This window comes from Affinundibacterium fentianense, from assembly GCF_018139545.1.
In the GTDB taxonomy this organism is placed as follows: domain Bacteria; phylum Pseudomonadota; class Gammaproteobacteria; order Burkholderiales; family Burkholderiaceae_D; genus Undibacterium; species Undibacterium fentianense.
This window is the reverse complement of record NZ_JAGSPJ010000007.1, coordinates 57,672-173,014: the sequence shown is the minus strand read 5'-3', so window position 1 is coordinate 173,014 and position 115,343 is coordinate 57,672. Positions and strand designations below refer to the sequence as shown.

Below are 115,343 nucleotides of genomic sequence, written 5' to 3'. Positions count from 1 at the left end.
TCTGCGCCATACAAAGTCACAGAGTCAAACGCGGTCGACAAACGTTTGGCGTCCATACCTTGCGACACCAATTTGAAGCGACGGTTAGTTCGATATGGATCACCTTCACCGGCGAACATACGCGTTGGATCTTCACCTTCGCGTTTAAAGGCAAATACACCTGCCGTGAATGGGAACGAGCCAGGGACGTTTTCTAACATTAACCAGCGCAAAATTTCGCCGTGATCTTCAAAGCGTGGCAATGCCACTTTACGAATCGTCGTGCCAGACAAGGATTTTTGCGTAAGGCGTGTACGAATTTCTTTGTCGCGAATTTTGACGACATACTCATCGCCAGCATAGGCCTTCTGCATGTCGGGCCACATAGCGACTAATTTTTTAGATTCGGCGTCGAGCTTATTGTCGCGCTCAGTAATTAAATCATTTATGCTATCAAATGAGTCAGCGGATTTTCCAGCCACAGTCAACATCTGCTTGGTAGCTTGCAATTGCTGACGTTCACGGGCAATAGCAACTTGTTTGTAGGTATGCTTGTGATAGGCGCGCACGGTGTCAGAAATCTCGGCTAAATAACGCGTACGTGCTGGTGGCACGATCACGTTTTGTGCGCTAGATGTTTTCGTATTCACAACGGCGAGCTTGCTTGGCTTTGCTTTCAAACCGCGCGCCACCAATTCAGGCAAAATGCCTTGATACAGCGCCGTCACACCATCATCATTGAAGCGTGATGCTTGCGTGCCATACACCGGCATTTCATCCGGCTTTTTGCTCCACATTTCGCGGTTGCGTTGATATTGTTTGGCGACATCGCGTTGGGCATCGAGCGCGCCTTTGCGATCGAATTTATTGATGGCGACAAAATCCGCAAAATCGAGCATGTCGATTTTTTCTAACTGAGAAGCCGCACCAAATTCTGGTGTCATCACGTACATCGACAAATCCACATGCGGCACGATCGCGGCATCACCTTGACCGATACCCGATGTTTCAACAATCACCAAATCAAAGCCTGCTAGTTTGCAAGCGGCGATCACGTCAGGCAAGGCTGGAGAAATTTCTGAGCCTGCTTCACGCGTTGCTAAAGAACGCATAAAGACTTTGACTTTGCCCTTCCATGGATTGATCGCATTCATACGAATACGGTCACCGAGCAAAGCGCCGCCAGATTTACGGCGTGAAGGATCGATAGAGATCAAAGCGATATTCAGTTCATCGTCTTGATCGAGACGGAAACGACGAATTAATTCATCCGTCAGAGAAGACTTACCTGCGCCGCCGGTACCTGTGATACCGAAGGCTGGCGTCTTGATTGCTTTGGCAGATTCGATAATCGTTGCGCGCAAAGCGGCGTCGACTTTATCGTTTTCTAATGCGGTAATCAGTTGCGCTAATGGGCGATGTTTGTCGGCGAGCTCGCCTTGTTTTAAAACATCTAAGCTGGTTGGTGCAAATGGTGAGAGATCGATATCGCATGCTTTGATCATGGACAAAATCATGCCGACCAAGCCCATGCGCTGACCGTCTTCTGGGCTGAAAATACGTGCCACACCGTAAGCATGCAAATCTGCGATTTCTTCTGGCACGATGACACCGCCACCGCCGCCGAATACTTTGATATGTTCACCACCACGTTGCTTAAGCAGATCAATCATGTATTTGAAATACTCAACGTGCCCACCTTGGTAACTTGAAATCGCGATACCTTGCGCGTCTTCTTGCAAAGCGGCAGTGACGATTTCTTCGACCGAACGGTTATGCCCCAAGTGAATCACTTCGGCACCATTCGCCATCAAAATACGACGCATAATATTGATCGAGGCATCGTGGCCGTCGAACAAGGATGCTGCCGTCACGAAACGGACTTTGTTAGTAGGTTTGTATTCGGTTAACTTCTCGGCGATGGATAGATCAGTCATTTTTATTCCTTCGATGCTTGTGGCATGGTTTGGGTATTTTTTCGATGATTTCGATTATATGACGTTTCGTTTCTGATTACTTTACGTTTACGTTCACGTCACTTTTTAATTACGGCTATTTGTTGGTTTTTGCTCCCGTCTCCCGCAAGCGGGAGACGGGTTGGGGATGAGGGCTGCTCAGGCTGGAATAAAATTATTAAATTCAGCTATGTTTTGAATAAGCGATGTCTAATTCATTCACTTACTTTGGCCTTTGCATTTTCTGAACCACCCTCACCCTAGCCCTCTCCCGCTTGCGGGAGAAAGGGGACTTTATGCTGCCGCTTGCTGCTTGCTTGGCGCACTCATCAAAGCCGCTTTCTCGACATGATAAGCCTGCATGGCTTTTTCTTTCACATGGCCGAAACCGCGAATTTTCTCAGGCAAACTGGCAATCGCAACGATTTGATCGAGGTTATCTGCATTGAGTTTATTCAACAAAGACAAGATCGTGTCGCGGTAGTCAGTGATCAAGGCGCGTTCTTTTTGACGTTCTTCGGCGTAGCCAAAGATATCAAGCTTAGTCCCGCGCAAGCCTTTGAATTTAGCCAGCAATTTGAAAGCTTGCCACATCCAAGAACCATATTGCGCTTTGACCAAGCGGCCTTGCGCATCTTTCTTGGCAAACAACGGTGGCGCCAAATTGAACTTGATACTGAAGTCACCTTCGAATTGTTGTTTCAATTTTTCCGTGAATTCGCCATTGGTGTACAGACGAGCGACTTCGTATTCATCTTTATAGGCCATCAATTTGTAAGCGTATTTCGCCACGGCCATGCTTAAGCGATTGCCTTTAGCTAGCTTTTCTTCAGCACTACGCACAGCATTGACGAGCTCTTGATATTGAGCGGCGTATCCTGCATCTTGGTACGCAGTCAGCTCGGCGACGCGACGTTTGATGATACTGTCCAAACTTTGCGGCATCTGCACGACGACTGGTTTGGCTGGGAAGGCGATGTTCTCCACGCGCTTCAAATCGACGGCGGCACGACGCCCCCACAAGAAGGCCTTTTTGTTCGCATCGATGGCGACGCCGTTCAATTCAATGGCGCGCAACAATGCCGCTTCAGACAAAGGAATCGCGCCTTTTTGGAAAGCGAAACCCAGCATGAACAAATTGGTCGCAATCGAATCGCCCATTAAGGCAGTCGCCAACTTCGTAGCATCGACGAAATCGACATTGCCACCAACGGAATCAGAAATCAAACGCTCAGTCGATTCTAAAGGGAATTGCCAATCTGGGTTCTTCGCAAACGCACCGGTTGGCTGTTCGTGACTATTGATCACGGCACGTGTACGACCCGCACGCATTTTCGAAATCGCATCGTGTTGGCCTGCGGTCAAAATGTCGCAGCCCAAAATCAAATCGGCTTCGCCCGTTGGAATACGTTGCGCACGCAACTTGCTGACTTTTTCCACCACGCGAATATGCGACGTCACCGAACCATTCTTCTGCGACATGCCCGTCATATCCAACACCGAAGCGACTTTACCTTCCAAATGCGCTGCCATACCAAGCAAAGCACCGACGGTAATCACACCCGTGCCGCCAATACCGTTCAATAAAATATTGTAGGACGTATCGCAGCTCGGCAGAGTCGGCAATGGGATATCACCAAAGTCATCCTGCTTAGCTACACCCGTTTTCGACTTCACTAACTTACCGCCTTCGACAGTCACAAAGCTAGGGCAGAAGCCTTTTACGCAGGAATAATCTTTATTGCAGGACGATTGATCAATCGCGCGTTTGCGACCAAACTCGGTCTCGACTGGCATGATGGAAGTACAGTTCGATTGCACGCCGCAATCGCCACAACCTTCGCAGACCGCATCGTTGATGAACATGCGTTGGTTCGGATCGGGGAATTGGCCTTTCTTACGACGACGGCGTTTTTCAGCGGCACAGGTTTGATCGTAAATCAACACCGTAGCGCCTTCGATCTCGCGCAATTCGCGTTGTACTGCATCCATGTCTTTGCGATCATGCAAAGTCACTTGACCAGGCAAACCACTGCGGTCTGCATAACGACTCAAATCTTCAGTGACCAAGGCAATACGTTTCACACCTTCCGCTGCCATTTGTTGCGCCATCATTTGCACGCTGATGGTGCCATCGACTGGCTGACCACCTGTCATTGCTACCGCATCGTTATACAAAATTTTGTAAGTGATATTGACCTTGGCTGCGACTGCTGCACGAATCGCCAAATAACCCGAATGGAAATAAGTACCATCACCGAGGTTTTGGAACACATGTGGCAATGTAGAGAATGCTGCTTGACCTATCCACGGTGCACCCTCACCACCCATGTGGGTTGTCAACTTATTGAACTCAGGATAAATCGCCGTCGCCATCACGTGGCAACCGATCCCTGCTAAGGCCAAGCTGCCTTCCGGTACTTTGGTCGAGGTATTGTGTGGGCAACCGGAACAATAATAAGCAGGACGCGCGGGCGTGTTCACCTGTTTATTTAACACTTCGTCTTTGGCTTCCAAGAATGCTAAACGTGCTTTGATTAAGTCGCTAGTGTGGAAGCGCGCGATACGTGCAGAAATCACGCGCGCAATTTGCGATACCGAGAAATCAGCCTTTGACGTCAACAACCACTCACCCCGTGGTGCAACCCATTCACCTTTTTCATCGAACTTACCAATCACACGTGGACGCACATCGTCGCGCCAGTTATACAGTTGTTCTTTGAGTTGGTACTCGACCATTTGGCGTTTTTCTTCAACCACCAAAATCTCATCGAGACCTTGTGCAAACTCACGCACACCATCCGGTTCCAAAGGCCACGGCATCGCCACCTTGTACAAACGAATGCCGATGTCGGCCGCCATTTGTTCATCGATGCCGAGGTTTTCAAACGCTTCTAAAACGTCGAGGTAAGATTTACCTGAAGCCACAATGCCGAGCTTGGCGTGCGGGCTATCAATCGTCACATGATTGAGTTTATTGGCGCGGGCATACGCGAGAGCGGCATAGATTTTGTAATCCTGCATCAAAGCTTCTTGCTTACGTGCTTGCACACCAAGAGTGTCGAGTGACAGGCGGGTATTCAGACCGCCCTCAGGCATCACGAAATCTTCAGGGATCGTAATTTTCAAGCGGAAGGGATCAGCATCGACCGACGATGTCGATTCCACCGTATCTGCCAAGGCTTTGAAGCCGACAGCACAACCAGAGAAGCGCGACATGGCCCATGCATGCAAACCCAAGTCCAAGTATTCCTGCACATTCGCTGGATACAACATTGGGATCATGCAAGCCGAGAAAATGTGATCGGACTGATGCGGCAGCGTTGAAGAGTAAGCGCCATGATCATCACCGGCCACCAAGATCACGCCACCGTGTTTCGAGGTGCCCGCATGATTCATGTGTTTGAAAACGTCGGCACTACGATCGACGCCTGGACCTTTGCCGTACCACAAACCAAACACGCCATCGTATTTGGCAGGGCCAATCAGATCGACGGTTTGCGTGCCCCACACTGCAGTGGCGGCGAGATCTTCATTCACACCGGGAACGAATTTAATATGATTCTGTTCCAGTAATTTCTTGGTTTTCCACAAAGTTTCATCCAAACCACCAAGCGGTGATCCGCGATATCCTGAAATGAAACCGGCCGTATTCAAGCCAGCGGCGAGATCACGCTGTCTTTGTATCATCGGCAAGCGCACTAATGCCTGAATGCCTGATAAGAAAATCGTGCCGGTATTCGATGTGTATTTGTCGTCGAGCGTGACTGGTGCCAACGGTGGCGCCGAATTGGAACCGACGGAGGATGTTGCTGAGGCTGTAGATGCTAGGGTGGACGAAAGCGAAGACGCTTCCACCGGACCAGCAGATTTCATTGCTGTGTCGGATGACATTGTAGAGCTCCAAAAAATTTGTGATTTTTGTGTGCAAAGAACTTGGGCTGCGTCCGGTAAGACACAAGTCTGTTCTGAGCTTATGGGAAGGTAATCGCCATAAGTTCAAGTTGCATCGGCTGAGATGGCAGCCATTTTAATTCAATTCAGGCCTGAAACCCAAGAAAATGCCCGTCAGTACGGTCGTTTTTCATCAGAAAGTTTCTTAAAACCTAATGAGCCGCACCACAATTCCTATGAACGGCGCTTGAACATCAGGTTTTAATACTTTACGTAGTTTCAGGCAAATCTGAATTGGAGACATCAAAGAAAGCTTTCGAAATACCGGGATGGAGACCACACCCATTCGCTGCAGCGCTTTCTCGACTTCCTTTGAAATCTGCTGTATTCACAGTGTAGTGAGGCTTCCCATTTTTGAAAAATACGAAATTTAAATAGGGGTATCACAAAAATTGATATCCATTCCATCACGATATGTTGTCGATAGAAATGCTCTAAATCCGATCACCAATTTCAATTCACGGTACAAGTCGCTAAGTCACATACTCCATACCTACAAGATAATTAATATCGAATGCAGGACGTACTCGGGATGCACAGGCCAATTTAAGTAATACCGAAGAGGGCGATCGAGATTTTGAACGGTTTCACTTCAAGAGTTAGGCTACGTCGCTAGGAAAAAACGGCAATAGAGAGAATCAAAGAGTAGGCGTGTACTTAAGGCTGAATATCCAACATTTCTGCTCCTAACCACTTGCCGCTTTTCACCAATTCGCGACTCAATTCGATGACTAATTTCTCAACTGCCATCGCGGCGTTTGTCAGCGGAATATTTTTTGATGAACATAGGCTCACGGTGCGAGATAATTTAACGTCTTCAATTGGACATGCACGCATCTCCCCACGTTCAATTTCCGCCAGTAGGGGTGACACTGGCAATATGGTTGCGCCCATATCCGCTAGGATCGCCGATCTCAAAATAGCGATTGAAGTGATATCAATGACTTGATCAATTTTCATACCGTGGTCTCGCACGACTTGTTCGATACGAGGACGCACGCCGTGCTGGATACTCGGCAAAATCAAAGGGACTTGCAATGCTTTTGCCAAACTAATGGATTTTTTCTTACAAGAGAATTGAGAATTGGCGCGGGTGATGAACATCATGTCTTCTTCGACTAAAGCGCGCGTATTGAATTTTCCTAATTGTCCATCATCGAACAATATTGCTAGGTTCAAACGCCCAGAGGCTAACTGTTCGGTAAGATTTCCAGTTAATTCCTCCGTCAATTGAAACACAATGTCGGGAAAGGCCGCGCGCACCGCACTCAAGAGTGGGAATGCTAAAGCACCTGAAGCGCTTTGCGGTATTCCCAGAGCGACAGTTCCGCTCGGCTTATTTGTTGATTGATTCACCGCCGATTTTGCATCCGCAACTTGTTTGAGTATGGCTAAAGCATGCTCATAAAAGATCCTCCCTGCATCAGTCGCCTGCATGCCTTGTGCAGAGCGATGCAACAGGGTGGTCCCGAGCTCTTCTTCCAACTGTTGAACTTGCTGGGTCAGCGCTGGCTGTACGATATGTAGAACACGCGCCGCACGAGACAAAGAACCATGATCAACAATAGCGACAAAATAGCGTAGCTGACGAAGTTCCATAGTCTCGACATGAGTAAACGATACGGAATAAAAAGAATACCGCGCAAACGCGGCTAGGCAAGTTTAAAAGAACTCTACGCTGTCTTGCGACTGCTCGATGTGCAGTGCGCCAGACTGTACCAAGTCTTCGTAATGGCAAATTCGATTTCTACCATTACTTTTCGCATAGTAAAGCGCTTGATCAGCGCGGCCTATGATACCAACTGCAGGCTCAAAAGGATCAATATGCGCAAACCCTATGCTAATCGTGACCGTGCCAACTTGTGGGAACGGATAGCGAGCAACATTTTCTCGGAAGCGCTCAAAAATCATGTGTGCATCTTCTTTTGTCGTGGAGCGCAATAGAATTACGAACTCCTCGCCACCAAAACGGAACAACTTATCGGTAGGACGGAAAGATGAACGCATCAAATTCGCCACCAAAATTAAAACTTCATCGCCATACAAATGACCGAAGGTGTCATTCACACGTTTGAAATGATCAATATCTAGAACTGCCAGCCAATGTTGTTTTTCTTTGTCGTTCTGACGACGCTCAATTTCAGGTTGATCGACCTCATCACTCAATTGCTTTTGTATGCTAGTGCGTAAGATTTTTGAGAAATTATCGTCAAAAGTTTTACGGTTCAACAAACCTGTCAGAGAATCACGCTCGCTGTAATCAAGCAGATTTTGGAAGTTACGATAAACAACCAAAATCCCACTCATGACTTCTTTGGTGTTGTCGGAATAGATGGTGGGATTAAAAATCTCCAAACAAACATTCACCTTGTCATTCATCCAAATCGGCAGCCAAAGGGTTCTGTCACCGTTGGATGCGACACTCTCAATCACGTTTTCATGACGATTCAAACCGGCCGCCAATTGTGGAAATTGTTCGATTGGAATTTCTGGCGTCAAATGCGCTAAATGCTCATCGCTGGATGCTAATTTGCCTTGATCAATTGAAATCTGTGCTTTGACAAACACTTTTTCACCAACATGCAAAATGTCGAGCACGCGCGCACGCGCAGCATGAGTCAATTCGCTGAGAGCAGAAATGACGGAGATATTGAGCAGATCATGGTCACGATGACCCGTAATCTCCATCAAATGTTTGATGATTGATTCCATAAATAGGATCTAAGGAACAACTTTTCTATAAAAAATGCAAATAAAAACCAGTGTGCTCGAAGTCTTTAGCAAGACTAACTTGTCTTACTTGATTGCGATTTACTGCAATATGGCGCAGATTTCATGTAAGACTTTCAAACAAGCTCGAAACTATACCAGTTTTTTGTTTATTTTCTAATCATTTTGATGCATCTTGTTCTCATATCGTCTTAATCTTAACTTTAGTTGCTCAAGGATAGCAAGGCTTTCAGGCTAGACGTCGAGAATTATTGAAATCTTGTTGTTTGGCAACGAAAGCGCGGAATAGACAAGCTCGATCTATACAATCCAGCGAATAGATCCAAGCATGGCAGAACATCCTGTTGGCAAAGCCGATCAAAAAAATGGGGACAACAATCAGCTCGACTAATGAGACTTCTTAATTAACAATTTCTTATAATTTTTCTTGCCAATCCCCAACTATTTTTCCCAGAGAAACTTCGATTAGTAGGCATCTTGAGGTATCCTAACGACTTCTGAATTCCACTATAAAAATGACCCAATAATGGCTAATTACGTCTACACCATGAATCGAGTCGGCAAAATCGTGCCGCCTAAACGTCAAATTCTTAAAGATATTTCTCTCTCCTTTTTTCCCGGCGCAAAGATCGGTGTCTTGGGTTTAAATGGTTCGGGCAAGTCCTCGCTACTTAAAATCATGGCGGGTATCGACAAAGACATCCAAGGTGAAGCTGTACCAATGCCCAATTTAAACATTGGTTATTTGCCCCAAGAACCTCAGTTAGATCCCGAACAAACGGTGCGCGAAGCGGTTGAAGGTGCGCTCGGAGAAGTGTTTGAAGCAAAAGCAAAATTAGAACAAGTCTATGCAGCTTATGCAGAAGAAGACGCCGACTTTGATGCCCTAGCGAATGAACAGGCTCGTCTGGAAGCAATCATTTCCACATCCGCTGGCGATAATGTGGAATTGCAATTAGAAATGGCCGCGGATGCTCTGCGTTTGCCGCCTTGGGATGCCAAAATTGGTGTTTTATCTGGTGGTGAAAAACGTCGTGTCGCATTGTGCCGCCTCTTATTATCTAAACCAGATATGCTTTTGCTCGACGAACCAACGAATCACTTAGATGCAGAATCGGTCGATTGGCTAGAACAGTTCTTGTTGCGTTTCCCAGGAACAGTCGTCGCAATTACCCATGATCGCTATTTCTTGGACAACGCAGCAGAGTGGATCTTGGAACTGGATCGTGGTGCGGGTATTCCTTGGAAAGGCAATTATTCATCTTGGCTCGATCAAAAACAAGCGCGCTTGAAACAAGAGGAAGCGACCGAATCCGCTCGCCAAAAAGCCTTACAAAAAGAATTGGAATGGGCGCGTCAAAATCCCAAAGCTCGTCAAGCCAAGAGTAAAGCACGTTTGGCACGCTTCAACGAGATGAGCGAACACGAATACCAAAAACGGAATGAAACACAAGAGATTTTCATCCCTGTTGCCGAGCGCTTGGGTAACGAAGTCATCGAATTTAAAAACGTCAGCAAGTCTTTCGGCGACCGTCTCTTAATCGATAATTTGAGCTTCAAGATTCCACCTGGTGCGATCGTCGGTATTATCGGTCCGAATGGTGCGGGTAAATCCACTTTGTTCAAAATGATCAAAGGCATAGAACAACCAGATAGTGGTGAAGTGGTACTCGGTCAAACTGCGAAAATCTCCTTAGTCGATCAATCGCGTGAAGACCTAGGCAATACCAAAACCGTATTCGAAGATGTTGCCAATGGCGCGGATATCCTGACGGTTGGTCGTTTTGAGATGCCCTCACGAGCCTACCTCGGTCGTTTTAATTTTAAAGGGGGCGATCAACAAAAAATCGTTGGCAATCTCTCAGGTGGTGAACGTGGTCGTTTGCATTTGGCCAAAACTTTGCTACAAGGTGGCAACGTCTTGCTACTCGATGAACCCTCAAATGATTTGGACGTGGAAACACTGCGTGCATTAGAGGATGCCTTGCTTGAGTTCGCGGGTAGCGTTATGGTCATCTCGCATGATCGCTGGTTCCTCGATCGTATTGCCACCCACATTTTGGCATTTGAAGGCGATTCACAAGTCAGCTTCTTCGACGGTAACTACCAAGAATATGAAGCCGACAAGAAGAAACGTCTAGGTGAGGAAGGAGCGAAACCAAAACGTATCCGTTACAAACCTTTAACTGTTTAAGTTTTCGGGATTTAAACGCAGTACAAATCACGTTGATGATGGAGTCCATGATGCAAGCAAAAAGACGACTAATATTACTAAATAGTCTAATCGTATGCACGGCGCTGTTAACTGGCAGCGCTTGGGCAAGTGATAAAGCTTCTGCCAGCGCGGGCGGGGGCAATATTGCTCGTCTAGAACCGTTTGTCGTGAACTTGGCAAGCTTTGATCACTATCTGCAAGCGATTATTACTTTACAAGTAAGCAGTGCTGAAATTGGCGACAAAGTAAAGATGTTTATGCCAGTGGTGCGTCACGCCGTCATCATGTCGTTGAGTGGAAAAGAAGCGATCGAAGTTCAGGACAATGCTGGAAAAAAACTCTTAATCGAAGAATTACGCGAGAGAATTAATAAGGCAATTTCCGCTAAAAACGATGATGGCGTACTCGATATTTTCTTTGAAAATTTTGTGATTCAATAATAGGTCAGTCCGATCATTTCAGTCGATCAGCTGTCAGCTTTTTTTGTAGCGAGCATATATTCATTATGTTTCAACTCAAGGCAGCGGTCGCTGCTGAAATCGAGATCAAAAAGAGCCGCTTTTTAGGTCAACTCTATCCAATTTATTCGCGTCAGGAAGCGCAACGTTTGCTCACTCAGATTCGTGGACAGCACCCCAATGCTGTCCACGTTTGTTGGGTTTTGTTGTGCGAAGGTGATTCTGGTCTGGATGATGATGGCGAGCCTTCCGGCACAGCAGCTAAACCCATTTATAACGTTCTGGTTCACAAAGAATTATTCAATGTCCTTGCCGTGGTGGTGCGCTATTGGGGCGGTACCAAATTAGGTGCGGGTGGACTGACACGCGCTTACGGGCAGGCGATTTCGGATGCTTTTAAAGAAGCGGAATTGGTGGCGATTGAAGTCCTCAGCGAGCTCAAACTTGCTCTCAATTTTTCAGATGAATCCTTGATACGGCGCTTGTGTGATCAATATGGCGCTACGGTCTTACAAGTTGACTATGCAGAACAAGCCCATTTAACGATCAAACTCAAGGCAAACCAAACCGAACAATTTTTTCAAGAAGCCTGCAACGTATTACGTGGAAACTTACGTAGAATTTCTTCAGAAGAATCAGAAGAGCGATCAGAGTAAGATCGTGATTTGTGCAGGTGCAGATTCCGTCGGACTCGCCTTAAAGCCGGTCTTGGCATAACGTTGCCAGCGCCCCAAAACAAAGCTAGTCAATAGATTCGCGCGGATCGCCACTTCGGCTTCAGCGATTTGTCCTTGCACCCCAGCCTGACGCAAGGCCTGCTTATAAGCAAGTTCAATTCTGTCCATGATTTGATTCATTCTTGCTTGCAGACGCTCATCTTCATTCACCAACGCATCGCCGATCAAAACCCGTGTCATTCCAGGATTGCGCTCTGCAAAACTCAACAGCATCAAGCTGATGCTATGCACTTGCTGGATACCATCTTTATGCTGCTGGCTAATTTGATTGATAAGGCCGAAAATAGTGGTTTCAATAAATTCAATTAGCCCCTCAAACATTTGCGCTTTACTCGCAAAATGTCGATATAAAGTTGCCTCAGACACGTCAATCTTCGCTGCCAATGCGGCTGTTGTGATTTTCTCGCCTTTCGGATTTTCCAGCATGCCAGCTAAGGCTTGCAGTATCTGGAGCTTGCGCTCGCCGGGTTTCGTAATAGACATAGCTAGACTCTAATGGTTTGGCAATCGAAAGGCGGAACAGAAAAACTAAACAATGCGTAATTGACGCAAACGACGCGGCAATTCGAAGACTGATTTTACTGTGATATCGGCACTCGCAGAAATACTTTTCTGCTGTACGTGTTGTCCATGCCCAGTCACCATCACAGTACGCAAACCGATTTGCTTTGCCGCCTCAATATTCGCGACACTGTCTTCTACCAAAATGCATTGATTTGGATGCCAACCATGTTGCGCCAATAGTTTGCGTAAAAAAGGCTTACTCGGCTTAGGATGCGATTTTCCGTGCACACGCATATTTTCAATCGAAATGTGCGCAGCAAAATGACGGTGGATATTGAAATGACGTATCGCTTCTTGGGAATAGCTTTGCGGTGCATTGGTGAACAGAATTTTCTTTCCCGGCAAACGCGCCAAAATACTCGACAAACCGCGCTCGCGCCTCAACAAATCAGGCAAATGTTCAAACCGATGAGCCTCACGTAAGAATTCCGATTCTTTAACGCCATGATGGATCACCATACCCTTCAGAGTCGCACCATAGCGCTGCAAATAACCGACTCGCATGGCTTCTACAGTCGCTGGATCAGATGGATGATTCGCATCGATCAAGACTTGCGTGATGTAGCGCGTCATGTTGCTGGCAATGCTGGGGAAGACAGCTGCGCTGGCGTTGTGTAGGGTGTTGTCTAGGTCGAATAGCCAGATGGTATTTTTTTTCTTGTTCATTTTTTGTCTGAGCTAATTTGATCGTCTACAGGTCGGGGGTGACCCGACAACCAGTTACCTTTTTTGCATCGCAAAAAAGGTAACTGCAAAAAGGTGACGCTGGCGCCCCATCCCCCCCTGCTTGCAAACAGCTTAGAGATTGATGGCGCAAAGCATGCTTTACGAAACCCCATCAATCTCCCTTCGGGTTCCCAATTGTGCAGAATAAAAAATGGGAAAGCTTCGAAACTCGCTTCGCTCAAACAACGAAGCTTACTTTTTCATATAGGCTTTAAACTCATTCAGGTTACCTGCAATCTTAATCGCCTCCTCTGGTGCCATGCCAATTGTAGGCAAGTAAAACACCTCACCAAATTCATTCAACACCAATAATTCGCCGCCACCATTTCCACCAAAGGCCATAAGACCCGGAGCATATTCAGATAATTGATAATCTCGATTTAACTCTTCAAGCTCGCTTGGCGGCCAAAGAACATACCATTCTGGCTCAACAGATAATTCACCTTCAAGGAAGCCTTCATCTATCCATGAATATAGTATTTGTTTAATTAATTCAATATTCATGGTTCATATTTAACTACTCATATAAAGCTCGTAGGGCGGGTGAAACCCGCGCTGCTTAGGTGTCCGATGTACTGGCGGCGCGGGTTTCACCCGCCCTACTTTTTTGCGCTACTTTTTTTAACAGAATAGCCCGCTAGCCAGAAATTTCATTATGGGGATGCAGTGCTAGGCGCTTCCCGCAGCAATACTTAAGTATTGCGAGGACAAGCAACAACGCAATGCGCCCCAGAATGAGATTTATGCTAGTGGGATCGAATCATCGTACCAAACGCTTGCTCAGTCAAAATTTCCAACAACAAAGAATGCGGGATGCGACCATCAATGATGTGCACGGTATTGACGCCTGATTTTGCGGCATCTAGCGCCGAGGAAATCTTCGGTAACATGCCGCCTGAGATCGTGCCGTCTGCGAACATTTCGTCGATTTCTCTGGCGGATAAGTCGGTGACCAAGTTGCCTTGTTTGTCTAACACGCCAGGAATATTCGTCATCATGATCAACTTTTCAGCTTTCAAGATTTCGGCAATTTTGCCGGCCACTAAATCGGCATTGATGTTGTATGCCTGACCGTCTTCACCGAAACCGATAGGAGAAATGATTGGAATGAAAGCATCGTCTTGCAGAGCTTTAACGACCGCCGGATTGATCGCGTCGATTTCGCCGACGAAGCCAATGTCTAAGAATTCGCCTGGGTTTTCGCGATCGGGCATTTTCATTTTGCGGGCGCGAATTAAGCCACCGTCTTTGCCTGTCAAACCAACCGCTTGACCACCGTAGTGATTGATCAACATGACGATATCTTGTTGTACTTCACCGCCCAAGACCCATTCTACGACTTCCATAGTTTCTTCGTCGGTGATACGCATGCCTTGTACAAAAGTGCCTTGCTTGCCAACTTTTTTCAGCGCATTGTCAATTTGCGGGCCGCCACCGTGCACTACGACAGGATTCATCCCCACCAATTTGAGCAAAATCACATCGCGTGCAAAACCGTGTTTTAAGCGCTCTTCTGTCATCGCATTGCCACCGTATTTCACGACGATAGTTTTGCCATGAAATTTGCGAATATAGGGTAAGGCTTCTGCCAAAATTTCAGCTTTAATTTCAGGTTCTACCCCCGCCAAACGATCAGATGTTTCGTGGAGAGTGTTTGTGGTAATGCTCATATTAAGGGTATCCTATGAAGTATCGGGGTCTTAGCCTGAATTTTACAGGCAAAAAGCATGCTCAACCAGACTAGGTCAATTATTCATGCAGCACATAAAAGAATTACATCACGAGCTAGAAATGATGCGCCCCGCCCTACAGCGATTCGCATTGCTTCAATTGCGCAATCCAGTGCATGCCGATGATGTCGTACAAGAAAGTCTACTCGCAGTTCTCGAAAAACCTGAGCAATTTCAAGGGCAATCAAGTTTGCGAACCTATGTCATTGGTATTTTGAAATTTAAGATTATTGATTTCTTAAGATTAAGCAAACGAGAAACTGCGCTTGCCGATTTTTCCACCGATGAACAAAGTGAGGAGGCTATTGTTGAGCATCTATTTCATGCGAATGGCCATACCATCGAGACGGCAAGCGCATGGGGCAAACCCGATGCCGTGTTACAGCAACAAGATTTTTTCAGGACATTAGAACTTTGCTTGGAAAAATTGCCGCCTCAAACTGCGCGTGTGTTTATGATGCGTGAATGGTTAGAACTAAGCACCGAAGAAATTTGTAAGGAATTAGATCTCAGCACGTCTAATTTATGGGTACTCCTTTATCGCGCACGCTTACGTCTGCGCGAATGCCTAGAATTGAACTGGTTTGCCGACTCTTATAAGAAAATCTGAGCGACTCTCTGATTGCACACCACAAAAACGGATATCTCTATGCGTTACTTTTATACATGCAAACAAGCACACCAACAGATTTCTGAAAGCTTAGATCGTGATTTAAGTCTGGGTGAACGAACTCGACTGTCGATACATCTCAGTATGTGTCGTTCTTGCAGTCATTTTAAGCGACAGATGCAAAGCATACGACTGGCAATGCGCCAAATGGCCAACGGGAAGCTCTTTGATCAAGCGCCAAAGCTTACAAATCAACAAGAGCACAAAGAACCGTAATGGCGTAGTCTTGAAAATACGTCGAGAAAAACACAAAGAAGCCGATTCAGTTACCATAATACCTTCTCGCATTTTGGGCCTTTGTGCCGACAGGAAAAATAATGCCAACCGATTCTCCATACCAAGCCGTGCCCACAGTACCTGTTTCGCAACGCATTCGCGAACGGATTATCCAAGCCAAAGTGCGCTATCACGCAAACGATAACATTGCCGAGTTCATCGAACCAGGTGAGCTAGATGAATTACTGGCCGAAGTCGAAGGAAAATTGCGTGGAGTTTTAGAGAGTCTGGTGATTGACACCAAGAGTGATCACAATACACTCGATACGGGACGCCGTGTCGCGAAAATGTATCTGAACGAAATCTTCAAGGGGCGCTATGTTGCGATGCCACCGGTCACCGAATTTCCGAATGCCTCGCATTTGAATGAATTAATGATCATCGGCCCGATTACGGTACGTTCCGCCTGCTCACATCACCTCTGCCCTATTATTGGCAAAGTTTGGATTGGTGTAATGCCAAATGAACACTCCAACCTGATCGGCCTATCAAAGTATGCACGGATCGCCGAGTGGATTATGAGTCGACCACAAATTCAAGAAGAGGCGGTGGTGCAACTAGCCGACGCGCTACAAGAAAAAATGCAACCGGATGGATTAGCGGTGGTGATGGAAGCAGACCATTTCTGTATGCATTGGCGAGGGGTGAAAGATATGGATTCCAAAATGATCAATAGCGTGATGCATGGCTCATTTTTGAAAGATCCCAATCTGCGTCGCGAATTTTTATCGCTGATTCAGAAATAATCCAAAGCGCATTACGCCATCTACCGACCTGAATTCACTGTGATAGGAAAACCTGTATGTTAGTTCGTCTTCTTTATGCTAGCCGTGCCGTCGATGGCAATTTGAATGAAACCGTTCAAAACATCATGCAACAATCGCGTGAACACAATCCTCAACATGGGATTACCGGCATCCTTTGCCATAGCGATCAAGTTTTCATGCAGGTCTTGGAAGGTGGGCGCGAAGCGATCAATACTTTGTATAGCCATATCGTCCGTGATTCGCGGCACCAAGATGTCGTGCTTCTGCATTACGAAGAAATTAGCGAACGTCGTTACTCTGGCTGGACCATGGGTCAAGCCAATTTAGGAAAAATTAATCCATCCATTTTATTGAAATACTCGGCGCTACCTGAGCTCAATCCGCATCGCATGTCAGGTAAGATGTCATTAGCCTTGATCGAAGAATTGATGGCATCCGCTGCGATTGTCGGTCGCGCGTAGGCTCAGGCTTGTGCTAGCTAGGCAAGGTGATAGCGTAGCAGGCACTCACGACTTCAGGCACGGGAGCATCTAACGCTGCACATACGCAGCGTAACAAATCCGCACTTTCTAAACTTAAGGGGTCTGCACTCGCCTTCAGCATCAAACGTATTAGAAACGGTTTTGCCAAAGGGGCGAGTTGTTGGAATTTGTCGAGTGCTTGCTTGACCACAAAGAAATCGATTGACTCTCGTCCAACGAACTGCTCTCTTTGCAAACCCAATTCAGGCATGCTTGCAATCGCTCGAATATAGGCTTGACGCGCCAAGTCCCTGTCACTCTCAACGCCGGCCATCAGAGAGATTAGCAAAGCCGTTTCCTCTTTCAATTCGGCGAGGCGGTGATAATGCACTTTCACATCGCGTCCAGCATTCACGCTTAAACGTCGTTGCACTATGGTTTGCAGTACAAATTCACTTTGACTGATTTGTTGATCAGCGGCGATCAACCGAGACAGCAAACCCAGCATTTGTCGACGCTGTTCCGAATTCAATAAATGTAAAGCTGGCATAGCAAGATCCAAGACGGGCAATCGCATGACCGGTGACATCTTCTCGAGAGTCTCATGCAATAAGGTCGCAAATGCACATTGCTGCGGCAAAAACTGCCTTAAAATTTGAATTTGTGACTGATAGTTCTCTGCCAAAGTGCGATCAAGAACCAAGGCACAAACCAGTACGCTTGCAGCCTGTGGATCACGCGCTGCCTGCAGGATCTCGGCAGGAATGTTGACCGGCTTTTCGCACTGACTAACTCGATTTGCTTGAGAAGAAGCCTCGTTGATTTCCAATGGTTCTCGCTGACGATAACCAAAATCAGGATGAAAACCCACTGACACGACTTCTGGTACATGAGCAACTCGCCCGCTAGCCCTATCTCCTGCCGCGAGTCCGACTGCGATCTCCGAATCATCCACCTTCACGGCATGCACCGCTTCTTCCTCAATCTCGCTCGCCTCTAAGAACTCTACGCGACGTCCATACAGTCGCTCTAAACGAACTTTAATCGGAGGATGCGTTGCAAATAAACCGGATAACAAATTGGGCCTAGCGGCGCCAAGAAACATATGCGAGAACTGTTCAGCATTCGGATGATTAATCCTCGAACCGCATTGGTTACGCAAAGTTAAGCCGCCAATTTTTCGCAATGCGCCGCCTATTCCTTCCGGGTTACGGGTGAATTGTACGGCACTGGCATCGGCCAAAAACTCCCGCTGGCGTGATACCGCAGATTTAATCAAGCGGCCAAAGAAAATACCGATATAGCCGATGACAAATAGGGCAGCACCAAACGCCAACAACACCAATTGAAATGAAGGGCCTTTTTCGTCGCGACTGCGCGAGCTGCCCATTCGAGCACCCCATTCCATCATGTGCTGTCCGAAACCTGCCAACATTTGGATACCGAACAAGATACCAATTAGCTTGATATTCATCCGCATATCGCCATTCAGAATATGGCTAAATTCATGTCCTATCACCCCTTGCAACTCATCACGAGTCAAACGCAATAGGCTACCGCGAGTCACTGCGACCACCGCCTGATTTTGATGATAGCCGGCGGCGAACGCGTTGATTGCATCTTCTTCATCAAGAATATATACACGAGGACACGCGATACCTGATGCGAGCGCCATCTCTTCCACGATATTCAGCAGACGCCGCTCTTGCCTTTCACTTGAATCTGGCGAAATTAAGCGACCACCGGCCATGCGTGCAACGGCATCGCCACCTTCTTTTAAACGCGCCATTTCAAATAGCGTGCCACCACCTATCAACAGCAAACATACAAAGGTATTCGTAAAAAAGAAGCCGCGCGGAAAGCTATGTGGGCCAGCGAGTGACTGCCCTTTCATCCAAATCCAAATTAAGGCGAGGCAACCATTGACCGCTAAGCCGATGGCGAGCACCGCCAATGCAAACAGGAATAATAATTTCTTACTCTCCCGGTGTGCTTGCGCTTGCTGCTCAAAAAAATTCATGGTTTATCGCAATGCAGGTCTGACAGAACTTTGCGGGCGTCTTAAAACGAAACCTTGATGGCTTTACGTTCTTCGGGGGCTTCCGTCGCTTGTAACAATTCGGCGATTTTGAATCCAAACATTCCGGCAAAGATATTTCCTGGGAATTGTTCGCATGCGGTGTTGTATGACATGACGCTATCGTTGTAGGCTTGGCGTGCGAATGAGATTTTATTCTCTGTGCTGGTCAACTCTTCAGTGAGTTGCAGCATGTTTTCGTTTGCTTTCAAATCTGGATAGGCTTCTGATAGGGCAAACATTTTCCCCAACGACGAAGCTAAGGCACCCTCAGCATTGGACAATTGGTGTACGGCAGCGCTGTCAGAAGGGTCGACAGCGGCCTTGGCATTTGCCGTGACAGCTTGATTCCGCGCTGCAATCACTGCTTCGAGGGTCTCCCGCTCGTGTTTCATATACCCTTTAGCCACTTCGACTAAATTCGGAATTAAGTCGTAACGGCGTTTCAGTTGCACATCAATTTGCGCGAAGCTATTCTTAAATTGATTTTTCGAGCTGACTAGACCGTTGTAGGTACTAATTGCCCAAAATATGATGCCACCGATAATCGCTAAGAAAATAATCAAGCTCATCTCTACTCTCCCAAAAAAGAGGGCCGCAGTATTCAATTGCAGCCCTTGTCATTCTTACTTATTTCGATTCTTCACTTAAATCAATTTTGCCTGGAGTTGCCAACATCGCTTTCAGCTCGGCTTCGGTAATGTATTCAAACACTTTCACCACTTTACGTACCCCATTCACACCAGCCGCAACCCGCGCGGCTAAATCGCCTTCGCGCTGAGTCACACGTCCCATCAAAAACACAGTGCCGCCTTCAGTAATAACCTTAAACGCGTTGCCATACAAATCTTTGGTATCAAACAAAGAAGCTTTCACTTTGGTTGTAATCACAGCGTCAGAAGAACGCGCGGAAAAATTCGATAGACCGGATACGATGACTTCGTTTTGCACCGCGGCGACCCCTTGAATCGCGCGAACTTCATTTTCTGCCGTTAAGCGAGCTTGTTCATCTGCAACCTCACCGGTAATCAACGCACGGCGATTGAAGCTGTTAACATTTACATGGGCGGCATCACCAAGTGCACGGCGAAGAGCGGATTCCCCCTTTAGCACGATCGCCTTGTCTTCGGTCTGTGCCCCCAAGGTTCTTCTATCGGTCGCTGCCAACGTGCCGACCACAGCGCTGCCCACCACCACAGCCACGCACCCTTGTAAACCGACTAAAGCAGTACATGCCAAGCTTATCGCCAAGAAAGGGCGAGCAACTTTTTTCCAAGCAGAACTGGCAACAGGATTACTCATCAGAATCACCTCCAAATAAAGCGGCATCAATGCCGTCACACATGCAATGTATCGTCAACAAATGTACTTCTTGTATGCGCGCTGTTCTATCGTGTGGCACGCAAATATGGACATCTGCCTCGGTCAATTTATGGCGCATTTCTCCACCGCCTTTGCCAGTTAGAGCGATCACACGCATATCCCGTTCCAGTGCAGCATCAACCGCATTCAGTACACCTTGAGAATTGCCCGAGGTCGTAATAGCTAACAGAATGTCGCCTGCTTGGCCAAATGCTTGAACCTGCTTTGAAAATACCTCCTGAAAGCTATAATCGTTCGCAACTGCAGTCATGATGGACGTATCTGTGGTCAATGCTAAGGCAGGCAAAGGCAAACGTTCGCGCTCGAAGCGCCCAACCAGTTCCGCTGCAAAATGCTGACAGTCGGCTGCCGATCCCCCATTTCCACAGGCGAGAATTTTATTGCCATTAGACAAGGCGGTGAACATTAATTCGATGGCTTGTTCGATCGGATCAGCCAACACTTCTGCTGAAATCATTTTGAGTTCGGCACTTTCTTGAAAGTGCGAGAGGATACGTGGATTTTTCATAGTGGGGCGATTATAGGGGAGTACTCGTGAAGGTGGCACCTGAATTGCAGGTAAAAAAATGAAGTTATTACCGTTATCGTCAACAAATTTCCTAGCATGTTCTTGCATCCAGAAGGATGACTTGCTGGTCTTCTTCAATAAAGATCTTTCTTTTTGATCTCTATTCCTGTTGCCGTCATCAGGTATTTTAACTCAGGAAGAGATGATATTCCTTAACCATTGCATATCCTCTCCATCAATAGCAATCAAGTCAAAACGACAGGGCGGTATAACTTTAATTTTTTGCAAATAAAATTGTGCGGCATGCACCAATCGTCTTTGTTTTGCGGCTGTGACACTTGCAACAGCCCCACCAAATTGCATGGATTTACGCTGACGCACTTCGACAAAGACAAGACAATTGCCTTCTCGCATAATCAGATCGATTTCACCGCCTTTGCACAGAAAGCTGCGTTCGATCAGGACTAAACCCTGCTTTTGTAGGTACAACAGTGCTTGTTCTTCAGCAGCGTCGCCACTACGCTGCTTACTTGTGCGTGAACTACCTAGTCGGCGTGTCAGCCAATTCGATTCCGTCATAGCGTACAATCATTAATATGCAAAACATGGAAACTGCCGAATGAACCAAGATCCCCACACATCATTTAATCCGCAAGCACTTTTTGAGTCAGTTGCGCAGCAAAGCTATCCTAATTCGACTCTGTACATCGTTGCAACACCAATCGGTAATAGTGGCGATATTTCTCTCCGCGCACTGTATCTCTTGCAACTCGCGGATGCCATCGCTTGCGAAGATACACGGAATACTGCGCAACTACTGACACGATACGGCCTGCACAAACCCCTCATCGCCGCACATCAACATAATGAACGTGACATTGCACAAAAGATTATCCAACGTTTGCAAGCTGGTGAGCGGATTGCCCTCGTATCAGATGCGGGTACGCCAGCGGTTTCCGATCCGGGTGCAATTATCGTCGATGCGGTTCGACAAGCCGGGTTACGCGTGTCTCCTTTGCCTGGGGCATCGGCGGCAATCAGCGCACTTTCAGCAAGCGGGCTAATTCAAGATCAATTCTATTTCGTTGGTTTTCTTCCGGCCAAGGCTGGCCAGCGCCAAGCGTGTTTACAGGAGCTTACGCCGATCACAGCGAGCCTGATTTTCTACGAAGCACCGCATCGCATTCTGGAGTCGGTACAAGCCTTGCTAGAAGCGTTTGGTCCAAAGCGCCAAATCGTTTTTGCGCGTGAACTTAGTAAACTCTTCGAGGAAATCCATCGTTGTCCTTTAGCCGAGGCAATCGATTGGTTAAAACAAGATACGCATCGAGAAAAAGGCGAGTATGTCGTAATTGTTGAAGGCGCAAGTGCAGTCCAAGAAGACAACGATTTCGAAGCGAAACGTGTTTTAGGAATCTTGTTGGCGGAATTAAGTGTCAAGCAGGCAGCAGCACTGGCAGCGCAATTGACCGGACAAAAAAAGAATGCACTTTATCAATTAGCGCTGGAAATGAAAGAACAAAGTCAAACAACTTAAGGTCTTTGCACGACAATAGGCTTCGCTGTGCCAATCGCCAATTCTTGCGCAGCCATTTGCGCTGCCTCGCGATTTGCATAAGGACCGCTTTGCAAACGATATAAATTTCCTTGTTGAACGATTTCCAACTTGGTTTGTGCGTTCGCTTCGGCACCTTGATTTTTCCAAAGCTGCTGCAGTTGTGACATACTGGTCTGCGCATTCGCGCGTATCGCAAATGCGGCGAATTGAAGATAATAGCTTTTACTCGGCTCCATATTCCGCGTGTCCGTTAAGGGCGTTGCGATAATTTTCTCGTCCTCGGCAGTCCGGTTGTTTTGCTGCGAAGCCACGAGTACTTGCAGACTAACACTTTCTTTTTCCTTGCTTGTTGCGCTACCACTACTTGGAGACGGCTTGGTGTTCGAGGCCTTCACTGACTTTTCGTCCACCTCACGCGCTACCATCGTCGATCGATTCATGCTCGAATCCAAGTTCACAGCTTTGGTACTTGCGACTTGGTTTTGACTATTCTCCGCCATTCTCGCGATATCTTCAGGTAGTAACCTCTCGAGTTCAACTTCGCTACTGCCTTTTCCGAGATAGCCCAACTTCAACGCCGCGGTATAGGAAAGATCCATAATCCGACTGGAGTGGAATGGGCCACGATCATTGATGCGCACGATGATTTGCTTACCATTGCTGAGATTCGTCACGCGTGCATAGGATGGTATCGGCAAAATCGGATGGGCGGCAGTAATCTTGTACATATCGTAAGGTTCACCTGACGAAGTACGCTTCCCATGAAATTTTTTCCCGTACCAACTTGCCACGCCCCTTTGTTTGAACGGCGTCGTACTGTCATTAATAGGAGTGTATTCTTTACCAAAAACCCTATAGGGTTTATTCCCCGTTCGCGAATACGGTTCTATCGTTGGAATAGGGTCCACCGTAGATTCCAGTCCATCAGGAATCTCATCGCCCGGTCCATCATCTTGATAGTAGCCACCACGTCCTGAATTGGCCTTTGGCAAATTTGGCGTGGTATTCGATTTCGTCGGAAGCGGCGACGACGTCGCACTCGCGATGGGCTTACTACTTTCTTTAACAGGCGCCATTTTCACTGGGGTAGAACATGCGGCCAAAAGCACGCCTATTCCCAATGCTATGCAAAATGAACGAAACTGCAGTTCAATATGGGCGTACTTTTGCGCTAAATTCATCGACAGTCTCATCCTTAAGACTTCATCAACTTGCGGTGGTGTTGCACACTCATCAGTATCCCTGCCCCCATCCCCAAAGTCACCATCGCCGTTCCGCCAAAACTCATAAATGGCAAGGGCACACCGACCACAGGCAAGATACCAACTACCATACCCATATTAACAAATGCGTAGGTGAAATAAATCATGGTGACCGCACCTGCCATCAAGCGAGAGAACAAGGTCGGTGCGTTGGCAGAAATCATCAGACCGCGCACGACAAACAAGAAATACAAGGAGACCAAAAATAATGCCCCAATAAATCCAAACTCTTCCAGATAAACCGCTGAAATAAAATCCGTCGTATGTTCGGGGATAAATTCCAAATGTGACTGCGTCCCATTTTGCCAGCCTTTACCTGTCAAACCTCCGGAACCCACCGCAATCATCGATTGAATAATATGAAATCCCTTACCCAACGCGTCCACGGTCGGATCAAACATAATCTCGACACGATGCCGCTGGTAATCATGTAATAAAAATTTCCAAACCAAAGGCAAACTGGCGAGTGCCAGCACAAACAGGCCGCCTAATAGACGCCAAGAGAGTCCCGCAAAAAATATCACCGAGAAGCCTGCGACAAAAACTAAAATCGTGGTTCCCAGATCTGGTTGCTTCGCAATTAAACCAGCAGGAATGGCCAGAATAACCGTAGCAATACCAAAATCCTTCCAGCGTAGAGAGCCCTCTCTCTTCTGGAAATACCATGCCAACATCAAGGGTAAGGCAATCTTCAAAATTTCCGAGGGCTGGACTACCACACCAACATTTAACCAACGACGCGCGCCCTTTTTTACCAAACCAAACATCGCCACTGCGATCAATAAAGCAACCCCAACGGTATACAAAGGTACGGCGAATCGCATCAAAGTTTGCGGCGGAATATTTGCAACAATCCACATCACAAAAAAAGCAATCACGATGTTGCGCATATGATGTTCTAGTCGCCCAGGGAAGTCGAGCCCAGCCGAATACATGGTGACAATTCCAGTCGACATAATCAAGAAAAGCAAGATCGACAGAGGCGCGTCGAACACCAAGAAAAATGAACGGATACGCTGCCAGTAGACGTCTCGATTATCCATTTGTTTTTTTCACCGCAGTAGGTTGTACACGCACGGGTTTTTCGCCGGTTTCTGGTTTGGTCAAGGTTTTTTTCTCGACATTCGAATCAAGCTTGTTTGTGGTTGGTGCGGGCACTTTAGACCCATTCTTATCGCTCACATTGTTGGCATTGTTCGCTGAATTCACTTCGGTGTTGGGCACCACTTTCATCGCTTCTTCTTCACTCAATTCTTCGTCATTCTCGTTATTGGGATCGACCACTTTTGTGACAGACAGAGCAAGCGTCTTATCAGCAGGTCGTTTTCCAAGCAAGTAATAGTCAATCGCTTTGCGTACAATTGGTGCCGCCGATTCCGCACCATACCCCCCGTTTTCAACGATGATCGCGATTGCAATTCGAGGTTTATCAACTGGTGCGAAAGCAATGTACCAAGAGTGATCGCGGAACCGTTCTACCGCATGCTTGGTTCCATGTTTTTCAGTTTTTTTCATGGCAACGACCTGCGCGGTACCCGTCTTTCCGCCAGACGTGTATTCGGCGCCGGCAAAAGCTCTTGCGCCCGTCCCTTCTTTCACGACGCCCGCCATCGCATTCTTAATAAACTCGACATTCTCCGGCTTCAGTGAGATACGGTTACTCTCTTTGGGTACAGTTAAGGTTCTCTGCTTGGTTTGCGGATCTTCAACTTGTTTGACGAGATGCGGCTTCATGACGATACCGTTATTCACTAAGGTCGCCGTCGCATGCGCCATCTGCAAAGGCGTAAATGTATTTTGCCCCTGACCAATGCCGAGAGAAATCGTATCGCCTGGAATCCATCGTTGATTAATCGTTTTCTTGAACGCGGTACGTTTCCATTCTGTCGACGGGAGTAATCCACGACGTTCGTTGTCTAGATCGATCCCCGTGATTTGTCCCATACCAAACTGCGCCATGAAATCATGGATCGCATCCACCCCCATGTCATTCGCTAATTGGTAAAAATAAGTGTCACAAGACAAGGCAACAGCGCGGTACATATCAACAAAACCATGCCCACCGACACGGTCGTCACGGAAGATCTTATTTCCAAACGCAAAATAGCCAGGATCGGAAATCGCTTGCGTCATTGTCCGCTTTCCGAGTTCCAATGCGGCCAATGCCATAAAAGGCTTAAACGTCGAACCTGGAGGATAAGCCCCAGTCAATGGACGATTGAGTAAAGGAATATCCTCAGATGTATTTAACTCGTTCCAACTTTGTTGATCAATTCCTTCAACAAACAAATTGGGATCGAAAGTCGGCATCGAAACAAAAGATAATACGTCGCCTGTTGAAGGTTCAATGGCAACCAACGCGCCGCGGCGATCGCCGAATGCTTCTTCAACGACTTTTTGTAACTCGATGTCAACGGACAATATCAAGTTCTTACCGGACGCTGGTAAATTTCGAGATAAAGTCCGAACTGGTCGCCCTCCCGCAGATACTTCGACTTCTTCAAAGCCGGTGGTACCGTGTAAGAGTTTTTCGTAACTTTTCTCTAGGCCTTCCTTGCCAATATAGTTCGTGCCCTTGTAATTTGGTGCATCCTCGCTGTCCTCAATTAATTCAGCGTCGCGCTTATTAATACGTCCGATATAGCCAATGACATGGGACGCGACATCACCCAGAGGGTATTGACGGAACAAACGCGCTTGGACATCCACACCTGGAAAACGAAAGCGTTGAGCGGTAAAACGTGCAACTTCTTCATCGGATAGACGAGTACGAATTGGAAGGCTACCAAAGCTCTTCGATTCATCCATTAATTTGCGTAGACGTTTACGATGCTTCGGTTGGATATCAACCAAGGTCGACAAATCGTCGATCAAACTATCTAAGTCCTGAGTGATTTTCGAAGGCGTGATTTCAAGTGTGTATGCAGAGTAATTCCGCGCCAAGATCACGCCATTTCTGTCCATAATCAAACCACGATTCGGAACAATCGGCACCACTGAAATGCGATTTTCATTGGCTTTCGTCGCATATGCTTCATGCTTGACGATTTGCAGCCACACATAACGACCAAGCAAGACCGTAAAGCACACCATTGCGAGAAGGCCGATCACAACCAATCGAACCCGAAACAGATATAGCTCGCGTTCAGTATTTTTTAACTCCGTCATAGCGCTCCCATCCTAGTCTAAATCGGACGCGTATCGTCTTTATCGACTGGGCGGCGTTGCGGTGCCAACAGCAACCAACTTGCAATCGGCCAAAGAGCGGTGGTCACCACGCATTCTAAGAAAAACAACCATCCAGGGAAATGCGAATCCGATGACAATAATCGCACTGCCAACTGTATTAATTGCACGCCGAGGAACAGCGGGAACACCTGCAAACTTTGCACCAAGGGAGGGAACCACAAAACACGGCGGTGGATAGAGATGGCGAAGTACGATAGCAAAGTAAAGGCCAGTGCGTTTTCACCTAGATAGACAGCGTCATGGACATCCATCAATAGTCCCATCGCAAAGGCGACACCGATCCCCACTTTGCGCGGTTGATGAATACTCCAAAAGACCAGTACCAATGCAACAAAATCCGGAACTCCGACGTGTACGCCCCAAGGAAATAAGTTCAACATGAATGCACCCAATAAGCTGAGTGCAATGAAGAATGAATTAACAGGTAATAAAATGTAGTGAGGATGATTCATTTTTTATCCTCTTTCACTGAACTTGCGGGACGTGGATTCGCTTCGACCTTTGGTGCCTTAGCAGTCTTGACAGTTTGCGTTGCGCCCGCATTCGTGGCGCGATCCGCTGGCTGTGCTGTCGCGCCAGCATTCTCCCCACTGGGGACGGTCTCCGCAACATTCTCTTTTGTGATGGGCAAGCTGGTTGCTGGCGAAGTCCCATTTTCTTGCAAGGGGACGGCCTCCTTCGCATTACTCTTCTCATTTTCCTTAACCGAATCGCGCGTCACACGTCGATTAATTTTTTCCTTCTTGGTTCGCTCTTCCTCAGATTCGGGTGGCGCGATATGATCGGTTTCAACGAGTAGAATCAGTAGTTGCTTGTGTTGTTCTATGCCAGCCACCGGCGTACATAAAACGACCTCAAAAGTGGTCGTTGCTTTACTCTCGACTTGCGCTACTTTTGCGACTTGAAGTCCGGGTGGGTATATTCCGTCGAGTCCTGAGGTGACTAGAATATCGCCAAGTTTAATATCCGCATTGCTGGTCACCCGCATATCAAGATAAGCAGAACGACCGCGTCCATTAATCACGCTACGCATACCACTACGCTCAACTTGCACCGGGATTGCTTGGTTTTTGTCAGTCAGCAACGTCACTTCAGAAGTCAGTGGAAAGACTCGCGTTACTTGACCTATCACGCCTCGATCGTCAATCACAGGTTGACCAAGAGCCACTCCTTGTTGCATACCTTTATTCAAGATAATTTTGCGCGCGTATTCATCACGTGCATCATACAAAATCTCCGCCAATACGGATTTTCCTGGCGTGCGCTCTTTCAATTCTAAAAGCCGACGTAGTTGCGCATTTTCATTCGCCAGCGTTTGGCTACGTTGCACCGTTTGCGCCTGCAATATTTGCTGAGTCTTGAGCTCTTTTAATTCTTGTTGGAGGTGAACTGTTGAGGCAAAGTATTCTGCTAACTGCTTAGAAGCATCACGCGGCATGAGTACTAGCATTTGTAAAGGATGAAGAACCGTATTGACGACTTGCCGAACCAAGACCAGAGAATTGAGTCTTGAATCAACAACCAGCAGCGCGAGTGCAAAAACTGCGAAGAACACCACTTTTACACGCGCAGAGGCGCCCTGTTTAAAAAGTGGAGGAGGACTATGTTGCATAGGTTGACGCCAGCGAACAAGCAAAAAACTTAAAAAAAGATCTGGCATACCAATTCGCCAGATCTGACTTTACCCTGTATTTATACTGGTTGAGCGGCGTTCCGTTCTCAATGCAACGCCGCATACGACACAGATTGTTCAATCTTTACTCGTAAGAAAACAAGGATCCTAATTTATCCATGCGTTCTAAAGCCATTCCCGACCCGCGTACCACGCAAGTCAACGGCTCTTCGGCAACCAAAACAGGCAAACCCGTTTCTTCCATCAACAGACGATCAAGGTCACGTAACAAGGCGCCACCTCCGGTCAACATCATCCCCTTTTCAGCGATATCTGCACCGAGTTCTGGCGGCGTTTGTTCGAGCGCATTTTTAACAGCCGAAACAATGTTATTCAATGGATCGGTCAACGCTTCTAAAATTTCATTGCTTGAAATCGTAAAGGAACGTGGAATCCCTTCGGACAAGTTGCGTCCCTTAACTTCCATTTCCTTAATCTCTGAACCAGGGAAGGCAGAGCCGATTGTTTTCTTGATCGCTTCTGCAGTTTGCTCCCCAATCAACATGCCATAGTTACGACGAATATAATTAACGATTGCTTCGTCAAATTTATCGCCACCAACACGCACGGAGCCTTTGTAAACCATACCACCGAGAGAAATCACACCCACTTCTGTCGTGCCACCGCCAATATCAACGACCATCGAACCAGTCGCATCAGAGACGGGCAAGCCTGCGCCAATCGCTGCAGCCATTGGTTCTTCGATCAAATACACTTGAGAAGCACCCGCACCCAATGCAGATTCACGAATTGCACGGCGCTCAACTTGGGTTGATCCACAAGGAACACAAATGATAATCCGTGGTGATGGTTTAAATAGCTTGGTGTCATGCACCATGCGAATAAACTGCTTGAGCATTTGCTCTGTCACAGTAAAGTCCGCAATCACACCGTCCTTCATTGGACGTATCGCTTCGATATTGCCTGGCACTTTACCCAACATCTGTTTGGCTTCTTTACCCACTGCTTGAATTGTCTTCTTGCCGTTGGGACCGCCTTCTTGGCGAATCGCGACCACGGAAGGCTCGTCCAAAACGATACCTTGACCACGCACATAAATCAGCGTGTTAGCTGTGCCGAGATCGATAGCTAAATCATTACTACGAAAAAAACCAAACATGTAAATTCCTGTGTGTTCTGTATTGTCGATATGGCGTCAATATTGAATTGACTTGCACAGCAACTTTGCTGCGCAAAAAATTGTTTACCCCCGATGTACATCTAGGCACAAAAAGCCCTTATTCTCAGGATGACTAGGCACAAAAAAATGGTCAATCAAACAGAAATTAGGTTTTTTTAAATGAATTTAGCTGCAAATAAGCGGAAATTTCAAAATTCCCCATGCAACGTTTGCACCGCGACAACCCATTCAAAACTTTCTCCACCATTACATCAAAATCACTAATTCAGCCAACAAACTCGGCATCTTCGGCGATTTTAAGAGTATTAACCCGACATTCTACCTTATAATCCTAGAAATCATAGGTTATCCACCAAATAGAATTTGCAGCAATCTTGCGGCCAATTCAACGATTTTCGCAATCCATTACAGATATATTAAAAACACAATTTTTATGTCTCTGTCGGTTGCAGGTTATAGCTACATTTCATTATCTTCAACATCATTTTGGCGCGCATTTATCGCGTCGCAGGACGTAGTCAATCATGTCATTAGAACTCAACGATGTAAAACGCATCGCCAATCTCGCTAAACTCGATCTGTCCGAAGCTGAGGCCCAAAGTACACTGGATAAGCTCAACGGTTTTTTTACGATCGCTGAACAATTGAACGCCGTTGACACAACGGGAATTGAACCACTGAGTCATCCGCTTGCTGCATTGATGCCAGAATTTTGCCTGCGCCTCCGAGAAGATCAGGTGACCGAGTCAAATCAACGTGATGCCTACCAACGTGTCGCGCCAACGACGCAAGATGGACTTTATCTTGTTCCTAAAGTGATTGAGTAAAGATCGCTCACTTGGCCGTCTGTCGTCAACAAGCAAGTCGCACGACAGCAAGACTCGAACAATCGTACCGCGCATCGTTGACATAAAAACCGTTTGCGGTGCCACAGACAAAATACAAGTTCAAACGCTGAGAAAATCCATGCATACGCACTCTTTGAAACAACTCTCTGCAATGCTGCAGAACAAACAAGTCTCCGCTACAGAATTGGCTAGCCACTATTTAAATCGTATTGAGGCTAGTCAATACAATGCGTTCACCCATGTTGATCGTACGCTAAGCTTAGCGCAAGCAGCCCTCGCAGACCAACGTTTAGCGCAGGGGACCGCCAGTGCATTAACAGGCATCCCGATCGCGCATAAAGATATTTTTGTGACGCGAGATTGGCGCTCAACCGCTGGATCGCGCATGCTAGAAAATTACGTCAGCCCATTTAATGCGACTGTGGTTGAACTATTTAACCAAGCTGGAACCGTGACGCTAGGCAAACTTAATTGCGATGAATTTGCAATGGGTTCTGGGAATGAAAACTCTTACTTCGGACCGGTAAAAAACCCATGGGATCCCAGTGCAGTTCCTGGCGGTTCCTCAGGCGGATCAGCCGCCGCAGTGGCGGCGAGATTGACGCCTGCAGCGACTGGAACAGATACCGGAGGATCGATTCGCCAACCAGCTGCATTTTGCGGCGTGACTGGCATTAAGCCCACTTACGGTAGTGTTTCGCGCTTTGGCATGATCGCATTTGCATCCTCCTTAGACCAAGGTGGGCCTATTGCGCAAACAGCAGAGGATTGCAGTTGGCTGCTCAATGTCATGACAGGTTTTGACGAAAAAGATTCGACCAGCGTACAACGCGAACGTGAAGATTTTTCGCGCAATCTGGATCGCGAGCTGAAAGGCTTAAGGATTGGCGTTCCACGCGAATTCTTTGGCTCAGGCTTGGCAAGCGATGTTGAACAAGCGGTACGTGCGGCTTTATCTGAATACGAAAAATTAGGTGCCGAATTAGTCGAGATCTCACTACCAAAGACAGAACTATCGATCCCAGTGTATTACATCATTGCGCCGGCCGAAGCATCCTCAAATCTCAGCCGTTTCGATGGTGTTCGCTATGGACATCGTGCCGCCGAATACAAAGATTTAAATGATATGTATCGTAAGTCGCGCACGGAAGGATTTGGTGATGAAGTGAAACGTCGTATCTTGACGGGCGCCTATGTCTTATCCCATGGTTATTACGATGCTTACTACTTACAGGCACAAAAAATCCGTCGCCTGATCGCTCAAGATTTTCAAGCTGCATTTGCGCACTGTGATGTCATCATGGGCCCAGTCGCTCCGAGCGTTGCTTGGGATTTGGGCGACAAATCAGATGACCCAGTCGCGAACTACCTCGCCGATATTTTCACTTTATCGACAAGTTTGGCGGGCTTACCGGGTATGTCGATTCCCTGTGGTTTTGGTCAAGGTGAGAAAAATAGCAAACGTCCTGTTGGATTGCAGATTATTGGCAACTATTTTGCAGAAGCTAAGTTATTAAATGTCGCGCATCAATTCCAACAAGCGACCAATTGGCATACGCGATCACCAGAATAAATCGAAGGATGAGGAAGCGCAGTTCGACCACAATGTGACGAAGTTTTATTGAGATGAGTACGATTTTCCCAACTCACTGTCGAACCAAAGCGCAATCGATCATCCTTGCACCCACTCGCATTGGAGAGTGGACATAGAACAACGTTAGACTGAGAAAGAATTACTAAAGGATTCATTATGCAATGGGAAGTCGTCATCGGTTTTGAGACCCACGCGCAGCTCAAAACCCAATCTAAAATATTCAGCGGTTCATCCACACAATTTGGAGCAGAGCCCAATACGCAAGCTAGTCCCGTTGATCTGGCATTGCCAGGGGTACTACCCGTAATGAATAAAGGTGCCGTCGAAAAAGCGATTCAATTTGGTCTCGCCGTGGGTGCCACAATCGCACCAGAATCGATCTTTGCACGCAAAAATTACTTTTACCCAGATCTTCCCAAAGGCTATCAAATCAGCCAATTCGAAATCCCGGTCGTGCAGGGAGGATCAATTACTTGTGTGGTCGAAAAAGACGGAAAATCAGAAGTCAAAGTCATCGAACTGACACGCGCTCACCTAGAAGAAGATGCAGGAAAGTCGCTGCATGAAGATTATCAGGGCATGACGGGGATAGATTTAAATCGTGCAGGAACACCTCTACTGGAAATTGTGACCGAACCCGTGATGCGCAGCGCCGCCGAGGCCGTCGCTTATGCAAAAGCCTTGCACTCATTGGTGGTCTGGCTGGATATTTGTGATGGCAATATGCAAGAGGGCTCATTCCGCTGCGATGCAAACGTCTCCGTTCGTCCTGTTGGACAAAAAGAATTTGGCACGCGCTGTGAAATCAAGAACTTAAATTCCTTCCGCTTCCTGGAAGAAGCGATCAATATCGAGGTCCGTCGTCAAATTGAATTGATTGAAGACGGCGGCACGGTCGTGCAAGAGACCCGACTTTACGATCCAGATCGAAAAGAAACACGCTCGATGCGTAGCAAAGAAGATTCGCAAGATTATCGCTACTTCCCAGACCCCGATTTGCCACCGCTACGGATTAGCCGCGAATGGGTTGAACAAGTACGTAGCACGATGCCAGAACTACCAACGGCAATGCGTTCACGTTTCAGTACGCAATATGCCTTATCCGACTACGACGCAATGATCATCACGCAATCGAAAGCAATGGCGGCCTATTTCGAAACTGCGATCTCTGCCTCAGCAGGCGGCGACCAAGCCGCGCAAGCAAAACAAATTGCCAACTGGTTAATGGGCGATGTGTCATCCACACTCAATCGCGAAGGAATAGAAATCCAGGACATCCCAGTGAGTGCAGCACAACTCGCGGTGCTATTGCAAAGAATTACCGATGGCACGATTTCCAACAAAATCGCCAAAGAGGTGTTCGCAGCCATGTGGCAAGCACCTTCGTCCGATATCCATTTAGCGGACCAAGTGATTGATGCCAAAGGATTAAAGCAAATTTCGGACGTTGGTGCCCTAGAAAAAATCATCGATGAAGTCATGGCAGCCAATCAGCAATCCGTTGATGAATACCGTGCTGGCAAAGAAAAAGCCTTTAATGCATTGGTAGGGCAAGCAATGAAGGCGACTAAAGGCAAAGGCAATCCAGCTCAGGTGAATGAATTGCTCAAGAAAAAATTAGCTGGATAAGCGCAACACAAAAAACGCGGCAAGTCTATTCTCTCATCACCGCAATAGACTTGCATCCGCTCCATCTCCTTCACTTGCGCGAAATGCATAGGTGGTCAGAGACCTTGCTGGCGCTAGTTTGCAATGTATTCTGCCCCTATCTTTTTCTGCATTCTCAGATTGATTTCGCATGCAACTCTCTATCCATTCGAGTATCCAACAATTCAACGAAGCCGAATGGAACATCTGCGCGGGAGATCACCCATACGTTCAATTTGGCATGTTGAAAGCATTAGAAGACTCTGGGTCTTGCACTAGCGAACGTGGCACAATACTTCGTTACTTTAGTCTTAGGAACAAGCAAGGAAAACTTCTCGCGTGCGCCCCAGCGATGATCAAAATAGGGAATAAACGAGAATTTGGACCAGAAATTGTCTGGTTACAGCAAGGCACAAATCAAGGCAAATTTGCTTGGCCAAAATTTCAAATTGGTATCCCTTTTTTCCCTATGGCAGGTCCCAAACTCCTAATACACCCAGATCAAGATGCTACAAAGATAGAAAAATTATTAGTGCAAGCGATTACGCGCTATGTATTCGGACGTACGCCGTACACAGTCTTCAATATCATGCACTTAGAGCGGAACAACGCAGAAAGAATCTTTCCACCTGCACAGCCGGTTTTACAAGACAACACAAATCCTATTGCGGTAATGAGCCACGAATATCGTAGCATTTGGAGAAACCAAGAGTATGCCAATTACAGCGCTTACGAAAATAGTCTCCCAAGCCGAAAGCGCTATGCCTACCGCAAGGAACGTCGACGTGCTCGCCATGCAGACTTAACGTTTCAAGTACTGAACGGTCACGAAGTGCAAGAAGATTTCTGGAAAGACTTTTATCGCGGACATAGCATGGTCTGCGCTCAACACGGCAACGCGGCATGGCTGCCGGAACAATTCTATCTGGAGATGGGAACTCATCTTGCACCACAAATTGTGGTGTTCGCCGCCTTCCGCGAGCAACAGTATGTCGCAGCAGTATTAGCATTTCGAGACAACAATTATTTGTACACACAAACTTGGAGTTGTGTCGAAGAGCAACGCCACCTCTGTTTTGAACTATTGTGTCACATGCCAATTGACTATGCGATCGAACATCGCCTACACAGTATCGATTCAGGACTCAGCGCTGCCCATAAAGTATCACGCGGATTTCTGGAAGAGCCTATTGCGAATGTACATTGGTTCAAAGACACCGCACTTCAAGCAATTGCACAATCGCATCTCGACTTGAAGTTAGATAACGCAATGAATGAAATAAGCAACTAGGAAGTCGATCCGCAGTCTATAAGACGATGCCAACTTTCACCTTATGCAATCAGATGCGGCAAAGCCAATCCTTCTTCACTCAATACGACCACGAGGTCGCCCGCTTGCGCCAGACTCAAGGCGCGTTTGATTCCATTTTCATCGTCGGGAAATTGTTCAATTTGCGCACTTGATATTCCCGCATCGCGCAATTGTTCCGTATAGAAATCCAACATAATCTGTGCCGGATTATCGCCCTGATAGTCAGGGCATTGCTCTGCCAAATGACGGTTTTGTCCGAGAATAAAATGCTCAAATTGCCCAGCCAACATGGGAGCGATTTCGCGCAAATGCTGTGCACTACGATTGCCAATTTGGTAGCTAGCCAGAATCTTTCTACGTGCGGGAATCTGACTGAGCAATTCACATAAATGGCGAATACCATCGGGATTATGTGCGTAATCCAGTAAAACTTGGAAAGGAAATCCGGAGATAAAATTGAACCGCCCAGGATTCATTTCTACGGTACATTGAAACTCACTGAGTGCAGTCTTTATCACCGACAATGCGATGCCATGGCCAATTGCCATACCGACAGCAAACATGGCATTCATTTCGTTGTGTCGAATCAATCCATTCATTGTCGCCGGAATAGCCTTGAACGGCATGAGTACTTTGACCTGGCCTGCGTGATGGATTGCAATACTAAGTTGTCCATCGTGCTCCAACGGATAAATCGCACAATGCCCTACTGCGACATGCTGCGAAATTTCAGGGCTATGGGGATAACGGCTTATCAAGATCGTGTGCGCTGCACGGCTTCGCTCAAGCATCGCCATGCAAAGTGGGTCGTCTGCGTTCACGACGATGGCTCTGGTTGCACGCTCTAAAACTTGCGCCTTCAAACTCGCCATTTGCTCTAGGCTGCTAATACCATGTTCGCCAATGTGGTCGTTCTGAACATTGAGCAAAGCAGCCACATCATAGACATCGGCTGGGTGTCCAAATCCTAACAGGCCTTTTCGCGGCAATTCAATGACTGCTGCCTCAACGCTCGAATCAGCAAACAATAGATTGGCTCCTGGAAGCCCAGATAAATTATCATCATGGATCTTATCGCGACCGATCCACGTACCTTGAGTAGTACAAACACCCGACTGCTTGCCGGCAGCCATCCAAACTTGATGCATCATCTGGGATGTGGTGGTCTTCCCATTCGTGCCCGAAATGGCCGTCGTTGGAATGCGTGAAGCTGCATCAGCAAATAACCAGTCGACGATCTCACCATTCAGATCTCGCTGGGGATCGCCTAACCAATGGACGCGCAATCCTGGTTGCGCATTGACCTCGCAAATTGCGCCCCCCACCTCTCGCCACGAACGTGCAATATCCGGACAAATAAAATCGATTCCAGCAATATCTAGTCCAATAACTCGCGCTGCTCGCTCCACTAAAATTTTATTATCCGGATGCACCAAATCGGTGACATCGGTCGCGGTACCCCCTGCACTAATATTCGCAATTCGGCGCAGTGCGATAAATTGCCCTGAAGCAGGAATCGAATCAAGCTGCAATTCTTGACGTGACAGACAGATCAAGGCTTCCTCATCGAGACGCAGACTGATCAGCATCGAACGCTTATCCTCACCACGATGTGGGCTGTTATTTTCAATCGCGACTAACTCTGCAACGGTATGTAGGCCATCCCCCATCACCCCGCCTGGTGTGCGTTTGGTGGCAATCGTAAATCGTCCACCGACCACCAATAAGCGATGGTCATCACCCCACACATGTTTTTCAACAATCACACTGTGCTTGCCGAGACGCATTGCATTTTCAAATGCGCGAAAATAGGACTCTTCATCGCGAATATCGGGAACCACGCCCACACCTTGATCGAGGTTACTGGGCTTGACCACCACGGGAAAACCTATCCGTTTAGCAAAAAGTAAACCGGTGGCGGGATCAGTAAATATCTCACTTTCCGGGACGGGGATCGCAGCTGCCAATAGATAGCGATTGGTTTGGGCTTTTTGTTTCGCGACAGCCACGCCAATATTGCTCGTCCTATCTGTAAACGTGCTATTCAAACGGCGGGCATTCTTGCCTTGCCCGAGTCGCAACACGCCCAATTGCGTAAAGCAAGGAATGCCTCTTTTCTTCGCTGCCAATGCAAAACGATAGGTACTAGGAATTAGCGCAGTCGGCGACAGACCTTCCCACCAACGCTCGAAATCACGAGCAAGTATTTTCTCGTCTTCGGGATCCGGGTTTTCCGCACACATCAACACGAAGTAGCGCAGAGCAAAATTCACGATAGGCGTTAAAGTCGCTTTACTGTCATATGCAACAGCAATATTCCAATAGGTGTCCCCGCGACGTGCGCACTGCCCTTGTAGTACAGGAATACGCGCCATGCGTTGAAGTACGATGATTAGACCGATCAACCAATCATCAATCGTGACAGCCTCGGTCGCTGTTTTACTAAACTGTGCGATCCCTTTAGCTTGATCGATATCCCAGAGATTAGGATGAGTCAAGAGACCGAGACGTTGAAAATTGTTTTGTAAATGACCGGCGACACGATCCCAATCTTGAATGGGCTCTGAAATCGTAATGTCTATCCAAGCGGTTCTATCACTAAGACCAGCGGCGCATCCACGCAGACATTGAATGGATTTAACTGTGAATGTGGCCATCAGAATTTTTTAAAAGTTGGGAGTCAAAATTGAGACATTGAATCAGAGTGGCATTCGAATGTCTATGCTTAGTTTCAGGAACTAGTGGAATTAGAGTATCGCAATTGAAAAAGCAAAAAGCCTTAAAATTCGCAAGAATCCAAGGCTTTTCGCTTTAGCGTAACTACTGTTTCAACAATGTTCCGGCGAAAGCTATTGCTGGAAATAACTGGAAACTGTTTGCAGATCGCCGTAGCTCACATCGCCGGCCACAACCTTCAGCTTGACGAAAGCCAACAAATGGCCGTAGCGCGCAGCGGTTAGGTCACGTCTTGCTGCAACCAATTGTTGTTGTGCGCTGAGCAAATCGGCATTAATACGAATACCGCCTTTGACGCTTTGTTTTGTGGCTTCGACCAGAGCGGTGGCAGTAGCCACTGAGTTCTGCATGGCTCTGATCTTACTCAAGCTACTACGCGAAGCATTAAACTCTTTACGCAACTCGACCAACATTCTTCCGCGTAAGGCATCACGATCGGCAATGGCTTTTTCTTTTTGCGCGACTGCTTGCTTACTCACTGCATTCGCATAACCACCAGAGTAAATTGGAATGGTTAATTGCACGCCAGCGGTACGAATATTATTGTCCTGGCGTTGAGTCGACACCGTTTCAGATTTACCGTGATTAAAATTGCCGTTAAATTCTAAGCGTGGTGCATGCGCGGCACGACTCTTTGCCACTTCTTGTTCCGCAACTTCGACAGCCAGATTGGCGGCACGCAACTCTGGATTATTCTTTTCTGCTTTTTCCTGCCAACTTGGATAATCACCCTGCACCAGATCATTGACCGAAATGTCAGTGGCTAAGGTGTCGATACTCAATACCTCTTCCCCAACAATATTCGACAATGCATTACGCGCATTAATCAAATTGTCGTTCGCTTCGATCAATTGCGATTCGGCGATGTCCAGCTTAGACTGGGTTTCGAGCATATCTGTTTTGGTGCCCTCACCTTTTTCGAATAATCGGTCATTCAAGCGCTTCTGCTCAGCATACGAATCGCGCTGTGCTGTATACAGCCGCAACTGGTCTTCCGCATAGCTCACGTCGACATAAGCGGTCATCAAACGGACGATCAACTCCGCGCTGCGGCCCTCGAACTGTGCATCACTCAACTTGGTCTGCGCCTGCCCCTGTTTAAAGCGGGCATACCCTTCCAAATTGAATATTGATTGACGGACTGACACGCTTTTACTCGAGCTGGCGTAGTCGAGATTCGTCTCGCGCAATCGCCCTAAAATATCCGGGGCGATCTGTTCGCCTTTGTTCTTACTCGTCGTGTACCCATACTGCACTTGCGGCAGCAACCCAGCACGTCCCAACACCTCGTACTGTTGGCCACTTTGATTGTCAGCTTTGGCTGATCGGTATTGCGGATCGTTCTTCAGCGCTGCTTGATACGCCTGCAGCAAACTAATTGCGGAACTTGGAACCGCATGCAGCAGCATTGCTGTGCAAGCGGCAGAAATGATTGTTTTGCGCAATAAAGTCGATCCCATGATTACTCCTCTTTCATTGCTGCGGCAGCACGTGTATGGATAGGGCCGAGCAAGTAATTCATCATCGTGCGTTCACCTGTGATGACCACCATTTGCACTGGCATACCCGGACGGATTTGGAACTCTTCCAAGGCGCGCATGCCTTCTTTCGTCACGCCAGCGAGCACTTTGTAGTAAGGGGTTCCGGTTTTCTCATCGATGGAGCGATCAGCAGCAACATGCAAGACATAGCCATGAATCTTCGGTGTCGTTTTGGCGTTGAATGCGGAGAAGATCAATTCAACTTTCAAATCTTTATGAACTTTATCAATCAAATTAACCGGCAACATACCTTCGACAATCAAGGAATCTTTTGCAGGCACCACTTCCATCAATTTGAAGCCACTCGGCACAATAGCACCAACGGTATAAATGCTGGAACTCACGATTTCACCATCAACTGGCGCTTTAACCTCGACGTTTTCATAATCACGCTCTAAGGCCATCGTGCGAGCACGTAAGGCATCCACTTCTTTTTGGGTATCCGACAGCATTGCTCGGATTTCCTTTTGATATTCTTGTTGACGCTGTACTTTACGCAAGCCTAATTCAGCGATTTGACTTTGCATTTTGCCGATGCTGCCATTGTCCTCTGCGATTGAACCTAAGGTTTGAGAGTATTGACGTTCAACGTCCAATAAGCGATTGCGTGCGATGTAGCCGTCTTTCGCCAACTCACGCAAGCTTTCAACTTGTTCCTTCAAAAAGCCCATTTGCTGCTTCTTGGTGACCATGGATTCTTTCAATCCGTTCACTTGAATTTTCAAGCCTTCGATATTTTCATCGATTGCACGAAGTTCGCTTTGCATCGAGCTACGACGCGCATTAAAGAGCTGCTGTTGGGTAGCAATCAGGCTTGCAGCACGTGGATCGTTTTTGTCTTTCAACAAACTTGCAGGAAACACGACCGCAGATAAATTATCTCGCTCAGCTTCTAAGCGTGCGAGGCTAGCAACGGCACTATAAGTTTGCGCACGCGCCATCTCCAAGGCAGAAAATGCCGCAACTTTATTCATACGCATCAGGACTTGTCCTGCTTTCACAACGTCACCGTCTTTTACCAAGATCTCGTCCACAGTCGCCGCGCTAGGTGCTTGAACAACTTTGCGGTTGGACGCAGCGATCACGTTACCCGACAAAGGCACACCTTGATCAAGCGGGGCGAATGATGCCCAAACGATGAAACCGATCACACCGACTAAGACGATCAGCCATCCTAGGCGAGAATAGCCACTTGCGTCCGTGTTCAACTCAATGACGTCTTCCGTGGCAACCACATCCGTAACTTCGGAGGGCTGAGTTTTGCTGCTCAATTTATTTATCAATTGATTCTTCATACTTATTCCTTATCATCCGCAGCGGCGGCAATGCGTGCATCCGTGTCAGCTGGCGGTTCAGTTGCCGCACTCGGATTGCTAACGTTCGTGGGTGCATTTGGATTCACTGGTGGACGTGCTGTGCCGGCTTGTGGATTGCCTGCTTGTCCGCCTTGAAGTTGCTGCATGGCTTGCTGCTGTGCCTGTTTCAAAGCCATTAAGACTTGATCGCGAGGACCGAACGCGACCACGGCACCGTCTTTCAAGACTAGCAATTTATTTGTTGCGCCCAATACCGATTGACGATGCGTAATCAAGACCACCGTTTTCCCTAATTGACGGAAGTTGTTAATCGCCACGACTAAGGCTTGCTCACCTACTTCGTCCAGATTCGAATTGGGCTCGTCGAGCACCAAAATCGAAGGGTCGTTATACATGGCACGCGCCAATCCTATGCGTTGCTTTTGACCACCAGACAAACCCGCACCTGCTTCACCCATTACGGTGTCATAGCCTTTTGGGAAATGCAAAATCATGTCGTGAACGCCAGCCAATTTCGCTGCCGCAACCACTTTCTCAGAATCGATTTCACCAAAGCGGGCGATATTTTCAGCGATACTGCCGCCAAACAATTCGATATCTTGTGGCAGATAACCAATCGCATGACCGACTTGGTCTTTGTTCCATTGATAAATATCTGCACCGTCTAAACGTACTTTGCCCACCGCTGCAGGCCATACACCCACCAATAGACGAGCGAGAGTCGATTTGCCGGAACCAGATGGTCCAACCACACCCAACACATCACCGGGTTGAACTGCAAAGTTCACGCCTTTCAATACCGCTGCCGGTGCGCCTGGAGGGGCAGCAGTCACGCCTTCGACACTCAAATGCCCCTCAGGCTTGGGCAATTCCATACCAGGAACACGGGCTGGATTGGCTGCCAATAATTCATTCAAACGTTGATAGGCGCTACGTACCGATCCCCATTGCTTCCAAACACCAATTAATTGATCAATCGGACCTGTAGCTTTACCTAAAAGAATCGAGCCAGCGATCATCATCCCTGGCGACATTTTGTGTTCTAGCACCAATAAAGCGCCAAAACCAAGGATCAGAGATTGCATCGAGACGCGGACAAATTTACTCAACGCGGTCACAATGCCGGACTTTTCACTGGCTTCTGCTTGCAAATGCAAAAATTTAGAGTGGAGCTTGTACCAGCGTGCCATCAAGTTAGGCAGCATCCCCATGGCTTCAATCACTTCCGCATTGCGCAGATTGTTGGTTGCCAAATTGCTTGATGCGACAGCCAAGCTATTCGCTTCTGCCAAGGGTTTTTTCGAGACTTTTTCATTCCAATATGCCAGCGCTGTCATGATCGAGACACCGACGATCGCAAACAAGCCCAAGGAATAGTCAAACATAAACATCAAGGCGATGTAAAACGGAAACCATGGTGCGTCGAAGAACGCGAATAATCCAGATCCCGTCAAAAACTGACGAATTTGAGTTAAGTCTTGCAAGGCTTGACCCGCATTGGTTCCACCACGCTTCAAGTTTTGTTCAAATGCCGCCGTGTAGATACGCTTATTCATCTGCATATCGAGTTTGGCACCTAAGCGAATCGAGACGAAGCTACGCACAAATTCTAAGGTGCTCATTAAGGCATAAGCGCCGAGCATAATGACGGTCAACATCAATAAAGTCATTTCATTTTGACTTTGTAAGACACGATCATAAATCTGCATCATGTACAGTGATGGGACTAGCATCAAAAGATTCAAAATGGCACTAAAAATGCCTATCGAGCGGAACGTGCTTTTAAACGTCGACAAAACGTCGAGAATTTCGTTTTTAGGTAAAGCCGTGTTGGGTTTAGCTGTCATAAATCAGTTTGCACGTTGACGTGCCCATTATCAAAGACGATTGTTTTTTTGATGTCATCTTAAGGGTGATTTACCCTGACATCACACAGAAAGAGCGCGTATTATCCTCGCTCGCTCTTGATTAAAATGTGACGTAGATCACATTTTTCGAAATCATACTCCCAAGTTTGGGACAAATCTACAGAAACTTTGTAACCAATTGAATTTATTTTGACTGCACAAAAATAAATGCTGGCAAGAATTCAGGGAAGTCCGTCTCATGAACTAAGAGTTACGGTCGAATTCGCTCGCCGAGATCGAGAATTGCATCTGTCATCGTGCCTGCAATCAAGACCCCAATAGCGATTCCAATCACTGTTCAAATAGCGATGCAAGCAGTGTCGCTATCGCATCACCAATAGAAAAACCCCAGCCCTCTTGCGAGGACCGGGGTTTTTTTAGATCACAGCCCGAAACATCCGGGCCATCAACTCAGATTAGAGGTCTGTGTTGAAGTTTGCTTGTGTGATTGTACCAGTCAAACCAACCAATACGATTGCCAAGTCATTCGTGTCGATATCGCCAGAATTATTGGTATCTACATAGATTGTGTTTTCGTTTTGTACATAAACAACTTGCAGATCAGTGCCTGTGCTCAACAACGCTGTGTTTGCCAAGTTAGCGTTCGCGAAGTTACCAACGAACTTAACATGGTTGCCAGAGAAGCTGAACAAGTCATTGAACGCATCCAATACGTTGTCCAAATCGATGTAATCACCGTTAGTTGTGTCATCGTAAGTATTTGCTGCTGTATCGTTGTTGTCAACGGTACCTGCTGCAAAACCATGGATCGTATCAGTTGTTGAACCAGAAGATTCAGTTGCGTCATCGTAGAAGAACCAGTCAGAGCCAGTTCCGCCAGTCAAATCATCCGCACCAACACCACCGTAGATGAAGTCATCACCAGAGCCACCGTCGATTGTATCGTCACCAACAAAACCGTAAAGAACGTCGTTACCAGAACCACCGTTGATCACGTCTGCATCACCAACGAAGATCACAACATCATTGTCTTCACCAGCGCTGTAGACAGTTTGCGCCACTGCTGCGGTTGTTGCTACATGACCGATAGAGCCACCGTCACCACCAGACAAGCTTACAACTGGTGCTGTGAATGACGCACCCGCTGTTGTGCCAGTGATTGTGAATGTAGTTGCGCTTGTTGCTGATACTGAGTATGAATTGGCTGCATCAGTAGAACTCAAGCCTTCCAACCATGCATCGAGACCATTGATCAATGTTTGCAATTCGGCTTGCGTTGCTGTGCCTGTTGCCACAACTGCGCCACCTGTAGTGTAGTTAGAACCACCGATTACGAATTGCAGAGACTCACCATTTTCCAAATCACCTACAGTGTAAGTATCAACTTGCGCTGTACCTGCTGCTGCAATGAAAGAAGATGTGAAGCCATCAACGTCAGCATCGTTCACTTGTGCCAAAGTTTGTACTAAGGACAATGTGCCAGCTGCTGTGTCGATTGCGAAGCTGTAGTTTTCTTCAACAGTCGTTGTATCAGCCAAATCTTTGTTGAACATTGCCAACAACTCTGTCAAAACTGCAGCACGTGTCAAGCCATTGGATGTACCGTCGTAAGCATCTGGACCTGATGTTGCGTCAGAAGCAGCAACAGTCACCGAGTTAGTGATACCGTCGATTGCTACAGTCACCACGTCACCAGCACGGAATGTTTCTGTATCGATAGTCAAGACTTCGTTGACTTCACCGAATGAATCACCCCAGATCATGTCTTCACCAGCGTTACCTTCTAATGTATCGCCCATTTGGCCACCGATGATCAAGTCATCGTTTTGTGTGCCTTTAACGATCAATACAGAGTCAGTTTCTGCCTCGCCGTTGAAAACCATACCGCCAGTGTCAGTGTTTTCATTGTCAGCATCATAGTAGTCTGTGTTTTCGATACCAGACGCGTCAAATGTCAACTCATCTGTGGACCATGCGTCATCCAATTCTACTGAGATGTAGCTGTCTTCTGTTGCATAACCATCTGCATCCGGCTCAGTATTGTCAACCAATACGATCTTGTCGATGCTACCGTTAGTCACGTTCAATGCAAAGAAACCATCGCTACCAGCGTTACCAGCGATAGCTGCATCGTTACCGATGATTGTGTCTTCACCATCGTTGCCAGCAGTGCTGTCATAGCCTACTGTCAAGTTCACAACAACAGATGCTTCGTCCAAACCTGTGTCAACAAAGTTCAAGCTACCGCCGCTGTTTGTTGTCATCGAGATGTCCAAATTAACGATGTCTTCATCTTCATCGCTATCTTGGTTGTCGATAGTCAAGTTAGTTTCGCCAGATGCTGTTGCATCGATGACCAAAGTTGCATCGTGTTCTGCGTCAACAACGAAGTTTTCGCCGATGACCAAGTCAGTGTGTTGTACAGAGTAGATGTCACCGTCTGTGAACAAGATTGTGTCGATACCAGTTACCGCTGCTGCTTCGTCCAAAACAACTACATTGCTGTCTTCGCCGCCAGTAGAAACGATGTCCAGGATTTCAACGCCTTTGATGTGTTCGAAAACGTCATCATCTGTGTTGCTACCTGTGTAAGAACCGAGATCGTCTTCACCGTTAACTTGCAATGTATCGCGACCTGCGCCTGCATCGATGTAGTCAGCTTCGTCAGTCACATCTTTAGTGATCGTCGTTTGGTTGCTGCCATCCAAAGATTTGTTGTTTGCGCGTACATCGTCGAAGTACATGTCGATCACGTCGTCACCAGCACCCGTTGTGATGTGGTAGTTGTTTTCTTGTGTGACTTCGACGTTCGTGTCAGCAGCACCAGTGGATGTGATGGTGTCAACACTCAAGTTATCCAATGTCAAAGTTGTACCAGCAACAGAACCATTCACAACTACAGAAGTTGCAACCAATTTGCTGCCTTCTTCGTACAAGTTGCTTGGATCTTTAGATGCTGTGTGATTTGCATCGCCGAAACCATTGAAATCGATGTAGTGACCTTTATCATCCGCAGCCAAGTTAACAACAACGTTTTCTACACGTTTGTCATTGTCATCTGTTGTGGAAGATGTATCAGATTCCAACGCTGTTTGCGTTGCGCCCAATTCCAAGTCGATATCGAAAGAACCGCTACCAGAAGCGATGTTCAATGTGAATGTGTCTGCGTTGCCGCGTGCATTCGCCATGTTCACGTCGAGAACAACATCAACCAATTCGTCATCTTTCAATGCGCCTTTAGTCACGCCAGTTGCTTCGTTGGCTTTCAACGTCAAAGCGATGTCAGAACGCAGATTGTCTAATTCGAAGTAAGTCGATGTACCTGCTTCGTAGATTTCTGTCGCTGCAGTTTGCAACAATGCTTTTTCGTTAGAAACGAGGTTGATTGTTTTCAATGCAGAGTCAAAACGCATTACGTCAGCATAGATGTAACCATCTGTTTCGTCGTTATCGTTTTGTGTCACGCCTGTCGCTGTTTTTGTCGCAGCATCAATCTGGTTAGAGATTGTGAAGTTTGCTGTTTCGATACCAGTGATGTTAGCGTTGGTGTCATTGGATGTTGATGTAGCATTCACCCATGTTGTTGTGGATGTTACATTCACGCTGTCCAATGCAGTCACGTTCAATACGTCTGCACCGTCACCACCACGCAATTCTGCGTCAGTTGCAACGATAGTGGAGTCCATATTTGTTGTCTTAGACACAGTGCTGCTATCTGTGAAAGAAGCAACGTCATCGCCTGCGCCCAAATCAACGACCGCACCCAATGCATTCACAGAACCGTCTGCATTCACTTCTGCTTTACCAGATGTGTCAGCAGCCAAGATCGTGTTGTTTTTCAAAGAGACAGTCAATGTATCGTTGCCTGTACCAGCAGCTACAGATGCACCTTCAGCAACAGTTGCCAAAGTGATCTTGTCATTGCCTGCACCTGTGTCAACAGTTGCACCAACTTGGAAGAATGTGTCGTCCTTATTGCTATCTGTCAAAGAACCATTGTTCCAGTCAGCATCGCTCAACAAGCTAGCTACAGTCACGACGTCATCGCCATCGCCAGTCACGATAGAAGAAGCAGTCACTTGACCGAAAGTAGAGTTGCCTTTAGCAACGTCACCTGCTGTCGCACGCAAATCAGTTGCAGTTACTGTATCGTTACCTGCGCCTGTATCGATTTTGCCAGACAATGCAGCATTACCAACGTTACCGTTGATAGACACTTTATCCACGCCTGCGTTTGTTGTGATAGAGCCGCCGAAGTCAGCGCCATCGCCCAAAGCGATCAAGTCGTCGCCTGAACCAGAGGACACAACCAAAGCTTGGTCAGCATCGTCTTCACCAGAGTGATTGACAACGCTCAATGCCAAATCGCCAGTCATTGCAGAACCATTGACTGTCAAACCAGCAACGCTTTCGAGGTGAACAACTGCGCTCACATCACCAGTACCAGTGATCGTGAAGCTTTCCAAGTTGCCATCCATTACGCCACGGTTTGCTTCCATGTTAGCGGAAGAATCCATCAAGCCGATTTCAGCTTCTTCTTCACCGAACAATACGTCTGCACCAGCTTTCAAAGTGATGATTTCTGCGCCTGTGTTCAAACCATTGATTTCTGTGCCAGCTTTCGCATCGAAATTGATCGTTTGTTTCAAGTGTTGTACGCCATCAGCATCGATAGAGTCTTCTGCTTCGTTGTTTGGATAAGCGATCGACAATGTATCAACGTTAGCTGAGCCAGTGATTGTTGCGTTCACTGTTGTGAAACCGTAACCTTTATCTTCGGAGCTGTCGCCACCTTCAGAGATAGCGATATTGTGCAAACGAACATTGTTCAAGTTGACGTTCAATACGTCGTCTGTCGCTGTCAATACGTCTTCACGGTAGTTGAATTCAACGCTGCCGTTACGAGTTGCATTGGACAATGTCAAGTTCGTTGTTGTCTTATCCAAATCAGAGAAAGAAACATTCGTGTTGTCTGCAGTGATACGAGATACTTCCAAAGTTTTCAAGCCAGTTGAATCTTGGAAATTGATACCGCTGATAGAGCCAGTTACTTGGATCTTCGCAGTTTCGATACCTTTCAGAGTTGGCGTGATTGTGCCTTCTGAAGAGTCATTTGTATTACCGATTGTTGCATTCAAAGTTGGGTTTGTACCAACGCCTGTCAATTCATCTTCGTCTTGCAAGCTGTTGATCAAATCATTGCCGCCTGGTGTGTAGACTGGCACTGCTGTGAATACGTTTGCAGCAAATTTGTCGATGTTGTTTGTCAACACTTTTGCGTTTGTTGCTTCAATTGCTTGGTTAGCAGCTGCAGTACCGCCTGCACCAGCAGAAACCAATGGCAACAAGGAAGAAGCAAATGCGACGTCATTGCCGTTCAAATCAACAGCGTAGTGCAAGCCAACCGCTACTTTGTTGTTCAACAAAGATTGGGATGTCAACGCAGCTGCGTCTGTACCAGAGTAGTTAACAACTGCTGTCAACAACTCAGTGATCAATGTACCTTGAGCAGTTGCTTTCGTTGTCGCGCCTGCGCTCAATGTATTCAAACGTGCTGTCCAGTAGTCCAAACCTTGTTGGTCTGCAGCACGGCCCAATACGTTCACGTAGAACTTAGCAACGATTTCTTGGTTCGTCAGGTATGCAGGATAGTAAACACGTGCTGGAGCGACGTTGAACATATCTTGTGCAAGCGCTTGGAACGTTTTACCTGAATCTAATTGGCTCACCCAGTAACCCAAGCCATCTGCCTCTGGCGCGCGGCCGAAGAGGGAGACGTACAACTGGGCCACTTGCGTGCGCATTTGTGTAGTAACAGCCATGTGTGTAACTCCTAAAAGGAAATTAATTTAAAAAAACAGCAAGTAAGCCCTGTTGACTCACTTGTCGACGGTATAGTAAATACAGACAACAGAAATAAATGTGACATACATCACGTTTACAACTTTTTTTCGTAAATACAACAGGTCTTGCTGCGAAATTACTGCTTAACAAACTTTTTTATTGTTTGAAACTGACATGCGCAGTAGTCCAAGATTTTACTTCAGAACAGGATTGCAATGTAAACACTTGTTTGTATGTACATTGTAAGAATTTACTTTAAGTTTGTATTTGCCAATGAAATGTGGTTTTCTGGCTAAAAACGACGCTGCAAGCCTAGATTAAAAGACTTGGCTTTTTGAGAAAATAAAAGAATATTGGACGCAATGCTGCTGTCATCGACGCGAAAAAAGAGGTCAAGATCGGCATTCAGTGTTTTCGTCAATTGGATTCGTGCAGTTCGACGGGTCACTTGGCGGCGGGCGTTATTTTCTAAAAGTGGGCTATAACCCTCACTGTCGAGCGCAAACGCTGCATTCCAGCTCAAATCAAAACGCCACTGTGGACGAAATACAGCACCGAGCTGGGCAACCACTTCTTTACGACGAGTTTTGCCACCGGCACGTTGACGAGTAGGCAAATCATTTCCATAACGGGCAACGATCGTCGCTTGGAGCGCTTTTCCTGCGATAGGCATTTTACAAGCGCCCGCTAATTGTGCCCATCGCAAATCGGCATCTTGAGAATGCAATCCCATGTACCGACGCCATTCATTTTCTAAGGACGCGCCATAAAAGCAATCGCGCCAGGAACGTTCGATGCTGCCACTGAGGCGAAAATCACGTAATAAGCCCTTATCACCGAGCCAACTCACGTCCGTGAAAGCGGTTACACCAACTAAGCCAAGAGGGCTCGGACGCTGCCACCCGACGTTTCCTGACAACTCTGTCGTCGAAAAATCGCGTTCACGCTGATAGCCACGACGCTTCACGGAAGCATTCATCTCTAAACCGGGCACATCAAATGGACTGTCGTAGCGTGCCTGCAAGGCTGCCGCGACATATTGATCACTGCGAGCTTGATAGGATGGGTCCAACGGCAAATTCACTCGATCGGAACCAAATGTGATCGGAATATAGGCAGATTGCAATCCACTGTTTGCATTCGAATCCCGCCCCACACCGAATTCAGCGGTATAACGTAATTTTTTCTTAGGCTCCTTCGCTTTCTGGATAAAGCGCTTATAGCCATCGATCACTTGCTGGATATCTTTGCTCGGCTTGAATGTCACTTCTATATAGTCGAAGTAACTACTCGCGCTTCCTAAATTACCCGTCTCCAAAGTCGCAATCGCTAAATCCATCCAAGAACCCGCATTACTGGGATCAATCAATACGGCGCGCTCGAAGGAGGCTGCAGCACCTAGGTAATTTTGTTGCTTTAACTGAAGCACGCCCAAGACATTGAAATAATTGGCCTCATTCTCATGTGAGGCTAACTCGTTTTCTAGGGCTTGCTGCGCCTCAACATAATTGGCGCCGGCAAAGAGATCGTAGGCTTTTGGGAAAGTTTTGAGATACTGAATGAGGCTATCGCTTGGTTCCGCTAGCTTTTGTGCTTGTGCCACACAGGGCAAAGCAAGCAGGCTACATAGCAGAGAAAGGAACCAAACCAAGCGCATAGAGAATCGTGTGCAAAAGCAAAATTGGCAGAATTATAATACGCATTCAAAAACAAAAATAGGTTTCCTCATCATTTCTCGATAAAGATCAGTGATTTTGCCTGTTTTCGCTTGCAACTCGATTCGACTCTGGGTGTCATTGGACTTTCGTTCAATGCGATCCAGTTTAAAGCGAATTTAATCTATCGACTGATACAATCGAAATCAATCCTCTTTGGGTGCAAACACATCCACCGATTGCAGCCTGCCACGTATCGTTGCAGAACCTAAATGTCGCAAGCCAGCCTGCGGCAAGAAGCTCGCGCACCGCGCACCGATCAAAATGTGAGCTTGATACTGTGCCGAGAGGCCTTCAATCCGACTCGCCAACACGACAGCCTCCCCTAACGCTGTGTAGGTGCGTCGATGCTCGGAACCAAAGTTACCGACCAAAGCGAGGCCCGTTTCAATTCCAATACCAACACTGACAGGTTCAATGCCTAAACTACGGCAAAACGTATCGAGATGAACTATCCTTTGGTGCATTTCTTTCGCAGCGGCAAATGCATGCAAAGCATGCTCGGGGTCATCTTCGGGCGCATTCCAAAACGCCATCACAGCATCGCCAATAAATTTGTCGATCGTCCCATGATGATTTACCACGGCAGCCGCCATTTCGCTAAATATTTTATGCATCAAGATCGCAACCACCTCAGGCCTTGCATTCTCAACCAAGCCAGTGAACCCTCGAATATCGGCAAATAACACCGTGATTTCACGTCGTGTTGCGTCAAGTGCCGTATTAGGTTTCTTTGACCCGCCTTCTGTTGTGGTTAAACGCTTTGCGACTTCTTTTGGCAAATAAGTGGCAAGTAGCCCAAACACCCCGACGCGTTCTATATTTGAACGATGCAATGCAAACAAAATTGCAGTCAAAATCATCAACGGTGGAAATAAAAATAATGGGGTTAAAGGAATTTGCCATTTCCATTGAATAAAACACACCATGGCAATCAGCATGCTGCCACTCCACGCGAATGCCAGCCATGACGGATAAAACAAGGTCAATACCGCAGGGCGCTTGATTCGACGCATGGCGAACTCCAAGACCAGCACCAAAGGCAATAAGATAATAAAAACTAACAAACTTACCCAGCGTGGCTCAAAAATAAATCCCTCATCAAATAGTGCAGATAAGACCTCCGCATGAGCGATCATGCCGGAGGCCTCTGGGTTAGAGGGCGTCACGATGACGTCAGCCATGCCCAAAGCAGTCGAACCAATCAGCGCAATTGTTCCTTTTAGTGCTTTCGAAGAAGAACGCCGCTCCAAAATATCGCTCGCAGAGATTGCCAACCAATCATGCTGCGAATGGCGGTATGGCACAACGATTGCACCATCTTTGTTGAGTGGTATCGTTGCGACCACCGCTTCCGGTCCATCTTGAATCAATAGTTCCCATGACGCAGCAAACAATCCCGTACCCGCCTGCAACTTAAAATTGGGATTTTCCATGAGTGCCGCAAATGCTTGGATTTCCAATAGAGGGCGACACATCACCGTAGCATTGCGTTGACACAAGATGGGCGGAACGTGTCGGATAGAGCCATCGGCATCATAGATAGGGGTAATATGTCCGACTCGCGCAGGCATGATTGCCGCGTGATTACTGGTCACGGGAATACCACTAAAACGTGGGGCGTTCACTGCCAATTGAATCGGATAGGATTCTGGCAGACGACCAGACAATTCAGGTAATCGCCGATCCTGCAAGTCATAAACAACAGCGCCAGTAATTTCCGGCCTTTGCATTTGCTCCGCCAATATTTTGTCTTGATTTCGCGCTTCGGGAAATACGATGTCGAGTGCAACGCCAGCGACGCCATAGTGATCGACCAAATTCGCGATCAATGCTGCCACCTTATCTCGCGGCCAAGGCCAAGGCCCCTGCTCTGCAACGCTCTTTTCGTCAATATCAATCAACACTAGTCGCTGTTCGTAGCGATCCAATTTTGCAGAATGTGCCTGCCAATCACTATACTGAATGGCAGCCCGAGTACGCCAATCGCTAAGGGTATTTTCGATTGGTGCTGTGAAGTCTGGGAAGAGTTGGCGCGAAAAAATCGTGACGAGCAAAACCGTCAAAATTGCAGCAAAACGCAGCAAAGCTCTCGACATACATCTGCCCTCAAAAGCAAAAGTCAGGAGCGCGCTCCTGACTTTTGCTGAATCGAATACCCACCAGATTACTCGATGGGTTAATTGGTGAATCGAATTGACGAATCAAATGAACACTTTCAAAAACTGTTTCGAAAACTGCTTCAAAAGCTGTTTATTGCACCCAACGTGTTGCGCCAACTATGGACGTCCCGCCATTGAGTGAGCGCTGAAATAAATACCCCGCCTGATCGCTATTTTTTGATAACGAACCCAACACAAGCGTATCGGGGCTTGCAGTTTCAGTGATAAACAAACCTTGCCAAGTAACTTCACCACCGGCACGAATTTCCGTGACCAAGCCATCTTGCGTCTTCACATTCAACGCTGTGTCAAAACGACGATTCGCAAAATCCACTGTCAAACTCGGATTCAAAATCGAAGCAGCAGTCAGTGAGCGATCCGCTGACATCAAATAAGACTCTGACGCAGCCAATTTGAATTTGGCAACGCCCGAGCTAGGTACAAAGGTTTCGCCTGCTTCACGGAAAATCCCGAACAAAGCCGTTCCCATTACCACTTCACGGTCAGGTGACATCGCTGAGGTGATCGTCCCTTCCATATTTGTCGAACTACCGTCCCAACGTCCCCACCAAATTTTGGCAGGAATGACTGGTTCTGGCTTGGGCTCTGGTTTGACTGCATTCGCTAAACTATCAATCTTGTTTGCAATATTCGTCGCTGTCACGATCTGGGTCGCATCCACAGGTGGCGTATTATTCGCCGCCTTGCCGTTGCGTTCAGCTACAGGTTCTTCTGGACGCGGCGGAGCGATCAGATTAGGCGAGTTCAGAGACTTTTCAGCTGGTACCAAAATCGGCGCATCTTTGTGATTACGTAACTCTAAATACGCATCGCGCATTGCAGCAGTCAGTACGCGTGCTGTCGCTGTGTTGCAAGGGCCAAACGCGCTCGATAAACATTCTTGACTTAGCGGGGACATCACAATTGCACCACTTTGCACGACAACACGTGTCACGCTTTGCTCCGTATGTACAACAAAATCCGTGCCGCGAATTCCAATCGCAGCCAAAGGCGTATTTAAACGGTAAGATTCCTTCGATGCCTCACCCGCTTTACCCGTAATACTACGCGCCGTGCCTTGTTCTAAATTGAATTTAATGCGGCTGTTCTTTGGTTGTTCAGCATCGTATTTGTATTCTTCAATAACGAAACGTGATGAGGGACGAATACTGACGAAAGCACCATCGATCAATTTAATGTGAACATGCCCATTCACACCCGTAGCGATCGTCTGTCCCGCTTTAATCGCATCTCCGCGAGAAATTGCTTGCTTCTGCCCGTTTGTTAGTGTGCTTGCTTCACCAATAACAAAAGAAACCGTTCCCGCAACTTCATTTGCCCAAGCGCACAAAGGCATTGCCATCGCGAAGAACAACACGAAAAAGCCAGCTCTAATATGATTCAACCATGTACGCATAACTACTACCTCTAAAAACTAACTGACTTACTAACATTTGTCGCATAACTTGGGCTTTAAGCAGTAATGGCTTTTGCCACATGCCAATGCGCTACTGGTGCACAACACATTGCCCTGTTTTTGATTTTTGACTTTTGGCGAGCTTGCAGAACTCTTGCCCGGAAACTACACACGGTCTTCAATTTAAATTTAATTGAACACAAAATAAGTTTACAATCTAGCACGCTCTTAACTTTACACCTGATTCTAACTTATTTTTGGTATCCTGTTGTTTATATGGGATATTTCTACGTCCAATTTGCTTTTCGTCACTTTTTTTGCGTTACTTTAGGCCTAAAACTCGAAAAAATTAACATTAGCAACATCTACTTTTCGAACGTCGAGATGCGTCATCCGATTTCAAAACGTAGTAATTGGAACGCTATCCAATCGAGATCGGTTGACGCAGGGCTCAACCACATAACCGTTAACTTGATATAAACACAATTCATTCATGCCTATTGCTTTACACGTTGCTGCGAGTATTCCACTATTTAAAGACTTTGACGAAGCTACACTTGCAAAAGTAGCGGGCTTGATGTCGAGCCGCAGCTACTTGAGCCATGATATTGTGATGCGCAAAGGTGAAATCGCGGACAGCCTTGGTTTTTTGCTAAATGGAAAATTACAAGTCGTCGATCTTAGTGAAGAAGGTCGAGAAATTGGCATCCATTTCATTTTGCCTGGCGCATATTTTGGCGAATTATCAGTGATTGACGGGCAACCGCGCTCCGCCTCTGTCATTTCAGTCAAACTCTCTGAAGTCGCATTTCTACCGAGCAATCATGCACGCGATCTGATTTTTCATCATCCTTTGATTGCGAAACGCTTGATGACGCATTTCGCTCAAATCGTTAGGGCTGCCTCCAACCAACGTACACTCCTTAGCATTCCGAATGCATTCCAACGTGTCTTCGCACAACTACAAACATTCGTGCGCGAATCAAAAGATGGCCAAGTCATCGAAGGTTTGCCCAAGCAGCATGAAATCGCGATTATGGTCAACACCAGCCGCGAAACGGTTTCTCGCGCGATTCATACTCTCATGAAAATGAATGTGCTGGAAAAAAAAGGGACCATCCTCATTGTCAAACGTCCTGAGAAACTCAAGCAGGTTGCAACTGTCGGCATGGACGAAGGCGAGAATAATAAAACTTAATTAATCCAATCGAATCGCGGCAGATATCACTCAATTTGAAAGACGCAATTGACGACGCCATAGCAAAACTGGCTGCTCAACCAAACGCTGCGTCACCCAAGCCAAACTCAAACTGAGCGTAACGTAAGCACACCACGCAATCAGCGTTTTAGGCACGCCCAACACCGCCCATTGAATAAAAAAATGATTTAGAAATACGCCGTAGGAGAGATCACCAAGGCGATTATCCCACGCGACTTGTTTCAATGGAGCGAGGAAAAACAGCGCTGCCGCACCAATCAGCAGGCCAATAATGACTTCGCGATTATAAGGTAATAGTAGATGGCCAAACTGACTTAATATTCCCCACAGCACTCCACAAAAAATTAGTATCGATATTCCCCAAAAAGCTGCCTTCGTTTTTTCCGCTCGCAAATCATAAAAAACGGAACCCAGCATAAAAAACAATAAGACACCAGGCAACAATCGATAAGCATAAAATTCGGTATTGATTGTTCCCCAACAAGCAAACAAAAAGATCCCTCCTGACAGAAGCAAGCAAATATAGCGCAATCGAAATAAGATCAAAATAGGTATCAATAGGTAAAACTGGATCTCGGCACCAAGTGACCAAGCAGGTGGGATCAGAGTAAACAAATGACTATTATTAAACATGTAGTAGTTGAGTGGTACGAGGAGCAAATTCGACAAGTACTCTTGCATCGCTGGCGGGAACTGCAAAAAGTCTGTCCGATGTCCACTCAGATAAAACCAGATTAAGGTAATCCCGGCAATAAACAAATACTGAGGATATAAACGCAGCGCTCTATCGAGATAAAAGCCAACTATTTTTTGGCCACCTACATAGTGTTGGCGTATCAATGCTGTCATCACAAAACCGGAGATCATGTAAAAACACACGACTGCAATGACACCGGGATTGAGTTCCAAGACTCGAAAGTTGGCGTGACTCAATGCGACGCAAAGCGCTAAAAAAAGGCGAAAACTACCTAACATAATGCTCCAAGGGATTGGCTATTCCATCGATGATATTTAACAAGCGGTTCGACAAATGTGGCCAACTTCTTTCCCGTATCCATGCCGCCACCTGTTCGGCCTTTTCTGATGCAACATGAGGATTCTCGAGAAAATAGCGGATTCCTTCAGCAATCTGCTCAGGCTCTGTTCCAGATAATCGATGTACGGCTTCTTCTACATCCGAGAAAATGGCGAGCGGTGTCACAAGAACTGGTCGCCCCGCAGTCAAACCAACGCGCGTTGCGGCACTCGACGATTCTTGCGTGTGCTGATAAGGAAAAACAATCACCTCTGCTTGTGCCAGCAACTGTAAAACATCGGCATCTGCCATAAAATCCGTCTTCAAACAAACCCGTGATTGCAAACCCAGTTGCGCAATTAATTGAAGACAGGCGTTGGCCTCGTCTTGAGATACTGGAACAGGATATAAGGCATTCAATAGCAGCAAATGCAAATCATTGCGTTCGGGCTCTAACGCTGCAAAAGCTCGGATAAGTTGCTGTATTCCTTTGTGCGGTAACAAAAAGCCGTAGGAAGCAATCACGCGCTTCGCGCTCGGTGCTGGCAAATTGGAGGGCACAGGTGCAATACCGTGCGGAAAATAACAAAGTTGTTCAACCAATCCCAAATCTTTAAGACGGTTCATGTCTTCAATACTGTGCACAAAGATGCGTTCGACTTGCCTCAGAGAGGGCTGTATATTCTTCAAGGCAAAATGTCGGCCGCCAAAAAAAACATCCGCAGTCGAATGGAAAAACACATAAACGGCGACGCCGAGATCGTGCATAGACTGGATGAAAAGTCCTAAATTTTCCGGCGAGAAAAAACCAAAATTATATTGAACAACAACGGCCGAAATCTGGTGTTCGCTAATGTAATCTATCGCGTTTTCCAAGTTTTCATCATAGGCGATTTCCCAAGAACGTAGAACAAAGTCTTGATCAATTCCTGTTCGTTCTGGAATATGATTTGCCAACACGTGTAGCCGATGTGCTGGAAAATTTTGTGTCAAAAAATGCGAATAATTCGCGATACCACATCGAGCGTTCCATGAACTAATCCAAGCGATCTGCGGTTCCTTACGCACAAGAGGCTGTTGATGGATCGCACAGACCAAGCTTCGAAGATTTTGTGCAGTTTGCTGCCACCCAAATTTCTCTTGTATTAAAGTCCGTGCCGCATCGACTTTAGCTTGCACCAGCGAAGTAATATTAGGAAAAGTACTTTGATACAATTCGCGTAATTGTTGCGTGAGGTGCTTCACGTCCGGCTCTGCCCACAAAGAATGGGTCAGCCCTAAATGGGTATTCGCTTTTGCAAAAGTGTAGTCACATAACCATGCTGTTTTCTCAGTACAAAAATCCGTCTGACCACCCCAAGCAGTCGTTATCACCGGCACTCCGTAGAGCATGGCTTCTGCGATCGGCAAGCCAAATCCTTCTCCACGACTTGGGGCAACAAACACATTCGCTTGTTGATACAAAGCACTCATGTCTGCATGCGACCATTCTTCTTCAATCAGGAGCACGTGCGGAAAATGGCGATCTGCATCGCGTAAAAATTGTAAATCCTGGGCAACTTGGTTATGCGGATTACTAAATGTCTTGATGATCAGGCTCACATCATCGTCAGCTCGGAAAGCTGCGCCATAGGCGCGCAATAGAACATCGACACCTTTGCGTGGAAAACAAGAAGAAACATGCAGGAATTGAAATCGACGGGCCTCGCGCAAGCGCGTTGCAGCGCTAACGCTCAAACCTTGTTCTTGTTCTTGATACTGGTCGACACCAGCGCCTGTCACAGCAATAGGAATACGAACGCCACTATCCCGCAATATCTTCGCAACGGTATTCGACAAAACGGCAACGCCATTCAAGCGTCGATTAAATTCAGCGACGTAATGTTGTGGGAAACCCGTTTCCTCCCAACCATAAGAGTGGATAAGCTTGGTCTGCGCCACCATATTCGCAACATGTGGCGGATAACAAAATCTCGCGGCAACTGAAGGTATACCTATCTGCTTCGCAAATGTGAGCATTTCCGCGCAGTCTGGATTCGCGTTAACAAAATCAGCAGCAGCGTCAAAATCTCCATGACCTTCCATACTACGCAATGCGATAGACAAATGCGGCGCATCGAGTTTTTTCAGCCCTCTTGCCAATTCACGATTGACGATTGCCAAACTATAGTGACTATCGCATGGGCCTTCGATGAGCCATGACTCAGCCTCAACGTTGAACTCATTCAAATCCAACGCAAGAACACAACTCGGATCGATCCGATCTAAACTCCGCTGGAGTGCTTGTCGTCTCCAAGCACGATCTTGAAGTTGAACTTGAAAAGCCCGCAATCTCGGCTCTTTAAGCAAAGTTAACAACACTGACGCTTGCTCTTGCGCCGAAACTGTATTTGAGAGGAACAGGTTATTCTTCATACCCGTCCCAAACTCTCGACGCATGATCTCATTTTCACACGCCACAATCGGTACATGGTAGGCGGTCGCATAGCGGCAAACCTTAGCTGTGCAATCGTTCGACTCCGGTAGCCATACCATATCGGCAAAACATAAAATTTGAGGCCAAGTGCTTGTCTCAATCCATATTGGGTCTTGATGGACGCCTTGATCTTGATCTCGACTTTGATTTTGCGGACTTGTATCGAAATCGCTGATCACCTGCAATACGATGTCACTGTTGAAGGCAGAAGTCGCGATATGTTGTTGGATTATTTTTGTTTGAGCATTAGAAAGCTCGCTACCCACAAGCACAACACGCAAGGGTAAATCGGTCAACGCTTTCAAACGTCCCAGCATGATAGAAACTTGCTCGACTGTGGCTTCCCAAGCATCTACCCCTGCCGCCAACGGCGCACGCGACAATGGCGTCACAATCAAACATGCATCACGACAACGCTCAAGCAAAAAGCGTGTATTCGAAACTTGTTCCGGTGACGGGGAACGAGCCATTTCAGCCTTATGCAAACTTAAAAACTGCGCTAGTTGCAAACATTTAATATCGGCTAAAACAGGTACTTGCTCCACATCGTGACCATCAATCAACATAATGATTGAAGAATCTGACTTCAATTCTTGGATCGATCTAAGTGCGGATACATCAGGAAACTGTGCGGGAATAAAATCCGAAAAGATCGTTGAATGAAGACCCAATCCTTGTATTTTTTTTTGTACTTCCAACGCCAATGCTAATGAAGTGGCATCAAGCTGTGTTGCTGAAATAAATTGATGGATAGACTTCACTGCCATATTACTTCCTAGCGATCAAAGCATAATCTCGCGGGCCAAACAGGTATTGATTCAGCACTCGCGCGCTCGCGTCTGTCTCTGGCAACTGATAGTGGTCTTCGAATGGATTTAAACGCACAATTTGTGCCTTAGCAAATCCTCGCTGCTTGGCCATAAAAACTGCGACATCTGGCACGATTGGTTTGAGATGACTCGGGTCGTAGTAGAAGTTACATGCTCCCGTGATCAAATTTTCAGGATTGGGGGTCTCAAAAATTAGTATTCCGCCTGGACGCAACGCGCGATATGCTGAATCGAATAACGCAATTAAGCTTTCGAATGAAATATGTTCAATCAAGTGAAAGGCGGTTACACCACCTAAACTGTCGCTGGCTTGTTGCGATAAAAATCCAAGCGCATCGGCTACTTCAGCCTGCAATCCGATGGCACGGCATGCTTGCACTTTATCTGCGTTGAGATCAATCCCTAAAGCTGGAATGCCGATCTCCTTTAACAAACTCAACCACTCGCCGCGCCCACAACCGAGATCGACGAACAAAGAACGGTCTGATTTACTTAAGGTCAAAAAGTCTTGCAGGTAGTCAATGTACACTCGTTGGCGCTGTGCAATTGCATACTCATCGCCACGAAACGCTTGCTCGAATTCATAATAAAAGGCATCAACGTCAAAAGTAGAAGGCGACTGACTTTGTACAGGCCTTGGATTGACAAGTATTGCGTGGCTAGTCTCGGCAGACAAACTGTGCTCAGGGCTCGCCATTTTGGTCAATTCTGTTGGCGCTTCATCTACCCGTTTTTTGTTTTTGTCAGGGGACTCCGAATACCGACTTGCACGATGCAGCAAAGTGCGAAACTCCCGACTGCCGACTTTTTTTTCCAAACGCATTACGCGGGCACCGAGGTCGAGCATATCGTATTGCTGCAATCGCTTACTCAACCCGGATTCGGCGGCCTGCACTGTGCGATTCGTCTGCTCTACAACTTGCACATAAACGAGCTCAAGTAGAGGCTCCAGTGCATCGACGCGTTCATGTAATCGACGTAAATCTTCTGCCTGCAGACCAATTCTCCGTTCTAAATCAGCCAAAGCGAAAGTGTGTTGTTGACGTGTAACTGGAAGGCGAATCAAGGCTTTGAGCCATACCAAGCAATATCCCAACAATGGGATTGCCCTAACACGCTGACTCAGTGAAGCATCCTTCTTCGTCATTGCTCGCCATTTTCGTTTTAAATATGAACTCGATTGTGTGAGTCCACAATCTGCAGCCTGCTCACTAAGTGTTTGATCGAGATGGCTCGGCCTGTATGGAAACCTGCTTCGAATTTCGTGTATGACATCAACACTTGATGATTGAAAAAGCGATTCAAGCATTGCGGTCGACCCAGCTTGGGGCGTTTGGCTACCCGATTTCTGTGGGTGCGCATTCATCCTTATTCGTTCCGCCAACATCGCCTCTGCAGGTTCCGTGGATTGATGAGCTTTCATAGGCGTAGTAAAGACCTGAGTATTTCAATAAAGTGGAGAGTATACGTGATCAAGCTGAAATTCAGCGTGTTTGACATATAATTATTATTTACACAAATATTAGACAAACTTCGCCAAATTTTACGCCAAGTCTGGATGTACAATAGGCGACTTTTCAGCGACGCTCTTACTCGCTTCTGTCCTTTGGTCTGATTTGCATCATCCATGCTGGATGAGGACTTGGACAAAATTAAGAAAGATATTCATGTTATTGCAACCCGTCATTCTCTCCGGAGGCTCAGGCACTCGTCTCTGGCCACTTTCACGCGACAAACATCCTAAGCAATTGCTCGCATTGTTCAACAATGAAACGATGCTGCAAGCAACCGCTTTACGCGTACAAAATTTTCAAGGTGCAGCGACTGTCAGCTCGCGAGTAATCGTTGTTTGCAATGAAGAATATCGTTTTATTACGGCGGAACAATTGCGCGAAGTCGGTTGCACTGACTCTACTTTATTATTAGAACCATTTGGCAGAAATACCGCGCCAGCTGTGACCTTGGCCGCATTAGCTGCCAGCCAAAATGACAACGATAGTATTTTGCTGATCATGCCGGCTGATCACCAAATTGGCGATGAAGAGGGTTTCTACCAAGCGATCGCGGCAGGCTTACCTCAAGCTAGCGCTGGGGCAATGGTCACCTTTGGCATCGTACCTGATCGTCCTGAAACAGGTTATGGCTATATTTTGCTCGGCAAGCAACTCGATCAAAGTATTGCACTCGAATTAAAAAGCTTCGTGGAAAAGCCCCACGTAGAATTAGCACAAGAATATGTCAAGAACGGGCAACACGTATGGAATAGTGGAATTTTCATGATGCGCGCGAGTGTTTGGTTAAGAGCGATTGCGCACTTCAATCCTGCAATGTTCGAGGCTTGTCAAACTTCATTCAAATTAGCCAAATCAGATTGCGATTTCGTTCGTATCGACAAAGAGGCATTTGCAGCATGTCCATCCGACTCGATCGACTACGCCGTAATGGAAAAATTAGCTAGCGCTCCAGAGCTTGGAATTTCAGCATGCGTAGTGCCATTCAACGCGGCTTGGTCAGACGTCGGAGCTTGGGATGCCGTGTGGCAAGTCTCCAATAAAGACGAAAACGGCAATTCCTTGCGTGGTGATGTTCTAGTCGAGGACTCTCGCAATTGTCTATTAATGTCCGATAGTCGTCTGCTCGCCTGCCTCGGACTCGAAGATGTCATCGTAGTCGAAACGCCGGATGCGGTATTGGTCACGAATAAAGCGAATACCAGCAATATCAAACGGATTATTACGCGTTTGAAAGACAGCCATCAAGCGCTGACAGACAATCATCGCAAAGTTTATCGTCCTTGGGGACACTACGACTCAGTTGACCGCGGAGAGCATTTTCAGGTCAAGCGGATTGTCGTCAAACCTGGTGGCAGCTTATCCATGCAAATGCATCAACATCGCGCCGAACATTGGATTGTTGTCGCTGGTACGGCTAAAGTCACGCGCGGTGATGAGGTCATGACTTTACAAGCGAATCAATCAACCTATATTCCACGAGGCGTGAAACATCGTCTCGAGAACACGACTGATGCTGAGTTAGAAGTCATTGAAGTGCAGTCGGGTAGCTATTTAGGCGAAGATGATATCGTTCGGTTTGGCGATATTTATGGCCGTCTCGATATCTAAATTAAGCGAAAGCAAATGCCTTGAAAGCTGTCCTTCTATCACTTTGGCGCTTCCGCCACTTTATGCTGTCGTCAATTCAAGCAGAATTTCGTGGTCGATTCGCGCGCAGCAAATTAGGTGCGCTATGGATGATTTTGAATCCCTTGGCGCAAGCTAGTATTTTTGCGATTGTACTTTCCGAAGTACTAGCCGCTAAATTGCCACAGATCGAAAGCAAGTCCGCTTATGCCGTTTACTTAATGGCAGGTACAGCTGCCTGGGGATTATTTGCCGAAATCTTGAATCGTTGCACGAATGTCTTCATCGACTACGCGAACACATTGAAGAAAATCGCCTTCCCACGTCTTTGTCTACCATTGATCGTTGGCGGAAGTGCCCTACTCAATCACCTGCTTTTATTGGCCGCGATCTTGGTGGTATTTGCTTTCTTGGGCCATCCGCCAAATCTAGCATGGTTGGTTTTACCATTTGGTATGCTACTCATCGTGATGCTCGCTTTTGGGATCGGCATCCTACTTGGCTTGCTCAATGTTTTCTCGCGAGACGTTAGTCAAGTGATGGGGATCGTGATGCAATTATGGTTCTGGTTAACGCCCGTGGTCTACACCGCGAATAGCTTGCCAGAACGTTTTCAATTTTTATTGGCAATCAACCCAATGACCGCGCTGGTACGAATTTATCAGGATGCGTTATTGCTCGGTCGAGTTACCAGCGGATCTACTCTGATATTACCCGGCTTGTTCGCATTGGGTTTGTTTGTATTTTCGTTTTGGATATTCCGTCGCGCGAGCGCAGATTTGGTGGATGCCCTATGAACTCAACACCAATTCCCGTTCTTAAAGTTGATGGCATTGGTAAATGCTATACAAAATTCTCTGGCCTCTTTGACCGCCTGATGTCATGGGCGGGTATGAAGGTCAAACCGAGTTACGAATATTGGGCAAACAAAGATATTTCTTTTGAAGTACAAAGTGGTCAGGCAGTTGCAATCATTGGGCAAAACGGCGCGGGTAAAAGTACCTTGCTTAAAATGATCACCGGAACAGTTCGCCCGAGCGTTGGACAAATCACTGTGGATGGCACCGTGAGTGCCATGCTTGAGCTAGGTCTAGGATTTAATCCCGAATTTACCGGACGTCAAAACGCGTATATGGCTGGCGGCCTCATGGGTCTTAGCCGGCTTGAACTCGATCAACTAATGCTTGGAATTGAAGCTTTTGCTGAAATTGGCGACTTTTTTGATCAACCGCTGCGTGTCTATTCGAGTGGGATGCAAGCGCGTCTGGCTTTTGCTGTTGCTACAGCGGTTCGTCCAGACATTTTGATTGTCGATGAAATTCTTTCTGTCGGCGATAGTTATTTTCAACATCGCAGCTTTGATCGCATCAAACAATTTAAGGAACAAGGTACTTCGATTATATTAGTAACCCATGGCATGGGTGATGTCCGATCTATCTGTGATCACGTTATTTTGATCGACAAAGGCCAGATGCTAAAGCAAGGCGCGCCAGATGAAGTCGTTGACTTCTACAATGCGATGATCGCTCAAAAGGAAAACGACAAGCTTGCAATCAGCCAAAGTCGCGATCAACAAGGTTGGCTCAAGACACGCTCGGGCAACGGTGCGGCAAGCATCGGCAAAGTATATCTTCGCGAACAAGGCATCGAACAAGAAGGCTTGAATAATCGGGAGAATATTCCGAATGAGATACAAGCGAACAAACAAGGCTTGTCAGCGGTCACTGTTGGACAGCAAGTCGTTTTAATTTGTGAAGTACAAATCGCACAGGCAATTCCAGAACTTGTACTCGGCATCATGCTACGTGACAAACAAGGTCATATTATTTGGGGTAGCAATACGTGGTACACCAAGCTTGTTCAATACGATTTAAAAGCGGGGGAAAAACTCATTTTTAACCTGCCATTTACCTGTCAGCTTGGACCGGGCTCGTACTCCGTCACAACGGCTCTCACCCGCGGGGAATCACATCTTGAACAAAATTTCGAGTGGTCAGACAACCTACTCGTCTTTGATGTGATTAACGTCGACAAACCGATGTTCATCGGATCAAATTGGCTGAATGCCGAGTTCCAAGTTGAGCGGGACGCCACTTAACAAGAATCAAACAAAATCAATATCGACTGCAAACTCATCAATTTGCTATTCAGCATGTGCCATCGAAACAAGCGCTTTAGATCAAACTTTGATATAGCTTCCGATAACTTTGCGCCATTTGCAAAGCCGTAAAGGTGGATTGATAGCGCTGGTAGGCTTGCTGGCCCATTTCAGCCGCTCGTTGTGGATGGGCCAACAAAAATTGCATCGCTTGACGGAATGCTCGGGGATCACTAGCCGGAACAACAAGGCCAGTTTTCTCATGCAAATTCACATATGAAGTACCCGTTCCAATCTCGCAAGAAATCATCGGTTTCCCAAACATGGCAGCTTCTAACAAAGTAATGCCAAATGCTTCGGAACGCAAATGAGAAGGAAAGGCTAAGCCATAGCATGCCTGCATCAACGCAACTTTATCGATTTCAGGTAGTGCACCTAAGAAATGTACATTATTCAAGCAGAGATGCTGTGCCTGTTTTTTCAATTCTGCTTCAACCGGACCATCTCCCAAAATAACAATTGGGATGGAGGTGCCTGAGGCTGCCTCCAACAAGACATGCAAACCCTTATAGTAACGCAGCATACCAACGAATAAGAAAAACGGCTCTGGAAAACGATCACGCCATTTTTGCAGAACGCCGGGGGATGGCTGAGGGTAAATACTCTCATCCAAACCGTAAGTGATCACCTCGGTCTTGCCAGAAAATTTAGCTAGGGTTGGGCTGGTCGCCATATAATTCGGCGAGGTCGCAACGATCTTGTTAACGCGTTGTAAGAATTGATTTTGCAGAGGTTGATATAGTTTGAATAAATGTTTTTGACGAACAATATCAGAGTGGTAAGTCAATACACTAGGCTTATCGATGCCACACGCAAAATGCGCCAAATCCATAAACGGCCATGGAAAATGGTAATGAATAATATCGGCACTTGCTGCCAATTGTTTGAAACGTCCGAGTGCCGACCAAGAAAAGCCCGTCGAAGCAATTTCTAAGTTCAATGGGGCACGATGCACCTGGTGACCTTCAAATTCCAGCTCAAGATTATTTCTATCACGGGTTAGGGTTAAGACTTCGGCATCAATCCCCAATCGAGCGGAACCATTCACCATCTGCCGAATGACTTGCTCCACTCCGCCAAAACTATCTGGGTAATACGTGCGATAAAAATGTAGGACCTTCATAGGCATCACCTTATGATCGCATGGCCGAAACCGACTGATAAGCCGCAACCGTATTGTTCACGCAGGCGTCCCAACTCAACTGAGCCGCGCGTTGCAAACCCAGCTCGATGGCTTGCGCACGCCAACAATCATCTTCTAAGCCTCGTTGTAATGCGCGACGAATATCATCTCTATCGGCAGGATCTACCAACAGCGCTGCACCATTTGCGACTTCAGGCATCGACGAGGTATTCGAGGTCAGCACAGGAACACCGCTGGCCATCGCTTCTGCGATCGGCAAACCAAAACCTTCATACCAAGAAGGATAGGTGAATAAGCGACAACCCGCATACAGTTGCGGTAAGACTGATTGTTCGACAAAGCCAAGATATTTTAACCAACCTTCTGACTCCGCACGCAGAATGTCAGCATGAATTGCGTCACTTTCCCAGCCTGTCCCCCCCACTAAAACCAAGGGCCAACGTTGTCGCGTGGCTGCCGGCAAGGCGCGATAAGCGGCGATCAAATTCTGCAAATTCTTGCGTGGCTCGATGGTCGATACGAACAAAGAATACGCGTTTACTGAGAGACCAAATCTATGCAACACCGGATGCAGTTCTTCAACCGTGCGTGGATAATAAATCTGATCAACGCCGAGCAATACAGTTTTAATCCGTTCAGCTGGAAAATCAAACTCTTGCATTAACTCCTGACGAATCGCTTCCGAGTCGGTTAACACCAAATTGGTTCTTTGTAGCGATGCTGGAATGGTTTCTCGCATCCGCTCCACTCTCGCTTTTGGATGCCAATTGGGAAACCGATAAATTGACAAGTCATGAATCGTCAAGACAGTGGGCAAATGCGTTTTCGGAACAAAGTAATTTGGGCCATGAAAGATTCCCTCTTTCACTTTATTCAACTGCCCACTGACTACTTGCGGCATGATCTTTCCGTAAGCATAGGAGACCAAAGGAATGCGGCCTAAACGACGACGCATTTCACCCGGAAATTGCACCAATGCCCGATGGATACGCCCCTTATAATTCAACTGAATCGGTTCTGGTACTTGATTTGATTCGGTTTGAATGTCTAGTCGCTGAGTTGATCCCGATACTTCCTCTATACTGGGTAAAGATGTCCAGCGACCGTCCGACATAAATTGAATCGATTCAATTTCCCGATGCAAAGGTGCACGGGTTGCGAGCTCCCAAGCATAGCGTCCAATTCCGGCCAGAGGCGGATGAATTGCCTCGATCGAGAGGATAAGTTTCAAGCCGCCGCCTCGACCAACTGTTGTTGAGTGGATTTGACTTGATCGAGCGAAACCGCTGACACATCGACATCGTTCAACATCCATTCCAGCGTTTGTTGCAAAGATATCGACGGTAAGGTGCCAATGCATGCTTCCAATTTCATCGCATTTCCAACTAATACTCTAACTTCATTAGCACGTACAAAGGCTGGGTTGACTTGCACCTCTATTTTATAACCAGCGATGTTCTCCGCCATTGAAATGACTTCTCGTAGCGTGTATGCCTTTCCTGTACAAACATTGAAAGTCTCACCGGCAGGCACTTTTAAAAGTAATTCGGCATAGGCTTTCGCGACATTGCGAACATCCGAGAAATCGCGTGCGACATCAAGATTACCTAACTCGATGCGGTTGGCTTTACGCTTAAAGTGCGCAACTATTTTCGGCAACAAGAAATTTTCTGCTTGTCCAACACCGGTGTAGTTAAACGGACGAGTAATGAAAATCGGTAATCGATCCATCCACAAGCGAGCAACATGCTCAACTGCCAGTTTACTAATCGCATAATCATTGGCGGGAAGGGGTAATTCCGTTTCAGCAATCACGCCAGCACTCGAGTTACCATAAATATTTGCACTGCTCGCGATCAACACTGCCGTTGGCGGCGTTGAAAGTTTAGTTAGAGCATCTAACAAATTACGCGTTCCAACCACATTAATTCGGTAAATGTCTTCGACATTTCCATGTCCTACAAACGAAATCGCCGCCAAGTGGGCGACGATATCGGGCTGCACTTGATTCACTACTTCCTGAAGCGCAAACGGGTCGCATAAATCCACATAATATACGCCGAGACCTAAGGCTTCATTGCCATAGGCGGTTCCGAAAATATCATAGCCTCGAGCGCGCAACTCGTTGGCTAGATATTCACCAGTAAAGCCACGCAAGCCCGTTATCAGGGCTCGGGGGCGACGCGGCTTAGATTTAGAAAGAATGTCCATGCGTATTCCGCTGTAAATCTGCGTCTACCATCATTTGGCACAATTGTTCTAAGGTGGTCGTTGGCTCCCAACCCAGTACATCTTTTGCTTTTTGTGGATTACCAATCAGTAACTCAACTTCAGCGGGACGATAAAATTTTGGATTCACTTTAACTAAAATTCGCTTCGTTTCTGCACAACGGGCAATCTCATTTTCTGCTTCACCTTCCCACATCAATTGGAATCCGGCTGCTTTAAATGCCATCGTGACAAAATCACGCACGGTTTCTGTGCGATTCGTTGCTAGAACAAAGGTGTCAGGTTCAGCAGCTTGTAACATGCGCCACATGCCTTCCACATATTCTTTTGCAAAACCCCAATCACGTTTCGCATCCATATTTCCAAGCTCTAGGCAATCTAGCTTACCAAGTTTAATTTTTGCGACTGAGTCGGTGATTTTACGTGTCACAAATTCACGACCCCGCAATGGGGACTCATGATTAAACAAAATACCACTGCATGCAAAGATTCCGTAGGATTCACGATAATTGATCGTCATCCAATGCGCGTAGAGTTTCGCGACGCCATACGGACTACGAGGATAAAACGGTGTGGTTTCTACCTGCGGTACAGCTTGCACTTTGCCAAACATTTCCGAGGTCGATGCTTGGTAGAACCGAATTTTTGGGTTCACCACACGAATCGCTTCTAATAAATTTAACGCGCCTAAGCCCGTGATTTCGGTGGTTGTCACCGGCTGCTCAAAAGAGACGCCGACAAAACTTTGCGCAGCGAGGTTATAGACTTCACTCACTTCAGTTGATTTGATCAATCGAATACTGGACGACAAATCGGTCAGGTCGTACTCAACCAAATGGAGTTGCGGATGCTTGTCGATTCCTAATTCTTCTATACGCCAAAAGTTCACCGAGCTGGTTCGACGATAAGTTCCATAGACCGTATAGCCCTTTTCGAGCAATAGCTGCGCGAGATAGGCGCCATCTTGTCCAGTAATACCAGTGACTAGTGCTTTTTTATTCATTGCAAAAAAACCTTCAACTAAAGCAAATATTAATACTTAATTAATTTTCTTCGATTAAACCACATAGTTTCATGGAGCTTCAATCGAATCTGTGATGTTCGTCACATTTTGACAGTATACCTTCAAGCACAGCAGTTAGAAGTAATACTTTGTAAGCTTTTTGTAGAAATTTTAATAAAGTTTCTTGTGCCCACGAATCAAATCGCGCCGTAACGTTGCCGATAAGCAGCGACGGCATTTTTGTAATGGGCAAGCTTCTCGTCGGCGTTTTCCGCAGAGAGACATGCAAACAAATCATTCAGATTGGCAATCGCAATCACCGGAATACCATACGCACGGCTCACTTCTTGAACAGCGGAATGCGCTGATAACTGATCGTCGCTCCCCACTCTTTCCATACGATCAAGTGCAATCAATACAGCTGCAGGCGTCGCACCCGAGGCTCGGATCAATTCAACCGACTCTCGTACCGAGGTGCCGGCAGAAATGACGTCATCCACAATTACGATCTTTCCTTGAAGTTTAGCCCCCACGATGGTCCCCCCTTCACCGTGGTCCTTTGCTTCCTTTCTGTTATACGCAAATGGGACGTTTCTTCCTTTATTGGCGAGTGCAACCGCAGTTGCCGAAGCCAGAGTGATGCCCTTGTAAGCGGGGCCAAATAGCATGTCAAACTCAACTCCAGAATCGAGCAAAGTTTGTGCGTAGAAATTGGCAATTTTGCCTAAATTGGTGCCGTCATTGAATAAACCGGCATTGAAAAAATAGGGAGAAGTACGACCAGCCTTGGTTACAAACTCACCAAAGCGGATGACTTCAGCGTCCACTGCGAATTGAATAAATTCTGATTTTAAGTTTTCTTTCGATTGGGTCATTTTATTACCTGTTTATGCTGGGTTAAAGGCTTGATTCCTAGAGAGCTTTTATAAATTTATACGGTGAGCAAAAGGTGGCAACAGCCTATCAATCCCCGCACACAACTGTTCAGTACTCGAGCGCCAATTCAGCCAAGGCATCGTGGTGGTCATCGGCACAGCATTGCGTTCGCGCAGTTGCATCCAATCACGAATCGCCTGAGCCAATTCAGCCGATGTTGACGCATCAAAATAACTCACATGCTGACCTGCCACTTCTTCAAAGACGGGAATGCGACGTGCCAAGATCGGCATTTGATAACGCGCCGCCTCAATTAAGGGAAGTCCAAAACCTTCGCCAAATGAAGATGCCAACAAACAATCACACTGTTGGTACAAACGCGCCAATTGTGCATCATCAGCCTGATCGAACCAAAACAGACGCTGCCCCAGCTCAGGATGCGATGCAATCCGCGTTTGCAGTTCTTCCGTCTTCCATCCACGTCCACCAACGATCACCAAACTCACCTTGGCACCCATCAGCCAAAGCTGTTCAAATGCCTCTAAACTTTGGGTATGTCCTTTGCGAGGCTCGACGGTTCCTACCATTAGGAAACTGATTGCTTGATCCAACCCACTTGGTACTAAATCACCCGAATCAGGCACCACCGCAAGCTCCTCGGTGATATCCGCTCCAAGATGAAAATAATCCAATGCAAAATGCGCTGCTAGCTCAGACTTATTCTGCTCAAGCCAAGTCTGCACCTCTACTTTTACCGATTTTGAGATACAAATCGCTCCATTCGCCAGCTCAACAACCGTCGACAGCCAAGCTTGAAAATTGATCACCAATTGAGGTTCAAAAAAACTTGGTTGAAGTAAGGGTAGCAAGTCATAAATCACAAACACCATACGCATCCCGCGATTCCGCAAAGACTGGAGCATGTCGCGATTTGCAATGATAGGTTCAAAATGCAAATCTAAACCTAAAAAAATATCGTTCTCACTAACCTCGACCAAATCGCCATCATTCGCCAACGCGGCACTACCCAGCAAGTTGGCGCCAAAAGTTCGCGCATATCGCAACCCCTCAGGACTTAAAACAACAGGCTCAATACGACCATCGAAAAGAGCATCATTCATTAGGCACGTCACAATCGCACGTACAACCCGCTGGATTCCAGAATTGGCATCAACCTCGGCCAACCGAGATACATCGATTAATAATCTTCGATCATTTGAAGCCGCATTGCCGGCGATTGCAATAGCTAAGTCACGGAGAACCGCATCGTCAAAATTGACGCTCTGAACTAAGTCTTGCAATTTACTGTACAGCAAATCCCGTTGTGTGTGCTCAGCATCGATATAGTATTTCTCGATTGCTTGTTGATAAGCACTGCCAATTTGGTGTGGCTGATGAAAGTGACGAATATGCTCAATCGCTTTTTGTCCGAGTGCCCTACGTTGATCCAAATTTTGATACAAATTCGTTAAGGCTTGCACTAAGTCGTCGTGGACAAATTGATCCTGAAGCTTCAACAAAGCATCGTCAGGTAGTTCTGCCATCGTACCGTTTGCATTAATAATCGTGGCGATCCCATGCGCCATACAATCAAGCACTGTGCCTGACGTCTCTCCTCGAGATTTTGTCCTTAACTGAACCGCCAAATCACTGGCTTGCAAATACGACTTAAACATCTCTGGTGTCGCGAATCCAGTTAAACGAACTCTGCCAGCACTTTGATCGGCAGAAATTAAATGCAGCGTCGTCTCACCATATTCCCCACCATCATTTTGCCCAACAAACACCAGATAACAATGTGGATCCTGCGACAAACTACTGTCATGCCATGCTCTAAGCAATGCATGATTCAATTTCGTTGGCCCTAACATGCCAAATGCGCAAACAACAAAATCTGCCTCTTGAAAACCTAAGGCTAGCTTTGCTGATTGCCGTGAAAACGTCTCTGGTAAGCAGCGTAAATGCGGAATGTAGGTCCACTGCTTCGCCTCAAATTGACCATACCAGCGCTTTGCTAACTCAAGCGAGAATTGCGAATGCACAATCACACCTCGAGCTGGGTCCACGATCGCACGATTGCACGGATATTCCCAGATCACATCATGCACGTTTGCGCATTGAGCATTTCTTGCGAGCGCAGGATAACCGTGCGCTTGATATAAACTTTCTACCCAAAAACCGGGTTTCTCTCCCGTATGATCAAGATGAGAAACAAGATTACTGATATAAAAATCATGCAAAACGACCACGCCAGGATGTTCTCGGAGTAAGTCGAACATGTGGCTATGGTAGGTGGAATTCCCAACGTGATACAACACACGGTCAAATTCTTTACCGTGTTTGCGAAACCAAGCGACAGAATGCAGCGGGAAGTTTGCACTCAGCCAAGGATCGGCAACAGTGACCTGATCGCTCACAACATGAATGTCATAATGCCGAGCTAATTCAGGCAAGAGTTCGGCACTGTAATCAGCGATGCCCGTTTTTTCCGGGGGTAATGGTGAGATGTAAGCGAGCTTAGGGCGTGCAGCATTTCGCCTAATCGGAACACTGACTGTGTTTGCAGATTGTTGTTTATCAAAACGTGCCTCAAATGCGGCAATCGCCGTCTTTGCACAAGCGTCCCATGAAAATAACTTCGCCCGCTCCAGACCATGGCGAGACAAGCGACGACGGAAGTCTTCGTCACTCAATGCTTGCACCATTTTTTGTGTAATGCTTGCCTCCTGAAATGGATCAAACATCGCATCAGGCAAACCGATTACTTCCGGCAAACTACTCGTATTTGAGGTAATCACTGGCGCGCCACAATTCATCGCCTCTAATGCTGGCAAACCAAATCCTTCATGCCACGATGGGAAGACAAACAGCTGGCAGGCTTGGTATAGCAAAGGTAATTCATCATCGGCAACAAAGCCTGTGAGTACCAACTCATCCTGCGCTAAACCCAATGATGTTGCTAACTGCATTAGTCGCTGACGATCTGGTTGGTGCACACTGCATACCACAGCGAGTTGATGTTGCTTCCGAAGTTCCATCGGCAACTGCGCATACGCAGCGATCAATCTCTCTATATTCTTACGTAGATCTATACCACCCGTATACATGACAAAACGGCGTTTCAATCCATATTTTTGTAGCAGTTTGTCCAATACAGCCGGCGCATAAGTTCGCTGAACAAAGCGCTCATCGACCGCCGAAGAAATATTTACGACATTCGACGCTGGCAGCTGCAAAAAATTAAGTGCTTCATCGCGCGATGAATTAGAAATCGCAAGCAACAAATCTGCATTTTTTAATGCCTGAATTTTTTGATAGTACCAACGACTAATCGCACGGTCCCCTAAATACTGCTGACGATGAATCAAAGGAATCAAATCATACAAGGTGACAGCAGTCGATGCCCGATTCAAGGCATGGACATTCGTCACGGCGTCATCGCCAAGGCCTTCAAATAGACTGGATACATGGATGATATCGGGTCGCAGCTGTGCGAAAGCTTCTTCACGCAACAATTCACTGGCAATCCGCCTTGCATCCACACTAGGATTCGCAGCCGAAACGTTAGTCAACGCACGCCAAGTATGTATATGTTGATGCGGTAACAGTTGAGAAAACTCTCGACGCAAATCGGGAATCGCATCTCCGAAAGCGCCATTCAGGGCCAAGTGTACCTCGTGTTTCCCTGCCTGCCGAACCATTGCCTTGGCAAGAGCGAGCGAATAACGACCTATCCCTCGAGTACGACTTCCAGTCGATTGACAAGCTTGTAAATCAATAAGTATCCGCATGAAAGTTCAGTCTGTTTTGTTTGGTTTCAGGTTAGCAAAGACATCACGAGCTTGCGCGCTCATTGAATGCATATCAATTGCAGTAAGCATCTCGACCGACACCGTTTGATTGATTGTTTTTGGGATCGAAGGCGCTTGAAGATGGCCGAGGCGTACCAAATACCCTTGTCGCCATCTTGGAAACATTTTTAATATGAACAACGCAGCATTATTTAATTTTTGACGGCGCATGACAAAATGCATGAGTCTTCGAATCACACGTTTTGGGAGTCCCATGATCAGTCTGGGCTGTTTGATAAGAGTGGCAAACAAACGCAGTGGAGCTGTCATCCGCCAAGAAGTGCTACGATAAACCGCATTCAGTTCTTCGCGCAGTTGCTGTTCGCTCATGGTGGTCTTCGTAGTCAAAATGTAAGGGCGATAGTATAAACGATGACTACGCTAATGCTTCAGTAAAAGCGCAAGTTACATGGATTCTGCTATGCTCTTATGCAGATATATGCCTTCAAAAAATTTTCTAAAAGATGACGTACTATGACAAAAATTATCTCTGCAAATCTAAACGGGATCCGTTCAGCAGCAAAAAAAGGCTTTTTTGATTGGATGAAGAAAGAACTGCCTGATTTTCTCTGCGTACAAGAATTAAAAGCCCAACAAGCAGATATGACCGATGACTTTCTTCAACCTCATGGCTATCACGGCCATTTCCATTACGCAGAAAAGAAGGGCTATTCAGGTGCAGGGGTTTACAGCAAAACTAAACCCGATGCGGTCCACATCGGTTTCGGTAGCGACGAGTTTGATCCCGAAGGACGCTACGTGCGTTGTGACTTTGGCAATTTATCAGTCATTTCAGTCTATTGTCCCTCAGGCTCTTCTTCGGAAGAGCGTCAAGAAGCTAAATTTCGATTTATGGCCGAGTTTGCTCCGCACCTAAAAACCTTGATCAATGAGGGGAGAGAACTTGTCATTTGTGGCGACTGGAATATCGCACACAAAGAAATTGACCTAAAAAACTGGAAGAGTAATCAAAAAAATTCTGGCTTTCTACCTGAGGAACGCGCTTGGATGAGCCATCTATTCGAAGAAATGGGCTGGGTGGATGTCTATCGCCATTTGCACCCCGACACAACTGGCGAGGCCTATACTTGGTGGAGCAATCGCGGTCAAGCTTGGGCGAATAATGTTGGGTGGCGGATCGACTACCACGTTGCCACACCCGGCATGGCCAACAAAGCGCTGTCAGCATCGATTTATAAAGAAGAGCGTTTCAGTGACCATGCGCCTCTGATTATTCAATATGGATGAGCAGGCATTAAAGAACTACCTCGATTCACCCAAGTCGGCATAGCGGGGCACAATAAAAAAGCTTGATTCAGTTACTGAAATCAAGCTTTTTTGATCTTAAACGATGGCTAACATAGCTACATCAGCCTAATTTTTCACATCGGGGATGCCTTTGACATTTGTCCGATAGGCCGACATTCCACTCAATTCGACTCCCTTTGCTTTCGCATAAAGAGGCATCACTTCGGGAAAATGCTTACGTATTTCATTGATCCGATCATTGCCAGCAGGATGTGTAGAGAGCCATTTTGGTGGTGCTTTTTTATTCACGACACCCATTTTTTGCCAAAGCGCGACGCCCGCTCTTGGGTCATATCCAGCTCGCGCGGCAATATCTAATCCAACAATGTCTGCCTCGGTTTCGTCATCACGCGAGAATTTCAACATAACGATATTCGCGCCAGCACCGCCCAATCCCGCGACTGCTTGACCATTGTATCCTTTGTATTCGGCAAAAAGCGCTGCACCTTTCACCAACAAATTGGTTGCCATTGACTTACCAGCACGCTCTGCACCATGCTCACGCAGTGCATGCGCGATTTCGTGTCCCATTACGATTGCCACTTCATCATCGGTTAACTTGAGTGTATCCAAGATTCCTGTATAAAACGCTATTTTGCCGCCCGGCATACAGTAGGCGTTGACCTGCGATGAACCGATCAGATTCACTTCCCACTTCCATTCAGCTGCGCGGTCATTCCAAGGCAAGGCAAAGGGAATCAATTTTTTTGCAATTTCACGCAAACGTATAACTTGCGGATGATTGTCTGGAGCTAAAGCGCGCTTTTGTTGAGCGTCTTGCATAGTCTGCGTATATTGCTGCGCAGCCTGTTGGTCTAAGCCGCCCCCCAAATTGCCTAGCTTACGCATCATGGACATTTTGCCGACCTTTACCCCGTCTTGTGGCTCGTGATCTTGCGCTTGCGCAGTTGATAACGTCAGCATGACAGGTAATATCAAGGCGAAACTCAATGTCGATAAAATTCTTTTCTTTCTCATGAATGTTTTCTCCCAATAATTCACAAAATGGTAACAGAGGAGCCAAACCTTAACTGCAAAAAATTGCTAATTACTATCCTATTGTTTAGCATTTATTCAACCACTGGTTTTACCTGTTCATTCCATGGCGCGACTTTTAACAATAGCAGCATTCCTGGTATGGCGAGCGCAAAACAAATCAAGAAAAAGTTAAACCAACCAGTTGCAGCGACAATATACCCAATCAAAGCTGTCGTGAAAGTACGCGGCACGGCAGCCAAGCTAGTAAACAAAGCAAATTGTGTGGCGGTATAGCGTGGATCAGTTGTACGCGCGATAAAGGCAACAAAGGCGGCAGTCCCTAAACCGACACCAAACGCCTCAGACGCCAAGACAATACCAAGCATGATCGGATCAGGGCCTAATTTGGCAAGTAAAGCAAATCCTAGGATACTCAATGCTTGCGGCACACCAAATATCCACAATGCACGATTGATTCCCAATTTGATCATCCATACCCCTCCCACGACACCGCCTGCAATACTTCCCCAAAATAAAGTGATCTTCGCGATGGCACCAATTTGCGTCAGTTGAAAGCCGAGATCAAGAAAAAATTTTGTTGCGAGTGTTGCCGCCATACTATCGCCTAAGCGATACAGAAAAATAAAGGCGAGTATCCAAAATGCGTGCAGCCAACCTGAACGATGAACAAATTCTTTAAAAGGTAAGATCACCGCATCCTCTAAGGTCTTGGGCTGTTCACCATAAGTCTTCGGTTCGGCAACTAACAACGTGCAGAGCAATCCCGGTAACATAAACGCTGCGGTAATCCAAAAAACCCACGCCCAGGAAATCAAGTCGGCAAGAATTAATGACAATGCTCCGGGCACTAAGCCCGCAACCTTGTAGGCGTTAACCTTGATCGCCGCACCTAACCCCTGTTCGTTGTCATCCAAAATTTCGCGTGAGAATGCATCAATTACGATATCTTGGCTTGCTGAAAAAAACGCGACGGCGATTGCAAGCGGGATAATCACTGAAAACTGCGAAACCGGATCGAGCATCCCCATCGTTCCAACGCAGACAAACAAGGCTAATTGGGTTAATGCCATCCAACCGCGACGACGTCCCAACTTCCCGATGCTGAATCGATCCATCAATGGTGACCAGATAAATTTCCAAGGATAAGGAAACATCACCAGAGTGAACAAACCAAGTTTTTTGATGTCGATCCCTGACTTTGCGAGCCAAGCTTGTACCAAATTAATCAGAATAAAGAGCGGCAAACCCGAACTAAACCCTAAAAACACTAAAGTCAGCATGCGCTTATTCAAATAGGTCTGCCACCGATTCATCGCCAGCGCGGTTTGTTTCTGATCTTGGTCACTCATCGTCTAATTTCTCTTCTTGAGGCGGAAAACCGCAAGACTACCACGCAAATTCGGTAGCCAGTGTATCTGTTTGCCTTCATGTAATGCGACACATTCCATCACTTCCAGACCAACATCATCTGCCAAATCAGCAAAGTCGTAAATCGTCGCGCAACGCACGTTTGGGGTGTCATACCATTCAAACGGCAAAGACTTCGAAACTGGCATCTTGCCGCGTAGAAGCGCAGTGCGATGCGGCCAATAACCAAAATTAGGGAAAGACACAATTGCTTCACTACCGACTCTCGCGATGTCTCGCAGCAGGGGTTCAACGTGTTTCATCATTTGCAGCGAAGATAAACACAACACGGTATCGAAAGCATGTTCTGAAAAAATGCTGAGACCGTTCTCCATATCTTGCTGAATCACATTAATGCCACGTTTGGCACATTCCAAGACTTTATCGTCTGCAATTTCAATACCATAGCCTGTGCATTGTTTATCCGTTTGCAGATAATCAAGCATGACGCCATCACCACAACCAACATCCAAAACATGCGCTTGTGGCGCAACCCAATCAGCGATAAAAGCAAGATCAGGACGTCGTACCTTTAACTCTTGAACGTTCATGCAAACTCCTGCGCAACTCGGTTGTAATAGGCAGCGATAAAATTCAAATATCGCGCGTCATCCAGCAAAAATGCATCATGCCCATGCGGGGCATCAATTTCCGCGTAGCTAACGGTACGTTTATTATCGACCAGAGCTTTGACAATTTCTCGACTTCGCTCTGGAGAGAAACGCCAATCAGTCGTAAACGAAGCAAGCAAAAATTGGGCTTTGGTCACTGCCAATGCTTGGCTCAAATCACCACCATGTTCACGCGCTGGATCAAAGTAATCTAGCGCCTTGGTGATCAATAAATAGGTGTTTGCATCAAAGTAGTCCGAAAATTTATCCCCTTGGTAGCGCAGATAAGACTCAATTTCAAATTCAACGCCATAACCAAATTGATAATCGCCGGTTTTCAGTTCACGTCCAAATTTTTCAGCCATATCGTCATTCGACAAATAAGTAATGTGACCAATCATGCGCGCTACGCGTAATCCATTCTTAGGGACAACTTTGTGTGCGTAAAAATCTCCGCCATGAAAATCGGGGTCAGTTAAGATCGCTTGTCGTGCAACGTCATTAAAAGCAATATTTTGAGTTGACAATTTCGGTGTCGATGCGATGACAACACAATGACGCAAACGATCTGGGAACAAAATACTCCAGGCCAATGCTTGCATTCCACCTAGCGATCCCCCCATCACTGCGGCAAATTGTTGAATTCCCATTGTATCGGCAACCCGTGCTTGAGCACGCACCCAATCTTCAACAGTGACGACTGGAAAATCTGCACCGTAGGGTTTGCCCGTTGCAGGATTTGTGTGCATCGGACCAGTTGAACCAAAGCAGGAACCAAGATTGTTAATTCCTATCACGAAAAATCGATTGGTATCTAATGGCTTCCCTGGACCAACCATATTGTCCCACCAACCAATATTTTTTGGCTGATCGGCATAGTAGCCAGCGACGTGGTGCGATGCGTTTAATGCGTGACAGACCAAAACAGCATTCGACTTATCTGCATTGAGCGTGCCGTAGGTTTCGACCATTAAGGTGTAATCGGCGATACTCGCACCGCTTTGTAAAGGCAGAGGGTCACTGAAGCGATACGCTTGTGGCGTGACGATTCCAACGGATGACATAAGCTATTCCCTCGAGATCGATTTGATCTTAACTTTAAAAAAATATTTAAAAAGGGGCTAAAAGAGGGGCTGAATGAAGGGGGGGTACTGCGGCATTCAAGCTCGCTTTAGCCGTATTTATTGTTCAAATACCTCAATTAGATAATTAAACCGCGCCCGCAAGCTGATTTCAAATCGGCGCAATGTGCGAAGGATAACGAAGTCTGGCTCTAGCGTCAAATTTAACATCCAACTTGAGCCAAGTTTCCTATATTCAAATTTCACTTCAAGATGAACAGTCCCTACTACCATCGGCTAAGGATTGGCGCGTCTGCATAGACTGTCCCACTCACCAGATCCAAACGGCGGTCCCTCGATGCTTCAAGATTGAGTGCCTGTGCCTCACTCGACGGCACAGGTCCGTATGCGCGCAGCGGACGATTACAAAATTACATTTGCCAAGAGAATTTTGTGAACAATTCACTTTGCCTACGTTTTGCGCTGTAGCCGGGCGCGTCAGATTGGTTACGTGTCCACCCTAGGTAAATCGCACTTCCAACTCCAGCTAGGTGGGTGTACACCATCGAACTCACTTGTCGGCTTGACTCAGGTGCAACCTTGCTAGCATAAGCCCCTGCATCCCGTGTCGTCCGTGCATTTTGCAAAATAAGACGTAAGGTATCTTTTGCACTTAAATGGACAATACTATTCATTTGAAATGCAGTCTCCGTATAAGCTCGTTCACTGCCTAAGCTGGATAGATCACGATTGATCCAATTCGTCGCGAAGCTTGGCTCAATTTCCAAGCGATCCAACGGCCTTAACTTGGCACTTAAGCTATACGATCCTCCACGACCTAAACGGTTAGCCAAGATATCAATGACGTCACCAATCGTCATATCAAAAGCCATTCGGGCCACTTGTTTGCCTGGGCTAGCTGCAAAACCGGTGGCGATTCGACCGATAGTAAATAATTCTCCATTTTGATTCACACGGCTGCGGACGGATGGACTCACATTCAAATACGCGGAGCTATCGTAAGGGCCCGCGACACGAATGCCGGGAGCCACAATTTTCGACAGCACATTACCATCTGAATCGACTTTATACTCTGTACTAAGATAAACATTGACCTCATGCAAGGCACCATTGCGACCAAATTTCTTTGTAAGATCACTGTTCACACTTCGAAATCCGACCTGAGAAAAAAAACCATTATCAGCACGAAAATCTTTACTAAAGTCACGCAAGTTCACCGACATACCCCACTCATTATCACCCCGCGACCAATCAAAATAGGCAGCATGCCCATTGCTGTTCTGACCCTTTGCAATATCTCCGTTTGGAGCCACTTGTGCATTTCCGCTGCTAAACAAAAATTGACCACGCATCAACTGATTTTTATCGATTTGCCAGACAAAATCAGGGCCAAGCACACGGTTATATCCGAGTCCCCCTGCATATTCACGATCGGTCAACACTCCCCCTAATGACAAAGAGCCAAGTCGAAAATTCGCCCTAGCATCGGTCGCAATCGATGCTGACGTACTATTCGCATACCCGGTGTAATAAGTATGGGGAACCAAAACCAAAGCCCCGGCTGCATCACGACTCGTCAATATACTAAAGTCCTTATCTGCATCACGCTGTGTGTAACGCAAACCCACGTCCGGGTTAGCGATACTGCGGGTACTTATGGCGTTTAACGGCGTTCTGAAGATATCTGCACCTTCTAGAAAGAACGGGCGTTTTTCTTGTACAAAAATACCAAATCGTGTGTTCCCAGACAACTGGGGAGAGTCCAATTCTATTTGGGAGAAATCAGGGTTTAGAGTGGCATCAATTGTCACAGCAGAACTCGGGCGGAATTTTAAATCCAAGCTCAAATCGCTCGACCCATTCGAAGCAGCAGGCTTATCCTTGACTTCATCGCGCGCCCGACGTACCACCAACTGCGGTGTGACATTCCAATTCATGCCGGATGGAAGATCTTGCATTCCTTCTATCGGATGCGAAAAACACAAATTACAACTTGTTGCTCTCGTAACCGCGCCACTGTACATCCGATAACGCTGTTCACGGGTCATATTACGCAATACCAACAAACTCCAAGGGGTGGTCGAGTGCTTATCATACGCAATCGAAGCAAAGGGAATTTTATATTCAGCGCTCCAGCCATCATCGAGACGCGAGACACTGACATTAAAATCATAGTCCGGTGCCGTATCGTCACCACTTGTATCGCTATAAATTCCATCCATTACCGCGCCACGTGCGTTGACATAAAATACTTGGGCTGACTTGTGACCGCTACTCGGATCGATATACAACGCAAAAAAATCTTGATCAATACTGATTTTGTCGCGACGTGCGAAGGAATCACGAATGTCATTCGGAACGCTATCGTAGGCTTTGATACCAACATACAAATAGCGATCATCGTAAGCGACACGAACTTCCGTTCTTAAGTGCGCAAGCACACTATCGAAGGGCTGCGTTTGAAAGAACTCATCATGCACATTCGCTTTCAACCATGCTGTCTCATCTAGCTTTCCGTCAAGTTTAATATGTTCACCAGCTTGCAATCGGTGAGCTTGGAATCCAGCCTGTGCGGTACTCGAAGCAAAAACAAAACTGAGAAATACTAAGAGAAATACTTTCATGTGCTTGAACGAATAAGATGCGAAAAAAGTGTTATTACTAAGCTCCAAGATTCATGATTTGGAGAAGACTGTTGTAGATGCGTAAATATATTTTTAGTTCAAAAAAAAAGACTGCCGAAGCAGTCTTTTTCGTAAAACGAACTAAGCTACAACTAAACTAATCTAGATAGATTCAGCTTAGAAGGAGTGCAACAAACCAACTGTTGTACGTGTTGCTGTCTTGTTGCCAGCACCGATGAACAAGCCCAATTCTTGGTCTTTTGCAGCAGTTGTACCTGCTTTAGCATAAGAGAAAGAACCGTAGAAAGTTGTACGCTTGCTCAAAGCATACTTAGCAACTGCTACATATTGATCAGCTTTACCTTTTACATCGCCAGAACGACGATTCGCGTAGTAAGCAGCAGTCAAAGTTGTTTGTGGCGCTACTGCATAATCAACACCTGCACCCAATACAGACAAAGTACGGCCTGTTGTATTCAATTCATTCTCAGCGTAAGTGACTTTTACTGTGAAATCAGAATTAACCACGAATTTTGCACCACCAGTGTACACGCGCAAAGTTGAGCTATTGGAAGCGTCTTTCAATTGACCATATGAGAAAACAGCTGTCAAACCATTTTGGCTGAAACCAGCAGATGCACCAGCGTAGCTACTTGCAGAAGCGTCACCAGCTTTTTCACCGAAACCGTACATTGCGCCGAAGTTAATGCCACCCAATACTGATGGGAATGCATATTTAACAGAATTATTTTGACGTGTTGGAGAAGATGCACCAACGCTTGTACCGTGAGTACCGAACAAGCCATTGTTATTCAATGCACCAATTGCTACGTTTGGATTTGTACCAACGTGCGCAACGTTCAATGGATCAACTTGAATCAATGTGTCGTACGCCAAGTTTGTTTGGCGGCCAAGATTAAATGTACCGAAGTCACCAGACAAACCAACAGAAGCATTACGATCGAACAAAGAACCAGCTGTGCCAGTATCAACGTTCAAAGAGCTTTCCAAGTTGAAGTTTGCTTTCAAGCCATTACCCAAATCTTCAGTGCCTTTCAGGCCCCAACGGGAAGAAGACAGGTTGCTTGCGTCTAATGAAAACTTTTTGCCGCCAGTTGCTGTTTGGTTAGACATATGAGATGTCGATGCATCAATCACACCGTACAAAACTACAGAAGACTGAGCAGAGGCGACGGATGCGAATGCACCCAAAACTGCGAAAGCGATAAGTGATTTTTTCATTGAAAAATTCTCCAAAGGTTAATGAATTTTTTGGTCGATGTCAAAAGCAAAACATCGATCGAAAACTGGTATCTCTTTTTTTATTGGTTACTGCCACGAAACGTGGCAACATTTTGACTCATATACTAAGTAGCATTTGATCAAATTGCACCATTTTGGGCAAAGAGAATTGCGCTATTATAGAACATATTGAAATTTTATGTGGCATTGCAACAACAAAGACCTGATTTCAATCAAAAAAACTGCCACAAGAACAATTTTTCTGTTAACGCAATTATTGCGTTAACGCAATAAATAATTAGAAAAAACCTTTACAATTCAGTCCTTTAAACTTGCCAGTCAACTTTTCCTCTCGCTTATGTTTAATCAACAAACCGACCATTTTCTGATTCGCTTTGATCGTGCCCTACGCGTCATTACAGGGCAAGCTAAAGCGTCTCGTCAGAACCCAGCCTCAAATTGCAAAGCATCCGTGCTGACTGAGGCGGAACAGAAGCATAGCGCCGGTTTAATGCGGGTCAACCACGTTGGCGAAATTTGCGCGCAAGCACTCTATGATTCACAAGCGGTGTTTTCACAATCGCAAGACGTAAAACGCCAATTCGCTCGCTCGAGTGTCGAGGAAGAAGATCACCTCGCTTGGACAGCAGAACGCTTACAGGAACTCAATTCTCACACTAGTGTACTCAATCCTCTTTGGTATGTTGGCGCCTACACTTGCGGCCTAATCGCTGGACGTAGTGGGGATGCGATTAGTCTCGGGTTCGTGGTTGAAACTGAGAAACAGGTCGAAGCACATTTGCAGAGCCACCTCAAATCACTACCGGCAGACGATCATGCTTCACGAGCCATCGTCGAACAAATGCGCCAAGATGAAATCGCCCATGGCGCAGCGGCTCAAGCGCTAGGGGCAACAAATCTACCCGCACCGATAACCTTGCTGATGCAAGGGATGGCCAAGGTAATGACTACAACTGCGTATCATCTATGACGCGTTTTGATAAGAGCCTCATTTGAGGCACCACCCCTGAATTAAATTCTATCCAGTTTAGCGATGCTCAAATCGAGCAATTTCATACCAAACTTTCCAAAATTAATATGTGCCCGGGCGTTGCTGCCGCTGCCTTCAATGTTCACAATCACGCCTTCGCCAAATTTGGCATGCGCAACATTTTGACCAATACGCCAAACTGATTGTGATTGTGACTGCAGGCTCTGCGCAATCGCATTGGCACCAAGCTCCGGTGCATCGTCCCATGCTGACTTGGGTCGCGCAAACCAGTTTGTTTGTATTTTCGGTGAAAGCCATTTCAACGACGCTTCTGGCAACTCATCAAAGAATCTTGAACGCAGATTGTAGCGTGTCTGCCCATGCAACATCCGCGTCTGGGAGAAAGTCATATAAAGTCGCTGACGAGCACGGGTAATCGCCACATACATAAGGCGACGCTCTTCTTCTACTCCCGATTCTTCTTGCGTACTATTTTCGTGAGGGAATAGGCCTTCCTCCAGCCCACCGATAAAGACTGCATCGAACTCCAAGCCTTTCGCCGCATGCACTGTCATCAACTGCAGGGCATCTTGGCCAACTTGTGCCTGATTGTCGCCTGCCTCTAGTGATGCGTGTGACAAAAATGCGGAGAGTGGTGACATAACAGTCGGTAAAGCCGCGTCAGCATCGATAATTTCGATGGGCGCGGCACCATTCGTGATCAATTGTCCCGCAGGTCTCGAAGCTGGCCCATGCAAAGCAGGAGCGTCATGACCAAAGCCTTCTTCTGCAACAAATAATGTCGCGGCATTAACCAATTGCTCCAAGTTCTCAATCCTTTCCGTTCCTTCCTTTTCAGATTGATAGTGGTTCAACAGGGTACTAACATCCAGCACCACCTGCACCATTTCTGGTAGCGGCAAATGCTGTGTCTCAAAGCGCGCGCCTTCAATCAGTTTCACAAAACTAGCCAAAGAAGAGCCTGCCTTGCCGCTGACATAGGGAACTGCGGCGTACAAAGAAATACCATACTGTTTCGCAGCATCTTGCAGTTGCTCGATCGATCGCGCACCAATTCCACGAGTAGGAAAATTTACAACGCGCATAAACGCGGAATCGTTATGCGGGTTGTCCATCAACTGCAAATAGGCAATCGCATGTTTGACCTCTGCACGATCAAAGTAACGTTGCCCTCCATAAACGCGATATGGCAAATTCGCAGAAAAAAGGGCATGCTCAATCACTCGGGATTGTGCATTCGACCGATACAAGATAGCAATTTGACTTTGATCGTATCCATCCCGAATCAAATTTTTGGCCTCTTCGGCTATCCACTGAGCCTCTTGAATATCGCTACTTGCTTCAAAAATCCTAACGAGCTCACCGTGTCCGGCATCGGTACGCAAATTCTTTCCAAGTCGTTGACTATTATGTTCGATCAATGCGTTCGCGGCATCCAATATGTGACCATGGGAACGATAGTTCTGCTCCAATTTAATCAGATTTTCAACTTGGAATTCTTTTTCGAACGCCGACATGTTGCCAACATTGGCTCCTCGAAATGCATAGATACTTTGATCATCATCACCCACCGCAAAAACCGCTGCTTGGGTACCTGCCATCAATTTGAGCCATTTATACTGCAAGTCATTGGTATCTTGAAACTCATCAACCAATATATGTTTAAAACGTGATTGATAGTGTTCACGCAAAGGCTGATTCCGACTCAATAACTCATAAGTACGTAACAACAATTCAGCGAAATCAACTACCCCTTCACGTTGACACTGCAAATCATATAAATCATACAACGCCACCATTTTGCGATTAAAATCATCATATGCATCGACCTGTGCCGCCCGCAAACCTTGATCTTTGGCACTATTAATAAAATACATTAATGTCTTCGGCGGAAATTTTTCATCATCGATATTATTGGCTTTTAACAAACGCTTGATGAACGATAATTGATCACCGGAGTCCAGAATCTGAAAGGTTTGTGGCAAGCCAGCATCACGATGATGTGCGCGCAAAAGGCGATTGCACAGCCCATGAAAAGTGCCTATCCACATGCCACGCGTATTAATGGGCAACATCGCAGACAAGCGCATCAGCATTTCTTTTGCTGATTTGTTGGTGAAAGTCACGGCAAGTACACCGTTCGGAGAAATTTGCCCAGTTTGAATAAGCCAAGCAATTCGGGTCGTTAAGACTCGAGTTTTACCCGACCCAGCACCAGCTAAAATTAAGGCTGATTGCGCCGGCAATGTCACAGCAGCTAACTGTTCGGGATTCAGATTATGAAGGAGATTTTGCATTCCCCTATTATACGGGAGTGTCAACTGGCGACGCAAAAAAGACTGATTTTTTATACAATTCGACTATTTTTTTTGGCTTAAGCGCTGAGTTTTCTTGCCTCATCATAGGTTCGCAGCCAAGTTAATTGCAATACTCGTGCATCACTACTAGCGCGGTGACGGGCAACACACAATTCCTTAATGATTTGCTCCTTCGTCGCATCCCAATTAGGCAATTGATCATCATTAATAATCTCAAATAGATCGACTAATTTGAATTTTGGTGTGATTTCCGCTGCATCAAATAGCTTAGCCATCCAAACGTAATCTTGCCCCCACCCATCGGTATAGACAGTACGTCCGCCTAGGAAAAAATTCAATTGCTCAGCAACAAATTGCACCGTATTACCGCGTTCGACTAAAATTTCGCGAGGGATACCGTGCACGCGCGCGGCATCCAAATTCCAGTGCAACCAGTCGTCCTCAGGGCGAATTAAAGAGCACCATCCCTCACCATGGCGACCAGAAAAACCAACCTCTATGGGATAGCTACCTTGTCCGAAGCCGGAAGCTTCGAAATCAATAATGATGGGTACAGTCATCATCGCCGACTCCAGTCAGTGGGAAGCGAATACGCGTGAGTATTCGGGCATTCCATTGTGCCTTAATTTTTCAGCAAAGCAAGAATTTGACTGCAGTAGAGCGTAAGTTATCGATTCGACGTGGTTTTTAGTTCACGCCCGTGGACCTGGCAAGCATGAAAACTAAGGTAAGAAACGTGCACCGTGTTCGCGTTGGCGCCGCAAGGTCTTAGTGGCAACGAAAATCTCTCGCAAGAAAAAAATGAAACTGCCAATCAATGCAAACACAGCAGCAACAAACAGAGCGGCAATAATTTTATCCAAATGTATATCTAAGGCATCGCCTAAAAATAATGCCGCGATCACTAGGCAAACCAGCAATGCACAAGTTGAACTCAACGTAATTGCCCGATTAATTAAGTGCGATCGTTGATACAACTCATCGAGTTCAATTCGCATTATCGGAGTCAAACTTTCTGCGCCTTGTTGCCCAACGATTTCTTCAAGAACACGTGATCGATCAATAATCCGAGCCAACCTATTGGTCAAAACCGTTAAATTGGTGCCTACCCCAGTCAGCAAAAATACGGGGGCAATAGCTAGTTGGATGATCTGTCCAATATTTCCTAAATGTAGATTTATCACGATCAAGTTCTTTCAAAATTTCTAGGCGCACATTTTAGCAGTCAAAGAGAAACTCCATCCGCGCCCTTTTTTGACCTTTCACGTCAAAAACACAGTATTTAATCGCATTGAACTCGCGTAAAGAGCGCTGCTCATGCACAGTAGCGTTCATCACGAACTTGAGGAGTACTGAAATGATCTCGCAAATTTTGACACACACACCAGTTTGGGTATGGATTTTACTGGTAGCTCTCTGTGCCGTCGGCTTACAACAAACTCGCGACCGCAACATCACTTTGCCACGTTTACTAATTTTACCGATCGCGATGTTAATTTTCTCAGCTAGCAGCCTGCCTAGTAAAGCGAGCTCAGGATTGCAGGTTTTTTCCATTTGGCTTGCCAGTGTGACGATTTTTTGTTCGCTGGGACTCATCTCGAGGACAAAGACAAAACATCGCTATGACGCAGTGTTAAATCAATTTTTCGTCGCTGGGAGCTGGTTTCCATTGGCGCTCATTTTCAGCATGTTCATAGCAAAATATTCAGCGGCAGTCACGTTTGCAATACGTCCCGATTGGGCACTAGACGCGACTTTCAGTGCGAGCTTTGCTGCGTTGTTCGGTGCAATCAATGCTGGCCTCTTGGTGCGTGTCGTCCGTATTATCGCGCTGAAACGCGCGTACCATCGCTTGATGGCAGACCAAATCAATTTAGGCGTAGAGCCATCCCATTAGGCAGGGTTGTCTATCGATGGCCGCGGAGAGACGCTACTACTCTCAGCGATGTTGATTATTGATGATCCAGAAAATATTGAATTGCATCCCGTGCTGGTAGCGCTTTTGCAAAATAGAAACCTTGGCAAAGTTCGCATTGAACATCTTGCAAAGCGCGCAATTCATCTTCAGTTTCAACCCCCTCGGCAACTACAGTTAAGTTTAAAGCCGATGCCAACGCGACGATGCTGTGGATGATCGGATTGCCCACTTTACCAACACTAATTCCTTGAACGAAGGTACGATCAATTTTGAGTACATCGAGAGTAAGTTGGTGTAAATAATTTAAAGAAGAATAACCGGTACCAAAGTCATCCAGCAAAATTCGTACGTGATGGTCACGCAACACTTGAATATTCGCCTGAGCCTGAGCAAATTTATCAATAACCGCCCGCTCTGTGATTTCGATGCCCAAGCTATGGGGTGGGATGACAAATTCTTCAAGTAAGGCCAGCATCATTGCGATGAATTCAGGGCTTGCAAAATGTCGCCCTGATATATTAATGCTGACTTTCGGGGTTAAACCGAATTCAAGTCGCCACTCTTGCATTTGCTGGACAACTTGACGCAGCACAAAACGATCAATTTTCTCTATCAATCGATGCTTCTCAGCGAAATCGATAAATTCATTTGGTGCGATCCAGCCTCGTTCCTGATGCGGCCAACGAATCAACGCTTCGAAGCCCACTGCTCGCTTGCTCTGGACATGGATAACTGGTTGGTAATGCAAGACAAAATGCTGCTCATTCAATGCCCGCAAAATTTCTTCGCCAAATAATAAATCCCGTACATTCGCCCGATCAGATAAAGGATCAAATAATTGAAAGTGCCCCCTTCCCGCGGCCTTCGCCTGATACATAGCGGTATCAGCACGACGAATAATTTCATCAGCTGAAACTGTGGCATCTGTGATAAATGCGATTCCAATACTCGTCGAACATGCAATCGATACGTCGTTCGCAAGAATGGGTTCCCGCAGTGCTTGAATGATACGTTCCGCCAAGCATACGGCCGTTGCTTCAGAGTCGATATCCTCTAGAAACAGCGCGAATTCATCTCCGCCAAGGCGAGCGACCGTGTCCAATTGACGCGTCTGCAATGTCAACAATTTTGCGAATGCCACCAACAGTGCATCACCAACTGCATGGCCATACCGATCATTGACCGTCTTAAACAAATCGACATCCATATATAAGACGGCGCACAGTCTTTGGTCGATACGTTCTCGTTTCTTCAATGCATGAGAAACTCGATCCAAAAAGAGACTGCGATTTGCTAGGCCAGTCAAGGCATCATGCAAGGCCAAATGCTGCAATTTTTTCTCTGCGAATTTCCGTTTCAGTAGATTGGACACATGTTGCGCCACATACCCCAACAGTTCCCGATCGGAATCCAAATAGGAAACTAATGATGAGTAGGTCTGCACCACCAGCGCACCTTTGAGATGATCGCCCGCATCAATCGGAACTCCTAACCATGATTCCGCAACCGTACCGAGAATTTCAAAATCACCATTTTGCGCGCGTTGAATTATTTCATTCCGGCCCAGCAGCAAGGGGGAATTGTTGAAAATAACCCATGCAGACATTCCCCGCATTTCGGCATCAATCGGACCGTCTTCGGCAGACATATCAGGATGCCTTTCGTCCACAAAATAAGGAAATTCAATGCAACCAGCATCTTCATTGTAGACCGCGACGAAGAAAGATTTTGCAACTAATAATTCAGTAATAAGGTGGTGAATTTTTTCATAGACCTTGAAGAAATTCTCATCCTCATAGGTCAATGCAGCGATATTGAATAAGATACTCTGCAACTTACGTGCATACTCCAATTCACTAATAGAGGTTTCAAGTTGATGAATCAGATTTGCCTGAGCAAGCTTTGCCGATACCATCGAAGCAACTGCATTTAGAATTTTGATATGCTCAGGGGTATAAAAATTCTTGGCAAGGTTTTCGCTGTCGATGACCCCGATTAACTGATCGGCATAAATAATGGGGATTGCCAGCTCCGAACTTGCCTGCTGCATATCCATCACATAGTTTGGGTCAGTACTTAAGTCGTTGACCAAAACAATTTCACGGGATTTTGCTGCACGACCGACCAAGCCTTCGCCTAGTCGCAAGGTCAATGCATTATTGACAGAGCCTTGCTCTGAAATTTTGTGTCCAAAAGCAGACTGCTGTATGAGCAATTGTGACGCTTCATCCCATAAATAAATCACACAGTCGTCGAAACCCATTTGCCCGACCACCTCATTCGCGGTGTACCACAAAACTTCTTCGCGAGAACGCAAACGTAATAACGCAATCGCAAATTCACTCAAAATATTGAGTAAAGAGTTGCGCTCACGCAGAGTATGGATTTCCAGTTCGCTATTTAAGCCCGCTGATAGTTGTTCCGTCATCTTGTTTGAGTTTGATTCAAGTTACAAGTTCAGTTGTCTGAAGCAATCGGCAGAATCCGCATAACCCGGCCACTTTCAAATACGGCTAGCGAGTTAAACAAATCGTGCAGGCATTTTACCTAAGCATTGGTAAAAAATATGCAACAACCGTATCAATACAACACAAGCAATACGGAAAATAAAAAAAGCAAAGCTGGCATGAGCCATACTTTGCTATCAATGAGTAAGAAATTAAGCTGGTGGCAGACTCTATTGCGCAAACTCCTTTTCATGTAACCATGCGGCGTGGTGCACAGTCGATTTACTCGCAGTCCAATCTTTCAGCATTTGTGGCGCGATTGCGTGCAAAGTTCGCAGCATTTCGGGCGTCGACGTATTCGCAGCCAGCTCAATTCGATGGCCGTTCGGATCATTAAAGTAGATAGATTGGAACAACTCATGATTGGTGGGGCCAATCACCTCCAATCCCATGCCTTCCAAATGCTGCTTCGCCGCAAGCAAGCTATCTAAATTCTCGACCTTGAAAGCGAGATGTTGAACCCACGCTGGCGTATTCATATCACGTCCCATCGGTGGTGAGTTCGGAATTTCAAAAAAGGCCAAGACGTTGCCATTACCCGCATCGAGAAACACATGCATATAGGGATCTTCCTCTTTGGTGGAAGGCACCCGATCTTCGGAAATCGCCAACATAAATTCCATCCCTAGCGCTTGTTGATAGAATTCCACCGTTTCTTTGGTATCTTTACAACGGTAGGCAACATGATGTACGCCTTGTAGTGCCATAACTGTCTCCTTGTTTGAGTCGCCACAAAAGTCAAATGATCGTTTTTGATCGCGATGCAGTTGATGCCCCATCATTCATGCATTGCTTCGAACTGAGTTTGAAATTCAAATCACGCCGCGACGTTCCTGATCTTTTTCAATTGAACGGAACAGAGCGCCAAAATTACCTTCACCAAAGCTCAAATTATTTTCTCTCTGAATAATTTCAATAAAGATGGGGCCAATAATATTTTTAGTGAATATTTGAAGTAAATAGCCATCCTCGTCACCGTCAACCAGTACTTGGTGTTGTGCGATACGTGCATGATCTTGACGAACATGGGGAACCCGTTGGAAAACATCCTGATAATACTCATCATCGATATCCAAGGTTTCAATTTCACTGCCCTGTAATTGATCGAGAGAAGACAAAATATCTCTCGTAAGAAAGGCCAAGTGTTGCACCCCTGGACCATTATAGTCACGCAGGTATTCGGCGATTTGATCTTGTTCGTTTTTGGGTTGATTGATCGGGATACAAAAGCTACCGTCAGGTGACCGCAAGGCATAGCTCGTCAAACCCGTCTTGGCGCCTTGGATATCGAAGTAACGAACTTCGGTAAATCCAAAAATATTCTTGTAGAAGTCTGCCCATTTTTCCTGTTCGCCAAATGGCACATTGTTGGTCAAATGGTCGACTGTCAAGAAACCTTTTTCAGCTTGGATTAAGGGAGATGCCAAGGCGATGAAATCCCGTTCATAGATCGAAGACGCTCCCGAAGCAGGCTCAATAAAATAAATCACACTATCGCCAATCCCGTAAACCGCAGGATAAGCATGGTCTTTATCACTGTCGGCGACAGCTCGAGCGCCACGCTTTACGGCTTCCTCTAAGGCGAAAGTGGCATCGTCAACTCGCCACCCCATGGAACAAATTGATGGTCCATGCTTCTTGGCAAATTCAGCCGAAAATCCAGCTTGTTCATGATTAATCAAAAAGTGAATATCATTTTGGCGGAAATAACTAATTGCTTTCGTCGGATGCTGACGCAATTTTGAAAAACCAAAAGCCCAGAATAGCTGTTCAAGATGTGCAGCGGACGGTCCGCAAAACTCTGTGAACTCAATCCCGCGTAAATTTAATGGATTTGCTGTTGTCATTCTAAGTCTCCCGAATTTTCACGCCGATCTACGTTTCAGTTCCCGGCGATTTGTGTTGTAAGTTCATGAGCTGTTCTAGCTTGTTAGGCTTTCACAAACTCACGCATTGCTCGTTACTTTAATCAAGACAAATCAACAAAAAAAGCTTAATATTTAGCTAAACATCATCAAATTTTTCGATGAACTTTCTTAACGAGGGGAACATGAGTCTAGATCTCAATTTCATGTTGGCTTTAGATACCGTCGTACGTGAAGGTAGCGTTGCGAAAGCGGCTCAACGTTTACACCGCGCGCAATCGGCAATCAGTTATCAAATTAAGCAATTAGAACAACAACTAGGACTCAGTTTGCTCGATCGTGACGGATATCGCGTCAAACTCACAGCCGCTGGTGAAGTCATCCTCAATGAGGGAAGGCGCTTGCTGATACAAGCGAACCAACTCGAAGCCCTAGCGCGTGAGTTAAATCAGGAATGGGAAGCAAAACTCCTGGTGATCGTAGATGGAATCCTGCCCTTGCAAACTGTACTGAAGGCTTTAAAAGGCCTTGCACAAGAGGGTGCGCCGACGCGCGTACAGGTCAAGGTGGAATTTTTACAAGGAGTACAACATAGGTTCGAGACTGAGAGGGCAGATCTCATGTTAGTCAAAGACTTCGTTCCCCATCCACATTTGCACGCTGAAGAACTTGCTGGGATCGAGTGTGTTTTATGCGTTGCTCCCGAGCACACGCTAGCCCAAATGCGTACTGTTAATTTGGCCCAGTTGCAAGAGCATACAGAACTCTCGGTTCAGGATTCTATTCGAAGTGGCAATGATCAACACGTTTTTGGAAGCGAACGTGTCTTTTATCTCGATGGTTTTTTTGCGAAAAAAGAAGCTTTATTGATGGGACTGGGCTACGGATGGATGCCTGTCTTCTTAGTCAAGCAAGAACTCAAAAAAAAGCAACTAATCGAAATTCAATTTGACGAAGGTTCTCGCTATCGTTTCACACCTCGTTTGGTGCATCGTCGGGATCAGGCGCTAGGCCGAGCAGGACGTCGACTAACCGAACTATTACGGGCTGAAGCGCTCGGTTGAGGAACAAAAAAGCGAGCTTAAACACGCTCGCTTTGAATTGAGACGAAACGACTTAGAGCAGCAAGTCCAACTAATGTTTAATTACTTTCACCGACTTGTTAACCTTAGACGCATCCATATAGGCGATGGCGCCAGGATTACTCGCAACGAATTTTAAAATTTCATCATCACTGCCCATTTCTTTTGGCGGCTTCGCACCACCAGTGAAAATTTGACGCGCCCACTGAGCCTTCAATTGCGAAGGATTTTTCTTCAACATTTTATTTCCAAACTCCTCTCGAACAGGTCCCTCTTTTTGATCTATTGGCGTTGCTTCAGCGCCATTCGAGAAAGTTTTCGTTTGCCCCAAAAATATCTTCGCGATTTGCTCTTCGTCAATCGCTGCCGAATTCGCAGGATTAACGATAACCACCACGTCGGCTGCCACAGCAGTATTGGCTAGATTGAACATGACGCTTCCACCAAGGGCGAACATCAAGGTTTGAAGGGTCGACTTTTTTAAGGAAAATTTCATGTTAGCGCTCCCTTAGAAAGTAAAGTCGTACGAGACTGTAATTAATTTACGCGTATTGTCCGTACCATTTAAGAAATCCCAGCGGCTGCGGTCCAACTGTAATTTCAAAGCACTGCCATCACTTAACTGGTAGCGCATACTCACGCCAATATTTCTATCCACTTCTTCTGGAGCACCAGTCGACCCATATGCGTTCAAACGACTGACGGTCAGCATTGGCAAAAAGTCGCCCATTCGATAACCCGCGCCGATCAGATAACCTTTATAACTACCTCGTGCTGGCGCTGCATTGACTCGAGAAAATTCACTACGGACGACTAAATTGTCACGATCAACATTGAGCGACAAGGACGAATAAGTTTGTGGCGAAGACTTACCAAATTCCACTGGATCTGGTGAGAATTGCTCCAAACCATTTGGGCCTAAACGCAATCGTCGCTGCTTAGATTTATTTATCGCAGCACGCGCTGTAAACCAATCTCGATTCAATTCTAAATCGATGCCATACATATTATCCCACTCGACATCGACGCGAGATGGATCGCCTAGTTTCGCAATTGGCACTTCTTTCGAATGTTCTTTCCCAACATAGACTGTTGATTTAACTGCCCATCCGCCAATATCGTCGCGGAAGGTCAAATTTGCGCCGTTGTAATTGACGACTGGCCAGCCATAAACATCGGGCGGCACACGCGCCCAATTATAAGCAAAAGCCACGTCTTGGAAGTCAGAATAGAAAAACAGCGGCAAACGTTTTCTTCCTACTTGCAGCGTGAATTTCGGGCTAATGTTGTAACTAAAAAACGCTTGCTCAACAGCGAGATCCGCGTCTCCTGCCGCATGCCTAGCCATCAACTGGCCAGTGAACGAAAAATTATCGGTAAAGCTCGCGGTACCTTGAAATCCAAAACGCGATTCCGGTGCAAAATTCCACCGTTTTTCATAGACACTACCATGCGAGTAATCCGCGATATAACAAGGACATTGCCACTTTGTATTGTCCGGAAAGCCGGTCTCTAAACCAGCAGCACTAAAGACACGACCCGCAGTGATATTGCCGAAGCCTGAATATGTAAAGTCAATCGCCTGGCTAACGCCTGAAACTCCCGAAAAACACAAAAAAGCAAGTGCACTACGAATACTGACTGTTTTCACTCTTCCCATTTTTTGCTCCTCTATTGTGAATCAACCAAATTGACAAGCTCACCCAGTCTGTTGCCTAGGCAAGTTGACTGGTGTAAAACCAGTATAGGCGTGCAATTTGGCGATCGCGTGCAGCACAGCAAGTTTTTATCTGGAAAGATGTCGAAAAGCAACGCTTGCGTTGTATTTTGTAATGCACTCCTAGGAGCAGCTGTATTAAAGAAGCAATATAATAAATAAAAATTAATAGAGAGCGCTGTTCAAAAGATATTGAGCAACGCGCCCTTTCCCAAACAAAAGAATGCAATTCAAGGAAAACTATCATGCTTAGCTATGAAGTCACCGTCAAAGTTCGTACCGATTTGCAAGCTGCTTTTGAACGCTACATGCGCGAAAAACATATCCCCGAAATCTGGGACACTCTGTGTTTCACTTTTATTCAATTTGAACAGAATGAAGAGGGACATTTTCGCACTTGCTATCAAACCCCGAAGCGGGCTGACTATGATCGCTATATTGCAGCCCATGCGAACGCCTTGCGCGCCGACTTTATGCAACATTTCCCAGACGGCTGCGAAGTCTCACGTCAAGTTTTCGAGTCAAAACAAGAGTGGAGAATCAACCAATAAAAAAGCCCGTGATGTTTTCACGGGCTTTTCTTAGGATTTGCAATTCCTATGCAGCTTCGCTTTTTGGCCTAAAACAAGCCTAAGGATTTCCACACTGGGACTTTATGCTCAATGAATTGCGCAAATTGTGCTTGTAATTCAAGCGCATTTTCTTCATCACCGACAATTGCTTTGCCGTCTTTGAGTAATTGCAGATTTTGTGCGTACAAAATTCGAACTGCAAAGCGCGCGAGTTTCTCCGCATCTTCTATACCAGGATGATTTAACATTGCCCACAATAGGAGATTTTCTTGATAGCTTGCACTGACGCCACAGCCTGTCAAAGTTGAACAATATGCATGAAATTCATCGCCATACTGAACCTGCTTTGCGATCACAGCATTCATTCGTTTTGCCGCCGCCTTATCGAGCGATTTTCTCGACTCAAAGAAAATCGATACTTGATTCGACGCAACAAGCAAAGTCACAATTTCGGCGATCGTCGAAATTTTCTTACCTCGCATCGAAGGCAATTCACTCAATTCTCGGATAGTCTTTGGACCATCCTTAATTGCTTCAAAAACCGGATCATAAATTTGTGAACTACCAGTAAATTCACAATTGACGAGACTAACTTTGGTTGCCAAATCTTTGGCAGGAATCGACAAAGCGATACCCGCTGTATTCAACAATTCTGCCTGACGCGCACTATTGATCCGACGCGCACCACGTACGAAAATGTCTTTACGGAATGCGGTATTGGTCATATAGTCCACCACCGTTTCGCGCATGGTTGGATCACTGATGGAATTTAAGAATGCCATGCGGTCTGGGTTCAAATACAAGCCGCGGTAAACATTATGCAATTCTGCAGAACCGACGTATTCAAGTTTCGCGTTAGCTAGATCACGCGCAACATCCGCATGGTACATAGGCTGCCAATGTTTGTGCATATACTCGTGCACTAAGTAATTCTTCTTTGCCGTTTTTAATTTCTTAACACGTGACTCAGCACTCAAATTATTGGCTAAATAGGCAGGATTCAAGCTACTCAGTTTTGCGATGAAATCGCTCGCATTATCCATCTGCACGTCGCTGCGCGCAGGATTCAGCTCTGCGTGATCAACGATCAATCGCTGTAAAGGCAATGACGATGCCCAACCCGGCATTGCGTTATAGCTCAGATAAACAATACCGCCGGGTTTCAAATAACGCGTCAGGAAATCGACGATATATTGGCGATTTTCAGCAGTCACCCAGGTGTAAATACCGTGCAATGTAATGAAATCAAATTGCGGTAAATCGGCGACCGCGCCTTTCGCCAATTCTTCAAAGCTGTTTTCAAGTAAGCGTAGATTATCCAGTTCGGCAGCCGCAGCGATCTGTCGTGCGCCAGCGACATGGGCAGGGTTAAAATCGGCGGCGTAAAAACGCCCATTGGGATGGGATGCTGCTAATAAATTCGACGTGACACCACGTCCAAAACCTAACTCAAAATAGGTAAATTCGCGATCTAGGTCAACTGGCTCTATCCCATTCAAAATGCAACCATAATTCAGATAGACTGGGCTTTGTTCGCGATAAAACCCTGCTGTGTAAACCAAATCAGAAGCATAACCTGAGGTCCAATCCATTCCCTACTCCTTCATTCTTTGCGGATAAAATTGGCACTCTACACGTTTCCCTCTCGATATGGCAACTTTATCAATCAAGCAATGCTGCGCGCCGGTTGAAATCGCCACAGTAATTGGGCAAATGCGATCTATCGAGACAATAAGCAATCAATCTACGATCGAACTATCAATTGACACTCACCAAGAACTAATAGCACAATTAATTTTCACAACGCTATCCTGTCTTTGCGCGCACTTAAAATCAATCGCGCGAGTAATCTTGAAACCAGTCCAAAACGCACTGCATTGAAGTTCGATCAGACAGCTTACTAGCTGGGATTAAACCAAGAACCAATTGGAGTTCTCTATGTCATTTGTATCAAATATTCGAGGTCATCGCTGGCTAAGGCTAGGATGTTATGGCCTGATCATCATTCTGCTCAATTGCACCGCTCTATCAGAATCGCGAGCGCAGGGCGATCCCATCACTGGCTTGACGATGTCAGTCGACTCGAATAGCAATAATAATGCGCTGAACGCATTTTATATTGGTGACCCTGCGACATCGAACATTACTGTCACGAGCGGACCGATACACGGTACCCTGACTTTTTCCGATTTTGTCTTTCTCTACACGCCCACGCCTGGTTACATGGGAATGGATGCTTTCACTTATACCTTCAACAATGCAGATGGTTTTCCAGTTGCTGTAACGGTCAGCATTACTGTCCTTGGTGAAGGCCCCACTTTAGAATCTACTGTCAACGAGGTTTATAGTGATTCTCAAGCAAACCAAATCAACTTACTGGTCTCTAGCAACAGCACTTCACTGTCAATTCAATCGGGGCCACAAAATGGGATTGCTCAAATTAAGGGTAAATCCTTGATTTACACGCCGAACAAAGCCTTTATTGGACGCGACATCATCATGCTCGTAGCGAGCAATTTTTCTGGCAATTCAGAAGCCGTTCCGATTTACATCAACGTAATTAGCGCTCCGCTGACTGCAAACCCACTCTCAATCAGCGTTGAGGCAAATAGCCAAGCAAATCTGATACAAACACAAATCAGCGCCGCAGCAAGCGATATAGAGATCGTCACACCTCCTCAACATGGCAATGCCACAATCAGTGGCAAAGCCATTTTATTTACACCAAGCTCCGGGTACAGTGGATCAGATAGCATCACGTATATTGCGAAGAATGCCAATTCCCGATCCACACCAGCACTCATTAGTATCAACATCAAACCTTTGCCATTACCCATCGCCAATCCGATTAACGCCGAGGTCATGGCGAACAGCAATGCGAATAGCATTGCCGCTAGCGTGACAGGGAAATTTGTGCAACTGAGCATCAGCAAAATGCCTATCCACGGCACGGTCAGTGTGAATGGACAAAACTTTATTTATACGCCGAACAAAGACTTTAGTGGTGACGACAGCTTTAGCTACATCGCCACTAATGCGAGTGGCAAATCCAACGAAGCAATCGCTAGTCTGATCATCAAACAGATCGCACCCGTCGCACAACCGGGTGAGCTGACTCTCAATGTAAACGATGGTGTGAGTATCATCCGTCCGATCATCTCTGGCGCAGTCGATAATTTGCGTATCATAACGCCAGCAAGTCACGGAACAGCAAGCGTGAGTGGATTGGAAATTAGGTATACGCCCACACTCAATTTTATCGGGACAGATAGCTTTAGCTATGTTGCGACGAATTCTGCGGGAAGCTCCGCGCCCGTTACGGTGACTGTGGTAATTAAGGCCAAGCCACCCGAAATACGGAATGCAAACCTGGTAGTCTTGGCAGGCAATACTGTCAGCCTCGATCTATCTAGTTTAGTGAGCAATACGGCAGGCGCGGCGACGACATTCCAGATTATCAGTCAGCCAGCGCATGGAATTGCCGTATTAAATGATAGCAGGCTCACCATACGCGCAGATTTGAATTATGCTGGCGTGGACCAAATGCGCGTGATGGTGAATGCAAATGGCCTCAACTCAGCACCAGCATTGATAGGCATCACCGTCACAGCACGGCCCGATCCAACTCAGGACAAAGCGATTCAAGCACTTCAAGTAGCGAAGGCGGCGGTGATCAATCAATTTGAACGATTGCAGTTAGAGAATTTCAACAGCCGCTTGCACGAAATTTCTAGTCAATATTCAGCACTCAGAAATGAAACAGAAAAAAAGAAGCAAGCAGACGAATGTGGGAGATTAAGTCTATGGGTGAGCGGGCTGAATTCTTTTAGCTCAATTGCCAGCGACTATGCTATTAAACAAAGTAACGGCGGCATGAGCATAGGCGGTGATCGCTGCGTGGGCAATCCGGAAACTGTACTCGGTTTTGGCTTGGGGTATGCGAGCAATCGGGGGGAATTGCCGGGTCTAGCAACGACCATGGTGGCAAATGCTCGCAATATCAGCCAGTACGGCCAACTCAGCCCATTTCCCGCTTGGCATTTTTCCTGGGTCATCGGAGTCAACGACATTCAAAGCGACTACACCCGTATTGCCAATGTTACGAATTCCAGCAGCGGCTTGTCCGGTCCACCGAATGAAATTTGGCGTGCGGCCCCAAACAACAGTCAACAACACACAGGTAAATGGAGTGGAAAACAAAAAATGGGGTCGACATCGGTGGGTTTTGATATCAACTTCACGCAATTCAAAATATCGCCGTACCTGCGTTTAGATCGTTCGGTGATGACCATCGGTGCCTACTCCGAAACAGGCAATGCGAGCAGCGGATTGGCGTACCAAGCGCAAAGCTTTGATAGCCGTCGCACCACACTCGGTGCCAACACCGAAACATTAATTAAAACGTCTTGGGGCGAATTAACTCCTCGTCTGCGCTTGGAGTATCAACGCGATCTTGGTAAGCATGACGACACACGCATGAACTATCTCGACAATCTGGATAGTCCTGCCTATATCATCAAAGGTAGTGAGTTAGATCGACGCCTATTCCACATGGGAATTGGCGGTGATTTATTGTTAGAAAGCGGTTGGGTTGTTATTTTGAACTACGGTTATTACCGCAGCAACGAAGGCAATCATTCAAATGCCTTCCGTGTACGCTTGTCGTATCGCCTCTAGGGACAAAGCGGATGAAGATCCTATATGATTTTCATCCGCTTGATTTATCCCATTGCAAAGCCTACCGCTGACTTTATTTACCGATGCAGAATCGAGAAAAAATAACCCCGAGTAAATCATCAGAGGTAAATTCCCCAGTAATGCTGTTTAATCGATCTTGAGTCAGACGTAATTCTTCTGCGAATAAATCGAGGGATTGATCATTTTGTGCGGCATACTCGGCTGCTTGCTCCAAGTGTTCATGCGCATGCTTCAGTGCGATCAGATGACGTTCACGCGCCAAGTACAAGGATTCACCAGTTTGTTGCCAACCTGCGATACGTAATAATTCTTGGCGTAACAAGTCCATCCCTAAGTGCTCTTGTGCGGATAAATAGATCTGCGTGAGATCACCAACATTATCAACGCTTGGATGATGTCCTGAAATATCAATCTTGGTCCACACACAAATGACAGGTATCTCTGCGGGAAATCGGGCAGCAATCTCTTCATCTGCGCGAGTCGGTCCACGGCTGGCATCGAGCAAATGCAAGATCACATCAGCTTTTTGAACCTCGGCCCAAGTGCGTTCAATACCGATGCGCTCAACTGCATCGATGCGATTGGCTAGTCGATCATTCACCCCATCCTCGTCATGATCATGGCGAATACCAGCGGTATCGATGATATTCAAGGGAATACCCTCAATGTGTATGGTTTCTGTAACTTTATCTCGAGTCGTCCCTGCAATCGGTGTAACGATAGCAATGTCATCGCCAGCAAGAGCATTCAATAATGACGACTTACCCACATTCGGTTGTCCCGCTAAAACGACATTCAAGCCCTCACGCAATAATGCACCTTGTGCGGCTTGTTCAAATACTGCGCGTAGGGCTTTTTGAATGTCGCTCAATTGGCCGCGAGCATCAGACTTTTCCAAAAAATCGATTTCTTCCTCAGGAAAATCTAAAGTCGCTTCCACCAACATCCGCAGATGCACGACTTTTTCAACCAAGGCATGAATAACCTTGGAGAAGGCACCTGACATCGATTGCGATGCAGATTTTGCTGCAGCTTCGGTCGATGCTTCGATCAAGTCGGCCACTGCTTCCGCTTGGGCCAAATCAAGCTTGTCATTCATAAAGGCGCGTTGGGTGAATTCACCGGGCTCAGCCAAGCGCAGACCATGTTCTCTACCGGCTTCCAAACAACGACTCAACAACATTTGCATGACCACGGGGCCACCGTGACCTTGTAACTCCAAAACCTCTTCGCCTGTGTAAGAATGCGGCGCCTTGAATGCGATCACCAAACCTTGGTCAATCACGGTGCCATCCGCCTGCTTGAAATCAAGATAGGTCGCATGGCGCGGCTTTAAGACAATGTCACGAAAAAGATTTTGCGTGATTGCACTTAAGTCTTTACCAGAAATTCGCACGACGCCAATACCACCACGTCCAGGAGCGGTCGCAATTGCAACGATAGGGGTGCTGTCATAAGTATGGGTCATAAGGAATTTTATCTTTGCTATTCAGAAATCTATTGACATTCTAATGCGTCATATCATGCCATTTGTGTCGTAAACGCGACATGATCTGCAGCAAAAAAACGCGCCGGGAGGAATAAAAAAGCCCATGAATCATGGGCTTTTTCAGTTCAAGAACAAACTATTTTAGCGATGCTCGGGCGGAACAATTTTATTATTGATTACCCATTGCTGACCGATCGATAAAACGTTATTGACTACCCAATACAATACCAAGCCCGATGGGAAGAAAAAGAACATGATGGAGAACAATAAAGGCATGAACAACATCATTTTCGCCTGCACTGGATCCGCTGGTGCTGGGCTCAATTTCGTTGTGATATACATCGAAATCGCATACAGAATTGGCAATACCAAATAAGGATCTGGTTTTGACAAATCAGTAATCCAAGCCATCCAAGGCGCGCCACGCATTTCAACCGATGCTTGCAAGACCCAATACAAAGACAAGAAGATTGGCATTTGAATCAAGATGGGTAAGCAACCACCAAGAGGATTAATTTTCTCGGTCTTGTAAAGTTCCATCATCGCCATATTCAACTTTTGCGGCTCATTCTTGTATTTTTCTTTCAAAGCCGTCATTTTTGGCGTCACGACTTTCATCTTTGCCATACTGCGATAACCCGCCGCTGACAATGGGAATAAAGCTAATTTAATGGCAATGGTAAATACGACGATCGTCCAACCCCAGTTACCCAAGACTTTATGAATCAACTCCATGATCCAGAACATCGGCTTTGCAATCATCGCGAAATACCAATAGTCCTTCACCAAATCCATACCAGGTGCGACTTTTTCTAAGATAGCAGACTCTTGTGGGCCAGAATACAAGCGCGCGTTTGATGTGACACTTGCACCTGCTGCGACATTACCTAATGGAATGACTGAGCTGATCGAATAGATATTGTCACGCACACGTTCTGTACGAATTTCGCGCTGAACTTTATCCTCTGGAATGAATGCAGAAACAAAGAAGTGTTCAATCATTGAAATCCAACCGTTATCCGCTTTGGTTTCGTGATCTGGCTTCGCATCGGATTTACCGTGGCGTTTTTCAATATCTTCAAAATTTAACTTTTGGAAATGTTTCGCTTCGGTGTACACCGCTGGGGCATAGAACTCGGTCTGTCCGGAAAACATGCCGCCTGAAGTAGGTTTGGTTCCGTCGTGGATCAACTGCAAATATAACGACGGACTAATTGGCGCAGCTGTTGTGTTTACGACCGTGTGTTTCACGTCAATCACATAACTGCCTTTTTTGAAGACCAGTGTTTTTGTGAGTTTAACGCCTGCTTGTTCTGACTCCAACACTAGACTCAATTCATTCGCACCATCTAATGTGCGTGGGCCTGGCAATGCAACAAAACCGGATTTATGGTTAGGGAAATTGCCTCCCAACAAACCTGTTTGTGCAGCATACGTGCGGGGTGGGACAGGAACTTCCTTGGTGCCTTTAAAGAACCCAAAAAAGCTAGTTTCTTCGATTCGTGTTCGACCCGCATGGTGATCAAATAACACCACGTTTTTCTTAGGCTCGTGGCTATCTGGATAATTCAATAATTCCAAACGCTTAATTTCACCACCGATTGTGTCAATGTCAGCCTTGATCAAATCCGTTGTAATGGTAATCGTCTCGCTCTTTACCGCTTGTACAATTGCTGCAGCAACCGCATCAGTTACAGCATTAGATGCATTACCAGCAGCGGGAGCCGCTGCCGCAACTGCGGAAGCACTCGCGTTTTTCGCCTGTTGATTTTGCGTAGGGAAAAACATGGATTGTTTTCCATTATGCTTCATCCAGTTATCCCAAAGGAGTAACAGAGACATCGAGAAAATAACCCAGAGGACGGTACGCTTTATATCCATTTTATCCACTTGTATAGATGTTAAAGATCGGGAAGGTTAATGACTTGCTTATTAGATCAATTTCGATCAATTTAGATCAGTTGTTGACGAGTTGATGTGGGGTCTTTTGTCAGAATTTCATCCCCACCTTGTACAAAATTTAAATCGGCTGGCGAGCATTGATGATCATCCTCTAATTTACATCCCGTGTCGTCGCTGGCAACACCACTTTTGGGCGGCACCAAGTCAATACCTCCAGGGTGCCAAGGATGGCATTTGCAAAGTCGTTTACCGGCCATCAATGAGCCTTTCGCCGCGCCATATTCACGAATCGCCTCCATTGCGTATTCTGAACAACTAGGATAAAACCGACAATTTTGGCCCAACATCGGACTGATCGCCAATTTATATCCACGCAAGATCAGAATTAACAAGCGTTTCATGTGTGTGACTCTGGGAGCGAAGTAGAAGATAAGGCAACACGTTGCGAAACGAACAGACGCAAGACTTCGTCCCGCAAGTCCCGCTTTAATTGCGCATTCGTGGCAGGACCGGCTTTGCTATTGACTGGCTTAGATAAGCGCACAATGCAATCCACCTTCATCAATTCAGACTGTCGAAAAATTTCGCGTGTCACACGCTTGATCATATTGCGTGTCGCCGCTCGCGGAGCAAATCGCTTTGCCGCTACTACCCCGAGACGGGCGTGCGGCAGTGCATTTGCGCGAGCATATAATACAAAATGTGCTGTCTTTTGCACAGGACGTAAACGAAAAGCGGATGAAAATTCATCCGCTTTAAGAATTCGTCGCTCCCGCGCAAAACTACCGCCGGACAACTGATATTGAGCTAGGTCAGGATTGGCAGTCAAATTAGTCACAATAATTTTTAAACCTATTGAATCAACTAATTGACGATGTATCCGACTAGTCGCTCGGTATTCAAGAAATTCAATTATAGGGAGATAGTGCAAGGCGTTTCCCGCAGCAATTGCTAAGCTCTAAAGCAAAGTATTGCGAGGACAAACAACGCGGCAATATCCCCTAGAATTGGATTTATTGGATGCCGATTAAGCTGCTAGGCGCTTACGGCCTTTAGCACGACGTGCGTTCAAAACTGCGCGGCCACCACGTGTTGCCATACGAGCGCGGAAACCGTGCGTGCGCTTACGACGAACTACGGAAGGTTGATAAGTACGTTTCATGTTGATCTCACTATTTGAGCAAAAAATAAATCGGAATTACGGGTAATAGTGCATTGCGCCGTTGCTTTGATGTCACCTTGTTATGGAAAGGTACTCAATAAACAATAGCAACACGCTATTCACACCATTACTGCCCCAAAACCGCTGCTCATGCTTAGTTTCATCTTGTGACTTCCGCTTTGCGCTCGACGAACTATAGAGATAGCGTCAAGACAATTAAAGTACACATCTAACAAAACAGGGTAGGGAACCCGTAATTAGACACCATTTACAAGTCTACTGTCAATCCATTTGGTTCTTTTTCTTCGTTTTGCGGAAGTGTTACTCAAAAGAAATTTTACCTCTCCTGTGGATAACTCGACGCGCGGAGGGTAGAATAGAGGGATCCGAAGTATTGCTTCACGTAATCAAAAAAACACTGTTTTTAGTTGAATCACGGGTCCCAATTCACCACTGTTTGATCTAAATATAAAAGCTGTTGGTGATGGCGAGTAAGTAACTTGTCTATGGTTGAATCGTGTGACAAAGCGCAAGGTGGCGTATAACAAGTGGGCACCCAATTACGGTCAAGGCAGCATTCAAATAAAAGTGGAATTGAAAGCGTGCGACCTCCTGTTAGCTTGATAGTTAGATAGAGAAAAAGCACGAAGCCAATTTTGAAAAGAACAAAAACCAAATAAACAGTAAAGCGATTCATGGAAAATTTCTGGCAAGCCTGCTCCTCACAACTTGAACAGGAACTCACGCCTCAGCAATTTAGTGCTTGGATTAAACCATTGACCGTGGTGGACTTTGAAGAAGGTCTGCTGCGTATTGGTGCACCGAATCGCTTTAAACTGGATTGGGTCAAAGCCCAATTCGCAAGTCGCATTTCCGAATTCGCTGCGCAATTTTGGGATGATACGGTGAATGTCGAATTCATCATCGATCCACGCGCAGGCAAAAAACCGATCTCGACCACCACACCACCGGCCAATGCTGGGCAAGACAATGGTGCTGATCATGGTCAACGTACATCGCAAATTGGTAGTAATGACTTAGTCGCACCAAGTCCAATTCCAGAAACAGCGCCACGTCGTGATAATTCACGAATTAATTTCGATCTCACTTTTGATAGTTTTGTCACTGGTAAAGCGAATCAATTAGCGCGTGCGGCGGCAATTCAAGTGGCGAATAATCCTGGCGTATCGTATAACCCGCTATTTTTATATGGTGGCGTTGGCTTGGGTAAGACGCATTTGATTCACGCAATTGGCAATCAAATTTTGCACGACAAACCGAATGCACGGATTCGTTACATCCACGCCGAACAATATGTGCGCGATGTGGTGACGGCATATCAGAAAAAAGGGTTCGACGATTTCAAACGTTACTACCATTCACTCGATTTATTACTAATCGACGATATTCAATTCTTTGGCGGTAAGAGCCGTACGCAAGAAGAGTTCTTCTATGCATTTGAAGCCCTGATCGCCGCCAAGAAACAAATCATTATCACCAGCGATACTTATCCGAAAGAAATTTCGGGGATGGATGACCGCTTGATTTCACGTTTTGATTCGGGTTTGACGGTGGCGATTGAACCACCAGAACTCGAAATGCGCGTCGCGATTTTATTGAAGAAAGCCTACACCGAAGGCGTACAGTTTTCTGACGATGTTGCTTTCTTCGTCGCTAAACATTTACGCTCCAATGTGCGTGAACTCGAAGGTGCTTTGCGCAAAATCTTGGCGTATTCGCGCTTCCACGGCAAAGACATCACGATTGATGTCGTCAAAGAAGCCTTGAAAGATTTGTTGTCCGTACAAAACCGCCAAATCTCGGTAGAGAATATTCAGAAGACCGTCGCGGATTTTTTCAATATCAAAGTCGCAGATATGTATTCCAAACGTAGGCCAGCGAATATCGCGCGACCACGTCAGATTGCGATGTATTTGGCAAAAGAATTAACGCAAAAAAGTTTGCCGGAAATTGGCGAATTATTTGGTGGTCGCGATCACACAACCGTACTGCACGCAGTACGCAAGATTGCGGCAGATAGAGCGAAAAGTCCTGAGTGCAACCATGAGATTCATGTGTTGGAGCAGACTTTGAAGGGGTAATTGGCAACTTAAATGTTCCCTCTCCCGCAAGCGGGAGAGGGGAGTATAGATAAGAGTAAGTAGTATGTAGCAGCAAAACCCGGCGTAGGATTTACGTAAAATTGGCCACACAAATGATGGGCAGTTTTTCGCAAGTCCTCCCAATGTAAGAGTAGTTATGTGTTACTCGATCCGTGTCACAACACGGCATCCAGTAATGAAGCATCCTTTAACATTGATAAACAAGTGAGGATATAAAATGCAATTGGTCAAAACCCACAGGGATACCCTCTTACGGCCCCTGCAAATTGTGAGTGGTATTGTCGAGCGTCGGCACACTTTGCCGATTCTGGCCAATATTCTCATCCGCAAAGACGGCGAAAAAGTGTCCTTTTTATCGACCGATATTGAAGTCCAAATTACTACGCATGCGGAAATCGGTTCGGGTGGCGAAGTGACTGCGACCACGGTTGCAGCACGCAAATTACTCGACATTTTGCGCGCACTGCCTGATGACAATGACGTCACCTTGAAGCTCGACAACAAAAAGATGACCGTGCAATCCGGCAAATCGCGTTTCTCTTTGCAGACTTTGGCAGCGGAAGAATTTCCAACCGTCGCCCAAGCGGAACATTTCAATGCCAGCGTCAGCTTGCCGCAAAAAGCTTTGAAGCATTTGTTCAACATGGTGCATTTCTCCATGGCGCAGCAAGATATTCGTTACTATTTGAACGGTTTGTTATTAGTCGTTGATGGTAAAAACGTGATTGCAGTGGCAACTGACGGTCACCGTTTGGCCTATGCACAAGTCGAAGTCGAACAAGAATTCGCGCGTCAAGAAGTCATCATTCCACGCAAAACGATTTTGGAATTGCAGCGTCTGTTAGAAGACAAAGACGAACCAGTTCAACTCGACATCGCCAACAACCAGGTTAAATTGACATTCGCGGATATCGAATTGATTTCCAAATTAGTCGAAGGCAAATTCCCTGACTTCAATCGTGTGATCCCTAAAGGTTACAAAAACAATTTCACCTTAAGCCGTGAAAAACTCCTGCGCTCTTTGCAACGTGTCGCGATTATGACTTCGGACAAATTCAAAGGCGTACGTTGCGTGATCGAACCAGGTTTAATGCGCATCTTGTCCACCAATGCGGATCAAGAAGAAGCGGTCGAAGAAATCGAAATCGATTACGGCGGCGATAGCGTCGATATCGGCTTTAACGTGACATATTTGTTAGATGTCTTGAACAACCTCAAAGTCGATCAAATCAATATCGCTTTGGGTGATTCCAATTCATCTGCTTTGATCACAATTCCTGAGAATGGTGATTTCAAATACGTTGTCATGCCGATGCGGATTTGATGTAACAAACCTCCCTTCTCCCGTGAACGGGAGAAGGGTCGGGGATGAGGGGCGTTCAGCAATCCATGAGTGTGAAAGAAATCAATCTTAAGATTCCATCACAATTTTGGTTTTTCTACGTACTCAACCACCCTCACCCCAACCCTCTCCCGCTTGCGGGAGAGGGAGCTAAAAAACAAAACAAAGCACTAAAAAATCGCAGCCAAAAGCTGCTTGTTAATTTCAGAAGGTAGCCATGTCAGAGAATACCCAAGACAACACACCAGCCGTTCCAGAACCAGCAAGTGCCGCAGCATCTGCCAGTTATGGTGCGTCCTCGATTCAAATTCTCGAAGGTCTCGAAGCCGTGCGTAAGCGCCCCGGCATGTACATTGGCGATACCTCTGATGGCACCGGTTTGCATCACTTAGTTTTCGAAGTCTTGGATAACTCCATCGACGAATCTTTGGCAGGCCACTGTACCGAAATCAACGTCACGATTCATACCGACAATTCGATTTCCATCACCGATAACGGTCGCGGTATTCCTACCGGTATCAAGTGGGACGACAAGCACGAACCCAAACGTAGCGCGGCAGAGATCGTCATGACCGAGTTGCACGCGGGTGGTAAGTTCGACCAAAACTCTTACAAAGTGTCTGGTGGTTTGCACGGCGTGGGTGTGTCTTGCGTGAACGCGCTGTCTAAATTATTGAAATTGACGATCCGTCGCGATGGCAAATTGCATACGATGGAATTTTCAAAAGGCGTCGTACAAAACCGCGAATTAGAAACGATCGACGGCGTACTCTGCTCTCCAATCAAAGTCATCGGCGATACCGACAAACGCGGTACCGAAGTACACTTCTGGGCAGACGAAGAAATCTTCACGCATGTTGAATTCCACTACGAAATTTTAGCGAAACGTATTCGCGAACTGTCCTTCTTGAACAACGGCGTACGCATCAAGTTGAACGACCATCGCACAGGCAAAGAAGAATTGTTTGCGTTTGAAGGTGGTACACGCGGTTTCGTGGAATACATCAACAAAAACAAATCCGTTTTGCATCCAACCATTTTCCAAGCCACTGGCGAAAAAATGTCGGACCAAGGCACCAACATTACTGTCGACGTTTCTATGCAATGGAACGACGCCTACAATGAACAAGTGCTGTGCTTTACCAATAATATTCCGCAACGCGACGGTGGTACTCACCTCACCGGTTTGCGTGCAGCGATGACACGCGTCATCAACAAATACATCGAAGAACACGAATTCGCGAAAAAAGCCAAAGTCGAAGTCTCTGGCGACGATATGCGCGAAGGCTTAACTTGTGTCTTGTCTGTCAAAGTACCAGAACCAAAATTCAGTTCACAAACCAAAGACAAATTGGTCTCATCCGAAGTGCGCGGCCCAGTCGAAGAAATCGTCACCAAAACTTTGACCGAATTCTTAATGGAAAAGCCAAACGATGCCAAAATCATTTGCGGCAAGATCGTCGAAGCAGCACGTGCGCGTGAAGCAGCGCGTAAAGCGCGTGAACTCACCCGCCGTAAAGGCGTAATGGACGGTTTGGGCTTATCTTCCAAACTGGCCGACTGCCAAGAAAAAGACCCAGCGCTGTGCGAACTCTACATCGTCGAGGGTGACTCTGCGGGTGGTTCAGCCAAACAAGGCCGTGATCGCAAATTCCAAGCGATTCTGCCTTTGCGCGGTAAAGTTTTGAACGTAGAAAAAGCACGCTTCGAAAAAATGCTGTCGAGCGAACAGATCACCACATTGATCGCTACACTCGGCACCAGCATCGGCCCAGACGAATTCAATGTCGAAAAACTGCGCTACCACCGCATCATTATCATGACCGATGCGGACGTCGACGGTGCCCACATTCGTACGCTGTTGTTGACGCTGTTTTACCGCCAAATGCCATCCTTGGTTGAACGCGGCCACATCTACATCGCACAACCACCGCTGTACAAAGTCAAAGCAGGTCGTGACGAACGTTATCTGAAAGATGACGCCGAAGAAGCGATCTACATGACCACCGTGGCATTGAACGGCGCAGCACTCACCCCAAGCACAGGCGCAGAACCGATCGTCGGCGAAGCACTCGGCGAACTGGTACGCCAATTCAACTTAGCCAATGCCATCATGACACGCTTAACCCGCGTCATCGACCGCGCCGCCTTGACTGCCATCATGACCGGCGTGGTACTCAAATTAGACAATGCAGAACACGCAGAACAATCCGCACAAGAGCTCACCAAAGCCATGAACGACCCAGCGGTGAAAGCCGTCGTTCGCAGCGACGAACTCTCAGGCGCATTCAGCCTGCGCATAGAACGCATGTACCACGGTAACGTCAAAGTCAGCAGCATCGACGCCGACTTCGTCGACAGCAGCGATTACAAAGTATTAGAAAACGCTGCACAAACCTTCAAAGGCTTGTTAGGCGAAGGCGCCTTCATCCGCCGCGGCGAAGGCGAGCGCATGAAAGAAGTCGCCGTACAAGACTTCCACCACGCCATGCTCTGGCTACGCGAAGAAGCCGAACGCGGCGTCTCCAAACAGCGCTACAAAGGACTAGGCGAAATGAACCCAGACCAACTCTGGGAAACCACCATGGACCCAAAAGTACGCCGCTTACTCAAAGTACAAATCGAAGACGCAATTGCTGCGGATCAGATCTTTACGACCCTAATGGGCGACGACGTAGAACCACGTCGTGCGTTTATTGAGGGGAATGCGCTGAGGGCTGGGAATATTGACGTTTGATTTTTTTGATCTACTAAATCTGAGAAAGCCCTGCAACTTGCTGGGCTTTTTTGTTGGGCCGTGAATCTCGGAGCTGAAAGGGAAATGTTTGATTGTTAGAATTGCCCGCAGGTTTACTACACCATGATTTAACATAAGGAGCAGCGTTGATAACGTTTAATCGACGCAGCCCCCTTTGATCTCAAACTTATTCTTCCCGACATGATCGAATACTCATCATAGCGTTCTTATGTTTCTGTATATTTCGTATCAAATTTTCCATCTCTGAAGTGTCCCAAACTTTACCTCGATTGCGATCCCGAAAAACAGGCAATCCATTAACCTCCTCAGTTTTTGCATGTGCGAATTCAATTCTATTTTCATTTATTTCATCCATGAATAAAGAAACTATTTCTTTCGCCTCTATAGCAATTCTTCCTCCTTGTTGTTCGAGCAGGTAAATTAGCATATCGACCTTAATCTTTAGATTTGCTTTTTTTAATAAACGGTCAAAAGGTTTGGATTCAGCCTTTGCTTGCTCGCCTACTGATTGGTCTAAATAACTCTTTTGCGCCTCTAATATACGGTTTTTCATTTCTTCTTTTTCAGGCATCGCAGGTATAGTCAAAAGGTGCTCGATCGATTCTACTAAAAGGTAATCAATTTCGCTCACCGCACCAACAACCAAACCACGAATATAATTCGGATGAAAGAAACGCCTCAACGTACACTTAACAATAGCGAACATCTCTTGCCCGAGTCGCTGATCTCTGTTCAAACAAAATATTCCGTCTATTTTTTTAGTGATCAACGCCTCTCGGAGTTTTTGTGCACCTATCGCGCTATAAAACACCATTTCTACAGAAGTATATCTTCTCAAACGTTGTAAGAGAGCATCTCCTTTTGATGAACCCAAATCATAGTCCACGACGATCAGATCGTACGGTGTGTAATTTCTTAAGGTTGTTAAGTGTGGGTTAAGGGTGTCCTCATCAAATTTGCTAACCCACGTTACTTCAAGGGAAATTCCCACACTGGTGAGGTTGGCTTTGATAACACTTTCTGCGCCTGTCACCTCTTGCGGCTGATTGTCAAACCACAATATTCTATATTTGAGATCCATTATTTATATATTTTAATGTTGAACACAGTACCAGAAATGCTTGAGTCGCCGAGAGTGATGACACCTTTCAATTTCTCTAACAGCTGTCGAACATGGTAAAGACCCAACCCAGACCCGCTAGTTGTTGTCACTCCTTTCTCAAAAATCGATTCTTCAATCTGAATCGTTGGATCCAATCCCATTCCATTATCGCGAGCCTCGATTTGAAGAATATTGCTTTCGAGCCTTCTAATATTGAATTCGATTTTTGTCGCTCCTGCTTTATACGCATTATCAATAAGGTTATCTAGAATTATTGATATTTCGATTGGCTTAAAATCTATGACGAAATTAGATACGCTTCTTTTGACCTCGACAGTTATTCTGTTCTCATAAATTGGGCAAACACGTTCCAAGTACTGTTGAACATATCCTCCCAAGTCTTCGCGAATCGTATTTGATTCCATACGAAAATTCGCTGTCGTTGCAAATCTTGAGGCTGCTAGCACCTGCTGATTCAATAGAAGTAAATTCTCGAGCAATTCTTGAAACTCCTCTCGCTTCAAGTTAGCACCATTTCTTAGCATGATCAAATTCGCTTCAATGCTGTTTATTGCATTACTAGCGTAGATAATGACCTGATGATGGAGGTTCTCTAAAATCTCCTTATCATGACTTTGGAGAGAAGTGAGAAACAGGTTTTTTTGTTGCTCTTTTTCGAATGCAACAGTGGCTAGCTTTTCCTTTTGCTCTGCTTCCTTTCTATTTGCTCGTTCACGTTCAGCATAGGCGACTGCGCTAGCCTCGGCTCTTTCCATTTCGAGAAATTTTTGCACCGCTTCATTGGCGGAATTTGCAAGTTCAACATCCCCAACTTTTGTTGCTAAAGATTCTAAATCTTTGAAAACTCGACTATGTTCACTAACTTTATTACTTACTATTGATAGTAAATCTTTCGCATAAGTTTCGACTGTAATTGCAGGAGAATTCGCTAATTTTGCAAGAACAGAAATCACTGTTGCCTTTGCCTCATCCCCATTCAAAAACGAAGAATCTTCAATGTCCATGTCAAATTTCAGAACCCAGCTGACGCCAACTACATAATTTTCTAAACGTAGAAAACATTTTTTCCAGAAACAATCACGTAATTCATGTGCAGCAACTGTCTCGATCAAACCTTTATCTCGACTAGACGACTCCTTAAATTTGGTCTCATCGCCCTTTACGTCTATACGGCCTACGATGTCACGAGTCCCTAGGAATCTCGCGTAACCTTGCTGTTTACGCGCATCAATTCCAAAAGAGTCATCTGAAGGCTCCCCTAACGGGTAAACTCTAAAGCCATTCTTGAAAAGAAATATCGATCCAAAATTAACTGATGGCAACCCCATTCGACGACTAAAAGTCGCTTTTGCAGATCTATTAAGGTAGAACAAGTTACATTCGAAATTCGAATCCAATAGGCTAGCATACGGAGCCTCTTCAGATATTCTATAAATTAATGCCCCGCGGTCGTTCAATTCTGTATAAAGCTTCTTCGCTCCATGATCAATCCATGTTCTTAACCAAGTTGTCTTTTCCTCCAAAACCTGAAAAATAAAATTTTCAACTACGCCGTTGACAAAACTGTTTGGCGCTGGGTCGTCAATATTTTGAGATGAAAATTTTTTATCTTCTAACTCCTCTAATGGAGCAATGATTGTGATCTTAAATGATTCTCTATTCCTACCAAATGGATCAATTAGCTTTGCCAGTGATCTTTTTAAATCTAATAACTTCGACCGATTCCACGGCTGTCGTAGGCCCGTGATACTTAACATCGTACCCGATGAGGAAGGTGAGATTACCCAGTCTGGTTTAACAAAATCTTTAGATGACGTGTGACGTACAGGGATGTTCACAAACTCGTCTGTCAAGGAGCGTTCAAATTCAGTCCAATCAACATCAAGTGAATTTACAGATCCAAGATCCTTAGCGCTACGTGACTGCAAAATAAGTCTGGAGCCAAGGCGATCACAAGAAAATCGCCCCACTCCTTTACTCCCCGCGTAATGTCGACTCACACTTAGGTCGTTTCTATAGTCATTTTCTGTAGATCCAGAATCTTCGCTCCCGTCGTTTTTCGCTGAATAGGCCACAAACAACCACTTATGAACTAAGTCCTCGTAGGTTAGACCTTTCCCATCATCCACAATGTGAATTTCATTTTCAGCAAAATACAATATGACATTTTGAGATTTTGCATCAAATGAATTCTTTACTAATTCGAAGATCGCGACGTGGTCATCAGTAATCAAATCCTTACCAATAATCGACTTTAGCTGTGAACTTATCTTAAAGTTCAAAATTTGTGTATCGGCATCCGCAATGGACATAAATTTGAGCTTTCTCTAAATCGGCAGATTAAATTAATTCCAAGTTTACTTTTTCACTGCGTTCTACCTTATGGTTCAATAAGGCTTTCTTAAGGAAAGTACCTATTGCCTCAGAAACTAAGGGAGGCACGGCGTTCCCTACTTGGGTATATCGAGG

The 115,343-nt window shown here is 46.3% G+C and carries 85 protein-coding genes (2 of these 85 cut by a window edge); 25 read left to right on the top strand and 60 right to left on the bottom strand.

Features of this window, described 5'->3' with window-relative positions:
- The 4 genes from icmF to KDM90_RS16055 form a co-directional block, all read right to left on the bottom strand.
- Positions 1-1,916: the 5' portion of a fused isobutyryl-CoA mutase/GTPase IcmF gene (gene icmF / locus KDM90_RS16070; protein ID WP_212676652.1), read on the bottom strand. It extends 1,375 nt beyond the left edge of the window; 1,916 of the gene's 3,291 nt are visible here — the first part of the coding sequence; the start codon lies at positions 1,914-1,916; its stop codon lies off the left edge, out of view.
- A gap of 312 nt (positions 1,917-2,228) precedes the next feature.
- Positions 2,229-5,828 (bottom strand): indolepyruvate ferredoxin oxidoreductase family protein, encoded by a 3,600-nt coding sequence (locus KDM90_RS16065; RefSeq protein WP_230409852.1) that lies wholly within the window; start codon positions 5,826-5,828, stop codon positions 2,229-2,231.
- 717 nt (positions 5,829-6,545) lie between these two features.
- Positions 6,546-7,487, bottom strand: a complete 942-nt coding sequence (locus KDM90_RS16060; protein WP_212676651.1) for a LysR substrate-binding domain-containing protein — start codon at positions 7,485-7,487, stop codon at positions 6,546-6,548.
- Positions 7,488-7,550: 63 nt separating this feature from the next.
- A complete protein-coding gene (locus KDM90_RS16055) occupies positions 7,551-8,600 on the bottom strand; it encodes a GGDEF domain-containing protein (protein WP_212676650.1) in 1,050 nt (349 codons plus the stop codon).
- 544 nt (positions 8,601-9,144) lie between these two features.
- Here KDM90_RS16055 and ettA point away from each other — a divergent pair.
- The 3 genes from ettA to KDM90_RS16040 all read left to right on the top strand — a co-directional run bounded on the left by ettA (position 9,145) and on the right by KDM90_RS16040 (position 11,947).
- Positions 9,145-10,812 carry an energy-dependent translational throttle protein EttA gene (gene ettA / locus KDM90_RS16050; protein WP_212676649.1) on the top strand — a complete coding sequence of 556 codons (1,668 nt, stop codon included), beginning with the start codon at positions 9,145-9,147 and terminating at the stop codon, positions 10,810-10,812.
- Positions 10,813-10,859: 47 nt separating this feature from the next.
- Positions 10,860-11,273 carry a flagellar basal body-associated FliL family protein gene (locus KDM90_RS16045; protein ID WP_212676648.1) on the top strand — a complete coding sequence of 138 codons (414 nt, stop codon included), beginning with the start codon at positions 10,860-10,862 and terminating at the stop codon, positions 11,271-11,273.
- Positions 11,274-11,338: 65 nt separating this feature from the next.
- Positions 11,339-11,947, top strand: coding sequence for an IMPACT family protein (locus tag KDM90_RS16040; RefSeq protein ID WP_212676647.1), 609 nt, complete (start codon positions 11,339-11,341; stop codon positions 11,945-11,947).
- Here the strand turns inward: KDM90_RS16040 and slmA are convergent.
- From slmA to argB, 4 genes are all read right to left on the bottom strand, one after another.
- The gene (gene slmA, locus KDM90_RS16035) at positions 11,939-12,511 is read right to left on the bottom strand and encodes a nucleoid occlusion factor SlmA (protein WP_212676646.1); all 573 of its coding nucleotides are present in this window, start codon (positions 12,509-12,511) and stop codon (positions 11,939-11,941) included. The genes KDM90_RS16040 and slmA overlap by 9 nt on opposite strands.
- A gap of 45 nt (positions 12,512-12,556) precedes the next feature.
- Complete coding sequence (locus KDM90_RS16030) at positions 12,557-13,258, bottom strand: HAD-IA family hydrolase (RefSeq protein WP_212676645.1); 702 nt, start codon at positions 13,256-13,258, stop codon at positions 12,557-12,559.
- 252 nt (positions 13,259-13,510) lie between these two features.
- Complete coding sequence (locus tag KDM90_RS16025; RefSeq protein WP_212676644.1) at positions 13,511-13,822, bottom strand: SMI1/KNR4 family protein; 312 nt, start codon at positions 13,820-13,822, stop codon at positions 13,511-13,513.
- Between the two features lie 242 nt (positions 13,823-14,064).
- The gene (gene argB / locus KDM90_RS16020; RefSeq protein WP_212676643.1) at positions 14,065-14,988 is read right to left on the bottom strand and encodes an acetylglutamate kinase; all 924 of its coding nucleotides are present in this window, start codon (positions 14,986-14,988) and stop codon (positions 14,065-14,067) included.
- 85 nt (positions 14,989-15,073) lie between these two features.
- Here argB and KDM90_RS16015 point away from each other — a divergent pair, with 85 nt between their 5' ends.
- From KDM90_RS16015 to KDM90_RS16000, 4 genes are all read left to right on the top strand, one after another.
- Entirely contained in the window at positions 15,074-15,658 is a 585-nt protein-coding gene (locus tag KDM90_RS16015) for a sigma-70 family RNA polymerase sigma factor (protein ID WP_212676642.1), read from the top strand.
- Between the two features lie 39 nt (positions 15,659-15,697).
- Positions 15,698-15,934: a zf-HC2 domain-containing protein gene (locus KDM90_RS16010; RefSeq protein ID WP_212676641.1), complete on the top strand. Its 237-nt coding sequence runs from the start codon at positions 15,698-15,700 to the stop codon at positions 15,932-15,934.
- Positions 15,935-16,035: 101 nt separating this feature from the next.
- The gene (folE, locus tag KDM90_RS16005) at positions 16,036-16,740 is read left to right on the top strand and encodes a GTP cyclohydrolase I (RefSeq protein WP_212676640.1); all 705 of its coding nucleotides are present in this window, start codon (positions 16,036-16,038) and stop codon (positions 16,738-16,740) included.
- A gap of 56 nt (positions 16,741-16,796) precedes the next feature.
- Entirely contained in the window at positions 16,797-17,222 is a 426-nt protein-coding gene (locus KDM90_RS16000; protein ID WP_212676639.1) for a BLUF domain-containing protein, read from the top strand.
- A gap of 13 nt (positions 17,223-17,235) precedes the next feature.
- On the opposite strand, the gene KDM90_RS15995 is transcribed toward KDM90_RS16000, so the two are convergent.
- The 5 genes from KDM90_RS15995 to KDM90_RS15975 all read right to left on the bottom strand — a co-directional run bounded on the left by KDM90_RS15995 (position 17,236) and on the right by KDM90_RS15975 (position 21,769).
- Positions 17,236-19,242 (bottom strand): M48 family metallopeptidase, encoded by a 2,007-nt coding sequence (locus KDM90_RS15995; protein ID WP_212676638.1) that lies wholly within the window; start codon positions 19,240-19,242, stop codon positions 17,236-17,238.
- 41 nt (positions 19,243-19,283) lie between these two features.
- Positions 19,284-19,871: a LemA family protein gene (locus KDM90_RS15990; protein ID WP_212676637.1), complete on the bottom strand. Its 588-nt coding sequence runs from the start codon at positions 19,869-19,871 to the stop codon at positions 19,284-19,286.
- A 58-nt stretch (positions 19,872-19,929) separates the two neighbouring features.
- Positions 19,930-20,601 (bottom strand): BON domain-containing protein, encoded by a 672-nt coding sequence (locus KDM90_RS15985; protein WP_212676636.1) that lies wholly within the window; start codon positions 20,599-20,601, stop codon positions 19,930-19,932.
- Positions 20,594-21,190 (bottom strand): phosphoheptose isomerase, encoded by a 597-nt coding sequence (locus KDM90_RS15980; RefSeq protein ID WP_212676635.1) that lies wholly within the window; start codon positions 21,188-21,190, stop codon positions 20,594-20,596. The genes KDM90_RS15985 and KDM90_RS15980 overlap by 8 nt, the downstream gene beginning before the upstream one ends.
- 192 nt (positions 21,191-21,382) lie before the next feature.
- A complete protein-coding gene (locus KDM90_RS15975) occupies positions 21,383-21,769 on the bottom strand; it encodes a YraN family protein (RefSeq protein ID WP_212676634.1) in 387 nt (128 codons plus the stop codon).
- 40 nt (positions 21,770-21,809) lie between these two features.
- On the opposite strand from KDM90_RS15975, the gene rsmI reads away from it, so the two are divergent.
- Positions 21,810-22,727: a 16S rRNA (cytidine(1402)-2'-O)-methyltransferase gene (rsmI, locus tag KDM90_RS15970; protein ID WP_212676633.1), complete on the top strand. Its 918-nt coding sequence runs from the start codon at positions 21,810-21,812 to the stop codon at positions 22,725-22,727.
- On the opposite strand, the gene KDM90_RS15965 is transcribed toward rsmI, so the two are convergent.
- From KDM90_RS15965 to KDM90_RS15940, 6 genes are all read right to left on the bottom strand, one after another.
- Complete coding sequence (locus KDM90_RS15965; protein ID WP_230409851.1) at positions 22,724-23,929, bottom strand: septal ring lytic transglycosylase RlpA family protein; 1,206 nt, start codon at positions 23,927-23,929, stop codon at positions 22,724-22,726. The two genes, rsmI and KDM90_RS15965, sit on opposite strands and share 4 nt — an antisense overlap.
- A 14-nt stretch (positions 23,930-23,943) precedes the next feature.
- Positions 23,944-25,053, bottom strand: coding sequence for a rod shape-determining protein RodA (gene rodA / locus KDM90_RS15960; protein ID WP_212676631.1), 1,110 nt, complete (start codon positions 25,051-25,053; stop codon positions 23,944-23,946).
- Positions 25,046-27,178 carry a penicillin-binding protein 2 gene (gene mrdA / locus KDM90_RS15955; RefSeq protein WP_212676630.1) on the bottom strand — a complete coding sequence of 711 codons (2,133 nt, stop codon included), beginning with the start codon at positions 27,176-27,178 and terminating at the stop codon, positions 25,046-25,048. The genes rodA and mrdA overlap by 8 nt, the downstream gene beginning before the upstream one ends.
- Positions 27,179-27,195: 17 nt before the next feature.
- Entirely contained in the window at positions 27,196-27,711 is a 516-nt protein-coding gene (mreD, locus tag KDM90_RS15950) for a rod shape-determining protein MreD (protein ID WP_212676629.1), read from the bottom strand.
- Positions 27,708-28,919: a rod shape-determining protein MreC gene (gene mreC / locus KDM90_RS15945; protein ID WP_230409850.1), complete on the bottom strand. Its 1,212-nt coding sequence runs from the start codon at positions 28,917-28,919 to the stop codon at positions 27,708-27,710. The genes mreD and mreC overlap by 4 nt, the downstream gene beginning before the upstream one ends.
- A 97-nt stretch (positions 28,920-29,016) precedes the next feature.
- On the bottom strand, positions 29,017-30,051 hold the full coding sequence (locus KDM90_RS15940; RefSeq protein ID WP_186941084.1) for a rod shape-determining protein: 1,035 nt from the start codon (positions 30,049-30,051) through the stop codon (positions 29,017-29,019).
- Positions 30,052-30,596: 545 nt separating this feature from the next.
- Here KDM90_RS15940 and gatC point away from each other — a divergent pair.
- From gatC to KDM90_RS15920, 4 genes are all read left to right on the top strand, one after another.
- Positions 30,597-30,899, top strand: coding sequence for an Asp-tRNA(Asn)/Glu-tRNA(Gln) amidotransferase subunit GatC (gene gatC, locus KDM90_RS15935; RefSeq protein ID WP_212676628.1), 303 nt, complete (start codon positions 30,597-30,599; stop codon positions 30,897-30,899).
- Between the two features lie 139 nt (positions 30,900-31,038).
- Positions 31,039-32,493: an Asp-tRNA(Asn)/Glu-tRNA(Gln) amidotransferase subunit GatA gene (gene gatA / locus KDM90_RS15930; protein WP_212676627.1), complete on the top strand. Its 1,455-nt coding sequence runs from the start codon at positions 31,039-31,041 to the stop codon at positions 32,491-32,493.
- Between the two features lie 159 nt (positions 32,494-32,652).
- The gene (gene gatB / locus KDM90_RS15925) at positions 32,653-34,143 is read left to right on the top strand and encodes an Asp-tRNA(Asn)/Glu-tRNA(Gln) amidotransferase subunit GatB (RefSeq protein WP_438947444.1); all 1,491 of its coding nucleotides are present in this window, start codon (positions 32,653-32,655) and stop codon (positions 34,141-34,143) included.
- Positions 34,144-34,312: 169 nt separating this feature from the next.
- The gene (locus tag KDM90_RS15920) at positions 34,313-35,452 is read left to right on the top strand and encodes a GNAT family N-acetyltransferase (protein ID WP_212676625.1); all 1,140 of its coding nucleotides are present in this window, start codon (positions 34,313-34,315) and stop codon (positions 35,450-35,452) included.
- Positions 35,453-35,493: 41 nt separating this feature from the next.
- Here the strand turns inward: KDM90_RS15920 and KDM90_RS15915 are convergent, their stop codons facing one another.
- The 8 genes from KDM90_RS15915 to KDM90_RS15880 form a co-directional block, all read right to left on the bottom strand.
- Positions 35,494-38,130, bottom strand: coding sequence for a Mur ligase family protein (locus tag KDM90_RS15915; protein WP_212676624.1), 2,637 nt, complete (start codon positions 38,128-38,130; stop codon positions 35,494-35,496).
- Between the two features lie 192 nt (positions 38,131-38,322).
- Complete coding sequence (locus tag KDM90_RS15910) at positions 38,323-39,669, bottom strand: TolC family outer membrane protein (protein WP_212676623.1); 1,347 nt, start codon at positions 39,667-39,669, stop codon at positions 38,323-38,325.
- Positions 39,670-39,671: 2 nt separating this feature from the next.
- Positions 39,672-41,045: an HlyD family type I secretion periplasmic adaptor subunit gene (locus KDM90_RS15905; protein ID WP_212676622.1), complete on the bottom strand. Its 1,374-nt coding sequence runs from the start codon at positions 41,043-41,045 to the stop codon at positions 39,672-39,674.
- A gap of 2 nt (positions 41,046-41,047) precedes the next feature.
- Positions 41,048-42,913 (bottom strand): type I secretion system permease/ATPase, encoded by a 1,866-nt coding sequence (locus tag KDM90_RS15900; RefSeq protein ID WP_212676621.1) that lies wholly within the window; start codon positions 42,911-42,913, stop codon positions 41,048-41,050.
- 476 nt (positions 42,914-43,389) lie between these two features.
- Positions 43,390-48,756 (bottom strand): DUF4214 domain-containing protein, encoded by a 5,367-nt coding sequence (locus tag KDM90_RS18175; RefSeq protein ID WP_212676620.1) that lies wholly within the window; start codon positions 48,754-48,756, stop codon positions 43,390-43,392.
- 314 nt (positions 48,757-49,070) lie between these two features.
- Positions 49,071-50,435 carry a tetratricopeptide repeat protein gene (locus tag KDM90_RS15890; protein ID WP_212676619.1) on the bottom strand — a complete coding sequence of 455 codons (1,365 nt, stop codon included), beginning with the start codon at positions 50,433-50,435 and terminating at the stop codon, positions 49,071-49,073.
- 204 nt (positions 50,436-50,639) lie between these two features.
- A complete protein-coding gene (locus tag KDM90_RS15885) occupies positions 50,640-52,592 on the bottom strand; it encodes a CHASE2 domain-containing protein (RefSeq protein ID WP_212676618.1) in 1,953 nt (650 codons plus the stop codon).
- 154 nt (positions 52,593-52,746) lie between these two features.
- A complete protein-coding gene (locus KDM90_RS15880; RefSeq protein WP_212676617.1) occupies positions 52,747-54,072 on the bottom strand; it encodes a FecR family protein in 1,326 nt (441 codons plus the stop codon).
- A gap of 493 nt (positions 54,073-54,565) precedes the next feature.
- On the opposite strand from KDM90_RS15880, the gene KDM90_RS15875 reads away from it, so the two are divergent.
- The gene (locus KDM90_RS15875) at positions 54,566-55,270 is read left to right on the top strand and encodes a Crp/Fnr family transcriptional regulator (RefSeq protein ID WP_212676616.1); all 705 of its coding nucleotides are present in this window, start codon (positions 54,566-54,568) and stop codon (positions 55,268-55,270) included.
- Between the two features lie 30 nt (positions 55,271-55,300).
- On the opposite strand, the gene KDM90_RS15870 is transcribed toward KDM90_RS15875, so the two are convergent.
- From KDM90_RS15870 to KDM90_RS15860, 3 genes are read right to left on the bottom strand one after another with little or no spacing between them, the layout of a single operon-like run.
- On the bottom strand, positions 55,301-56,266 hold the full coding sequence (locus tag KDM90_RS15870) for an acyltransferase family protein (RefSeq protein WP_212676615.1): 966 nt from the start codon (positions 56,264-56,266) through the stop codon (positions 55,301-55,303).
- Positions 56,256-59,549, bottom strand: coding sequence for a glycosyltransferase family 4 protein (locus KDM90_RS15865; protein ID WP_212676614.1), 3,294 nt, complete (start codon positions 59,547-59,549; stop codon positions 56,256-56,258). The genes KDM90_RS15870 and KDM90_RS15865 overlap by 11 nt, the downstream gene beginning before the upstream one ends.
- Before the next feature lies 1 nt (position 59,550).
- A complete protein-coding gene (locus KDM90_RS15860) occupies positions 59,551-60,759 on the bottom strand; it encodes a class I SAM-dependent methyltransferase (RefSeq protein WP_212676613.1) in 1,209 nt (402 codons plus the stop codon).
- A 520-nt stretch (positions 60,760-61,279) separates the two neighbouring features.
- On the opposite strand from KDM90_RS15860, the gene KDM90_RS15855 reads away from it, so the two are divergent.
- The 3 genes from KDM90_RS15855 to KDM90_RS18370 are packed head-to-tail and all read left to right on the top strand — an operon-like array spanning position 61,280 to position 64,850.
- Positions 61,280-62,734 (top strand): mannose-1-phosphate guanylyltransferase/mannose-6-phosphate isomerase, encoded by a 1,455-nt coding sequence (locus KDM90_RS15855; protein ID WP_212676612.1) that lies wholly within the window; start codon positions 61,280-61,282, stop codon positions 62,732-62,734.
- A gap of 20 nt (positions 62,735-62,754) precedes the next feature.
- On the top strand, positions 62,755-63,549 hold the full coding sequence (locus KDM90_RS15850) for an ABC transporter permease (RefSeq protein WP_212676611.1): 795 nt from the start codon (positions 62,755-62,757) through the stop codon (positions 63,547-63,549).
- Complete coding sequence (locus tag KDM90_RS18370) at positions 63,546-64,850, top strand: ABC transporter ATP-binding protein (protein ID WP_329605336.1); 1,305 nt, start codon at positions 63,546-63,548, stop codon at positions 64,848-64,850. The genes KDM90_RS15850 and KDM90_RS18370 overlap by 4 nt, the downstream gene beginning before the upstream one ends.
- Positions 64,851-64,926: 76 nt before the next feature.
- Here the strand turns inward: KDM90_RS18370 and KDM90_RS15840 are convergent, their stop codons facing one another.
- From KDM90_RS15840 to KDM90_RS15810, 7 genes are all read right to left on the bottom strand, one after another.
- Positions 64,927-66,033: a glycosyltransferase family 4 protein gene (locus tag KDM90_RS15840; protein ID WP_212676610.1), complete on the bottom strand. Its 1,107-nt coding sequence runs from the start codon at positions 66,031-66,033 to the stop codon at positions 64,927-64,929.
- Positions 66,034-66,043: 10 nt separating this feature from the next.
- Complete coding sequence (locus KDM90_RS15835) at positions 66,044-67,285, bottom strand: glycosyltransferase family 4 protein (protein ID WP_212676609.1); 1,242 nt, start codon at positions 67,283-67,285, stop codon at positions 66,044-66,046.
- Positions 67,282-68,265 carry a GDP-mannose 4,6-dehydratase gene (locus KDM90_RS15830; protein ID WP_212676608.1) on the bottom strand — a complete coding sequence of 328 codons (984 nt, stop codon included), beginning with the start codon at positions 68,263-68,265 and terminating at the stop codon, positions 67,282-67,284. The genes KDM90_RS15835 and KDM90_RS15830 overlap by 4 nt, the downstream gene beginning before the upstream one ends.
- Entirely contained in the window at positions 68,249-69,286 is a 1,038-nt protein-coding gene (gene gmd / locus KDM90_RS15825; protein WP_212676607.1) for a GDP-mannose 4,6-dehydratase, read from the bottom strand. The genes KDM90_RS15830 and gmd overlap by 17 nt, the downstream gene beginning before the upstream one ends.
- Positions 69,287-69,483: 197 nt before the next feature.
- Positions 69,484-70,161: an orotate phosphoribosyltransferase gene (gene pyrE, locus KDM90_RS15820; RefSeq protein ID WP_212676606.1), complete on the bottom strand. Its 678-nt coding sequence runs from the start codon at positions 70,159-70,161 to the stop codon at positions 69,484-69,486.
- Positions 70,162-70,209: 48 nt separating this feature from the next.
- Positions 70,210-73,953, bottom strand: coding sequence for a glycosyltransferase (locus tag KDM90_RS15815; protein WP_212676605.1), 3,744 nt, complete (start codon positions 73,951-73,953; stop codon positions 70,210-70,212).
- Positions 73,954-73,959: 6 nt separating this feature from the next.
- The gene (locus KDM90_RS15810; RefSeq protein ID WP_212676604.1) at positions 73,960-74,343 is read right to left on the bottom strand and encodes a hypothetical protein; all 384 of its coding nucleotides are present in this window, start codon (positions 74,341-74,343) and stop codon (positions 73,960-73,962) included.
- 144 nt (positions 74,344-74,487) lie between these two features.
- Between KDM90_RS15810 and KDM90_RS15805 the strand changes: the two genes are divergently transcribed.
- Positions 74,488-75,261, top strand: coding sequence for an exodeoxyribonuclease III (locus KDM90_RS15805; protein ID WP_212676603.1), 774 nt, complete (start codon positions 74,488-74,490; stop codon positions 75,259-75,261).
- A gap of 126 nt (positions 75,262-75,387) precedes the next feature.
- Here KDM90_RS15805 and KDM90_RS15800 read toward each other — a convergent pair whose 3' ends face one another.
- The 6 genes from KDM90_RS15800 to KDM90_RS15775 form a co-directional block, all read right to left on the bottom strand.
- A complete protein-coding gene (locus KDM90_RS15800; RefSeq protein ID WP_212676602.1) occupies positions 75,388-76,299 on the bottom strand; it encodes a M48 family metallopeptidase in 912 nt (303 codons plus the stop codon).
- A 92-nt stretch (positions 76,300-76,391) separates the two neighbouring features.
- Positions 76,392-77,669 (bottom strand): AmpG family muropeptide MFS transporter, encoded by a 1,278-nt coding sequence (locus KDM90_RS15795; protein WP_230409849.1) that lies wholly within the window; start codon positions 77,667-77,669, stop codon positions 76,392-76,394.
- A 3-nt stretch (positions 77,670-77,672) separates the two neighbouring features.
- Positions 77,673-78,278, bottom strand: coding sequence for a methionine biosynthesis protein MetW (gene metW, locus KDM90_RS15790; protein ID WP_212676601.1), 606 nt, complete (start codon positions 78,276-78,278; stop codon positions 77,673-77,675).
- Complete coding sequence (gene metX / locus KDM90_RS15785) at positions 78,275-79,402, bottom strand: homoserine O-succinyltransferase MetX (RefSeq protein WP_212676600.1); 1,128 nt, start codon at positions 79,400-79,402, stop codon at positions 78,275-78,277. The genes metW and metX overlap by 4 nt, the downstream gene beginning before the upstream one ends.
- 428 nt (positions 79,403-79,830) lie before the next feature.
- Positions 79,831-82,044 carry a carbohydrate binding family 9 domain-containing protein gene (locus tag KDM90_RS15780; RefSeq protein ID WP_212676599.1) on the bottom strand — a complete coding sequence of 738 codons (2,214 nt, stop codon included), beginning with the start codon at positions 82,042-82,044 and terminating at the stop codon, positions 79,831-79,833.
- A gap of 177 nt (positions 82,045-82,221) precedes the next feature.
- Entirely contained in the window at positions 82,222-83,286 is a 1,065-nt protein-coding gene (locus tag KDM90_RS15775) for a porin (protein ID WP_212676598.1), read from the bottom strand.
- 358 nt (positions 83,287-83,644) lie between these two features.
- Between KDM90_RS15775 and coq7 the strand changes: the two genes are divergently transcribed.
- Positions 83,645-84,277, top strand: coding sequence for a 2-polyprenyl-3-methyl-6-methoxy-1,4-benzoquinone monooxygenase (gene coq7 / locus KDM90_RS15770; protein ID WP_212676597.1), 633 nt, complete (start codon positions 83,645-83,647; stop codon positions 84,275-84,277).
- Between the two features lie 41 nt (positions 84,278-84,318).
- Here coq7 and KDM90_RS15765 read toward each other — a convergent pair whose 3' ends face one another.
- The 3 genes from KDM90_RS15765 to KDM90_RS15755 all read right to left on the bottom strand — a co-directional run bounded on the left by KDM90_RS15765 (position 84,319) and on the right by KDM90_RS15755 (position 87,797).
- A complete protein-coding gene (locus KDM90_RS15765; protein WP_212676596.1) occupies positions 84,319-86,595 on the bottom strand; it encodes a UvrD-helicase domain-containing protein in 2,277 nt (758 codons plus the stop codon).
- A gap of 77 nt (positions 86,596-86,672) precedes the next feature.
- Positions 86,673-87,179, bottom strand: a complete 507-nt coding sequence (locus tag KDM90_RS15760) for a 3'-5' exonuclease (protein ID WP_230409848.1) — start codon at positions 87,177-87,179, stop codon at positions 86,673-86,675.
- A gap of 159 nt (positions 87,180-87,338) precedes the next feature.
- The gene (locus KDM90_RS15755; RefSeq protein ID WP_212676730.1) at positions 87,339-87,797 is read right to left on the bottom strand and encodes a DUF2721 domain-containing protein; all 459 of its coding nucleotides are present in this window, start codon (positions 87,795-87,797) and stop codon (positions 87,339-87,341) included.
- Positions 87,798-87,973: 176 nt separating this feature from the next.
- Here KDM90_RS15755 and KDM90_RS15750 point away from each other — a divergent pair, with 176 nt between their 5' ends.
- Positions 87,974-88,513: a DUF6622 family protein gene (locus KDM90_RS15750; protein WP_212676595.1), complete on the top strand. Its 540-nt coding sequence runs from the start codon at positions 87,974-87,976 to the stop codon at positions 88,511-88,513.
- 55 nt (positions 88,514-88,568) lie between these two features.
- Here KDM90_RS15750 and KDM90_RS15745 read toward each other — a convergent pair whose 3' ends face one another.
- The 3 genes from KDM90_RS15745 to hppD all read right to left on the bottom strand — a co-directional run bounded on the left by KDM90_RS15745 (position 88,569) and on the right by hppD (position 92,888).
- Positions 88,569-90,962: an EAL domain-containing protein gene (locus tag KDM90_RS15745; RefSeq protein ID WP_212676594.1), complete on the bottom strand. Its 2,394-nt coding sequence runs from the start codon at positions 90,960-90,962 to the stop codon at positions 88,569-88,571.
- A 249-nt stretch (positions 90,963-91,211) separates the two neighbouring features.
- Positions 91,212-91,748, bottom strand: coding sequence for a VOC family protein (locus tag KDM90_RS15740; RefSeq protein WP_212676593.1), 537 nt, complete (start codon positions 91,746-91,748; stop codon positions 91,212-91,214).
- 105 nt (positions 91,749-91,853) lie between these two features.
- Positions 91,854-92,888: a 4-hydroxyphenylpyruvate dioxygenase gene (gene hppD / locus KDM90_RS15735; protein WP_212676592.1), complete on the bottom strand. Its 1,035-nt coding sequence runs from the start codon at positions 92,886-92,888 to the stop codon at positions 91,854-91,856.
- Between the two features lie 203 nt (positions 92,889-93,091).
- On the opposite strand from hppD, the gene KDM90_RS15730 reads away from it, so the two are divergent.
- A complete protein-coding gene (locus tag KDM90_RS15730) occupies positions 93,092-93,970 on the top strand; it encodes a LysR family transcriptional regulator (RefSeq protein ID WP_212676591.1) in 879 nt (292 codons plus the stop codon).
- A gap of 70 nt (positions 93,971-94,040) precedes the next feature.
- On the opposite strand, the gene KDM90_RS15725 is transcribed toward KDM90_RS15730, so the two are convergent.
- The gene (locus KDM90_RS15725) at positions 94,041-94,484 is read right to left on the bottom strand and encodes a type 2 periplasmic-binding domain-containing protein (protein WP_212676590.1); all 444 of its coding nucleotides are present in this window, start codon (positions 94,482-94,484) and stop codon (positions 94,041-94,043) included.
- A gap of 12 nt (positions 94,485-94,496) precedes the next feature.
- Complete coding sequence (locus tag KDM90_RS15720; RefSeq protein WP_212676589.1) at positions 94,497-95,648, bottom strand: porin; 1,152 nt, start codon at positions 95,646-95,648, stop codon at positions 94,497-94,499.
- A gap of 302 nt (positions 95,649-95,950) precedes the next feature.
- On the opposite strand from KDM90_RS15720, the gene KDM90_RS15715 reads away from it, so the two are divergent.
- A complete protein-coding gene (locus KDM90_RS15715) occupies positions 95,951-96,256 on the top strand; it encodes a DUF4286 family protein (protein ID WP_212676588.1) in 306 nt (101 codons plus the stop codon).
- Positions 96,257-96,324: 68 nt separating this feature from the next.
- Here KDM90_RS15715 and KDM90_RS15710 read toward each other — a convergent pair whose 3' ends face one another.
- A complete protein-coding gene (locus KDM90_RS15710) occupies positions 96,325-97,869 on the bottom strand; it encodes a class I SAM-dependent methyltransferase (RefSeq protein ID WP_212676587.1) in 1,545 nt (514 codons plus the stop codon).
- Between the two features lie 346 nt (positions 97,870-98,215).
- Between KDM90_RS15710 and KDM90_RS15705 the strand changes: the two genes are divergently transcribed.
- Complete coding sequence (locus KDM90_RS15705) at positions 98,216-100,954, top strand: autotransporter family protein (RefSeq protein WP_212676586.1); 2,739 nt, start codon at positions 98,216-98,218, stop codon at positions 100,952-100,954.
- Positions 100,955-101,027: 73 nt separating this feature from the next.
- On the opposite strand, the gene mnmE is transcribed toward KDM90_RS15705, so the two are convergent.
- The 5 genes from mnmE to rpmH form a co-directional block, all read right to left on the bottom strand.
- Positions 101,028-102,443 (bottom strand): tRNA uridine-5-carboxymethylaminomethyl(34) synthesis GTPase MnmE, encoded by a 1,416-nt coding sequence (gene mnmE / locus KDM90_RS15700; RefSeq protein ID WP_212676585.1) that lies wholly within the window; start codon positions 102,441-102,443, stop codon positions 101,028-101,030.
- Positions 102,444-102,605: 162 nt separating this feature from the next.
- Positions 102,606-104,345, bottom strand: a complete 1,740-nt coding sequence (yidC, locus tag KDM90_RS15695; protein WP_212676584.1) for a membrane protein insertase YidC — start codon at positions 104,343-104,345, stop codon at positions 102,606-102,608.
- A 71-nt stretch (positions 104,346-104,416) separates the two neighbouring features.
- Entirely contained in the window at positions 104,417-104,767 is a 351-nt protein-coding gene (gene yidD, locus KDM90_RS15690; RefSeq protein ID WP_212676583.1) for a membrane protein insertion efficiency factor YidD, read from the bottom strand.
- Positions 104,764-105,297, bottom strand: coding sequence for a ribonuclease P protein component (locus tag KDM90_RS15685; RefSeq protein ID WP_329605335.1), 534 nt, complete (start codon positions 105,295-105,297; stop codon positions 104,764-104,766). The genes yidD and KDM90_RS15685 overlap by 4 nt, the downstream gene beginning before the upstream one ends.
- A gap of 96 nt (positions 105,298-105,393) precedes the next feature.
- Positions 105,394-105,528, bottom strand: coding sequence for a 50S ribosomal protein L34 (gene rpmH, locus KDM90_RS15680; protein WP_061535510.1), 135 nt, complete (start codon positions 105,526-105,528; stop codon positions 105,394-105,396).
- A 695-nt stretch (positions 105,529-106,223) separates the two neighbouring features.
- On the opposite strand from rpmH, the gene dnaA reads away from it, so the two are divergent.
- The 3 genes from dnaA (at position 106,224) to gyrB (ending at position 111,730) form a co-directional block, all read left to right on the top strand.
- Complete coding sequence (dnaA, locus tag KDM90_RS15675) at positions 106,224-107,630, top strand: chromosomal replication initiator protein DnaA (protein ID WP_212676582.1); 1,407 nt, start codon at positions 106,224-106,226, stop codon at positions 107,628-107,630.
- 238 nt (positions 107,631-107,868) lie between these two features.
- Positions 107,869-108,975: a DNA polymerase III subunit beta gene (gene dnaN / locus KDM90_RS15670; RefSeq protein ID WP_212676581.1), complete on the top strand. Its 1,107-nt coding sequence runs from the start codon at positions 107,869-107,871 to the stop codon at positions 108,973-108,975.
- A gap of 235 nt (positions 108,976-109,210) precedes the next feature.
- On the top strand, positions 109,211-111,730 hold the full coding sequence (gene gyrB / locus KDM90_RS15665; RefSeq protein WP_212676580.1) for a DNA topoisomerase (ATP-hydrolyzing) subunit B: 2,520 nt from the start codon (positions 109,211-109,213) through the stop codon (positions 111,728-111,730).
- A gap of 187 nt (positions 111,731-111,917) precedes the next feature.
- On the opposite strand, the gene KDM90_RS15660 is transcribed toward gyrB, so the two are convergent.
- The 3 genes in view from KDM90_RS15660 to KDM90_RS15650 are tightly spaced (at most 28 nt apart) and all read right to left on the bottom strand, a layout consistent with a single transcriptional unit that may run on beyond the window.
- Entirely contained in the window at positions 111,918-112,832 is a 915-nt protein-coding gene (locus KDM90_RS15660) for a hypothetical protein (RefSeq protein ID WP_212676579.1), read from the bottom strand.
- A complete protein-coding gene (locus KDM90_RS15655; RefSeq protein WP_212676578.1) occupies positions 112,832-115,186 on the bottom strand; it encodes a sensor histidine kinase in 2,355 nt (784 codons plus the stop codon). The genes KDM90_RS15660 and KDM90_RS15655 overlap by 1 nt, the downstream gene beginning before the upstream one ends.
- Before the next feature lie 28 nt (positions 115,187-115,214).
- A protein-coding gene (locus tag KDM90_RS15650; protein ID WP_212676577.1) for a DNA cytosine methyltransferase crosses the window boundary here: on the bottom strand, positions 115,215-115,343 show its 3' end. 1,242 nt of this gene lie beyond the right edge of the window; only the last 129 of its 1,371 coding nucleotides appear in the window; its start codon lies off the right edge, out of view; its stop codon occupies positions 115,215-115,217.

Bases quoted from the DNA above. Each gene is read 5' to 3' on its own strand.
- yidD (WP_212676583.1), bottom strand. From the start codon at position 104,767: ATGAAACGCTTGTTAATTCTGATCTTGCGTGGATATAAATTGGCGATC.
- mreC (WP_230409850.1), bottom strand. From the start codon at position 28,919: ATGCCAGATCTTTTTTTAAGTTTTTTGCTTGTTCGCTGGCGTCAACCT.
- KDM90_RS15940 (WP_186941084.1), bottom strand. From the start codon at position 30,051: ATGTTTGGTTTTTTTCGTAGTAATGATTTAGCTATCGATCTCGGCACA.
- dnaN (WP_212676581.1), top strand. From the start codon at position 107,869: ATGCAATTGGTCAAAACCCACAGGGATACCCTCTTACGGCCCCTGCAA.
- KDM90_RS15975 (WP_212676634.1), bottom strand. From the start codon at position 21,769: ATGACGGAATCGAATTGGCTGACACGCCGACTAGGTAGTTCACGCACA.
- KDM90_RS15805 (WP_212676603.1), top strand. From the start codon at position 74,488: ATGACAAAAATTATCTCTGCAAATCTAAACGGGATCCGTTCAGCAGCA.
- slmA (WP_212676646.1), bottom strand. From the start codon at position 12,511: ATGTCTATTACGAAACCCGGCGAGCGCAAGCTCCAGATACTGCAAGCC.
- KDM90_RS16060 (WP_212676651.1), bottom strand. From the start codon at position 7,487: ATGGAACTTCGTCAGCTACGCTATTTTGTCGCTATTGTTGATCATGGT.
- KDM90_RS16025 (WP_212676644.1), bottom strand. From the start codon at position 13,822: ATGAATATTGAATTAATTAAACAAATACTATATTCATGGATAGATGAA.
- pyrE (WP_212676606.1), bottom strand. From the start codon at position 70,161: ATGACCCAATCGAAAGAAAACTTAAAATCAGAATTTATTCAATTCGCA.
- KDM90_RS15830 (WP_212676608.1), bottom strand. From the start codon at position 68,265: ATGGACATTCTTTCTAAATCTAAGCCGCGTCGCCCCCGAGCCCTGATA.
- KDM90_RS15705 (WP_212676586.1), top strand. From the start codon at position 98,216: ATGTCATTTGTATCAAATATTCGAGGTCATCGCTGGCTAAGGCTAGGA.
- KDM90_RS15990 (WP_212676637.1), bottom strand. From the start codon at position 19,871: ATGAGCTTGATTATTTTCTTAGCGATTATCGGTGGCATCATATTTTGG.
- KDM90_RS15920 (WP_212676625.1), top strand. From the start codon at position 34,313: ATGCAACTCTCTATCCATTCGAGTATCCAACAATTCAACGAAGCCGAA.
- KDM90_RS15855 (WP_212676612.1), top strand. From the start codon at position 61,280: ATGTTATTGCAACCCGTCATTCTCTCCGGAGGCTCAGGCACTCGTCTC.
- KDM90_RS15980 (WP_212676635.1), bottom strand. From the start codon at position 21,190: ATGAAAAATCCACGTATCCTCTCGCACTTTCAAGAAAGTGCCGAACTC.
- KDM90_RS15715 (WP_212676588.1), top strand. From the start codon at position 95,951: ATGCTTAGCTATGAAGTCACCGTCAAAGTTCGTACCGATTTGCAAGCT.
- KDM90_RS15795 (WP_230409849.1), bottom strand. From the start codon at position 77,669: ATGAGTGACCAAGATCAGAAACAAACCGCGCTGGCGATGAATCGGTGG.
- gatC (WP_212676628.1), top strand. From the start codon at position 30,597: ATGTCATTAGAACTCAACGATGTAAAACGCATCGCCAATCTCGCTAAA.
- mrdA (WP_212676630.1), bottom strand. From the start codon at position 27,178: ATGACGGAGTTAAAAAATACTGAACGCGAGCTATATCTGTTTCGGGTT.
- mnmE (WP_212676585.1), bottom strand. From the start codon at position 102,443: ATGACCCATACTTATGACAGCACCCCTATCGTTGCAATTGCGACCGCT.
- metW (WP_212676601.1), bottom strand. From the start codon at position 78,278: ATGAACGTTCAAGAGTTAAAGGTACGACGTCCTGATCTTGCTTTTATC.
- KDM90_RS15995 (WP_212676638.1), bottom strand. From the start codon at position 19,242: ATGAATTTTTTTGAGCAGCAAGCGCAAGCACACCGGGAGAGTAAGAAA.
- folE (WP_212676640.1), top strand. From the start codon at position 16,036: ATGCCAACCGATTCTCCATACCAAGCCGTGCCCACAGTACCTGTTTCG.
- KDM90_RS15885 (WP_212676618.1), bottom strand. From the start codon at position 52,592: ATGTCGAGAGCTTTGCTGCGTTTTGCTGCAATTTTGACGGTTTTGCTC.
- KDM90_RS16055 (WP_212676650.1), bottom strand. From the start codon at position 8,600: ATGGAATCAATCATCAAACATTTGATGGAGATTACGGGTCATCGTGAC.
- KDM90_RS15880 (WP_212676617.1), bottom strand. From the start codon at position 54,072: ATGCGTACATGGTTGAATCATATTAGAGCTGGCTTTTTCGTGTTGTTC.
- KDM90_RS15745 (WP_212676594.1), bottom strand. From the start codon at position 90,962: ATGACGGAACAACTATCAGCGGGCTTAAATAGCGAACTGGAAATCCAT.
- KDM90_RS15810 (WP_212676604.1), bottom strand. From the start codon at position 74,343: ATGAGCGAACAGCAACTGCGCGAAGAACTGAATGCGGTTTATCGTAGC.
- mreD (WP_212676629.1), bottom strand. From the start codon at position 27,711: ATGAATCATCCTCACTACATTTTATTACCTGTTAATTCATTCTTCATT.
- KDM90_RS15965 (WP_230409851.1), bottom strand. From the start codon at position 23,929: ATGAATTTAGCGCAAAAGTACGCCCATATTGAACTGCAGTTTCGTTCA.
- KDM90_RS15840 (WP_212676610.1), bottom strand. From the start codon at position 66,033: ATGAAGGTCCTACATTTTTATCGCACGTATTACCCAGATAGTTTTGGC.
- ettA (WP_212676649.1), top strand. From the start codon at position 9,145: ATGGCTAATTACGTCTACACCATGAATCGAGTCGGCAAAATCGTGCCG.
- rsmI (WP_212676633.1), top strand. From the start codon at position 21,810: ATGAACCAAGATCCCCACACATCATTTAATCCGCAAGCACTTTTTGAG.
- yidC (WP_212676584.1), bottom strand. From the start codon at position 104,345: ATGGATATAAAGCGTACCGTCCTCTGGGTTATTTTCTCGATGTCTCTG.
- KDM90_RS15815 (WP_212676605.1), bottom strand. From the start codon at position 73,953: ATGCGGATACTTATTGATTTACAAGCTTGTCAATCGACTGGAAGTCGT.
- gatA (WP_212676627.1), top strand. From the start codon at position 31,039: ATGCATACGCACTCTTTGAAACAACTCTCTGCAATGCTGCAGAACAAA.
- KDM90_RS15750 (WP_212676595.1), top strand. From the start codon at position 87,974: ATGATCTCGCAAATTTTGACACACACACCAGTTTGGGTATGGATTTTA.
- KDM90_RS15875 (WP_212676616.1), top strand. From the start codon at position 54,566: ATGCCTATTGCTTTACACGTTGCTGCGAGTATTCCACTATTTAAAGAC.
- KDM90_RS15740 (WP_212676593.1), bottom strand. From the start codon at position 91,748: ATGGCACTACAAGGCGTACATCATGTTGCCTACCGTTGTAAAGATACC.
- KDM90_RS18370 (WP_329605336.1), top strand. From the start codon at position 63,546: ATGAACTCAACACCAATTCCCGTTCTTAAAGTTGATGGCATTGGTAAA.
- hppD (WP_212676592.1), bottom strand. From the start codon at position 92,888: ATGACAACAGCAAATCCATTAAATTTACGCGGGATTGAGTTCACAGAG.
- KDM90_RS16030 (WP_212676645.1), bottom strand. From the start codon at position 13,258: ATGAACAAGAAAAAAAATACCATCTGGCTATTCGACCTAGACAACACC.
- KDM90_RS15900 (WP_212676621.1), bottom strand. From the start codon at position 42,913: ATGACAGCTAAACCCAACACGGCTTTACCTAAAAACGAAATTCTCGAC.
- KDM90_RS16040 (WP_212676647.1), top strand. From the start codon at position 11,339: ATGTTTCAACTCAAGGCAGCGGTCGCTGCTGAAATCGAGATCAAAAAG.
- KDM90_RS15710 (WP_212676587.1), bottom strand. From the start codon at position 97,869: ATGGATTGGACCTCAGGTTATGCTTCTGATTTGGTTTACACAGCAGGG.
- rpmH (WP_061535510.1), bottom strand. From the start codon at position 105,528: ATGAAACGTACTTATCAACCTTCCGTAGTTCGTCGTAAGCGCACGCAC.
- KDM90_RS16010 (WP_212676641.1), top strand. From the start codon at position 15,698: ATGCGTTACTTTTATACATGCAAACAAGCACACCAACAGATTTCTGAA.
- KDM90_RS16045 (WP_212676648.1), top strand. From the start codon at position 10,860: ATGATGCAAGCAAAAAGACGACTAATATTACTAAATAGTCTAATCGTA.
- KDM90_RS15870 (WP_212676615.1), bottom strand. From the start codon at position 56,266: ATGTTAGGTAGTTTTCGCCTTTTTTTAGCGCTTTGCGTCGCATTGAGT.
- KDM90_RS15860 (WP_212676613.1), bottom strand. From the start codon at position 60,759: ATGACGAAGAAGGATGCTTCACTGAGTCAGCGTGTTAGGGCAATCCCA.
- KDM90_RS15890 (WP_212676619.1), bottom strand. From the start codon at position 50,435: ATGCGCTTGGTTTGGTTCCTTTCTCTGCTATGTAGCCTGCTTGCTTTG.
- KDM90_RS15720 (WP_212676589.1), bottom strand. From the start codon at position 95,648: ATGGGAAGAGTGAAAACAGTCAGTATTCGTAGTGCACTTGCTTTTTTG.
- KDM90_RS15865 (WP_212676614.1), bottom strand. From the start codon at position 59,549: ATGGCAGTGAAGTCTATCCATCAATTTATTTCAGCAACACAGCTTGAT.
- argB (WP_212676643.1), bottom strand. From the start codon at position 14,988: ATGAGCATTACCACAAACACTCTCCACGAAACATCTGATCGTTTGGCG.
- KDM90_RS16065 (WP_230409852.1), bottom strand. From the start codon at position 5,828: ATGTCATCCGACACAGCAATGAAATCTGCTGGTCCGGTGGAAGCGTCT.
- KDM90_RS15780 (WP_212676599.1), bottom strand. From the start codon at position 82,044: ATGAAAGTATTTCTCTTAGTATTTCTCAGTTTTGTTTTTGCTTCGAGT.
- KDM90_RS15765 (WP_212676596.1), bottom strand. From the start codon at position 86,595: ATGCAAAATCTCCTTCATAATCTGAATCCCGAACAGTTAGCTGCTGTG.
- gmd (WP_212676607.1), bottom strand. From the start codon at position 69,286: ATGAATAAAAAAGCACTAGTCACTGGTATTACTGGACAAGATGGCGCC.
- KDM90_RS15655 (WP_212676578.1), bottom strand. From the start codon at position 115,186: ATGTCCATTGCGGATGCCGATACACAAATTTTGAACTTTAAGATAAGT.
- KDM90_RS15915 (WP_212676624.1), bottom strand. From the start codon at position 38,130: ATGGCCACATTCACAGTTAAATCCATTCAATGTCTGCGTGGATGCGCC.
- KDM90_RS15985 (WP_212676636.1), bottom strand. From the start codon at position 20,601: ATGAGTAATCCTGTTGCCAGTTCTGCTTGGAAAAAAGTTGCTCGCCCT.
- KDM90_RS15910 (WP_212676623.1), bottom strand. From the start codon at position 39,669: ATGGGATCGACTTTATTGCGCAAAACAATCATTTCTGCCGCTTGCACA.
- metX (WP_212676600.1), bottom strand. From the start codon at position 79,402: ATGTCATCCGTTGGAATCGTCACGCCACAAGCGTATCGCTTCAGTGAC.
- KDM90_RS16000 (WP_212676639.1), top strand. From the start codon at position 16,797: ATGTTAGTTCGTCTTCTTTATGCTAGCCGTGCCGTCGATGGCAATTTG.
- KDM90_RS18175 (WP_212676620.1), bottom strand. From the start codon at position 48,756: ATGGCTGTTACTACACAAATGCGCACGCAAGTGGCCCAGTTGTACGTC.
- KDM90_RS15775 (WP_212676598.1), bottom strand. From the start codon at position 83,286: ATGAAAAAATCACTTATCGCTTTCGCAGTTTTGGGTGCATTCGCATCC.
- KDM90_RS15730 (WP_212676591.1), top strand. From the start codon at position 93,092: ATGAGTCTAGATCTCAATTTCATGTTGGCTTTAGATACCGTCGTACGT.
- gyrB (WP_212676580.1), top strand. From the start codon at position 109,211: ATGTCAGAGAATACCCAAGACAACACACCAGCCGTTCCAGAACCAGCA.
- KDM90_RS15760 (WP_230409848.1), bottom strand. From the start codon at position 87,179: ATGATGACTGTACCCATCATTATTGATTTCGAAGCTTCCGGCTTCGGA.
- coq7 (WP_212676597.1), top strand. From the start codon at position 83,645: ATGTTTAATCAACAAACCGACCATTTTCTGATTCGCTTTGATCGTGCC.
- dnaA (WP_212676582.1), top strand. From the start codon at position 106,224: ATGGAAAATTTCTGGCAAGCCTGCTCCTCACAACTTGAACAGGAACTC.
- KDM90_RS15660 (WP_212676579.1), bottom strand. From the start codon at position 112,832: ATGGATCTCAAATATAGAATATTGTGGTTTGACAATCAGCCGCAAGAG.
- KDM90_RS15905 (WP_212676622.1), bottom strand. From the start codon at position 41,045: ATGAAGAATCAATTGATAAATAAATTGAGCAGCAAAACTCAGCCCTCC.
- KDM90_RS15725 (WP_212676590.1), bottom strand. From the start codon at position 94,484: ATGAAATTTTCCTTAAAAAAGTCGACCCTTCAAACCTTGATGTTCGCC.
- KDM90_RS16015 (WP_212676642.1), top strand. From the start codon at position 15,074: ATGCAGCACATAAAAGAATTACATCACGAGCTAGAAATGATGCGCCCC.
- KDM90_RS15800 (WP_212676602.1), bottom strand. From the start codon at position 76,299: ATGAGAAAGAAAAGAATTTTATCGACATTGAGTTTCGCCTTGATATTA.
- rodA (WP_212676631.1), bottom strand. From the start codon at position 25,053: ATGGATAATCGAGACGTCTACTGGCAGCGTATCCGTTCATTTTTCTTG.